This is a genomic window from Aggregatilinea sp. (genome assembly GCF_036822615.1).
In the GTDB taxonomy this organism is placed as follows: Bacteria; Chloroflexota; Anaerolineae; order Aggregatilineales; family Aggregatilineaceae; genus Aggregatilinea.
The window spans coordinates 1-115343 of sequence record NZ_DAISHJ010000006.1; the positions used below are offsets into that span (position 1 = coordinate 1).

93 protein-coding genes (1 of these 93 running past the window's edge) are annotated in these 115343 nt (G+C 62.8%); 58 read left to right on the plus strand and 35 right to left on the minus strand.

The window, feature by feature from the left end; translation table 11 throughout:
- The 4 genes from V7116_RS03440 to V7116_RS03455 form a co-directional block, all read left to right on the plus strand.
- Positions 1-738, plus strand: a 738-nt coding sequence (locus V7116_RS03440; RefSeq protein WP_324390457.1) for a substrate-binding domain-containing protein, incomplete at its 5' end; no start/stop codon positions are given.
- 138 nt (positions 739-876) lie between these two features.
- On the plus strand, positions 877-2091 hold the full coding sequence (locus V7116_RS03445; RefSeq protein ID WP_324390459.1) for a hypothetical protein: 1215 nt from the start codon (positions 877-879) through the stop codon (positions 2089-2091).
- Between the two features lie 29 nt (positions 2092-2120).
- Positions 2121-2984 (plus strand): shikimate dehydrogenase, encoded by an 864-nt coding sequence (gene aroE, locus V7116_RS03450; RefSeq protein ID WP_324390461.1) that lies wholly within the window; start codon positions 2121-2123, stop codon positions 2982-2984.
- Positions 2985-3111: 127 nt separating this feature from the next.
- Positions 3112-3879, plus strand: a complete 768-nt coding sequence (locus tag V7116_RS03455) for an SDR family NAD(P)-dependent oxidoreductase (protein ID WP_324390462.1) — start codon at positions 3112-3114, stop codon at positions 3877-3879.
- Between the two features lie 134 nt (positions 3880-4013).
- Here V7116_RS03455 and V7116_RS03460 read toward each other — a convergent pair whose 3' ends face one another.
- Complete coding sequence (locus tag V7116_RS03460; RefSeq protein WP_324390464.1) at positions 4014-4745, minus strand: sulfite exporter TauE/SafE family protein; 732 nt, start codon at positions 4743-4745, stop codon at positions 4014-4016.
- A 198-nt stretch (positions 4746-4943) separates the two neighbouring features.
- Between V7116_RS03460 and V7116_RS03465 the strand changes: the two genes are divergently transcribed.
- From V7116_RS03465 to V7116_RS03495, 7 genes are all read left to right on the plus strand, one after another.
- Positions 4944-6233 carry an MFS transporter gene (locus V7116_RS03465; protein ID WP_324390466.1) on the plus strand — a complete coding sequence of 430 codons (1290 nt, stop codon included), beginning with the start codon at positions 4944-4946 and terminating at the stop codon, positions 6231-6233.
- A gap of 102 nt (positions 6234-6335) precedes the next feature.
- On the plus strand, positions 6336-7223 hold the full coding sequence (locus V7116_RS03470; RefSeq protein ID WP_324390468.1) for a glycosyltransferase family 2 protein: 888 nt from the start codon (positions 6336-6338) through the stop codon (positions 7221-7223).
- 91 nt (positions 7224-7314) lie between these two features.
- On the plus strand, positions 7315-8289 hold the full coding sequence (locus V7116_RS03475) for a glycosyltransferase family 2 protein (protein ID WP_324390470.1): 975 nt from the start codon (positions 7315-7317) through the stop codon (positions 8287-8289).
- Positions 8290-8356: 67 nt separating this feature from the next.
- Complete coding sequence (asnB, locus tag V7116_RS03480) at positions 8357-10327, plus strand: asparagine synthase (glutamine-hydrolyzing) (RefSeq protein ID WP_324390472.1); 1971 nt, start codon at positions 8357-8359, stop codon at positions 10325-10327.
- Between the two features lie 3 nt (positions 10328-10330).
- Positions 10331-10966 carry a class I SAM-dependent methyltransferase gene (locus tag V7116_RS03485; RefSeq protein ID WP_324390474.1) on the plus strand — a complete coding sequence of 212 codons (636 nt, stop codon included), beginning with the start codon at positions 10331-10333 and terminating at the stop codon, positions 10964-10966.
- Complete coding sequence (locus V7116_RS03490) at positions 10963-12003, plus strand: glycosyltransferase family 2 protein (protein WP_324390476.1); 1041 nt, start codon at positions 10963-10965, stop codon at positions 12001-12003. Before V7116_RS03485 ends, V7116_RS03490 begins: the two co-directional genes overlap by 4 nt.
- An 8-nt stretch (positions 12004-12011) precedes the next feature.
- Positions 12012-13430, plus strand: coding sequence for a glycosyltransferase (locus V7116_RS03495; RefSeq protein WP_324390478.1), 1419 nt, complete (start codon positions 12012-12014; stop codon positions 13428-13430).
- A gap of 22 nt (positions 13431-13452) precedes the next feature.
- Here the strand turns inward: V7116_RS03495 and V7116_RS03500 are convergent, their stop codons facing one another.
- Positions 13453-14532, minus strand: coding sequence for a glycosyltransferase family 2 protein (locus tag V7116_RS03500; RefSeq protein WP_324390480.1), 1080 nt, complete (start codon positions 14530-14532; stop codon positions 13453-13455).
- A gap of 118 nt (positions 14533-14650) precedes the next feature.
- Here V7116_RS03500 and dinB point away from each other — a divergent pair, with 118 nt between their 5' ends.
- Positions 14651-15841, plus strand: a complete 1191-nt coding sequence (gene dinB, locus V7116_RS03505) for a DNA polymerase IV (RefSeq protein WP_324390482.1) — start codon at positions 14651-14653, stop codon at positions 15839-15841.
- A gap of 127 nt (positions 15842-15968) precedes the next feature.
- Positions 15969-16823 (plus strand): alpha/beta fold hydrolase, encoded by an 855-nt coding sequence (locus V7116_RS03510; protein ID WP_324390484.1) that lies wholly within the window; start codon positions 15969-15971, stop codon positions 16821-16823.
- A 92-nt stretch (positions 16824-16915) separates the two neighbouring features.
- Here the strand turns inward: V7116_RS03510 and V7116_RS03515 are convergent, their stop codons facing one another.
- The 4 genes from V7116_RS03515 to V7116_RS03530 form a co-directional block, all read right to left on the minus strand.
- A complete protein-coding gene (locus tag V7116_RS03515) occupies positions 16916-18190 on the minus strand; it encodes a winged helix-turn-helix domain-containing protein (RefSeq protein WP_324390486.1) in 1275 nt (424 codons plus the stop codon).
- Positions 18191-18287: 97 nt separating this feature from the next.
- Positions 18288-18764: a GNAT family N-acetyltransferase gene (locus V7116_RS03520; RefSeq protein WP_324390488.1), complete on the minus strand. Its 477-nt coding sequence runs from the start codon at positions 18762-18764 to the stop codon at positions 18288-18290.
- Positions 18765-18766: 2 nt separating this feature from the next.
- Complete coding sequence (locus V7116_RS03525) at positions 18767-20593, minus strand: ABC transporter ATP-binding protein (protein WP_324390490.1); 1827 nt, start codon at positions 20591-20593, stop codon at positions 18767-18769.
- Positions 20594-20676: 83 nt separating this feature from the next.
- A complete protein-coding gene (locus V7116_RS03530) occupies positions 20677-22473 on the minus strand; it encodes an ABC transporter ATP-binding protein (RefSeq protein ID WP_324390492.1) in 1797 nt (598 codons plus the stop codon).
- A 182-nt stretch (positions 22474-22655) separates the two neighbouring features.
- Here V7116_RS03530 and V7116_RS03535 point away from each other — a divergent pair, with 182 nt between their 5' ends.
- Positions 22656-23741 carry a hypothetical protein gene (locus V7116_RS03535; protein WP_324390494.1) on the plus strand — a complete coding sequence of 362 codons (1086 nt, stop codon included), beginning with the start codon at positions 22656-22658 and terminating at the stop codon, positions 23739-23741.
- Between the two features lie 4 nt (positions 23742-23745).
- Here the strand turns inward: V7116_RS03535 and V7116_RS03540 are convergent, their stop codons facing one another.
- A complete protein-coding gene (locus tag V7116_RS03540; protein WP_324390496.1) occupies positions 23746-24063 on the minus strand; it encodes an AzlD domain-containing protein in 318 nt (105 codons plus the stop codon).
- A 1-nt stretch (position 24064) separates the two neighbouring features.
- Entirely contained in the window at positions 24065-24832 is a 768-nt protein-coding gene (locus V7116_RS03545; protein ID WP_324390498.1) for an AzlC family ABC transporter permease, read from the minus strand.
- A gap of 267 nt (positions 24833-25099) precedes the next feature.
- Between V7116_RS03545 and V7116_RS03550 the strand changes: the two genes are divergently transcribed.
- Together V7116_RS03550 and V7116_RS03555 are read left to right on the plus strand one after the other, a co-directional pair.
- Positions 25100-27562: a penicillin acylase family protein gene (locus V7116_RS03550; protein WP_324390500.1), complete on the plus strand. Its 2463-nt coding sequence runs from the start codon at positions 25100-25102 to the stop codon at positions 27560-27562.
- Positions 27563-27716: 154 nt separating this feature from the next.
- Positions 27717-28223: a flavin reductase family protein gene (locus tag V7116_RS03555; RefSeq protein ID WP_324390503.1), complete on the plus strand. Its 507-nt coding sequence runs from the start codon at positions 27717-27719 to the stop codon at positions 28221-28223.
- 96 nt (positions 28224-28319) lie between these two features.
- Here the strand turns inward: V7116_RS03555 and V7116_RS03560 are convergent, their stop codons facing one another.
- From V7116_RS03560 to V7116_RS03580, 5 genes are all read right to left on the minus strand, one after another.
- Complete coding sequence (locus V7116_RS03560; RefSeq protein WP_324390505.1) at positions 28320-29276, minus strand: aldo/keto reductase; 957 nt, start codon at positions 29274-29276, stop codon at positions 28320-28322.
- 98 nt (positions 29277-29374) lie between these two features.
- On the minus strand, positions 29375-30370 hold the full coding sequence (locus V7116_RS03565) for an MDR family oxidoreductase (RefSeq protein WP_324390507.1): 996 nt from the start codon (positions 30368-30370) through the stop codon (positions 29375-29377).
- Between the two features lie 95 nt (positions 30371-30465).
- Positions 30466-30723 carry a hypothetical protein gene (locus V7116_RS03570; protein WP_324390509.1) on the minus strand — a complete coding sequence of 86 codons (258 nt, stop codon included), beginning with the start codon at positions 30721-30723 and terminating at the stop codon, positions 30466-30468.
- Positions 30724-30910: 187 nt separating this feature from the next.
- Positions 30911-33490 carry an MMPL family transporter gene (locus V7116_RS03575; RefSeq protein ID WP_324390511.1) on the minus strand — a complete coding sequence of 860 codons (2580 nt, stop codon included), beginning with the start codon at positions 33488-33490 and terminating at the stop codon, positions 30911-30913.
- Positions 33491-33506: 16 nt separating this feature from the next.
- Entirely contained in the window at positions 33507-34121 is a 615-nt protein-coding gene (locus V7116_RS03580) for a TetR/AcrR family transcriptional regulator (RefSeq protein WP_324390513.1), read from the minus strand.
- Between the two features lie 246 nt (positions 34122-34367).
- Between V7116_RS03580 and V7116_RS03585 the strand changes: the two genes are divergently transcribed.
- Complete coding sequence (locus V7116_RS03585) at positions 34368-36917, plus strand: DUF3160 domain-containing protein (RefSeq protein ID WP_324390514.1); 2550 nt, start codon at positions 34368-34370, stop codon at positions 36915-36917.
- 256 nt (positions 36918-37173) lie between these two features.
- Here the strand turns inward: V7116_RS03585 and V7116_RS03590 are convergent, their stop codons facing one another.
- Positions 37174-37479, minus strand: coding sequence for a hypothetical protein (locus V7116_RS03590; protein ID WP_324390515.1), 306 nt, complete (start codon positions 37477-37479; stop codon positions 37174-37176).
- Between the two features lie 176 nt (positions 37480-37655).
- Between V7116_RS03590 and V7116_RS03595 the strand changes: the two genes are divergently transcribed.
- Positions 37656-38513 carry a VOC family protein gene (locus tag V7116_RS03595; RefSeq protein WP_324390516.1) on the plus strand — a complete coding sequence of 286 codons (858 nt, stop codon included), beginning with the start codon at positions 37656-37658 and terminating at the stop codon, positions 38511-38513.
- A gap of 75 nt (positions 38514-38588) precedes the next feature.
- Positions 38589-39833 (plus strand): diaminopimelate decarboxylase, encoded by a 1245-nt coding sequence (gene lysA / locus V7116_RS03600; protein ID WP_324390517.1) that lies wholly within the window; start codon positions 38589-38591, stop codon positions 39831-39833.
- Between the two features lie 58 nt (positions 39834-39891).
- Here the strand turns inward: lysA and V7116_RS03605 are convergent, their stop codons facing one another.
- From V7116_RS03605 to V7116_RS03645, 9 genes are all read right to left on the minus strand, one after another.
- Entirely contained in the window at positions 39892-40335 is a 444-nt protein-coding gene (locus tag V7116_RS03605) for a Fur family transcriptional regulator (RefSeq protein ID WP_324390518.1), read from the minus strand.
- Positions 40336-40506: 171 nt separating this feature from the next.
- Positions 40507-41619, minus strand: a complete 1113-nt coding sequence (locus tag V7116_RS03610) for a DegT/DnrJ/EryC1/StrS family aminotransferase (protein WP_324390519.1) — start codon at positions 41617-41619, stop codon at positions 40507-40509.
- A gap of 129 nt (positions 41620-41748) precedes the next feature.
- Entirely contained in the window at positions 41749-42798 is a 1050-nt protein-coding gene (locus V7116_RS03615; protein WP_324390520.1) for a Gfo/Idh/MocA family protein, read from the minus strand.
- 506 nt (positions 42799-43304) lie between these two features.
- Positions 43305-44477, minus strand: coding sequence for a hypothetical protein (locus V7116_RS03620; protein ID WP_324390521.1), 1173 nt, complete (start codon positions 44475-44477; stop codon positions 43305-43307).
- Positions 44478-44635: 158 nt separating this feature from the next.
- Positions 44636-45172 carry an acyltransferase gene (locus tag V7116_RS03625; protein WP_324390522.1) on the minus strand — a complete coding sequence of 179 codons (537 nt, stop codon included), beginning with the start codon at positions 45170-45172 and terminating at the stop codon, positions 44636-44638.
- 221 nt (positions 45173-45393) lie between these two features.
- Complete coding sequence (gene nadE / locus V7116_RS03630) at positions 45394-46392, minus strand: NAD(+) synthase (RefSeq protein WP_324390523.1); 999 nt, start codon at positions 46390-46392, stop codon at positions 45394-45396.
- A 2-nt stretch (positions 46393-46394) separates the two neighbouring features.
- A complete protein-coding gene (gene asnB, locus V7116_RS03635; protein WP_324390524.1) occupies positions 46395-48410 on the minus strand; it encodes an asparagine synthase (glutamine-hydrolyzing) in 2016 nt (671 codons plus the stop codon).
- 47 nt (positions 48411-48457) lie between these two features.
- Positions 48458-50005: a class I adenylate-forming enzyme family protein gene (locus tag V7116_RS03640; RefSeq protein WP_324390525.1), complete on the minus strand. Its 1548-nt coding sequence runs from the start codon at positions 50003-50005 to the stop codon at positions 48458-48460.
- Between the two features lie 70 nt (positions 50006-50075).
- Entirely contained in the window at positions 50076-50330 is a 255-nt protein-coding gene (locus V7116_RS03645; RefSeq protein ID WP_324390526.1) for an acyl carrier protein, read from the minus strand.
- A 1036-nt stretch (positions 50331-51366) separates the two neighbouring features.
- Between V7116_RS03645 and V7116_RS03650 the strand changes: the two genes are divergently transcribed.
- The 12 genes from V7116_RS03650 to phoU all read left to right on the plus strand — a co-directional run bounded on the left by V7116_RS03650 (position 51367) and on the right by phoU (position 67348).
- Complete coding sequence (locus V7116_RS03650; protein ID WP_324390527.1) at positions 51367-53331, plus strand: response regulator; 1965 nt, start codon at positions 51367-51369, stop codon at positions 53329-53331.
- A 576-nt stretch (positions 53332-53907) separates the two neighbouring features.
- Entirely contained in the window at positions 53908-54678 is a 771-nt protein-coding gene (locus V7116_RS03655; protein ID WP_324390528.1) for a sugar transferase, read from the plus strand.
- Positions 54679-54915: 237 nt separating this feature from the next.
- Positions 54916-56262, plus strand: a complete 1347-nt coding sequence (locus V7116_RS03660; RefSeq protein ID WP_324390529.1) for a hemolysin family protein — start codon at positions 54916-54918, stop codon at positions 56260-56262.
- Complete coding sequence (locus tag V7116_RS03665; RefSeq protein WP_324390530.1) at positions 56262-57596, plus strand: hemolysin family protein; 1335 nt, start codon at positions 56262-56264, stop codon at positions 57594-57596. Before V7116_RS03660 ends, V7116_RS03665 begins: the two co-directional genes overlap by 1 nt.
- A gap of 218 nt (positions 57597-57814) precedes the next feature.
- The gene (locus tag V7116_RS03670; protein ID WP_324390531.1) at positions 57815-59320 is read left to right on the plus strand and encodes a sugar ABC transporter ATP-binding protein; all 1506 of its coding nucleotides are present in this window, start codon (positions 57815-57817) and stop codon (positions 59318-59320) included.
- A 66-nt stretch (positions 59321-59386) separates the two neighbouring features.
- A complete protein-coding gene (locus V7116_RS03675; RefSeq protein ID WP_324390532.1) occupies positions 59387-60445 on the plus strand; it encodes an ABC transporter permease in 1059 nt (352 codons plus the stop codon).
- A gap of 232 nt (positions 60446-60677) precedes the next feature.
- On the plus strand, positions 60678-61655 hold the full coding sequence (locus V7116_RS03680) for a substrate-binding domain-containing protein (RefSeq protein ID WP_324390533.1): 978 nt from the start codon (positions 60678-60680) through the stop codon (positions 61653-61655).
- 251 nt (positions 61656-61906) lie between these two features.
- Complete coding sequence (locus tag V7116_RS03685) at positions 61907-63001, plus strand: PstS family phosphate ABC transporter substrate-binding protein (protein WP_324390534.1); 1095 nt, start codon at positions 61907-61909, stop codon at positions 62999-63001.
- Between the two features lie 171 nt (positions 63002-63172).
- Positions 63173-64162: a phosphate ABC transporter permease subunit PstC gene (gene pstC, locus V7116_RS03690; protein WP_324390535.1), complete on the plus strand. Its 990-nt coding sequence runs from the start codon at positions 63173-63175 to the stop codon at positions 64160-64162.
- A 29-nt stretch (positions 64163-64191) separates the two neighbouring features.
- Positions 64192-65856 (plus strand): phosphate ABC transporter permease PstA, encoded by a 1665-nt coding sequence (pstA, locus tag V7116_RS03695; protein WP_324390536.1) that lies wholly within the window; start codon positions 64192-64194, stop codon positions 65854-65856.
- On the plus strand, positions 65853-66644 hold the full coding sequence (gene pstB / locus V7116_RS03700; RefSeq protein WP_324390537.1) for a phosphate ABC transporter ATP-binding protein PstB: 792 nt from the start codon (positions 65853-65855) through the stop codon (positions 66642-66644). Before pstA ends, pstB begins: the two co-directional genes overlap by 4 nt.
- 20 nt (positions 66645-66664) lie before the next feature.
- Positions 66665-67348, plus strand: coding sequence for a phosphate signaling complex protein PhoU (gene phoU, locus V7116_RS03705; RefSeq protein WP_324390538.1), 684 nt, complete (start codon positions 66665-66667; stop codon positions 67346-67348).
- 306 nt (positions 67349-67654) lie between these two features.
- On the opposite strand, the gene V7116_RS03710 is transcribed toward phoU, so the two are convergent.
- Positions 67655-68845: a L,D-transpeptidase family protein gene (locus V7116_RS03710; RefSeq protein WP_324390539.1), complete on the minus strand. Its 1191-nt coding sequence runs from the start codon at positions 68843-68845 to the stop codon at positions 67655-67657.
- Positions 68846-69208: 363 nt separating this feature from the next.
- Here V7116_RS03710 and V7116_RS03715 point away from each other — a divergent pair, with 363 nt between their 5' ends.
- A complete protein-coding gene (locus V7116_RS03715; RefSeq protein ID WP_324390540.1) occupies positions 69209-70663 on the plus strand; it encodes an NAD(P)-dependent oxidoreductase in 1455 nt (484 codons plus the stop codon).
- Between the two features lie 161 nt (positions 70664-70824).
- On the opposite strand, the gene V7116_RS03720 is transcribed toward V7116_RS03715, so the two are convergent.
- The 8 genes from V7116_RS03720 to V7116_RS03755 form a co-directional block, all read right to left on the minus strand.
- On the minus strand, positions 70825-71211 hold the full coding sequence (locus tag V7116_RS03720; RefSeq protein ID WP_324390541.1) for a response regulator transcription factor: 387 nt from the start codon (positions 71209-71211) through the stop codon (positions 70825-70827).
- 139 nt (positions 71212-71350) lie between these two features.
- Positions 71351-71650: a hypothetical protein gene (locus V7116_RS03725; RefSeq protein WP_324390542.1), complete on the minus strand. Its 300-nt coding sequence runs from the start codon at positions 71648-71650 to the stop codon at positions 71351-71353.
- 126 nt (positions 71651-71776) lie between these two features.
- Positions 71777-71923 (minus strand): hypothetical protein, encoded by a 147-nt coding sequence (locus V7116_RS03730; protein WP_324390543.1) that lies wholly within the window; start codon positions 71921-71923, stop codon positions 71777-71779.
- A 77-nt stretch (positions 71924-72000) separates the two neighbouring features.
- Entirely contained in the window at positions 72001-72159 is a 159-nt protein-coding gene (locus tag V7116_RS03735) for a hypothetical protein (protein ID WP_324390544.1), read from the minus strand.
- Between the two features lie 78 nt (positions 72160-72237).
- A complete protein-coding gene (locus V7116_RS03740; protein WP_324390544.1) occupies positions 72238-72396 on the minus strand; it encodes a hypothetical protein in 159 nt (52 codons plus the stop codon).
- Between the two features lie 78 nt (positions 72397-72474).
- Positions 72475-72633 carry a hypothetical protein gene (locus V7116_RS03745; RefSeq protein ID WP_324390544.1) on the minus strand — a complete coding sequence of 53 codons (159 nt, stop codon included), beginning with the start codon at positions 72631-72633 and terminating at the stop codon, positions 72475-72477.
- 382 nt (positions 72634-73015) lie between these two features.
- Positions 73016-76177 carry a tetratricopeptide repeat protein gene (locus tag V7116_RS03750; protein WP_324390545.1) on the minus strand — a complete coding sequence of 1054 codons (3162 nt, stop codon included), beginning with the start codon at positions 76175-76177 and terminating at the stop codon, positions 73016-73018.
- A 504-nt stretch (positions 76178-76681) separates the two neighbouring features.
- On the minus strand, positions 76682-78928 hold the full coding sequence (locus tag V7116_RS03755; protein ID WP_324390546.1) for a GAF domain-containing sensor histidine kinase: 2247 nt from the start codon (positions 78926-78928) through the stop codon (positions 76682-76684).
- A 389-nt stretch (positions 78929-79317) separates the two neighbouring features.
- Between V7116_RS03755 and V7116_RS03760 the strand changes: the two genes are divergently transcribed.
- The 12 genes from V7116_RS03760 (at position 79318) to V7116_RS03815 (ending at position 98980) form a co-directional block, all read left to right on the plus strand.
- Positions 79318-81429, plus strand: a complete 2112-nt coding sequence (locus V7116_RS03760; protein ID WP_324390547.1) for a polysaccharide biosynthesis tyrosine autokinase — start codon at positions 79318-79320, stop codon at positions 81427-81429.
- Positions 81430-81472: 43 nt separating this feature from the next.
- Positions 81473-82987 (plus strand): O-antigen ligase family protein, encoded by a 1515-nt coding sequence (locus V7116_RS03765; RefSeq protein WP_324390548.1) that lies wholly within the window; start codon positions 81473-81475, stop codon positions 82985-82987.
- 112 nt (positions 82988-83099) lie between these two features.
- Positions 83100-84611 (plus strand): oligosaccharide flippase family protein, encoded by a 1512-nt coding sequence (locus V7116_RS03770; RefSeq protein ID WP_324390549.1) that lies wholly within the window; start codon positions 83100-83102, stop codon positions 84609-84611.
- A gap of 18 nt (positions 84612-84629) precedes the next feature.
- Entirely contained in the window at positions 84630-86693 is a 2064-nt protein-coding gene (locus V7116_RS03775) for an alginate lyase family protein (RefSeq protein ID WP_324390550.1), read from the plus strand.
- A gap of 4 nt (positions 86694-86697) precedes the next feature.
- Positions 86698-88011: a nucleotide sugar dehydrogenase gene (locus V7116_RS03780; protein WP_324390551.1), complete on the plus strand. Its 1314-nt coding sequence runs from the start codon at positions 86698-86700 to the stop codon at positions 88009-88011.
- A gap of 104 nt (positions 88012-88115) precedes the next feature.
- A complete protein-coding gene (locus V7116_RS03785) occupies positions 88116-89489 on the plus strand; it encodes a glycosyltransferase (protein ID WP_324390552.1) in 1374 nt (457 codons plus the stop codon).
- A gap of 111 nt (positions 89490-89600) precedes the next feature.
- The gene (locus V7116_RS03790) at positions 89601-90818 is read left to right on the plus strand and encodes a glycosyltransferase family 4 protein (protein ID WP_324390553.1); all 1218 of its coding nucleotides are present in this window, start codon (positions 89601-89603) and stop codon (positions 90816-90818) included.
- 192 nt (positions 90819-91010) lie between these two features.
- The gene (locus V7116_RS03795) at positions 91011-92216 is read left to right on the plus strand and encodes a glycosyltransferase family 4 protein (RefSeq protein ID WP_324390554.1); all 1206 of its coding nucleotides are present in this window, start codon (positions 91011-91013) and stop codon (positions 92214-92216) included.
- A 30-nt stretch (positions 92217-92246) separates the two neighbouring features.
- On the plus strand, positions 92247-94652 hold the full coding sequence (locus V7116_RS03800) for a glycosyltransferase family 4 protein (protein WP_324390555.1): 2406 nt from the start codon (positions 92247-92249) through the stop codon (positions 94650-94652).
- Between the two features lie 2 nt (positions 94653-94654).
- Positions 94655-95788, plus strand: a complete 1134-nt coding sequence (locus V7116_RS03805) for a glycosyltransferase family 4 protein (RefSeq protein WP_324390556.1) — start codon at positions 94655-94657, stop codon at positions 95786-95788.
- A 16-nt stretch (positions 95789-95804) separates the two neighbouring features.
- The gene (locus V7116_RS03810) at positions 95805-97673 is read left to right on the plus strand and encodes a DUF5060 domain-containing protein (protein WP_324390557.1); all 1869 of its coding nucleotides are present in this window, start codon (positions 95805-95807) and stop codon (positions 97671-97673) included.
- Between the two features lie 116 nt (positions 97674-97789).
- Positions 97790-98980 (plus strand): glycosyltransferase, encoded by a 1191-nt coding sequence (locus V7116_RS03815; RefSeq protein ID WP_324390558.1) that lies wholly within the window; start codon positions 97790-97792, stop codon positions 98978-98980.
- A 104-nt stretch (positions 98981-99084) separates the two neighbouring features.
- Here the strand turns inward: V7116_RS03815 and V7116_RS03820 are convergent, their stop codons facing one another.
- On the minus strand, positions 99085-100329 hold the full coding sequence (locus tag V7116_RS03820) for an MFS transporter (protein ID WP_324390559.1): 1245 nt from the start codon (positions 100327-100329) through the stop codon (positions 99085-99087).
- A 174-nt stretch (positions 100330-100503) separates the two neighbouring features.
- Between V7116_RS03820 and V7116_RS03825 the strand changes: the two genes are divergently transcribed.
- The 5 genes from V7116_RS03825 (at position 100504) to V7116_RS03845 (ending at position 105363) form a co-directional block, all read left to right on the plus strand.
- Positions 100504-101226 (plus strand): response regulator transcription factor, encoded by a 723-nt coding sequence (locus V7116_RS03825; protein ID WP_324390560.1) that lies wholly within the window; start codon positions 100504-100506, stop codon positions 101224-101226.
- Complete coding sequence (locus V7116_RS03830) at positions 101223-102482, plus strand: sensor histidine kinase (RefSeq protein WP_324390561.1); 1260 nt, start codon at positions 101223-101225, stop codon at positions 102480-102482. The genes V7116_RS03825 and V7116_RS03830 overlap by 4 nt, the downstream gene beginning before the upstream one ends.
- 284 nt (positions 102483-102766) lie before the next feature.
- The gene (locus tag V7116_RS03835) at positions 102767-103732 is read left to right on the plus strand and encodes an energy-coupling factor ABC transporter permease (RefSeq protein WP_324390562.1); all 966 of its coding nucleotides are present in this window, start codon (positions 102767-102769) and stop codon (positions 103730-103732) included.
- A gap of 81 nt (positions 103733-103813) precedes the next feature.
- Positions 103814-104605, plus strand: coding sequence for a cobalt ECF transporter T component CbiQ (cbiQ, locus tag V7116_RS03840; RefSeq protein ID WP_324390563.1), 792 nt, complete (start codon positions 103814-103816; stop codon positions 104603-104605).
- A complete protein-coding gene (locus tag V7116_RS03845) occupies positions 104602-105363 on the plus strand; it encodes an energy-coupling factor ABC transporter ATP-binding protein (RefSeq protein WP_324390564.1) in 762 nt (253 codons plus the stop codon). The genes cbiQ and V7116_RS03845 overlap by 4 nt, the downstream gene beginning before the upstream one ends.
- 99 nt (positions 105364-105462) lie before the next feature.
- Here the strand turns inward: V7116_RS03845 and V7116_RS03850 are convergent, their stop codons facing one another.
- The gene (locus V7116_RS03850) at positions 105463-106542 is read right to left on the minus strand and encodes an SAF domain-containing protein (protein ID WP_324390565.1); all 1080 of its coding nucleotides are present in this window, start codon (positions 106540-106542) and stop codon (positions 105463-105465) included.
- Complete coding sequence (locus tag V7116_RS03855) at positions 106539-107123, minus strand: RNA polymerase sigma factor (RefSeq protein ID WP_324390566.1); 585 nt, start codon at positions 107121-107123, stop codon at positions 106539-106541. Before V7116_RS03855 ends, V7116_RS03850 begins: the two co-directional genes overlap by 4 nt.
- Before the next feature lie 228 nt (positions 107124-107351).
- Between V7116_RS03855 and V7116_RS03860 the strand changes: the two genes are divergently transcribed.
- The 9 genes from V7116_RS03860 to V7116_RS03900 all read left to right on the plus strand — a co-directional run.
- Complete coding sequence (locus tag V7116_RS03860; protein WP_324390567.1) at positions 107352-107624, plus strand: FeoA family protein; 273 nt, start codon at positions 107352-107354, stop codon at positions 107622-107624.
- Positions 107614-108453 carry a FeoB small GTPase domain-containing protein gene (locus V7116_RS03865; RefSeq protein ID WP_324390568.1) on the plus strand — a complete coding sequence of 280 codons (840 nt, stop codon included), beginning with the start codon at positions 107614-107616 and terminating at the stop codon, positions 108451-108453. Before V7116_RS03860 ends, V7116_RS03865 begins: the two co-directional genes overlap by 11 nt.
- Positions 108450-109871, plus strand: coding sequence for a nucleoside recognition domain-containing protein (locus V7116_RS03870; RefSeq protein WP_324390569.1), 1422 nt, complete (start codon positions 108450-108452; stop codon positions 109869-109871). The genes V7116_RS03865 and V7116_RS03870 overlap by 4 nt, the downstream gene beginning before the upstream one ends.
- Positions 109872-110081: 210 nt before the next feature.
- Positions 110082-111140, plus strand: a complete 1059-nt coding sequence (selD, locus tag V7116_RS03875) for a selenide, water dikinase SelD (protein ID WP_442891755.1) — start codon at positions 110082-110084, stop codon at positions 111138-111140.
- 118 nt (positions 111141-111258) lie between these two features.
- The gene (cysS, locus tag V7116_RS03880) at positions 111259-112485 is read left to right on the plus strand and encodes a cysteine--tRNA ligase (protein WP_324390570.1); all 1227 of its coding nucleotides are present in this window, start codon (positions 111259-111261) and stop codon (positions 112483-112485) included.
- A 124-nt stretch (positions 112486-112609) separates the two neighbouring features.
- Positions 112610-113464 carry a hypothetical protein gene (locus tag V7116_RS03885; RefSeq protein WP_324390571.1) on the plus strand — a complete coding sequence of 285 codons (855 nt, stop codon included), beginning with the start codon at positions 112610-112612 and terminating at the stop codon, positions 113462-113464.
- Between the two features lie 90 nt (positions 113465-113554).
- A complete protein-coding gene (locus tag V7116_RS03890; protein ID WP_324390572.1) occupies positions 113555-113860 on the plus strand; it encodes a S24 family peptidase in 306 nt (101 codons plus the stop codon).
- Positions 113861-114080: 220 nt separating this feature from the next.
- Complete coding sequence (locus V7116_RS03895) at positions 114081-114920, plus strand: vWA domain-containing protein (protein ID WP_324390573.1); 840 nt, start codon at positions 114081-114083, stop codon at positions 114918-114920.
- A 9-nt stretch (positions 114921-114929) separates the two neighbouring features.
- On the plus strand, positions 114930-115343 hold the 5' portion of the coding sequence (locus tag V7116_RS03900) for a protein phosphatase 2C domain-containing protein (RefSeq protein WP_324390574.1). 360 nt of this gene lie beyond the right edge of the window; 414 of the gene's 774 nt are visible here — the first part of the coding sequence; it begins with the start codon at positions 114930-114932; its stop codon lies beyond the right edge, outside the window.

Genomic DNA, 115343 nt, shown 5'->3' on the forward strand with positions numbered 1-115343 from the left:
ACCGGTGACGTCGAAGCCGCTATCGTTCAGGGCGTCGATGGCATCATCATCAGCCCGCTGGACGTGGCCGCGCTCGCGCCCGCCGTACAGCAGGCCGTGGAAGCCGGTGTCGCCGTGGTGACGATCGACCGCCGCGTCGAAGGCGTGGATGGCATCCTCGCGCACGTCGGCGCCGACAACGTCCTCGGTGGTGAGGCGCAGGCCAACTGGGTGCTCGAAAACTACCCCGACGGCGCGACCATCTTCCACCTGCAGGGCCAGCCCGGTTCCGGCCCTGGCATCGACCGTAACCAGGGCGTGCACAACGTCCTCGACGGCGTGGCGGACCAGTATCCGATCGTCTTCGAACAGACCGCCAACTTCAGCCGTGACGAAGCCCTGACCGTGACCGAAGCCGGTCTCGCCGGTCTCGACACCCCGCCCGATGTCATCATCGCGGCGAACGACGACATGGCCCTCGGTGCGCTGGAAGCCGTGAACGCCCTCGGCCTCGGCGACCAGATCGCAATCCTCGGCTTTGACGCCCTGCCCGAGACGCTGCAGAGCATCATGGACGGCGGCATCACCGGCACGATCGAGCAGTTCCCCGGCGGCCAGAGCCGCACGGCGGTTCGCATCATGGTGCTGGAACTGCGCGGCTGCGAATACGAAGCGGGCGACGTGGTTTACCTCACGCCGAAGCTGATCACCGCTGACAACATCAACGATGCGGAGCGCATCGGCGAGCTGGAGCAGTAATCGACCGGAGTTAAAATCAGCCGGGGCAGGTCGTGACCTGCCCCGGCGTTTACAGGCAAGACAAAATATTTAGACGAGGGGTACGTCAATAGACTTTTTTGTCACGGTAAAGTGTAGTGCGTGCGAAGGAGTACCTTCATGGCAGGTTCAACCGAAAAGCAGTTAATCCAACAAGCGTTGGAGCAGGGCGGCGGCATCGTTCGCTTGATGCCGAACTGGGTTCCCCGCTCGTTTTGCGTCCCGGGGCGGCGGCTCCGTCTGCATCCCAAGGATCTGTATGCGCTGGGCGGCGAGCGCGGCGGCATCGACGAGCGCTGGTTCTCGTCCACCACGGCAGCAGACAACGGCCCCGGCACACCCTGGGATGAGGGCCTGAGCTACATTTACGTCGGCGAAGGCAGCAAGGTCACGCTGCGCGACGCGATGGATGACAGCGCCGTCGATTTTCTGGGCCAGGAAGCCGTAGATAAGTACGGCGGTTGGGTGATGTACAGCAAGTTCTTCGACAACATGTACCCGCTGCCGCACCACCTGCACCAGAGCGACGAAAAGGCCGCCGAAGTGGGCAAAAACGGCAAGCCCGAAGCCTACTTCTATCCCGCCCAGTACAATTTTGCGCTTGACACCTTCCCCTACACGTTCTTCGGCTTCGAGCCGGGCACGACCAAGGAACAGGTGATCGACTGCCTCAAGCGCTGGAACGAGGGCGACAACGGCATTCTCGGTCTGTCGAAAGCGTATCGCCTGATGGTTGATACCGGTTGGTACGTCCCGCCGGGGCTGCTGCACGCGCCGGGCACGATGTGCACCTACGAGCCGCAGCGCGCCAGCGACGTGTTCTCGATGTGGCAGTCGCTCATTGCCGACTACCAGATCATCGACCGCTCGATGCTGGTCAAGGACGTGCCCGAAGATAAGGCCTACGACTACGATTACCTGATCTCGCTGCTGGACTGGGATCAGAACCTCGACCCGAACTTCAAGGACAATCACTTCATGGCTCCCAAGCCAGCGGGTGACGTCGAGACGATGAAGGCCGAAGGTTACAACGACGAGTGGATCGTCTACCGCAGCGAGTGGTTCAGCGCCAAGCGCCTGACCGTCGCGCCCGGTCGCACCGTCACGGTGAAGGACCCGGTCGGTTACGGTCTGATCTGCGTCCAGGGCTACGGCACGATCGGCCAGCACGCGATCTCGGCTCCGTCGATGATCCGCTTTGGCGAAATGACCGAAGACGAGTTCTTCGTCACGCAGAAGGCCGCCAGCGAAGGCGTCCAGTTCACCAACCGCAGCTCGTCCGAGCCGCTGGTGATCCTGCGCCACTTCAACCCCGGCCATCCGGGGCTGGCCTAAAAATCGCGCGCTGAAAAGGAAAGGGAGCCATGCCAGCCAACTATAAAGCAGAGCTTGTCGGCGTCCTGGGCTACCCGGTCGCCGAAAATCCGACCGGCGTCATGCAGGAGGCCGCCTTTCGTGAAGTTGGCCTGAACTGGCGTTACCTGAACATCGAAGTGAAGCCGGACGGACTGGCCGACGCAATCACGGGCGTGCGCGCCTTCGGGATGCAGGGCATCAACCTGACCATCCCGCACAAGGTCGCCGTGCTGCAGTACCTGGACAACGTATCCGGAGATGCGGCGGTGATCGGCGCGGTGAACACCGTGCGGCGCGAAGGCGACCGGCTCATCGGGGAAAACACCGACGGCAAAGGCTTTTTGCGCGGCGTGCGCGTGGACGCGGGCATGGACCCGTCGGGCAAGCGCGTCGTGATGATCGGCGCGGGCGGCGCTGCCCGCGCGATCGCGACCGAGCTGCTGCTGGCCGGGGTCTCGGATCTGCTGGTGGTGAACCGCTCGGTGGAACGCGGCGCGGGCATGGTCAAGCACCTTCAGGACAACATCGCCCGCTCCCCGATCCGCTTCGAGCCGTGGCAGGGCACCTACCGCGTGCCGGAAGAAACCGACCTGTTCATCAACGCCACGTCGATCGGCCTGTATCCTGACGTGGACGCCATGCCGGACGTCGATCTGAGCGCGGCGCGGCAGGATATGCTGGTCGCGGACGTGGTATTTAACCCGCCCATCACACCGCTGCTCGATGCTGCATCGAAGCGCGGCATGCCCGTGCTCGACGGCCTGTCGATGCTGGTGTACCAGGGCATGATCGGCTTCACGATGTGGACCGGTCTCGAAGCGCCCGAAGCCGTCATGAAAGACGCGCTGGCGAAGGCGCTGGGCGTCAAATAAACCGTACGCCGGGAGCAGCCGCCTGACGCGCTGCTCCCGCCAGATGCACTACCCCATAGGGGCAATTTACGGATTGCCCCTATGTCTTTATAGATCCATTTGTCTTTTACCCCGAGGAGCACAGCATATGGCCGAATATCCAAGTTTTGAACTGACCGGACAGGTCGCGGCGGTCACCGGAGCGAGTAAGGGCATCGGCTACGGGCTGGCGAAAGCGCTGGCGCACGCCGGGGCGAAGGTCGCGGTCATGGCGCGCGATGGGGACGCGCTGCGCCAGCTTGTGCAGGAGATCGAAGCCGAAGGCGGCGAGGCGCTGGCCGTTTTGCTGGACGTGACGCAGGTTCCGCAGATCGTGCCTGCCATGCAGCGGGTCAAGGATCACTTCGGGCGGCTGGATATCCTGGTCAACAACGCCGGGCTGGGCTTCAACCACCCCGCGACGGACGTGACCGAAGCCGACTGGGACGGCATAATGGACGTCAACCTGAAGGGGCTGTTTTTCTGCTGTCAGGCGGCGGGCAAGATCATGCTGGAACAGGGCTACGGGCGCATCGTCAACATGAGTTCCCAGGCGGGCGAAGTGGGCATCCGCGATCATGCCGTGTACTGCGCGACCAAGGGCGGCGTGAACATGCTGACCAAGGTGCTCGCGCTCGAATGGTCCGCGCGCGGCGTGACCGTCAATGCGGTGGGGCCGACCTTCATCTACACGCCGGGCACGGCGGAACGGCTCGACAACCCGGACTACCTCGCGGGGGTGCTGTCGCGCATCCCGATCAACAAGGTCGGGACCATCGCGGACGTGGCGGGCGCGGTAATTTACCTCGCGTCCCCGGCGGGCGGCATGGTCACCGGCCACCTGCTGCTGGTCGATGGCGGTTGGACGGCGCAATAGGGCGGGCAGCCGTTAGCAAACAGCGGTTAGCCGAAACGCAACAGGGGAAATCGTGTCATCTGGGGTTGGTTTATCTGTAGGGGCGTATTGCGATACGCCCCTACCGCATTGTGCAATGGGACGGCGGACCGGCCCTACTTCGCCAACAACATCACCGCCGCCAGCACCAGCATGCCAGTCATGATGCCGTCGAACACGCGCGGCTGTACCATGTCGATGAAGCGCCGCCCCAGCCATGCCCCGGCCAGCACCAGCGGGACGCCCAGCAGCACGCCGCCGAAATCGCTGATGTCCATGAAGCCCGCCGTAATCATGGTTGGCAGCTTGATCAGGTTCACGGTGATGAAAAACAGCGTCGTCGTGCCGATGAACTCCACGGGACTGACCTTTTGCAGCAGCATATAGGTCGTGAAGGGCGGCGCGCCCGCGTTGGCGACCGCAGAAGTGAAGCCCGACGCCCCGCCCGCGAGATAGGCATGCCAGTTGTGGTGCCGGTACGTCAGCGAGGAGATGCGGTCGCTGACGGTCTTATAGGCCACCGCGATCAGGGTGAACACCGCCAGCAGGATGCGCAGCGCGGCATCCGGCAAGGAGGCCAGCACCGCGATGCCCAACAGCACGCCCACCACCGAAAACGGCAGCAGCAGCCGGATGTGGTACGGACTCCACTGCTTCCAGTACAGCCGCAGCGCAAAAAAATCGCCGAGCAGCAGCAGCGGCAGCGCCATCGCCACCGCTTCCGGGACCGGCATCGCCAGGCTGAGCAGCGGCGTCACGAGCATCCCCGCGCCAGGGCCAAGGCCCCCTTTCGACAGGCCGATGATCAAACTGGCTGCTGCTACAATCAAAAGAACGTTGAGTGTCATCGTGTGCCTGCGCGCGGAGTACCGGACCCCTGCCACCTCGCCAGAACTGCGCGCCGTCCCGGGAGACAGGTTCATTGTAGATCGTAAGGGTACAGGAGCCAAAGCACAGAACGAACCGTGTACAAAGGGGGTTGATTCTGAGTAGTGCACGAGCTAATGTAAGCGGTTAACTGGATTTAACCTGGAAACGCCAACCCTATGACCACCGACAGCCAATCGTCCGACCCACTTTCCGGTTCTGCATCGTCCGCCAAATTGGTCCCGCGCCGTCTGACGCAAGGGTTCCGCGCACTCCACAACTACAACTTCCGCCTGTTCTGGTGGTCGCAGATTGTCTCCTTGAGCGGGACATGGATGCAAACCACCGCCCAATCGTGGCTCGTCTTGCAAATCACCGGATCGGGGCTGTCGCTGGGACTGGTGACGGCGGTGCAGTTTCTGCCCGTGACGCTGCTGGCCCTGTACGGCGGCGTGCTGGCCGACCGCCTGCGCAAACAGCGCGCGATCCTGTTCACCCAGGCCGCGTCGATGATCCAGGCGTTCATCTTCGGCGGATTGGTCGCCACCGACCACATCGCCCTGTGGCATATTTACGTTCTCGCCGCCATCCAGGGCATCATCACCGCCGTGGACAATCCGACGCGGCAGGCGTTCGTGGTGGAGATGGTCGGGCGCGACGATCTGCCCAACGCGCTCGCGCTGAACTCAACCGCCTTCAACGCGGCGCGCATCGTGGGGCCGTCCATCGCCGGGATCATCATCGATCAGGTGGGCATCGCCCTGACGCTGATCATCAACGCGGTGACATTCATCCCCGTGCTGATCGCCCTGCTGCGCATGGATACGCTGGCGCTGCATACCCCACCGCCGCCGCGCAAAGGGAACCCCACCAAACAGGTGATGGAAGGGCTGGCCTATGCGTGGCGCACGCCCGCCATCCTGACGATCTTCATTGCGGTGGCCGTCATCGGCACGTTTGGCTATAACTTCAGCGTGACGCTGCCGCTGCTGGCCGACTTCGTCCTGCACAAGACTGCCGCCGGACTTGGCACGTTGATGTCCTTCCTGGGCATCGGGTCGCTGATCGCGGCAATGGCGACGGCCTACGCCAAAACCGTCAGCCTGAAGCGGTTGCTGTGGGGCGCGTTCGGATTCAGCGTCCTCTTTGCGATGGTCGCACTCTCGCGCGTGTACGTACTGTCGTTGGGACTGCTGGCGGTGATGGGCTTCTGCGGCATCATCTTCGCCATCACGTCCAATACGCTGCTCCAGCTTCTCGCGCCCGACGAACTGCGGGGCCGCCTGATGAGCGTGCACGTGCTGCTCTTTGTGGGCAGCACCCCGCTGGGCGGCTTTCTGATCGGCCTGTTTTCGGACCTGTTCGGGGTTTCGACGGCGCTGTTCATCTGCGCATTGATCTGCATCGCAGGCGTGCTTGCCGCCACCGTTTACGTGCGCAGCCACGGCGCGCTCGACACCCAGCGATAATTGCAGCGCTTTTTTGACTGCATTTTTACGCTTTTCCCCTATAATCGATATCTGAACGCCACCAGCGCGGACGAGCACGCACACAGAACGGACGAAGTGGGGATGACTGAACAAACACTGAAGCTGTCGATTGTCACACCTTCCTTCAATCAGGCGCAGTTTCTAGACGAAACAATCCACTCCGTTCTTGACCAAAACTACCCCAACCTCGAATACGTGATCATCGACGGCAACTCGACCGATGGCAGCCAGGACATCATCCGCAAGTACGAGGACAAACTGGCCTACTGGGTCAGCGAGCCGGATAACGGCCAGTACGACGCGGTCAACAAGGGCTTCGCCAAGACCGGCGGCGACATCATGGCCTGGCTGAACTCCGACGACAAGTATATGCCGTGGACTTTCCAGGTGGTCACGGATATCTTCACCACCTTCCCGCAGGTTGATTGGATCACCACGCGCCATCTGCTGTCGTGGGACAAGCGCGGGCTGGCGGTGAGCTGCTTCAGCCTGGACGGCTTCCACCGCAAAGCGTTCTTCCGGGGCGAGAACCTGCCCGATCGGGGGCGCTACGCCACCGACTTCATCCAGCAGGAATCGACCTTCTGGCGGCGCAGACTGTGGGACCGCGCGGGCGGCCAACTGGATGCCTCGTTCAAGCTGGCGGGCGATTTCGAGCTGTGGGCGCGCTTCTTCCAGCACGCCGAACTGTACGGCGTCGATACGCCGCTGGCCGGGTTCCGCGTGCACGGCAGCCAGAAGACCGCCAACCAGCTCCAGGCCTATCTGCAAGAGGCGACGCAGATCCTCAACAAGTATGGGGGCCGCTCGTATACGCCTTTCGAGTCGTACTTGCAGGATCACTTCATCTCGCGGATGCCGATGAAGCTGCGCGGCGTGGCGGCACGGATGCGTCTGCTGCGCAAGCGCCCGATCTTCAAGTTCAACCACGTCAAAGATCAGTGGGAGCTGAAGTACCGCATCGCGTAGGCGGCCCCGCCAAAAGACGGTATACTCGCGGCGTCGGGCCAACAGCGGCCCGCGCCGATCCTGCTGTGACATCGAAGGTCCTCAACCCGGCATGACCGATCCGTCCCGCCCGGCCTCCGCGCCGCTGATCTCCGTCGTCGTATGCACCTATAACCGTGCCGCGCTGCTGGCCCAGGCACTCGATACGCTCTGCGCCCAGACGCTCGATCCCGATCGGTACGAAGTCCTGGTCATCGACAACAACTCCACCGACGACACGCGCGCCACGGTCGAGCGTTATGCGCCGCGCGTCCGTCACGTGCTCGAAACGGCCCAGGGCCTGTCGCACGCGCGCAACCGGGGCTGGCGCGAGGCACGCGGGACCTACGTCGCCTACACCGACGACGACTGCAAGCTGCCCCCCGACTGGCTCGCCAACGCCCGCCGCGTGATCGAGGATCGCGCGCCTGCCGCGTTGGGCGGTCCTTACTTCGCGTTTTACATGTCGCCCAAACCTGTGTGGTTCAAAGACAGCTACGCCTCACACGATCAGGGCAGTGAGGCGCGCGCGCTGGGACCGGACGAATTTCTGGACGGCGGCAACATCTTCGTGCGACGCGATCTGCTGGCCGCGCTGAACGGCTTCGATCCCGGCCTGGGCATGGCGGGCGGGCGTGTCGCGTACGGCGAAGAGACCGACCTGATCAAGCGTCTGCGCGCCGCCGATCCTGACGCGCTGGTGTGGTACGATCCGGCGCTGGTCGTGCTGCATCTGGTCAAGCCGCGCCTGATGAGCCTGCGCTGGCTGATGGGCCAGCGCTTCGCGGGCGGGCGCGACTGGTATAAGCTCAATCACAGCGACTCGCCGCCGCCCAAGAGTAGGCGTGCCGTACTCCAAACCGTGCGCCAGCTTGGGTATCATGGGATTCAGTTCGGGCTGGATCTGGCGCGCGGCCTGCTCCGCCGCGACCGGACGACATATCCGGCCTTCCAAAATTACCTGTACGAGCGCGGTTTTCGCCGGGTGTTCCAGATGGGCGAGACGGTCCAGGCGCTGCTGATGCAGTTGGGCCGGGATGGTGATTGATCCGCGCGTGAGATCGTAAGCAAGGCCCGGCCTTTCTGCCGGGTAGAGGCAAAGGAACACAGCCGCTGTGTGTGGAATTACCGGTACGATCAGCCGCACCCCGCTGACGAAAGAGGCGCGGGTGCGGGTGACCGCCATGAACAACCAGATGAGTCACCGGGGGCCGGACGGCGCGGGCGACTACAACGCGCCGCATCTGGCGCTGGCGATGCGCCGCCTGAGCATCATCGACCTGACCGGCGGCTGGCAGCCGCTCTATAACGAAGACCGCTCGGTGGTGGTCATCGCCAACGGCGAGATTTACAACTACGTCGAGCAGCGCGCCGCGCTGGAAACACTCGGCCACCGCTTCAACACCAATTCCGACTGCGAGACCATCGCGCACCTGTACGAAGAACACGGCGACGAATGCGTGCAGCATCTGCGCGGCATGTTCGCCTTCGCGCTGTGGGACGTGGATCGCCAGCGGCTGCTGCTAGCCCGCGACCGTATGGGCGAAAAGCCGCTCTACGTGTGGGAGGGCGACGGGCGCGTTGTGTTCGCCAGCGAACTCAAAGCGCTGCTGGCCGGGCTGCCCCACACGCCCGATCTCGATCCCGTCTCCATCGACCAGTATTTCCACTTCGGCTACATCCCGGAGCCGCGCACCGCGCTGCAAGGCGTGCGCAAGCTGCCCGCCGGGCATACGCTGGCGATCTCGCTCAAGCCGTGGCGCGTGCGCCAGCGCCAGTACTGGGATATGGCCGCCGCGCCCGCCCTGGAGGGCGATCCGGTCGAGGATCTGCGCGCGGAGCTGGACACGATCAGCCGCCTGATCGTGCGCTCCGACGTGCCGGTTGGCGTCGCGCTCAGCGCCGGGCTGGATTCGAGCGCGCTGGCGGCGCTGGCCGCGCGCGCTTATCCCGGCACGATGCACGCCTTCAGCATCGGCTATCCGGGCCGTCCCGAAAACGACGAGCGCGCCGGGGCCAAAGCCCTGGCCGATCACCTGGGCCTGCCCTTCCACGACGTCGAACTGGCGACCTCGGACATGGTCGCGGCGTTCCCGCAGGTGATACGCGCGCTGGACGATCCGATCGCGGACCCGGCCAGCTTCGGCTATTACAGTGTCAACCGCCTCGCGCGCGAGCACGGCGTCCCGGTGCTGCTGCAGGGTCAGGGCGGGGACGAATTATTCTGGGGCTACCCATGGGTGCAGCAGGCAGCGGAAGATACACTGCTCAAGCAGCGCCTGTACGCGGGCCAGATGCCGACCGGCGAAAAGCTCAGCCGCACGCTGCAAAGCGAATGGCTGCCGCTCCCGCGCGATCCGTCGCCGGACGTGTGGAAAAACTGGCTGCGCACCATGCTGGGCCGGGACGACGGTCACGAGACGCGCGCCCGCTGGCGGCGCATCGCGGACGGCTACGCCGATACGCCTGTGTTCATGGACAGCGTCGTGGATTTCCGGCAAGCGCAGCTCCGGCGCGGCGGCTATTACGGCCCGGCGATGCAGGCCCAGCTTGAGTCGCGCAGTGCCTACGCGCCCTTCACCGCGCCGCAGCCGTGGAACGTGCCGGTCCTGATGACCAAGCTCATCAGCCAGACGTACCTGCTCGAAAACGGCATCGCACAGGGCGACCGGCTGAGCATGGCGTCGTCGGTCGAGCTGCGGCTGCCGCTGGTCGATTACCGGCTGGTGGAGATCGTGATTGGGCACCGCAAAACGCAGCCGGACCTGAACCAACCGCCCAAAGCGTGGCTGCGCGCCGCGCTGCGTGACGTGCTGCCCGACTGGGTGATGAACCGGCCTAAACTGGGCTTTTCGCCGCCCACGCTGGAATGGATGCGCGCGCTGATCGACGCCTACGGCGGCGACCTGCGCGACGGCGCATTGGTGCAGGCGGGCATCCTCACGCCCGACGGCGCAGAACGGGCCATCCGGCGCGAAGGCTATAAGCGCGGGGTCCTCCCCATGCCGTTCAAGGCGCTGTGCCTGGAGATGTGGTGCAAACAGATGTTGAGTGTGCCTGCTTCCAAAGCCGAATCGGCGGTCTAATTCATGAATTACGATGCGGATTATTTCAACTGGCAGAAGAACATCGGCGCGTTTGGAGGCAAAGCGAACCTGTTCAAGTTCGCGCCCTACCTCCAGCCGACCGATACCGTGCTCGATTTTGGCTGCGGCGGCGGCTATCTGCTGCACGAGATCGCCTGCCAGACGAAGGCGGGCATCGAGATCAGCGCGAACGCCCGTGACGAGGCGCAGCGCCTGGGCCTGACGGTGTACGAGCGCCCGGAAGACGTGCCAGACGACTTCGCCACCGTGATCGTGTCGAATCACGCGCTGGAACACGTCGAGCGCCCGCTGGACATCCTGCGCGCGCTGCTGCCCAAGCTCAAGCCGGGCGGCAAAGCGGTGTTCGTCGTGCCACATCAAAAACCGGATGAAGGTTACCGCCCGAACGACATCAACCAGCACCTGTATACCTGGAACCCCCTCACGCTGGGCAATTTGTTCTACGCGGCGGGTTATACCAACATCCGCGCGGATGCCATCCAGCACAAGTGGCCGCCCAACTATACGCGCTGGTATGCCCGGCTGGGGCCGCGCGGCTTCGACCGGCTGGCGCACCTGTACGCCATCTACAAGCGCAATTACCAGATCCGCGCCGTGGCGGAGCGTCCCCAGGCATGAGCGATTTGCCGCGCGTCTCGTTTGGCATGATCGTGCTCAACGGTGAGCCGTTCGTGCGGTATAACCTGCGCGCGCTGTACCCGTTTGCTCACGAGATCATCGTGGTGGAGGGCGCGGCTCCGGCGGCGGCAGACGTCGCCACGCTGGACGGCCACTCACTCGACGGCACGCTGGAGACGCTGCGGCGCTTCAAGGCCGAGGAAGATCCCGACGACAAACTCCAGATCGTCACGCGCGACGGCCTCTGGACCGGCGAAAAGGACGAGATGTCGCAGGCCTACGCCGAGCGCGCGACGGGCGACTACCTGTGGCAGGTGGACAGCGACGAGTTCTACCGCCCGCAGGATATGCAGGCCGTGTTGGACCTGCTGCGCGATGATCCGTCCATCACAGCGGTGTCGTTCAAGACGCGCACGTTCTGGGGCGGCTTCGAGTCGATTACGGACGGGTATTACCTGCGCGACGGCGGTGACGAGTTCCACCGACTGTTCAAGTGGGGGCCCGGCTACCACTACACCACGCACCGCCCGCCAACTGTGGTCGATGACCAGGGGCGCGACCTGCACGATTTGCACTGGATCGACGGTGCGACGCTCGCCCGGCACGGCATCGTCATGTACCACTATTCGCTGGTGTTCCCCAAGCAGGTCTTCAACAAGAGCAGCTATTACGACCGCGCCGCCTGGGTCGCGCGCAGCGGCTACGGAGAGTGGGCGGAAGGCACCTTCCTACGCCTGGAAGATCCGTTCCACGTGCACAACGTCTACACCTATCCGAGCTGGCTGGAACGCTATCGCGGCCCGCACCCCGAGCAGATTGAGGCGCTGCGGCGCGATCTGGCCGAGGGCGTGGTCAGCGTCGAGCAGCGGCCCACGGATGACATCGACCGCCTGCTGCGCTCCCCGCGCTACATCCTTCAGCGCGCCGCACTCAAATTCCGCTACGACTCGCGTCCCGCCCGCGCCCGTCTGCGCCGCACCCTGGCGCTGCCCAAGCGTATCGCCCGCCGCGCCGTGCGCGCCCTGGCCGCGCGGTGATCCGGCCCATGCCCGCCGAAACCGATCCGCTGCGCATTTTGCAAGTCAGCACCTACGATGTGGGCGGCGGCGCGGAACGCATCGCGGCGCAGTTGATGGCATACTACCGCGCGCAGGGGCACATCGCGGAGATGGCCGTCGGCATCAAGCGCGCGCACGATCCCGGCACGTACCTGATCCCCAACGCCGCCCTGCGCGGGCCGTGGACCCGCTTCTGGTGGCGCGTTTACGAGCGCATGGGGCCGGTCAGCCACCGGCTGCGCGGCGTGTGGCGCGTGCGGCGGCTGGCGGAATATTTAGCGGAGCCGGGCATCGCGCTCGACCGCACGCGCGGCATCCAGACCATGCGCTATCCCGGCACACGCCGCCTGCTCGACCTGCCCCCACAGCCGCCGGACATCGTGCACGCGCACAATCTGCACATCGACTACTTCGACCTGCGCCAGATCTCGCGCCTGAGCCGCCAGCGCCCGCTGCTGATCACGCTGCACGACATGTGGCTGTTCACCGGGCACTGCGCCCACGCGTTAAAAGGCGATTGGTGGAAGACCGGGTGCGCACACTGCCCTGACCTCGCGCTGTACCCGCCCATCCGCCGCGACGCGACCGCGATCAACTGGGCGCGCAAGCGCGACATTTACGCACAAAGCCGTTTCGCCATCGCCGCGCCGAGCCAGTGGCTGCTCGATCGGGCGCAGCAGTCGATGCTGATGCCCGCCGTCAGCGAGGCGCGCGTGATCCCGAACGGCGTGGATGTGGATACCTTCCGCCCGGCGAATGATGCGCGCGCGGTCCGCGAGGCGCTCGGCCTGCCGCCGGATGCGGCCATTTTGCTGTTTACGGCGCTGGGGATTCGCAGCAACGTGTGGAAGGACTACGCCACGCTCGAAGCCGCCGTGCGGCAGATCGCGGCGCGCATAGGGGATCGCCCGCTGATGTTCGTGGTGCTGGGCGAAAGTGGCGAGGACGAAACGTGGGACGGTGCAGCCGTGCGCTATGTGCCCTTCCAGCGCGATCCGGCGGTCGTGGCGCAGTACTATCAGACCGCCGACCTCTATCTGCACGCGGCGTATGCCGATACGTTCCCGAACACGGTTTTGGAAGCGCTGGCGTGCGGCACGCCGGTCGTGGCGACGGCAGTCGGCGGCATCCCGGAGCAGATCCGGGGCCTCGCGCATTTCGATCCACGCTGGAATACGAGCGATCCGGCGGAAGCAACCGGTGTGCTGGTCGGTCCCGGCGACGCGCCCGCGATGGCCGAGGCCGCGCTCGCGCTGCTGGCCGACGATCCGCTGCGCCGCCAACTCAGCGAGAACGCCGCCCGCGACGTCCGCGCGCGCTTCAGCCTGAAACAGCAGGGCGACACGTATCTGGCGTTTTACCGGGAATTGATCGCGCGTCACGCAGCAGATACACAGCGCGCGTAGGGGCGTATTGCCATACGCCCTGTTAACCCCGCACCATGCGTTTGATCGGTCTCAGACGATCCTTGATCCGCGCGACGCTCACCGCCCACGCGTCACGCAGCGCGAACCGCCGCCGCTGCGCCCACGGCTCCGGCCCTGCCCACACGAACGGCGAGCGCGCCAGCGCCAGACACGCCCCCAGGCCGCGCTCGGATTGGCGAGGATACGCCATCCACCAGCGATCCGTCAGAATCTGCGTGAACGCCGGTTCGGGGTAGATCCCGGCGGCGCGGTTGGCCGTTTGCAGCGCCGCCAACCAGATCGAGATCCGGCGCAGATCCCCGTAGCCGCGTGCGACCTGCCACAGCGCCAGCGACTCATGCAGCGCCAGATCCGCCTCCGTGAAATGCAGCCCCAGCCGCTCGATTTGCGCGGGCCGCACACGCTGAGCGCACGCCCGCTGCTCCGCCCGCCGCGCCGACCCGATCTGCGCCGGGTGCACGCGGTAGTGCAGCAGCACCTCCGGCACGTTGGCGAAGCGCACAAACGGCGCGGCCCGCACCCATAGGTCGTAATCCTGTGCGGCGGTAAAGGCCGGATCGTAGCGCAGCCCGGCGGCGTCGAATGCCGCGCGGCGGAACATCACGGTCGAATGCGGCATAACGTTTTCGAAAATCAGGCGGCTGCGGATCGCCGCATCGTCCGCCGGGAAGTCCCACACGTCGCCCGCCGGATCGCCGATCGTCTCGATCCACGTGCCGCACACGCCGACCTCTGGCCGCGCATCGAGCAGTGCGACCTGCCGCGCGAAGCGTTCCGGCAGCGCCACGTCGTCGGCGTCCATGCGCGCGATGTACCGTCCCTGCGCCAGATCCCACCCGCGATTGAGCGAGCGCGTCAGACCCAGATTTTCCGCGTTGCGCACGATCCGGACGCGCGGATCGGCCTCCGCAGCGGCGCGCAGCAGTTCCGGCGTGACGTCGGTCGAGGCATCATCCACGATCAGGCACTCGAAATCGGCGAACGTCTGTGCCAAGATGCTGTCGAGCGCGTCACGCAGGGTCGCCGCGCCGTTGTGCACGGCCATCAACACGGTGATCGTGGGGGACTGCGGGTCGGGCATAGGGGAATTCCTCTCCGGTCGGGCGCATCGCCGCGTAGCATACTCCCGGCGGATCGCGGCGTCAACTTGCGGCGCGACACCCCTCCGCAGTTTTGAACGTCCATGCTACACTTGACGCATGGCGATCCGCAAGATTCTCCACCTCGATCTCGACGCGTTTTTCTGCTGCGTCGAGGAGCAGCGTGACCCGTCGCTGCGCGGCCAGCCGTTCGCCGTCGGCGGGCGGCCCGACCAGCGCGGCGTCGTCGCCTCGTGCTCGTATGCCGCGCGGCAGTTCGGCATCCATTCCGCCATGCCGATGGTCCAGGCCGTGCGCCGCTGCCCGGATCTGATCATCGTCCGGCACGATCGCGCCGCCTACAGCGCCGCCTCGCACAAGGTGATGCAGCGGCTGCACACGCTGACGCCGCTGGTCGAGCAGCTTTCGATCGACGAGGCGTTTCTGGACGTGAGCCTGCTGCCCGGCCCGGCGGAACGTATCGCGCGGGATCTTCAGGGCACGATCAACGAAGAACTCAACCTGCCGTGCTCGCTGGGTGTAGCGACGAACAAGCTCGTGGCGAAGATCGCCAACACGATCGGCAAGGGCCGCGTGCGCAGCGGCCAGCCGCCCAACGCGATCACCGTCGTGCCCCCCGGCGAGGAAGCGGCGTTCCTTGCGCCGCTGCCCGTCAGCGAGCTGTGGGGCGTCGGGCCAAAGACAGAGGAAGCCCTTGCGCGCCTGGGCATCCGCACCATCGCGGATCTGGCGCGCTGGCCCGCCGACGATCTCGCACAGCGGTTCGGCAAAAACGGCGAGAGCCTGGCCCGCCACGCACGCGGCATCGACGAGCGCCCGGTCGAGCCGGAGCAGGATACCAAGTCGATCAGCCGCGAGACGACCTTCACGCGCGACATCGACGACGGCGAAGCGCTGCGGCGCGTGCTGCGTCGGCTGGCGGACGGCGTCGGCTGGCAAGCGCGGCGCGACCGGCTGGCGGGCACGACGATCAAGCTCAAGCTGCGCTGGGCGGACTTCACCACCCTGACGCGGCAGGTCACGCTCGACCATCCCACCAATCAGGACGACGAGATTTACACGCAGGCGGAGCAGTTATTTACCCAGCACTGGCCGCGTGGCCGGGCGGTGCGCCTGATCGGGGTCAGCCTGAGCGGGTTTGAGGATCCGCACCAGCAGCTCGGCCTGTGGGACGATCCACACGCACACGAACAGAAACGCCGCCTGCAAGCGACGCTCGACGATCTGCGCGAGCGCTTCGGCGAGGGAACCATCAAGCGCGGCAGCGATCTTGACGGCGAAGACGACTGACACACTGTTTGTTCACTTTCCACGCGGAACTCTTGGTTATTTTCCCCACCGACACGGCGACTCTTTAAGCCTATACTGTTTTTTAGGTCACTTTGGCCCTATCAGATTTATAAAGGAGTTACTCCCCATGATGCACCGAACCGTTTTAAAACCCGTTCTTGCCGGGCTGCTCACACTCTGCCTGACGTTTTCGTTCACCGTTCCGGCCCTGGCCCAGGGTGACGAGCCGGCCCTGCCGCCCGCGACCCAATCGGGCATGGCCCCCGTCAACGACATCGAAGTGTATTACGCCACCTACGGCGATCCGGCCAACGAACCGCTCCTGCTGCTGCACGGCGGATTGGGCAACGCGGATTATTTCGTGAACCAGATCCCCGCCTTCTCCGAAAACTACTACGTGATCACGATGGACAGCCGGGGTCACGGGCGATCCACCATGTCGGACCAGCAGATCGGTTACGCGCTGATGGCCTCGGACGTGCTGGCGCTGCTGGATTATCTGGAAATCGACGCGGTGAACCTTGTGGGATGGAGCGACGGCGGCATCATCGGCCTCGACATCGCCATCAACCATCCCGAACGCCTGCTGAAGCTGATCGCCTACGGCGCGAACTACAACCCGTCCGGCGTGAAGGACGACATCGATACGAGCGAGCGCTTCAACGAATACATCGAAATGGCGGCGGAAGATTACGTGCGCCTCTCGCCCAATCCTGATAACTTCGATGCGTTCCTCGAAAACATCGGCAACATGTGGGCCACGGAACCGAACTACAGCGTCGAGCAGATGATGGGCATCACGGTGCCGACGCTGATCCTCGACGGCATTCAGGAGGAAGCGATCTATCCCTCACACGATCTGGAAATGGCGACGCTGATCCCCGACGCAGACCTCGTGCTGATGGGCGGTGTGGGCCACTTCGCCATGTGGGAAGCGACGGAGGAATTCAACCACATCATTTTGGACTACCTCAGCCGCTAGCATCCCAGACGCCCGAATGACGACAAGACCCGCGAGCGGCACACTCGCGGGTCTTCTTCTTTTGCTGCCCGCAAAATCGAGGAGGTTTCTGCTCAGGAACCCGGTCCGATCCGTTCACGCAGGCCGTCGCGCACGGCAGTGTCGTCCACCGCGTACAGGTCGATGGTCTGTGCGCCCGCGAAGTCCATAAAGCGTCGCAGCCCGCGCGCCAGCGCGTCGAGGAACGCGCCATCGACGGTTACGCCATCTTCCAGCCAGAAGCCTTTGATCAGCAGCGTGCCCGTGGTGCGGTCCAGCTTTGGATCGAGCCGCGCAACCAGTCGGTCGTGGTGGAGGATCGGCAGCGTATAGTAACCCCAGCGCCGCTGCTCCTGCGGTTTATAAACTTCCCACAGGTATTCGAAGTCGAACAGCGGCCTGGCCCGGCCCCGCGCGCTGACGATTTCCAGCGGCGCGAGCAGGACTATCTCGTCCTGCGCGCCGTCGAGCGGTTGCCACGCGTCTGGCAAAGAACCCGCATGCAGCGCTTCCAGCAGCGGCAGATCCTCGGCCAGCACATAATGTAGTTCTTTTCCGTCGTGTTCCAGCGCCACCGGCACGATCGCGCCTGCCGCGACCAACGCCTGGAAGCGCGCTGTGCCTTCCGCCGCGTCCACTTTGCGCTCGATGGTCCCCGCGAAAAATCGCCGCCAGCTTCGCGCGGTGAGCAGATTCAGGATCCTGAACGGCTCCAGCTCGAAGTAGGCTTCCGCCTCCTCGACGCTGGCGACCCGATCGTGTTCCGGCGGCGCGATCCGTTCGCGCAGGTCGAACACGCGATCGAAGCCCCGGCGGCTGTGCGTCATCAGCTCCCCGGCCAGCCACAGGCGGTAAAGCGCGATGCCCGTCACCTTGCCGGAGCGGTACGTGCTGAAGTGCGGCGTCTCGCTCTTGAAATCGCGCGTGCTCAGCGGCCCGCGCTGCGTCACTTCGTCCAATACCTGCGCCGACACGCCGGGATGCTCCTGCTCGAAGACCCGCCAGCGGTGTTCGGCGGCTTTGCGCGCCATGATCACCCGGTAGTAGGGCAGTTCCTCCATCGGGTGAATGACGACCGTGCCGCCATAATCGAACAGCGCGCGCTCCTTGTACAGCGCGCCCAATAGATGATCGGGGCGATAGCCGTACAGCCGCCCGTACAGCGTGATGTCGTGGCTGCGCGCCACCACGTTGAGCGGATCGATCTGCACCACGCAGCCCGCGCGCACCGCCTCCGCAACCCTCGCCGGGCTGCTGGCCCACCGCCGGGCCGGATACAACCCCTGCTTGCCTAAAATAAAGCGGCGCTGAGTTGCTTTGGAGATGCGCAGTGCAGGATCGGGGGACATGACAGGCTCCTCGCACGGTGGAAAAAACCACCAGAAGGGACGAACTTATGTTCTAGCAATAGAGGGAGTATATCACGTCATAGGGCGGAATGAAAAGTCAGTTCCGTGGAGAAGACGCCTCAAACTCGTACCGCAGCACGAGCATATCGCGCATCTGGATGCCGTTGTCATACAGCGGTTCGGGGAAATAATCGAAAAAATCTTTGCGCACGGCATCCATGCGGAAGCCGCACTTCTGGTAAAACATGATGTTGTCGAGACCGGTATTCGCCGTGCCGACGAGGACGGCGCGCACGCCGCGCCGCCGCGCTTCTTCGAGCACATCCCGCACCATCGCTTTGCCGTATCCCCGGCCCCGAACCTGCGCCCGCACCGCGATGTACAGGAGTTCGCTTTCGTCCTGCGCCCAGCGCACCACTGCCGCCCCGACCGGCTCCGCGCCGTCGAGCGCGAGATAGGCCGCGCAGCCGGGATCCTCGATGGCCCGCACGATGCGGTCGTCGCCTTCTTCCGCATCGTGCAGGAGCGGGATCAGGATCTCAAGATCGTGCGACTCAATAAGCTCAGCGGTCATCATCAGTCCGCCGCGGATTCTTCAAGCAGTTCACGCGCATTCTCCACGTAATCGAGCGATTGGTGGCGGAAGTAGGTGTTGTACAGTTCGGCATAGTGGCCGCCCTGCTCCATGAGTTCGTCGTGGCTGCCCTGTTCGATGATCGCCCCGTCGCGCAGCACGATGATCCGGTCCACGCTGCGCACGGTGCTCAGGCGGTGCGCGATCAGGATCGAGGTCGAGCGCGAGAGGATCAAATCGAGCGCTTCCTGGATCTGTGCCTCGGTGAACTGGTCGATGCTGGCCGTGGCTTCGTCGAGAATGAACACAGGCGGCTTTTCGATCAGCACGCGCAGCAGGCTCACAAGCTGGCGCTGGCCGATGCTCAGGCGCGCGCCGCGCTCGCCCACATCGCTGTGCAGGCCCTCCGGCAGCGTTTCGAGCCACTCGCCGTTGCCGATGCTGTGCGCGACCTCTTCCACTTCGGCGTCGGTCGCGTCCGGCTTGCCGTAGCGAATGTTATCCATAATCGTGCCGCTGAACAAGAACGGTCCCTGCGGCACGAAGCCCAACTGGCCCCGGTAGGAGTGCAGGTCGAAGGTGCGAATGTCCTGCCCGTCCATGCGGATCTGCCCGCCCTGGAACTCGTACAGGCGCATGATCAGTTTGGCGATGGTGCTCTTGCCCGCGCCCGTATGCCCCACGAAGGCCACGCTCTCGCCGGGCTGGATCGTCAGGCTGAAGTGATCGAGCACGCGCGCGCCGGACTTGTACTCGAAGATCACGTCGTCGAACTCGATCTTACCGTGCAGCGTCCCGGCGGGGCGGTCGTCGTCCTGCTGCACAGTGTTCTCCGCATCGATCAGCGCGAAGATGCGTTCCAGGCTGCTCATCGCCTGCTGGAACTGGCTCCAGTACGACGCGATGTTGATCACCGGGAACCAAAAGCGGTCCACGGACTGAATGTACAGGAACCAGATGCTGATGCTGATCACCGCCTCGGTGACAGCGTAGCCGCCCGCGTACACCACCGCGCCGATCGCCAACCCCGACAGCGCGTTGAGCACCGGGAAGACCAGCGCCAGCACCATGCCGCGCCGCAGGTTCACGCGGTACGACTGTGTGTTGACGCCCACGAACTCGTCGTAGATCATCGCTTCCTGGCGGAAGTTCTTGGCGACGCTGATGCCGGTCACGGTTTCCTGAATGTTGTCGTTCACGGCAGCCATCGCGCGCGATCCCTGGCGGGTGACGCCGCGCGCCATCCGGCGCAGGACCAGCGCCGCGCCCACGGCGGGCAGCATGAACACCAGCGTGATCCCGGTCAGCAGCACACTGCGGCTGAGCAGCACCACCACCAGGATCACCATCTGCAACACCTGGTTGATGATGTCGGAGGTAATGATCAGGTTCTGGCCGAAGTCGTCCGTGTCGCTGGTGATGCGGCTGAGGATCTTACCGGTCTTGTTCTCGTCATAAAATGCCATGTCGCGCCCGATAGACGCGGCAAACGCATCCTTGCGCATCTGCGCAGTGAGGTTGCCCACCAGCCGGTTCGTCGCGCGGCGGCGAATCCAGTTGCCGAAGTACTGCGCGAGGTTCACCGCCAGCAGCGCCAGCACCAGCAGCTCCAGCGTGCGGTCGGGCGCATCGCGTTCGAGCGCGTCCACGCCCGCCGCGATGATGATCGGCATCAGCGCCTGCACCACCGACACGATGAAGCCCATCGTCGTGACCCAAAACGCGTTGTGTTTCTGGTCGCTCAGATAAGTTCCCAGCCGCCGGAACAGGTAGCCGTCGCCATACTGCCGGTCGTAGGAATCGCTCTCTAGTCCACCTAAAATACCCATAAGCCAGTCCTGAGTTGCCGTGCAATCGATAAACGCGAGATCAGTTTTTGGGCCGGGCGATCAGGCATAATCGCCCGATCCCCTTAGCGGCTGCTCACCGTCGAAAACTGGCGGCGGGTCGTTGATTTCGAATCGTGTTTGGCGAAGATGCGCTGGTACGGCTCGGACGTGCGCAGCAGGTCGTCGTGCGTGCCCTGCGCCACCACGCGCCCGCGCCGCAGCACGATGATGTGATCGGCCCAACGGATCTGCGACAGGCGGTGGGTGATCAGGATCGTCGTGCGGCCCTTCGCCGCCGCCCAGATCGCCTTCTGGATGCGGTCTTCGGTCGCGCTGTCGATGGCGCTGGTGCTGTCGTCCAACACCAGGATGCGCGGATCGGTCAAAAAGGCGCGCGCGATGGCGAGCCGCTGGCGCTGGCCGCCGCTCAAGGTGACGCCGCGCTGCCCGATGATCGTATCGTAGCCGTGCGGCATATGCTGGATGAACTCGTGCGCCTGGGCCTTGCGCGCCGCCTCCTCGATTTCCTCGCGGGTCGCGTCGGGCCGTCCGAACGCGATGTTATCCGCAACGCTGCGGCTGAACAGGAAAATCTCCTGCTCGATGATGCTGATCTGCGAGCGCAGCGCGGCGAGATTCCAGTCGCGCACGTCGATCCCGTCCAGCAGCACGCGCCCCGACTCGGCGTCGTAGATGCGGTTGATCAGCTTGGTCAGCGTGCTCTTGCCGGAGCCGGTCTGCCCCACGATGGCGACCGTCTGCCCCGGCTCGATCGTCAGCAAGACGTCGTGCAGCACCTGTTTGCCGGGCAGGTAGCCGAAGTTCACATCATCGAAGCGGATCGCGCCTTGCAGCGGGGCGTCGTGGCCCTGCGTGTTCTGGTCGAGATCGGTCTTCACGTTGATCACGTTCAGGATGCGTTCCGCGCTCGCCAACCCGCTCGCCATGCGCGTAAACGACATGACCGACGAAAACACCGGGAAGCCGAACAGCGACAACTGGCCCATGAACGCCACGATGTCGCCCGTTTCAATGGCCCCGGAGCGGTACAGGATCAGCGCGTGCACGAAACCGACGACATGGGCCAGACCCAACAGCAGTACGGTCACGTAGCGCGCTTCGATGTCGCCCTGCGCGACAAACCAGCCGCGCACCTCGTCCACCAACCGGTTGAAACGTACGATCTCGGCGGGTTCCTGAGCCGTTCCCTTGACCACCTCGATCCCGTCCAGCGATTCGGCCAGTCGGGCATTCATCTCGCCGAAGCTGGATCGCACGTGCTGCGCCACGTCGTGCAGCGAGCGCACGTAAAAGTACTGCAGCACGAGGTACAGCACGATAAACGCGCCGGGCGTCAGGATCAGGGCGGGGTGAATGGTCGGGGACACCAGCAGCGGCAGCAGCACGAACATGCCGGAGCCCACGATCAGGTTCACGCCGGGATTCATCATCAGGTTGATTTCGCGCACATCGTTCGTCACGCGCGCCATGATCTCGCCCACGGGCTGGAAGTCGTGGAAGGTCATGCTCTTGCCGAGCAGGCTGACGTACAGCTCGTCGCGCACATCGCGCTCGATGCGCTGCGCGAACGTCTCCGAGGCGTAGTTGCGGATGAACTGAAGCCCGCCGCGCAGAAGCTGGCTGCTGACGATCGCCAGCGCCATCAGTCCCACGTAGTGCATATCGTTGTTCAGGTTGATCGCATCCACGGCACGCCCGATGAACACCGACACAATCGATGCCAGGGCCGCGTTGGTGAACGCGCCGAAGACCATGAGCAGTGCGACGACTGGGTGCTGGCGGATATGCGACCACACAAACCGGATCGGGCTGCGATGGTCGATCTTGTCGAACGTTCGGGCGATAAATTCGGCAGACATGCCACTCCCTACGTGTTGGTTATGCGTTTGCCTGTCCTACCGGACACTGTGCGATTATAAAGGCGGGATGCGGATCGGTCCACTTGAATATACGCAACTTGTGCAATTGCGCATTTACAGCACACCTTACCCGCGCCAAGCAGCTACGTTACAATAAATCCAATCTACGAAAGGTCATTCACATGCTCGAAGGACTAGAGAGCGTCGATTGGACCGCCTGGGATAACAGCGAGCGCCGCACGCCGGACCTGATCAGAGCGCTCATTTCTCAAGGTCCTGGCGCGAGATCCCAGGCCCGTGATCGACTTTTCGGCAGCCAGCAAGATTTTGGTGAAATCGACAGCCAGACTCCCTACCTCGTCCCTTTTCTTCTTGAACTGCTTGGCTTTCCCCAGACGCCTGACAAACCGGAGATTCTAGATTATCTGGAGGCAGTCGCGGAACATCTGGTACGCAAACCAGATCGCGCGCTTCCCCGGCAGGGCCTCGTCGAACGAATGCGCCTCCAATTGAGCTGCTACGATGCGGTTGCAGCAGGTGTCTCGATCTTCATTCCGCTGCTTGACGAGGCCGATCACCGTGTGCGACTGTACAGCGGACGTCTCTTGAGCCGGTTACCCGATCAGGCCGAGCATACATTTCCGGCGCTCATCAGGCGCTTACAACGCGAACCGGACGAGCGCATTCAGGCGGCGCTGCTGGGCTATCTGCAAGACCTCTACCAGACCGCTGATTATGCCCACATGATGCTAATGCTAATGAGCGGGCCTCTCATCCAAACCTTTACTGAAACCTCGCCCTCGATTGAGGTTCGCACGGCAGCGGCTAAACTGTCGCTGGCGGTCGGTTTCGCCAACATTCCACAGCCGCCATTCGACGATTTATTCCAGTCGTTCCGCTCCCTCCAACAAGGCCAGCGGGGATATTACGACCTGCTTCAAACATTGGCCCGCCACTATCCTGATGCATTCGCTGCGGCGCTCCAGTCGCCAGCGCTCACGCCCCAACAGGCGCACATGATCGTGTTCGCGCTGCTGACAAAGGGAGAAGATCTCCTCAGTACGTACTTTTCCCTCAGCCATCAGGAAGACGGGTTGGGGATTTTCTACGCACCTCGCAGGGCACGATCCCCCCGTTCCACGACATCCATCTTGCAGGCGATCGTGGATGCTGACGTGGTGTGGCAGATCCCCACCAATGTTTTCTCGGTGCTGCACGGCTTGCCCGATTCGCGCGCAGCGCTGCAAGCCTGGATCGATACGCGCTAATGTCCTACACCGCCTGCAAGATCCACAGCAGGACCATGCCCACCGCGATCGTCAGCAGCGTGTTTTTGCTGCGCCACGCCACCAGCGCCGCGACGATCCCGGCCAGCAGGCGCTCGTTGCCCGGCGACAGCGCGAGCGCGTCGTCCTGCATGAACAGCGCGGGGAAGATGATCGCGCTCAACGCGGCAGGCGGCACGTAGCGCAGCGCGCGCGCCACGGTCGGCGGCATCTCGCGGTTCATCAATCCGATCACCGACAGGCGCGGGATGAACGTCACGAGTGTCATTCCGGCGATGATGATCCACAGCGTCGGCATGTCCATGTCAGTCCTCGCCCTCGTTCAGATCCGGCAGCCTGGGGTCTTGCAGCGGCAGGTCATGAATTGCCCCCACCGTAACCGCCTGCTGCGCGTGCCCCAACGTCTCCGCCGCCAGCGCCGCCGCGATGCCCGCGAACACCGCTGCGATCAGGCCCAGATTGTACGGCAGGCCGTCCGCGCCCACAACCAGCGCGGCCAGCACCGCCGGACGATCGGTGAGCGTGGGCATTACCAGCGCGATGAACGTCAGCGCCAGCGTAAAATCGAGCGACCAGCTGTCGGGAACCTGCGCGCCGACGAAAACGCCCACCGCCGTGCTGAGCTGCCACGTGCTCCACAGCGTCAGGCCCGCGCCCAGGTAATACCAGTGATCGTTGCTGCCGCGCACCGCTTCCGGCGTGGTGGTGCGGTAGTGCGTGATGGAGACCGCGTAGGCCTCGTCCGTCAGCAGGAACGCCAGCACCCACTTCCAGGCCGGTTTGAGATGCCGCACATAGGGCGCCAGCGACGCGCTGTAAAGCGCATGGCGCAGGTTGACCACAAACGTGGTAAGGATGATGATCAGGCCCGCCGCGCCTTCTGCGAACAACTGCGCCGCGATGAACTGCGACGATCCCGCGAAAACGATGATCGACATGCCCAGCGCCACGCTGACCGGCAGCCCGGCTTCCATCGCCAGTACGCCGTAGATCAGCCCAAACGGCATTGTGCCCAACAGGATCGGAAGCTGCGCTCTGACGCCCGCGAAAAACTGGGCCTGGTTGGACAGCATCTGAAGGTCTCCTTGCGCCGCAAATCGCCACGCTGTGCGGCGGACTGTGCAGACTATCTAGCCACTACGTCGAACCGCCGAGCTTAGCTCATTCGTTCGGAACCGGCCACGGCAAAAGAGACAAATCGGACGGCAGCGCCAGTAACCGGCCCTCCGCGCGAACAATTCCCGCCACACGGCGCGGTTCCGCGATAAACTGTATATAGACGCCACTCCACCTGCGCTACCGCTATCACCTCAACCGATCTCGCTTAAGGAGATTACCGGATGCTCAGACGACTATTGTTCGTAGTGCCGCTGCTCGCGTCCCTGCTGCTTGCGCCGCTGGCCGCATCCGCCCAGGCTCCGACCGGAAAAACCTTCGACGTGTCCGGCCTGGACGGTGAAGTCACGATCCGGTATGACGACTGGGGCGTGCCCAACATTTACGCCACCACGCCCCACGACCTGATCATGGCGCAGGGCTTTGTGCACGCCGCTGACCGCTGGTGGCAGATGGAATGGTTCCGGCATCAGGGCGAAGGCCGCCTGTCGGAGATCGCCGGATCGTCGCTGCTCGACACGGACCGCTACCTGCGCACGCTAGGACTGGCGCGCAATGCGCAGAACGACCTCGACCACGCCTCGCCGGAAGTGCTGGACCTGCTGCAAGCCTATGCGGACGGTGTGAACGCATGGCTGGCAGGCAAAAAGCCGGTCGAGGCGGCCATCGAATACCAGTTCCTCAACACGCTGCGGCGTGCGTCAGGTGCGCCGGAAGTCACCGAGATCGAGCCGTGGACGCCCCTCAACAGCGCGACGTGGCTGCAAATCATGTCCCTGTCGCTGAGCGGCAACGCCTACTACGAGCTGGTTCGCGCCCAGGTCATCGCGGCGAGTGGGCAAGAGGGCCTGTCCACGCTCGCGCCCGGCTACGATTACGAGACCTACCCGCTGATCATGGAGCCGGGCTGGACCATGCCCGATGATTTCCCTGCCGCGCCCGACACGGCTCCGATCACGACCGCCCGCGTGCTGCCCGGCCTGGAAACGCTCGGCACGATAGCGCACGACGTCGGCCTGGGATCGAACAACTGGGTCGTGAGCGGCGTGCGGACCGAAAGCGGCATGCCGCTGCTGGCGAACGATCCGCACCTGGGCATCATGATGCCGTCGATCTGGTACGAGATCGGCCTGCACTGCACCACGCTCAGCGATGCCTGTCCCTATGACGTTTCGGGCTTCAGTTTCGCGGGCACGCCGTTCGTGGTGGTCGGGCACAATGCGCGCATCGGGTGGGGCGTGACCAACGTCGGCACGGACGTGCAGGACCTCTACCGGCTGGACATCAACCCTGACAACCCGCTCCAGTACCGCGTCGATGGCGAATGGCTGGACATGGACGTCATCACCGAGACGATCGCCTTCTGGGACGCGGACCCGGTCGAGATCGAAATCCACCTGACGCGCTTTGGCCCGGTCGTGGATGACGTGTTCGGCGCGCCGGATCCGGTCGCGCTGCGCTGGGCGGCGGCGGAGCCGAACCGCAACTTCGAGTCGCTGATGCTGCTGGGCAAAGCCGCCAACTGGGACGACTTCCAGGCCGCCGTCGCGGACTTCGACCTCGCCGCGCAGAACTTCGTCTATGCCGACACGGACGGCAACATCGGCTACATCATGTCGGGCCGCGTGCCGCTGCGCGTCGAAGGGCACGACGGCACGGTCCCGGTCGATGGGAGCACCACCGCGAACGATTGGCTGGGCTTCGTGGACCCCATGGACAACCCGCGCCTGTTCAACCCCGACGCGGGCGTGATCGTCACGGCCAACAACGCCGTGCTCGCGCCGGAAGACTTTCCGACCGTGATCAATCTCGACTGGGCCTACGGCTACCGCACCGCGCGCATCTCGGCGCTGATCGAAGCTATCCCGCTGCACACGCCGGAGACGTTTGCCGCGATCCAGTTCGATAACTTCAACAGCGGTGCGGCGATCGTCGTGCCCGCGCTGGCCGCCGCCGACCTGGGCGACGCTCGCCTGAACGACGCGGCGGCGTGGCTGGCCGGGTGGGATTACCAGAACGCCGCGGACAGTCCGCAGGCGGCGCTGTTCAACGTCTTCTGGGACCGCTTCCTGCCGCTGGTCTTCGACGAGCTGCCCTTCTACGAAGACTCGTTCAGCATGTACCGGCTGTCGCTGATGGTCGATCATCCCGAGCACCCCATCTGGGCGAACGCCGATCTGGGCACCAGCGATCCCGCCGTGCTGATGGCGCAGGCGATGGGCGATGCCCTGGACTGGATGGAGGCCCACTACGGCCCGGATCGTGAGGCGTGGCGGTGGGGCGTGCTGCACGTCGCTCCCTTCCAGGCCGTGCCGCTGGGCCAGATCCCCGAAGGACTCGATCCCGCCCTGGACCAGATGCTGCCGCTAATCTTCAACCTGTTCAACCGCGAGACGGAAACCAGCGGCGGCGGAGAAATCATCAACGCGACCGGGTGGGACGTGGGATACGGTTCGTTCGAGGTCAATCACCTGCCGAGCATGCGCATGATCCTCGATTTCAGCGATTTCGACCGGTCGCGCACGGTGCATACCACGGGCCAGAGCGGTAACCCGTCCAGCCCGCACTATGCCGACCAGATGCCGCTGTGGGCCGTGGGCGAGTCGCACGCGCACGCCTTCAGCCCGGCAGCGGTCGAGGCGAGCACGGCGGCGCTCTGGACGCTCAGCCCGGCAGGCGGGGAATAACCCGGCAGGGCGTGTAGTACACAGCGACGCGTTGGACGCAGGGGCGGCGTTGCACCGCCCCCGTCCGGCGCTCCTCCGGTTGGCCCTTGTACTTTGGCCCCCAATTATTTACGATCAAACCGGTTCCTGAACACCGTCAAGTGAGGAGCACTGCATGGAGTGGAGCGCGGAACAGTACAAGGACATCATGGCCCAGTGGGCCAGCGGGGTAACGGTCGTCACGACGACGTGCGGCAGCGAGGTGCACGGGCTGACCGTCAGCTCGTTCACCAGCGTCAGCCTGACCCCGCCCCTGGTGCTGGTGTCCATCGGCAATGAGCTGGAAACGCGCACCTGCCTGGAGCAGAGCGGCGTCTTTGCGGTCAATCTCCTCGGCACGGACCGGATCGAGTGGGGGCTGCGCTTCGCGGGCATGATCCCCGGCGTTACGGACCGTTTCGCGGGCATCAACTGGCGCACAGCCGTCACCGGCAGCCCGATCCTGCCCGGCGTGCTGGGCTGGCTGGACTGCGAGATCCGCTACGCCTATCCCGGCGGCGACCACACGATCTTCGTGGGCGAGGTGTTGCACGGCGAGGCGCTGCGCGCGCCGGGCGAGCCGCTGCTGTACTACCACCGCCAGTGGGGCAAGTTCACGCGGCTTCCCGGCGACGGGGAATAAATTCCTGCCACATAAAAAGGCGGACCGCATCACAGCGATTCGCCTCTCAATGTCAACCCACAGGGACAGGCTGGTCCCTGGGTCGAAGACCGTCTGCTAGTCGATCTCCACGCCGCCGATGGTCTCGTCAATGCGGCGCAGCGTCTCATCGTCGAGCGTGATCTTGAGCGCCGCCAGCGTGTCGTCGAGCTGGCTGACCTTCGTCGCCCCGGTGATCGCGCTGCTGACACCCGGCTGGCGCAGCGTCCACGCGATCGCCAACTGCGCGCGCGTCACACCCAGGTCGTCCGCGATGGGCTTGAGCTTGCGCACCGCTTCGATCGGGTTGTCGCGCAGGTGCGTCCGCCGCAGCCACGCTTCGTTTGCAATGCGGCTGCCTTCCGGCACGCCGTCGTCGTACTTTCCGGTCAGCACGCCGCTCGCCAGCGGACTCCACACCACCAGCCCGATGCCGTTCGGCTCGGTGACGGGCAGGATCTCGTTTTCGATGCGGGCGCGGTGCAGAATGTTGTACTGCGGCTGCTCGACCTGCGGCTTATAGAGGTTGTACTTCTCGCAAATGTCCACCGCTTCCTGAATCTGCGCGCCGGTCCACTCGCTCGTGCCCCAATACAGGATCTTGCCCTGGTGAATGAGGTCGTCCATCGCGCGCACGGTTTCTTCGACTGGCGTCTCGTCGTCGTAACGATGGCAGAAATAGAGGTCGAGGTAGTCGGTCCCGATGCGCTGGAGCGACTTATCGACGCTTTCCAAGATGTGCTTGCGCGACAGGCCCCGGTCGTTGGGATCGTCGCTCATCGGCCAGAAAACCTTGCTCGAAATAACCAGCGTATGGCGCGGGAAGTCCTTGAGGACCGACCCCATTAGCTTTTCGGATTCGCCTCTGGCGTAAACATCCGCGATGTCGAAGAAGTTGATGCCGCTGTCGTACGCTGTCGTGATGATGTCGCGGGCAAGCTGAGTGTCGGTGACGCTGCCGCCGAAGGTGATCCACCCGCCCAGGCTCAGTTCGCTTACCTTCAGGCCCGCACGGCCCAAACGCCGGTAATTCATGAGAAACTGTCTCCTTGCGTGCTACAAAACCCAGTTTGATTGTCATGCATTACCGCGCCGGGCGGCAAGCTTTTTTACGCAGCGCATATGGAGGGCGCTCACTCACCGGCGACCTGAATCACCACGCGGCCCCGGATCTGGCCGGAAACGATCTGCTCGCTGAGCGCGAAAATGTTCTCCAACGGTTCGACGCGCATCATGCGATCGATCAGCTCATTGGGCAGTTCTTCGGCCAGCCGCTGCCAGATCGCGCGGCGGCGCGCCTGGGACACGTTCACCGTATCCACGCCCGCCAGCGTCACACCGCGCAGAATGAACGGGTGCACGGTCGTGTGCAGGGCCGCGCTGCCCGCCAACCCCACCGACGCAATCGTGCCGCCGGGCAGCGTCGTCGCCAGCACCGTCGCCAGCGTCTTCCCGCCGACATTATCCACGCCGCCCGCCCAACGCCCGGTTTCGAGCGGCTTCGTCTCGCGGTCGAATTCGGCCCGGTCGATCACCTGGCTGGCCCCCAACGAGGTGAGGTAGTCGGCCAGCGCTGCGCGGCCCGTCGATGCCGTGACGGTGAATCCGCGCTGTGCCAGGATCGCCACCGCCATGCTGCCCACGCCGCCCGACGCGCCGGTCACCACCACCGGACCCTGCACGGGATCGACCCAGTGGTCGTCGAGGGTCACGGCGGCCATCATGGCCGCCACGCCCGCCGTGCCGATGCCCATCGCGCGGCGCGGCGTCAGGCCCTCCGGCAGCGGATCGAGCCAGTCGGCGCTGAGGCGCGCGTATTCGCTGTAACCGCCCCAATGCCGCTCGCCCAACCCGGCGCCCACCGCGACGACCCACTGGCCCGGTCGGAATTCCGGCGACTCCGACTCCTCGACCGTACCGACCAGATCCACGCCGGGGACCATCGGGAAGGCGCGGATGATCTTGCCTTTCCCCGTAACAGCCAGTCCATCTTTATAGTTCAGGCTCGAATAAGCGACTTTGACCAGCACGTCGCCCGGCGGCAGCGCCTCGTCGTCCAACTCCGCAAAATCTACTTGGGCCTCGCCATCCACCAGGGTCACCAACAGTGCTTTAAACTGATCTGGCATTCGCTTCGATCCTTTCACTGCTTTATTAAAGTCCATAAAAAAGGCCATCAACCCTTATGATGGCCTCACTATCAACCGATGACATCCGTTCGAAGCTACATCGCCGCAGCAGTTTTACGGAAGCGCAGCCATGTCACTGCTTCGCGGTCCTCAAGCAGCATGATCTCGGAAATGGACGTCGTCCCGGGATCGCTCTTACGGAAAATTACGATATCTGTGCCCCCTGCGTCGATTTCTCCCAGCTCCCACTGGAAATAAGGGCTGAGGGCCTCCAGCAGAGCTTCTTCGCTTTCCAGGGAGTATGAGATGTCCAATCGACGAGCATTAGGATATTTATTTGCCAGGGTGCTCAAGCATTGATCCTCATGATAGTCCCAGGCCACATAGGTTTCTATTCGGGACCAGGGAGCAAATTATAGATTTATTATACAGTGCTATTTACTTAATTTATATGGGCTGCGGTAACAATACGTTAGAAATTGATGAAGAATCAGCAAGCGCAGGGTGAAAAAACCCTGCGCCTGCTCGTGAAATATCAGATCAGTCAGCGGCTTCGCCGGACGCGACGGACTGTGACGGTCGTTGCGTCCTGGGCTTGGGCACGCCGCCCGGCCACCACGTCCAGTGCCCGAACAGGGTCGCCAGCGCGGGGTCGAGGATCGTGCGCACGACGAACGTATCGATCAGCACGCCGAACGCCACCGCGAACCCGACTTCGACCAGTCCGCGAATCTCGCCGCTGATCATCGCACCGAACGTGCCCGCCAGGATCATGCCCGCCGAGGTGATGATCGCGCCCGTGCGGGCCACCGCGACGTGCACGCCCTCGCGGATGCCGTGGTAGCCCACTTCTTCCTTGATGCGCCCGAACAGGAAGATGCTGTAGTCCACGCCCAGCGCCACCAGGAACACGAAGGTGAAGAACGGCACGTACCACGTCAGCCCGGCGGCGTTGTCGATCGACTTGAAGATCAGGTTGGTGACGCCCAGCGTAAAGGTGAAGCTCAGCAGCACCGTGCCGATCAGGTACAGCGGGGCGACGGCGCTGCGCAGCATGACCAGCAGCACCAGGAAGATGCCCAACAGCACCAACCCAATCGCGCGCAGCAGGTCGCCGTCCATCACGTCCTTGATATCCGTGACGGTCGCCGTGCTGCCGCCTACGACCGCCTCGCCGCCGTCCTTATATTCGTCCAACACGTCGCGGATGGCGTGCACCGTGTCCATCGCCTCATAGCTGGTGGGCGGCACATCGAGGATCACTTCCAGCTTATAAGCCGTGTGATCGTCGGTGATGTAGTTCGGCAGAAGCTGGCCGAGCATCGCCACGTTACCGCCCTGTTGGTCGGCGGGCATCTGGCCGAGCAGGTCGATGAACATGGTCGGCAGCACGTAGGCGTCGTCGATCGTCTCGAAACGCGCGGCAAGGCCCTCAATCGCGGTAGCCAACTCGTCGCGCCCCTGGATCAGGCGCATCGGATTGCCGAGCAGATCCTGGATCGTCGCCAGATTCGGGTCGTCGGCCACTTCGGGGAAATCTTGCGCCAGCAAATCGAAGTAGCTGCGCAGGCTTTCGAGCATGCCGCCAAGCTGCTGCATATCCATCGACGCGCCATCGCCGCCCGTGCCCGTCTGCGAGAACATCTGCATCGCCAGACGGAGCTGCACGTCCACGCGCAGCAGGTTGGTCAGTTCGCCTTCCTCGCCCAACGGATCGTTCAGGCTGCGGACATACTTCACGCCGTCGAGCGCGACCAGATCGTTGCTCAGGTGCACCATATCAACGGCGATTTCGTTCGGATCGCGCCCGGTCACCACAACCGTCATCGGCAGAATCTCGCCGCTGCCCATCGTCTCGTTCATGATGGCGAAACCGCGTACGGCGGGCTGGTCTTTGGGTAGGTCATCCAGCATGTTGTAATTCACGCGCTGGCTGACGCCGTAAATCGAAAACGGCAGCATGAGCACCACGATCAGAACGATCGTGAGCAGCGGACGGCTGCTGACCTGCTTGGAGGTGAATTCGTACAGGCGGCCCGGGCTGCGATGGGTGGCTTCACCCGGCCAGAATGCCTTCTGCCCCAGCGTAGACAGCAGCGCCGGGACGAGCGTCAGACCGGCCAGCAGCGACAGCACGATGCCAATCGCCAGGGCGGGGCCGCTGGTCTTAAAAATGCCCATCTTGGCGAAGGTCATCGCCATGAAGCCCACGAAGATCGTGCCCGCGCTGCTGCTGATCGTTTCGCCAACGAGATGCACGGTGTGCGAAGTGGCCTTGTCGATCGTGGGATGATCGGCCATTTCCTCGCGGAAGCGGCTGATCAGGAACAGGCAGTAGTCCGTGCCCGCGCCGTACATCACCACGACCATCATCACGTTCGCGTAGGAGGTGATGGTCATGACCGTATCGCCCAGCCACGCCACGATGCCGCGCGTGATGAGGTACGCCAGCGTCACCGACACCAGCGGGATGAACGGGCTGACAGGCGAGCGGTACACGATCAGCAGCATCACGATCACCAGGATAACCGTGACCCAGATCGTGCGGTCCACGCTGGTCTTCACCGATTCGGTGGTGTTGTTGACGATGGGGGAATCGCCTGTCTGGTAGGCTTCCACACCTGGAGGCAGGTTATCCTGCATCCACGCCTCGATCGTATCCAGCGTCTCCCCGGTGGCTTTTTCGGTCCCGCTAGTCGTCAGGGCGATGCGCATCAGTCCGACGCCGCCATCCTTCGAGATCATCATGTTCGCCAGAGCTTCCGAATCCGTCGGAGACACCGCGCGCGCGATCGTGTCCGGGGCTTCGTCGCTGGTCAGCCACTGCTTGAAGTCCTCCAGAAATGTCCAGGTTTCGTCGCTGCGAATGCCGCCTGCTTCGCGTGCATCGATGACGATGACCGTGCTGCCGCTGGTCAGCCCTTTGCCAAACGTGTCGTTGATCACGTCGCTGGCGTGAATGAAAGGCGCCTCGTCGGGCAGAAAGTCGCTCATGTTCGAGCTGGCAACCTTGTCGATGTTCGGAGACACCACCGTTACAACGATGGCCGTCACGATCCACACCAACAAGATTGGGCTACGGTAACGCGTGGCAAAATGCCCTATTTTTTCGAAGAACATGCCTGTGCCTCCACACTTACGATAGTGATGCTTCCATACCCGCTTCCGCGCCATCGGATTTCATGCCAAACGCGCGTTTAAACAACTCCGTCAGCAGCAGCGCCATGTCGTTGGCCGAATACGGCGTCTCGGCTTCCAGCCACCAGCCCAACATCTGAATCGTCGCCCCGGTGATAAACTGGGCGGCGAGTTCGGGCGCATACAGTTCCCGGAACCATGGCATCCGCTCCGAGATAATGCGCTGCGAAATCTGGGCCATGTAGGCGCGCCCGAACGAATTCAACTCACTGGACGCGTGCCCGCCCACCATGATCAGCACGAAGCGCCGGTTCTCGTCGGCCCACGCAAATAGCTTGTAAAAACTGTCGCGCGCCCATTCCCACCGGTTCGGGGTAGTCCGTTCGCTGTCGAAGATCTGCTGTGTCAGCGCCTCGAATCCTTGCAGGATCAGGGCGCGTACGCACGCCTCCTTGTTGGGAAAATGCTGGTAGAAGGTTGCTTTGCTGAGGTTGGCCCGCTCGGTGATGTCGAGGATATCGACGTTCTCATAGCCCTGCGCGCCGATCAGTTCGCGTGCCGCCGCGATCAGCCGTTGGTGCGTGGCTGCTTTTCGCTGTTCGTACCGGTTCATAGCCCTTACCATGCTCTATCAGCGATGTAAAATATACTTAACGTATGAGATTAGACGACTCGTCTATTCTCGACCTCGTTAGGGTAAAGCCAGCCGTTCCTTTTGTCAATAGGCCGCGCCAAAACGTTTACGGACTTCACAGACCATCAATAGGCCATACGTAGGGCAGCAGACCGCTTCCTGCCCGGAACAATGCCTCCCTCAAAACGTATAATTGAGTGTGCTCATAGGAAGGGAGATCCCATTATGAAACGTGCGCTGATTCTGCTCCTGATTTTGACGATGATCGTGCCGCTCGTTCCGGCGGCGGCGCAGGGGGACTGTGCCGGAGATCCGCTGCTGGAACCGCACCGGCACGGGGTTGTACTGCCCGGCATGGCCGCACTGCTTTACTCGGCACCCGGCAGCACGGAAACCATAGATCAACTGGCCGAGGGAACCGTATTCCAGACCATCGACGGGCCGCAGTGCACCGGCGGCGCGTGGTGGTGGATGGTCACCGACGGCAACTACTGGGACGTCTGGACGCCCGAAACGGTGAATGGAACCGCCGCCGTCGCGCCGTACCAGTTCGTCCCGCCCGTGCCGGAAGCGCTCAATGTGCCGATGCAGGATCCGGTGATCTCGACCCCGGACGTGCCTCTGCCCGCCGCGATCCCCGCCGAAGGCGTGCCCTCACTGCAAGACGGGTTTACCCAGGGGTGGGACTGGGCCGGGTGGACGGCTGACAAATGGCAGCAGCCGCCCGATCCGCTGGCGATGCAGCTTCCCGACGAGTACCTGGGCGACCTGCCCGTGCCCCCGGTCGATTTGAACAACGTGCATTTCGTGACCGACGCCAATCTCAGCCAGGAACAGCTGGCCCTGCTAGCGCAGAACGGATTCGTTGTCGTGCCGGGCAGCTTCCAGCAGTTCGATGAAGCCTACCGCGCGGATACGTGGAACCACACCGAGGGCAAAGGCGACTTCATCACCACGGACGCCATGCTGCACAGCCTGTTCCTGGTGTACCAGAACACGCTAATGTTCCTGGAGATGGACCCGTTCTACCGTGAGGTGGGCGCTGTCGCTGCCGCCAGCTATCAGGCCGCGGAAGCGCAGTGGATCGAGGCCGCTGGCACGCCTCTGGAAGACGCCGCCCGCAGCGCCGCGATTTATTACGCCGTGCCGCTGATGCTCCTGGCGGAAGGGGAACCCTACTACGCCATGGGATTCAACGAGGGTGACATCATCCCGTCGATCGTGCTGGCGAACGCCAACGCCGACATCGTCGCCGCCGCGCAGCCGCTCGTCGATCAGATCATGGCGGCTGAGGGGCGGCTGGAAGTGCCGATCCTGGCCGACTACACCGAAGACTTCAGCCAGTACAAGCCGCGCAGCTACTACGCCGGAAATCCGCTGCTGGAAGCCTACTTCCGCGCGATGATGTGGATGGGGCGCATCACCTTCCTGGCGAACAACGACGCCGACACGCTGACCGGCCTGATGGTGCAGCGCGCGCTGATCAACGGCGGCGCGCTGGCCCGGTGGCAGAACGTCTCCGATACGCTGGCGTTCCTGGTCGGCCCGGTGGACGATCTCAGCCCGGACGATACGCTGCCGCTGGCCGAATCGATCTACGGCGCGGGGCTGCCGCTCGACACGCTGGCGAATGCGGACAATCTGGCCGCCTACCGCGACGCGCTGAAGGCGCTGCCCGGCCCGCGCGTGAACAGCATCGTGCTGCCGCTGGGCGTCGAGGCGGACGAGGTGGACGCGCTGACGCGCGGCGTCCGTCTGTTCGGCCAGCGCTTCACGCTGGACGCCTACGTCATGCAGCAGTTGATCTATCCCGAAGTGGGCACGCAGGAGAATTCGCGCGCGCTGCCGATGGCGCTCGACGTGGCGTCCGCGCTCGGCTCAGACATCGCGTATGCGCTGGCGGATGAAGCAGGCGCGGCGGACTACGCCCATTACACTGACAACATGGCCGCGCTGCGCGATGAAGTGAACGCACTCACACCGGACGCCTGGATGGAGAACCTCTATGGCGGCTGGCTGTGGGCTATGCAGCCGCTGCTGGTGCGCGATCCGGCCCTGACGCCGCCCATGATGCAGACCGACGCCTGGAAACGCAAGGATATCAACAGCGCGATCGGCAGTTGGGTCGAGCTGAAGCACGCCACACTGCTCTACGCCGAGCAGGCGATGGGCGGCCTGGGCGGAGGCGGCATCGAGCCGCCGATCACCAGCTACACCAGCGTGGAGCCGAACCCACAGGTCTTCGCGCGGATCGCGGTGGTCGCGGTGGCGCTGCAGCAGGGGCTTGAGGTGCGCGGCTACTTCGGCATGAACTACCTCAGCCCGATGCCATCCGTTCGGAGCGCGCTGACCAGCCTCGCGCTGCTCTCCGCGCAGTTGGCGGAAATGGCACGCAAGGAAGTGGCGGGCGAACCGCTGATCTATGAGGAACTGTACTTCCTGCAGGAGAATTTCGACGGCGCGCTGTGGAGCATCCGCTACACCGTCGAGGAGTGGGTCACCGATCCGCCGGAGACGGTCGCGCTGGTCGCGGATGTGGCGAGTAACCCCGACGCCGGGCTGGTGCTCGAAGAAGCCATCGGCGGCGTGGATACGATCTACGTGATCACCAACAGTCCGTTCGGCTTGCAGCTCACGCGCGGCGGCGTGTACAACACCTACGAGTTCACCATGCCGATCGATCAGCGCCTGACCGACGACGACTGGCGCGCGATGGTGGCGCAGGGCCAGGCGCCGGAGCGCCCCGCCTGGACCGATCTATACCTGGGCGAGTAGCGCCCAACCCCGTACCCGGATTCAGCGTAGGGGCAATTCATGAATTGCCCCTACAATCGGATCGGAGAGGGGAGACAAGCTGTTTCAACGGATTTTGTAGGGGCGGGTTTGCAACCCGCCCTGTCTTTCTACCTATCCGACTCTAACAGTTAAAGAGCAATAATTTCGCCCGTACAACGCTCGTTGAGCCTTGCTATTCTCCCCGCGCCAGCGCCAACCGGAACGGGACCGGGGACGAGATAACTTCGCGCGATCCTCAGCGCTCCTCGCGCGGGGCGATGTGCTCGAAGTAACGCACCAGCGCCTTCATAACGGCCTCCGGCAGCGTATCGGCCACGGCCTTGAATTCGACCGCCAGCCCCTTGCGCTCCTTGAGGATCGTGCACGTCGCAGGCTCGCGCCGGTCCACGCTCCACCCGATGCCTTCGCCCTGAATCGCTTCCAGTTCCTCCATCGCCAGCCGCAGATCGAGCGCCCACGGCTTGACGGTCGTATAACCGCGCAGCCACGCATAGGTGCGGTTCAGGTCTTCCAGCGCGTCGCGCCGGGCCTCGTCATCCACCGTCTTGTCCTCTCCATATGCGCCAACGCTTCCCCATACCGCCCCCAGGAGCCTGTAGTGTAGCGGGTTTCGGATATTTTGCGCGCAGGCATGGCGCTGACGGCCCCCACCGAGGCATAATCAATCCCCATTCAGGCCGGACGCCGGTTCGTGCCGTTGATGAAGGAGAGTACTGCATGCCCCCATCCATTGACCCCGCCACCTATCTGGGCACGGTGCATCTGACAGTTTCCGATCTCGCCCGCGCAGTAGATTTTTACCAGAGCGCTCTGGGACTGCGCGTGCACCGGCAAGACGCGAGCGTGGCGGCGCTCGGTGCCGGTGCGGACGATCTACTGGTGCTGGTCGAACAGCCGGGCGCGCGCCCGGTACGCGGCACGACCGGCCTGTATCACTTTGCGATCCTGCTGCCCTCGCGCCCGGATCTGGCCCGCGCGCTGCGCCGTCTGGCCGAGACGCGCACGCCCTTGCAAGGCTTCGCGGATCACCTCGTCAGCGAGGCGATTTATCTGCCCGATCCCGACGGCAACGGCATCGAAATCTACCGCGACCGCCCGCGCAATGAATGGACCTGGGACGGCGACGCGGTGCGCATGGCAACCGATCCGCTCGATATCGACGATCTGCTGGCAGAGCTTCAAGGCGATAACACACCCTACGAGGGTATGCCGCCGGGCACGGTGATGGGCCACGTTCACCTGCACGTCAGCGATCTCGCTGCCGCGCATCATTTCTACTGCGACGTGCTCGGCTTCGATCTGATTGCCCGCTACGGCGGCGCGGCCCTGTTCGTATCGGCGGGCCGCTACCACCATCACATCGGGCTGAACACCTGGGCGGGCGTCGGCGCGCCGCCTCCACCGCCGGACGCCGTGGGCCTGCGCTACTTCGAGCTGGTGCTGCCTACCCCCGCCGCGCTGGCCGAGGTGCTGGCCCGCGTCGAGGATGCGCACATATCCACCGAGCCGCACGCGGACGGGATCCTGCTGTGCGATCCGTCGCAGAACGGCATCCTGCTGCGCACGGCGGAATAGGTGATTTCATAGGTGGGGCAGTTCGTGAAGCGCCCCGGCATGGTTTCGATCGTCACACACGAAGGACAACGGTTTATGCTCAACGACGCATTTCACCGCCGCGATGGCGCGTTGTGGTGTGAAGATGTGCCCCTGGACGCACTCGCGGAGGCCGCAGGCACGCCAGTTTACGTGTACAGCGCGGCGCGCATCACCGAAAACGTCGCGCGGCTGCGCGCCGCGTTCGATCCGCTGGGCGCGGCGATTCATTACAGCCTGAAAGCCAACGCCAATCTGACCCTAATCCGGCTACTGAGCGAGGCCGGGCTGGGCATGGATGCCGTCAGCGCGGGCGAGATTTACCGCGCGCTGGAAGCAGGCGTCGCGCCAGAGCGGATCGTGTTCGCGGGTGTGGGAAAAACGCCGCAGGAGCTGGCCTACGCGCTGGATGCGGGCATCGGCTGGTTCAACGTGGAGAGCGAAACCGAACTGCGCGTACTGGACACGCTTGCTGGGGCACGCGGCGTGCGGGCGCGCGTGGCGCTGCGGGTGAATCCCGGCGTGGCCGCGCAAACGCACCGCCACATTGCGACGGGGCACTTCGGGGCAAAATTCGGCCTGCCACCAGCGGTGGTCGCGGACATCCTCGCCCGGCATGCGGACTACCCGCACGTGAGCCTCGCCGGACTGCACGTACATATCGGCAGCCAGCTAGCCCGACCCGACGAGACGGTCGAGGCAGCACGCGCCGTCCAGGCCCTCGCCGCGCCGTACGCGGACGTGCGCACGTTGAACATCGGGGGCGGTTTCCCGGTCGAGTATACGGGCGACGAAGGGTATCCCGGCCCGCAGGCCTTCGCGGACGCCCTTGCACCGCTGCTGAACGGCTGGCAGGTGAAGATCGAACCGGGGCGATCCGTCATCGCGGACGCGGGCGCGCTGCTGATCGGCGTGCTGTACGTGAAGGAGCAGGGCGGCCAGCGTTTTATCCTGACCGACGGCAGCATGACCGAGCTGATCCGCCCGGCGCTGTACGAAGCCGTGCACCCGGTCGAGCCGCTGCGCGCGCTGCCCGGCGACGTATCCGAGGCGGTCGTCGCGGGGCCGGTGTGCGAATCGGCGGACGTGCTCAACCGCGCCGCGCCGCTGCCGGACGTGCAGCCCGGCGACCGGCTGGCCGTGCTGGGCACGGGCGCGTACGGTATGGTGATGGCGTCCAACTACAACATGCGCGTGCGCCCGCCGGAAGTGCTGGTGCAGGGTGCGCAGTGGCGGATCGTCCGGCGGCGCGAAACGTGGGACGATCTGCTCGCCCTGGAACGCGACGCGGCATCCAAGTAAGCCACAAAAACCACGTGGGATAGTGGGAAACAGCCCGCCAAAATGCGGGATTTCAGGGTTATGTGTGGGTTTCTAACTCGGACTGGCAGCGGCGGCACAGGCCAAAAAACGCCATGTGATCGATGCGCGGCTCAAAACCGTATTCCCGCCGCATCCGGTCGCGCAGATCGTCCAGCAGGCGGTCGTCCATCTCGATGATGCAGTGGCAGTTCAGGCACACCAGATGGTGATGGCGCAGCGGCCCGATCATCTGGTAGACGATGCGGTTGCCGCCCAGGTCCGTCTGGGAAACGAACCCGAGATCCTTCAGCCACTGCAAAATGCGGTAAATCGTCGGCTCGTTGAGGTCCAGGCCACGCGCTTCCAATGCGCCGTGCAGATCGTCGATCGCCAGATGGCCGCCGTCGCGGCACAGCGCATCGATCACTTCACGGCGCTGAATGGTGAGCCGCTCCCCCTGCTCGCGCAGGGCTGCGAGGACATGTTCTGCTTCGTTCGACACGCGCTTGCCCGTCTGGCTAATCCTGTCCGGTTAGCCCGATCATACCCCGCTTTGCTGGCACAGACCACGCGCATGCCGGTCCGAAAGGATCGCCCAGGCAAAAAAGCGCCCGGCCCGACGGGTACGCATTCGTCGGGCCGGGCCGGTTTCACCCGCGTGAAACGTCAGGGCTTAAGCGGAAGGAACGAGCGAGAACGCCTTGATCTGATCCGCCACGTATTCGATCTGCTCGCGCGTCATGTCCGGGAACATCGGCAGCGACAGGATTTCGCTCACGATCAGCTCGGCCACCGGGAACTGGCCTTCTTCGTGGCCGCGCGCCTTGTAGAACGGCTGGAGGTGCACCGGCAGCGGGTAGTGAATGGCCGTGCCGATCCCGTTCTGCTTCAGATGCGCCGCCAGCGCGTCACGCTGGGGCGTGCGAACGACGTACAGGTGATACACATGCTGGGTTTCAGGCGTATCGCTGGGCGTCACCACGCCGCTACCATCCAGCAGCTCGGAATAGATCGCCGCATTACGACGGCGCGCTGCGTTCCACTGGTCCAGGTAAGGCAGCTTCACGCGCAGAAACGCCGCTTGCAGCGTATCCAGCCGGTGGTTGAACGGCTCCATCGTGTGCAGGTTCTTTTCGGTCTGGCCGCAGTTGCGCAGGGCCTTGATCGTCTCGGCCACGCGCTCGTCGTTGGTGACCACGATACCCGCGTCACCCGCCGCGCCCAGGTTCTTGGTGGGGTAGAAGCTGAAGGCCGCCGCATGCCCGAACGAGCCGACGCGCTTGCCGTTGTAGGTCGCGCCGTGCGCCTGCGATGCGTCCTCGACCACCACCAGATTGTGCTTGTTGGCGATGCGCATGATGGCATCCATGTCCGCCGGGAGGCCGTACAGATGCACGGGCACGATCGCCTTCGTGCGAGGGGTGATCGCCGCTTCGATCTTGTCCACGTCGATGTTCAGCGTATCGAGATCGGCGTCCACGAAAACCGGGGTCGCACCCGCAAAGGTGACCGCTGCCGCGCTGGCCGTGAAGGTGTGCGTCGGGACGATCACTTCGTCGCCCACGCCCACACCCAGGGCGCGCAGAGCCAGTTCGATCGCCGCCAGTCCGCTGCCGACGCCCGCGCCATAATTCACACCGCAGTACGCCGCGAACTCTTCTTCCAGATGGTCCACATCGTGGCCCAACACAAAGTTACCACGCTGGATAATGCTCAGAACAGCCTGATTCAGTTCTTCCTGGATCGGACGGTGAAGCGCCTGCAAATCAACGAACGGAACGTTCACTGTGTTCTCCTTGTTTGCCGCTCCCGGCAGACCGGCAAGCGTCGTATGCGATACTGGAAATCTGCGGGTTAATCAAATAGATGAAGGTGGCCCAGCCGCTGTGCGGCTGGCCCCTGAATGAACCGGATCTTAGTCACCCGATGCGGATGTCTGCGCGGCGAGCGTGTCGGCAGCGATGATTTCGGTGCAGCCCGACTCGAGAGCCGCCTCGGCCATTTCGAGCACTTCGACCACCTTCATGCCGTCCCAGCCGCTTGCTACCGGTTCGGTGTGGTTGATGCACGAGTCCACGAAGTCCTGGCATTCCAGGCGCAGCGGCTCGGTGAAGCGAATGTGCGGCGCGACCACATCGCCATAGCGGTAGCTGAGTTGGAAGTCACCGTACGAGTTGGTGTAGGGCAGCTTGTCCACGCCCTTGTCGTAGATCTTGATCTTTTCCAGCGGCTCGATATCGTCGTAAACGACCATCTTCTGGCTGCCGACGATCGTGATGTGGCGAACCTTGCGCGGGTCCAGCCAGCTCACGTGCATGTGGGCAACGACATTGTTAGGGAATTGCAGGTACACGTACGCCAGATCGTGCTTGCCCTTCATGATCGAGTCCGTGCCGCTGGCGCGCACCGAGATCGGGTCCATGCCCAGGATGTAGCGCAGGATCGACACGTCGTGTGGGGCAAGGTCCCACAGCACGTTGGAATTGGTCTGGAACAGGCCCAGGTTCACGCGCACCGCATCGACGTAATAGATCTCGCCCAGCTCACCGGACTCGACCATGCGCTTGATCTCGCGTACGGCGGCGTTGTATTCGAAGGTATGCCCGACCATCAGCGTCAGGCCGCGGCTGTTCGCCAGTTCGACCAGTTCGTGCGCGTGGGCGCTGTTGAGCGTCAGCGGCTTCTCGACCAGCACGTGCTTGCCGTTTTCCAGGCATTCACGCGCAATCGCGTAGTGGGTTTCGGGCGGGGTCGCCACGACCACCGCATCAACACCCAGGGTGAAAAAGTCGTGATAGTCAGTCGTGGTCTGAACGCTCGGATAGCGGCTTTTTACGCTTGCCAACCGTTCCTCGGAAAAATCGGCCACTGCGACGACATTGGAATTCGGCAGCTCGATGAAATTGCGCAGCAAGTTGGGTCCCCAGTACCCATGACCGATAACGCCCACCTGTAGCTGATCCATTGCATCCTTCCCCGTTATTTCAACTGCCGCCTGTGCTCAGTGCGGCGGCACCATGTACGATAGATCTCGCGCGGTCATGAACCGTGCGAAACAGTGATGTGAAACGACGTGAATAAATCCCCTTCCCGCAAAGTCGATGCGTGTGCATCTGGTGATATGCCAGCGTGTAGTGGAATGAATGGCCCTGCGATGCGCTGGCATGTGCTTTTGACGTGCCGATCCGGCTTTCTGCGCCGCGCCCCGGCAGGGCTGCATGCCGCAGATCGCCTATCTATTCAAAATAGTACTGAGGCAACCTTTCATGTTGATAACAGAGGTTGAAAGTAACCTTTCAATTCACTATAGACTTGCGCGTATGTACGATTTTTAGAAGTTTGAGGGAAAACGCGGTCAGACGGCGCGGATCAGCGAGGAAAATGCAGCCGGAACGGCGGATGATCCAAAAGAGGGGGCGGCTGCCACGATTCCCACCCCCTCAGTTATGCGTTATGAAACTTGCGCTAACATTACACCAGCTCGATAGTCCCGTTTTCGAGCACCGCGGCACATTTCACGATGCGCGTATCACTGCCCTCGGCGCGGGCGCGCCACCACTGCGCGACATCGCGCGGGAGCGCGTGCCAGTAGTCGCTCCGCTGCTCCATCGTGCCCAGGAACTGATCGAACAGATTCCACACCTTGTCGTCCAGCAGATAGTCGGGATGCGTGTTCAACAGCGCCATGCCGCCGCTGCGCTCGACAAACGCCAGCTTTTCGAGCCACCGGTCCGGGGTGAATTCCTGCCGGACCGACGTCAGCGTGTAGTCCTGCACCATCGTGTAGGGCAGTTCCACGAATTTGCCCATAAAAAACGGCCAGATCGTCATCACGCCGCCGACCATCGGCTCGTAAGGATCGGTATCGAAGAACGAGCGATCCCACGACACGTCGAACGCCTGCATCCAGTACGGGTTGCGGTGCGTCAGCGGGGCGGCAAAACCCTGCGCGCCGAACTTCTTGACGTAGGCGTTGATCTTCCCCACGCGGCGGTCGAACGTTGCGCGCGAGGTGAACAGCTTGCCGTCGTGCTTCAGGCCGTGCACGCCGACCTCGAAGCCGCGCTCGTTCAGCTCGGCCATCAGGTCGTAGTCGAGTTCGTAGCGCTCCGGCACGAAGTTGAAGCACGAGCGGAACCCGTGGCTTTCGACCAGATCCGCGACCTGGCGCACATACGCCTGGCCCTTCGCCCACTCGATGTCGTGGGTCAGCACAAACGCGTAGCGGCGCGCCTCCGGCCAGAAGTGTGTGTACTCAAGCGATGTGACGCCCATTTCCTGCATGGCGTTTCGCAGTGTGTCCAGCAGAAAACGCACGTAGCGATCTTCCACCGGCCAGCCCAACCGGAACGTCTCCTGGGTGGGGGTGCTGTATTTCTGGCGCATCAGGCGCGTCAGGCTGCGCGGCAGCAGCGGCTTGACTTCGTAGTAAACGCGCTTGGCGAGGCTCATGCGGTAGCGATCCGGCCCGAACTGGCCTTCGCCCAGCACAGCTTCCATCAGAGCGTCCGCGTTGGCGGGACGATCAGGTAGACCGAGAACCGGCAGTGCTTTGTCGATAGCGGCCTGCCACACTTCTTCGGACGGAGAGGGATCGCATAACCAGAAGCGGGAGGGGTGATTGCTGCTCCAGAGGTTGGACATTGCGCACCGCCTATCATATGACCGGTCCATTGACAAACTTTATGTTTAGGATAGCAAAATATATTACATAGTTCAAATACCAATCCTATAAAAAAGGTTTAAAAGCAGCGCATTCCTCGACAGGAACGCGCTGTATGCCTTTGCCGTAGGGGAAGCGGCTAATTTGTCGGGGGCTTGGACGAGTTCGCAGCAGGCTGGCCGGGGCGCGACTTGCGGATCATTTGCAGGCCCTTCATGAACTCGTCGTACTCGTGTTCCCACGTCAGCGGGATGCTCACCTTCGCCAGCGGCTCCGGCGCGGGCGTGGACCAGAACGTGCCCGCCGGGATATTCCGGCTGACGACCGTGCCCGCCTTGATCACCGCGCCGCGCCCGATCTTCACGCCGGGCAAAATGACGCAGTGCGGTCCGATGAACACGTCGTCCTCGATGACCACTGGCCCGGCGTGTTCGCTGGACCGGCGCGGCCCCCAGTAGAAGTGCGTGATGATCGACGTGCGCAGGCCGATCGAGCTGTTGTTGCCGATGGAGATCACTTCAGGGTGCAGCTCGTCGATGTAAACGTACTGGCTGATCCAGACGTGCTCGCCTACCTTCACGCCCCGCATGCGGTGCAGTGCGGGACGCAGGCTTTCGCCGCCCGGCGCGACCATTGCGATCTTGCTCAATAACCGCTGGCTCAGTTGTTCCAACATGGTCCTGCCCCTTCAGCGATCCGAAACCGGAAAAAACCAATTCAACACCACGGCATGTTTTCGTAGGGCGATTTGGCAACCCGCCCCGCCTTTCACACCGGATAGAGCCATTCCCGTAGGGGCAATTCACGAATTGCCCCCTATCCGGCCATGCCAGACGGGATTTTGTAGGGGCGTATTGCGATACGCCCCTACGCGATTTCACGGTTGGCTGTGCCGTCCTAGGACGGTTCGCCCTCGACCACCACGTCGTCCAGGCCGATCGGGTTCATGCGCAGGTAGTCGGTCGTGCGCTGCTTGCGCTTGAAGTCGTCGAACGCGCGCTGCACCTGGACTTCGGTCAGACCCATGCCCTCGGCCACTTCCGCAATCGGGACGTTGTTTTCCTGCGCGTACCACAGCAGGTCCATCGTCTTGAACGGCAGACGGAAGAAGAATTCTTCCTGCGACTGGTGCGCGCTGTAGGTGTCGGTGGTCGGCTGGCGGCGGCGGATTTCCTCCGGCACGCCCAGGTATTCGGCCAGTTGGTAGACCTGCGTCTTGTACAGGTGGATGATCGGCTTGATGTCCGCGCCGCCGTCACCGTACTTGACGAAGAAACCCTGTTCGTGCTCGTTTTTGTTGCCCGTGCCGATCACGGCGTAATTGCGCTCTTCAGCGTGATAGTACAGCGTCGTCATGCGTGTGCGCTGCTTGAAGTTCGACGCGGCCACGATTTGCAGGTACTCGTTCAGCGGCAGACGCTGCGTCTTCTCTTCGCCCTCGGGCGTGATGATCGTCAGCTTGAAGACGTTGAGCGTATTGTCATCCAGCAGGTTGTTCGGCAGCACGATCTTGGCCTTGTAGCCTTTGGCCGCATCGTATTCCGGGAAGACGCGCGCGATCGCTTCGTCGCGGCGCTGGTAGCAGCGGAAGCCTTCCAGCGCGGGCGTGATGACTTCCAGCGTCGGTTTCACGTCGAACGCGTCCGACAGCAGGCGGGCCAGCGCTTCGCTTTCGGCCTCGGAGTCTTTTTCAGGCATCATGATCGCGGCCACGCGCTGCGGGCCAAACGCGCGGGCGGACAGCGCGAGGCACACCGACGAGTCGATGCCGCCGCTCACGCCCACCACCGCACCCCGGCGGTGCATCACCCTGCCGACTTGCTCGCGCATGAACGAGATGATGCGCTCGGTTTCGGCTGCCGGATCGATTTTCAGGACGTCTTCACTAAAGGTCATTGCTAGGCTCCTTGAGTAACCTCGTGCCCCACGCAGACCTTGACGTCGTCGTCTGCCGATAGCGGCGGGGGCATCTTAAAATCGCGGACAAATTGCTGGTGTACGAGCTGGGCGGACAGTGCGCCGACCAGCGCCATATCGTCTGTTTCGCTGAGTTTCACGCCGCGCTCGATCTTCTTGACCATCTGGTCGATCGCGGTGGCGTTGAAGAAACCCGACGCCTCGATCTGCTGGGGAGAGAGCAGATCGCGCACGTAATCCGGCGCATTCGCGCCAAAGAAGCTGCGCTGGATCGGGGCGCGGTAGGGGCGCTTGGGCCGCTGCCAGATGTCGTCCGGCAGCCATTCCTGCGCGATCTTGCGCAGCAGGTATTTTTCCGTCAGGCCGAGCATCTTGAGCTGCGGCGAGAGACGGTTGGCGTAGTCGATCACGCGCGAATCGAGGAACGGATAGCGCCCTTCGATGCTGCGGCCCATGCTCATACGATCCGCCTGCGACGAGAGCAGGTAGGTCGAGAGGAAGGTCGTGATCTCCAGGTACTGCGCCTGCGCCAGTGGATTCCAGCCCTTGAAGCCTGCCGGGGTACGCACGCCCAGCGCAGCCCAGTCGCTTTCGTCGCCGATGATGCCGTCCGCGATGCGCTCGCGCATGGTCGGGGAGAAGAAGCGCTTGGAGCGGCTGGTGTTGCGCCAGCGCAGGCTGTGCGAGTAGGACCAGTCGCCCGTCTCTTCCATCCCCTGCTTGAAGAATGCGGTCAGGTACGCGCCACCATCGGACAGGCCCGCGATGTCGGCATAGAGCCGCTTGATCAGCTCCGGGCGGAACGCCGATTCCGGCTGGCGCGCCCAGAAGCGCCGGATCTTGGCCTCTTTGAAGATGTCGTAGCCGCCCAGGAACTCATCTGCGCCTTCGCCGGTCAGTACGACCTTGTAGTTGCTGTCACGCACGAGCTTGGCGAGCATGTACATCGGCGCAGGGGCGGTGCGCGTCATCGGCGTTTCGGTGTGCCAGACCACGTCGGGGAAGATCTGCCCGATGTCCTCGTAGCTCACGCGGATCACCTGATGATCCGTGCCCAGGTAGGCGGCCATCTGCTGCTGGAAGGCGCTCTCGTCGAACTGCGGATCGTCGAAGGTGATCGAAAACGTGTCCAGCGGGGTCTGCGTGTAGTTGCGGATGATCGCCGCCGTGGTGGACGAATCCAGCCCGCCGCTGAGGTACGCGCCCACCGGCACGTCGGCGCGGAGGCGGATGCGCGTGGCATCGATCAGCAGATCGCGCAGCGCGGCGGCGTGTTCGTCTACCTGCGCGCGCGTGAACGGCGCGGACGTCTCCGCTTCAGAGAAGTCCAGTTCCCAGTACGGCTCGACGGTCATGTTGCCGTTTTTCGCGTACAGGTAGTGTCCCGGCGGCACGGCCAGGATGTTCTGGAAGATCGTGCGCGGCGTCTGGGGACTCCAGAAGCTGAAGACCTGATTCAGCGCCACGGGGTCGATCTCCGCCTCGACGCGCGGCTCGGCCAGGATCGCCTTGATCTCAGAGCCGAACACCAGCGCGCCATCGGTCACAGTGTAGAACAGCGGGCAGATGCCCACGCGGTCACGGGCCAGCAGCAGCGACTGCTCGCGCGAGTTCCAGATCGCAAACGCGAACTGGCCGTTCAGCTTTTCGATGCACGCCGGGCCGTAATCCTCGTAAAGATGCAGGATCACTTCCGTATCGGAATTGGTCTGGAACTGGTGACCGCGCGCTTCGAGTTCGGGCCGCAGCTCGACGTAGTTGAAGATCTCGCCGTTGAACACGATCCACATCGTGCCGTCTTCGTTGCCGATAGGCTGTTGGCCGCCGCTCAGGTCGATGATGCTGAGGCGGGCGCTGCCCAACCCCACCTGGTTATCGCGGTAGATGCCGAATTGATCCGGTCCGCGATGGCGAATCATCGCCAACATTTGGCGGAGGTTCTGTTCCTCGATGGGGCTCTGCGCTTTAAGGTTGTGGATTCCGACGATTCCGCACATGGCTCACCTACCTGAACTGTTCGGACGAATTGCGTGAAGGCGGTCGGCTAGTCCTGCGTCCCGACCACAACCGGGCGCAAGGTTGCCACAAACTCAGGGTTCTTGAGCGACGCTTTATCGACCTTGCCGGAGGAGTTCTTCGGCAGGGCGTGCAGCACGACGATTTCTTTGGGGATCATATAAGGTGCCATGACCCGCTTGCAGTGGGCCAGGACATCATCGACCGTGATCTCGGCGCTGCGGCGCAGCACGATGAACGCCTTGACCGCCTCGCCCAGAATGTCATCGGGCATGCCGACGACCGCCGCCTCGACCACATCGGGGATCTCCACGAGGTGATCCTCGATCTGCTTGCTGCTGACGCGGTGGCCGGAGGGCTTCAGGAAGTCCTTGGCGCGGTCCACGACGAAGATGTAGCCTTCGTCGTCCATGCGGGCCAGATCGCCGGTCCACAGCGCGCCGTCGCGGAACGTCTTGGCGGTGGCTTCCGGGTTCTGCCAGTAGCCGAGCGTGATGTTGTCGCCCGTCGCCACGATCTCACCCGTCACGCCGGACGGCACGGGATTTCCGTTTTCGTCCAGCACGCGCAGCGTCACACCGGGGATGCCCCTGCCGATTGAGCCGAGTTTTGCGTCTTGCAGCTCTGGCGGCAGGTACGACAGGCGCGCGGTCGCTTCGGTCTGCCCGTACATTAGGTAGTAGTCCACCTGCGGATGGGCCGCGCGCAGCTCCTCGATGAACGGGTTCGGCAGTTTGCCGCCCGCCTGCTGCATCTTCTTCAGCTTGGGGAACTGGCGGTTGGGGAAGGACGATCCGCGCAGCAGGATCTGGTACGTGCTGGGCACACCCGCGATGCCGGTGCACTCGGTCGCTTCCATCTGATCGAGCACGACCTGCGGGAACGCGAAGCGGTTGTTGACCACCAGCGATCCGTTGGCGCGCAGGTGCGTGTGCAGCAGCGACGTGCCGAAGCAGTAGTAAAACGGCAGCACGACCATGACGCGCTCGTTTTCGTCCAGCGCCAGGTACTCGACGATCGAGTCCGTATTCGCCATGATGTTGCGGTGAGACACCATCACGGCGCGCGGCGTGCCCGTCGAGCCGGACGTGAACATCAGCGCGGCAAGGTCGGCCCGCTCGTCCACGGAAGTGGACGGAACCGGATCGCCGGGGGCGTGCACGGAAACGCTGAAACGCTCCGCGTAGCGCGCGGCGACTTTGTCGGACTCCACGACGATCGAGGCGTCCGCCGGGATCTGATCGGCATACTTGCGCAGGTACTTGTCCTGCATGCAGAACGCTTTCGGCCCCGTCAGTTCCACCAGCGCGGTGAACTGCGCCGCTTCCAGCGTGGGATAAAACGGCAGCACAACCCCACCTGCCTTGATGATGCCCAGGTAACTGGCGACCCAAAACAGCGAGTTGTCGGCAAAGATGCCCACACGCTCGCCCTTTTGTATACCCAGGTCGCGCAGCAGGCGCGTCATGCCGTCCGCTGCCCGGATCACGTCCTCATACGTATAAGAGGCCGTTTCGGTGATCAGCGCCGTCTTGCCCGGCGTGACGTGTTCCAGCAAGTAATCTGCGAGGTTCATAGTGGCTGCTCCTCTAGCTCTGGCGCGTCCGGCGTCCGTCGAACGCGAGACGCGCCGCCGCGCAAGAGGCTTAGTTCAACACGGCCTGCTTGCGGCGGATGTAATTCGCCAGCTTGGTAACCGAGTCGAAGTTGTCCGGCGTGATGTCCGCGTCCTCAATGTTGATGCCAAACGTCTCTTCGACGAAGAGGGCCAGTTCCATCACCGCCACCGAATCCACAATGCCTTCTTCCAAAAAGGACGCATCGTCCTCATAGTCGTAGGCCCCGTCGGTGAACAGCACGGAATGAGCGAGATAGTCGCGGATTTGAGCTTCAATCGTCATCGTCAGGTTACTCCCAAGGCAAGGTCGAATGATGAGTCGAGCGCGATTTCCGGCGGGCTGCCCGGTCACAGCCTGTAAACGCCGCCCGATAAACACGGCGTCCGCAGCTGCGTCGCCAGGGCGGTGGGGAGAAGTCAAGTTGGCTGCTGTGGCTGCGTGCTAAAGTCGTTTTGGTGTGCAGCGTGCAACCCACCCCGAAGGAGCTGCCCGGATGAATCCCCACATACTGCGGCGCGAAGCCGGTAGACCCTGGAAATCCAAGCATAGTATAAGGGCGCAACCTTACGGGTCCACTATAAAGACTTCGCAGTTCCTATCAATGCCCTTTCAGAAATTCGCCGGAAACGAGCCTGCCGGAACGCGCGCGGCGCTGCCGCTCCGGTCATCTACGCCGGAGCCGGATGGCCTGTTTTCCCCCGTCCGGAACGGGATCCAGGCGGCTGAACGGGCACGTGGTTATCAGCGTAACATGTCATCACTAGCAACCAGTAATTTTTTAACATGTTTTAACGAGTATCTGTGTTATGATATGTATTGTCAGGTTGGAGACGGGGAGCCTTCCAACCACGGTGTGAGCAACCGCGACATTCCGATCCGTTCGATTTACCCGGCCCTTTGTGGTTTATTGCATCGTTCGTTGCACGCCATCGACGCTGACGCCGGAGTTATCCCCTGTAAGGTTACCTCTCAATTGACGGTATTGTTAATACCACGGCGGAGGCCGTTCGTAGAAATGTCCCTGTTTTTTCCACCCGTCTACCAGACCAACCATTCCTTGCAATAGAGTCACTCATCTACTACGCATGTAATGTTTTTAAGCCCATTACTTTACAGAGTTTTTAGGAAATAATTCAGGAAATTACACGGCATGACGTTTTATAATAGGGATACTAACGCGGAAATGGTGATATCACGCCTCAACATGGCCCACCACCCGCAACGCTCTGTAAGGTCAGACGCAAAGCGAGATATCGACTGACAGGTTGGACGTTCGTTTTCACGTCCTTACAGATTATTCGTCGGGAGTACGGCGCAAATGGAAGCCACTGCGACAGCCCAGTTCTTTGAACAAATGAATAACGGTCACGGCGGTGGGGGCGAAGCCATCCTGGCAAGCATCAGCGAGGCGCTATTTTTTGCCGATAAAGACGGCAAGCTGACTTATCTGAATCCTCGCGCTGAAGAGCTAATTGGCGTGCGCGCCGCCGATGTCATCGGCAGTTCGTATGAGTTCCTGTTCCGCCAAATCGCCTCCTTAAGCAACAACGGCCAACAAACCATTGACGATCTGCTGTCGGCGGTTGAGAAAGTGCACGACCAGCCCACCACGCATATCTCAGTGCGCTACCCTCATTCCGCGCACCTGCAAGTCCGGCTGTTCCCGCTTAAGTCGCCGCATGGTAACAACGGCGCGAGCGAAACGAGCGGCTGGGGCGGCATCATCTGGGACGCATCCCCTGAATGGAACAAAATCGGCCAGCGCACCAAAGACATCTTCCTGCTCGCCAGCGAGCTGCGCCAGTCGATGGTCATGATTAAAGGCTACGTCGCTACTTTGCTCAGCGGTCATTACTATTGGGGCGAGGTCGAGCGGCGCGAATTTCTGGATAACATCAACGAAAACCTGAAACAGTCGATCCGCCTGCTCGAAAACGTGCGCGAGATTTCCAAGCTGGAGCTGGGCGAGATCGAGCTTGAGCGCCGTCCCGCCGATATCAAGCGCATGGTCGAGCTGGTCGCCAAAAAAGTAGCCTCACAAAACGAGAAGGCGACCTTTACGATCGATATCCCCGACAACCTGCCGCCGGTCAAGGTGGACTCGCTGCGCATCGAGCGTGTGATCTACAGCCTGCTCGACAACGCGGTGAAATTCTCCCCGCGCGAAAAAGAGGTGCGGATCGCGGTCCAGATGCTCGATACCGAGATCAAGCTCAGCATCGCGGATCGCGGCATGTCGAATCCGGGAGATTATCTGGGCGAGGAGTTCGACAGCCTGCATCAGGTGAGCACCGGCAACGCCACCCCCATGCGCGACCTGGCGCTAGAACTGTACGTGGCGCGCGGGCTGCTGCACGCGCACGGCGGGCAGATCTGGGCGGAGACGAAACCGGGCGAAGGGACCATCGTGCAAATCGTGCTGCCGGTAGAAACAAGCGGCATGTCGGCCACCGAAACACAGACAACTACCACCGAGCAGGCCGCCATCAGCACGCAGGTCCAGGCCAGCGCCGATGTCCGCGCGACGCCGCGCCCGATCAACCAGGGCACCGCCAAAGTGCTGGTGGTCGAAGACGACGCGCGTATGCTGCGCTTCCTCAAGATGCAGTTGGAGATCATGGGCTATAAGGTGATCACCGCGTCCGAAGGCAGCGACGCGCTCGATCTGGCCGCGCTCGAAGTGCCCGACGTGGTTCTGCTGGACATTCACCTACCCGACGCGAACGGCTTCGACGTCTGCGCGCAGCTCCGCGAGTTTACTGCCGTGCCGATCATTATGATCACCGGCAGCGCCAAAGAAGAAGACATCGTGCGCGGGCTGGGCGTCGGCGCGGACGACTACCTGACCAAGCCGTTCCGCAACAAGGAACTGCTGGCGCGCGTTCAGGCCAACCTGCGCCGGTCCTACCTGACCGACAAGTCGCACAGCGATCCGCTGTTCCGCGCGGGCGATCTGGTGATCGATTTCGAGCAGCGCCTCGTTACGGTGCGCGGCAAGCCGATCAACCTGACGCCGATCGAGTACAAGCTGCTGTACCAGTTGGCAACCAACGCCGGACGCATCCTGACTCACGATCAGTTGGTGGCAAAGGTCTGGGGACCGCTGTTCAAGGAAGAGACGCAGTACCTGTGGGTCAACATCAGCCGCCTGCGCTCCAAGATCGAAAAGGATCCCAGCGAGCCGGAATACATCCTGACCGAGCGCGGCGTGGGGTACTACTTCCCCAGCCTGGACCAGATCAGCCAGTCCGACCCGGCCTCGAACAAGACGCAGCCTGCCTGATACCGTATCCCGCCCATCCAGTGATAACTCATCCCCTTCTCTTATAGAGAAGGGGATTTTGTTTGTATGGTGGAACGGCACATCTGCCGGACGGTGCTGCCGCGCCGCCCAATGCAGGTTTGTACGGCAGTCCCCGGCCCGATTCCTTTATATATAGTAATCTCAACGCCGATCTTCAAAATTGGCGCGTTTTGCCCTTGCTGTAAAGTAAGGGGGCCTAAAAAAGCCCAAACTAACAGCCTGTGTAAGGTTACCAAACACGAGCTATCAAGTGCTTCCAGGGTCCATCTTCAGCCCGGCATGCCTCTAAAGCTCGCAAAAATCAACGTCTGCCGCTCGTTTCTTCCCTCAGCGATTTACCATTTTCACATTAAAACGCCTTCAAACGGCTATGAAATAGGGGACTGTATAAATTTCGTAAAAAAACGTATTTCCTCGACTAATTGATAGGTGAAAACACGATCGTGTTGTGCCCATGAAAGGTTGACCCCTTACCATAGTGCATGTAGCGTGAGGATAAAGCGCTCGCGCTTCACACTTAAACCGTAGGCCCCCCTACGACTATGAGGGAAGACAATGCAAACTCAACATCAACACGGCTGGTTCATCGACGCAGCAGACAAGACTCACTCATTCGACTTCTTGACGCTTTCAGACTACCAGCGTCGCACGGTCTACTTCGCAGCGAAGCGCGTGCTCGATTTCGTCGGCGCCGCCATGGTGCTCCTGATGGTTGCCCCGCTGCTGGCCGCTCTGTCGCTCTGGGTCATTCTCGACTCCAATGGCCCCGCCCTGTTCAAGCAGGAGCGCGTGGGCGCACGGCGCAAGAAGGGTCCCAACGGCGAAGAAACCTGGGAAACCACCACGTTTACGTGCTATAAGTTCCGGTCCATGTACCAGAACGCGGATTCCAAGCTGCATCAGGCGTTCTTCCAGGCGTTCGTCAACAACGACGAAGCCGCGATGGACGAACTGAAGGGCGAAAAGACTGCCGAGCGCAAGCTGACCAAGGACCCGCGCGTCACCCGTGCCGGTCGCATCCTGCGCAAGACCAGCCTGGACGAACTGCCGCAGTTGTGGAACGTGCTCAAGGGCGATATCAGCCTCGTGGGACCCCGCCCGGCGATCCAGTACGAAGTCGATATGTACAAGCCGTGGCACCGTGAGCGCCTGAACACCAAACCGGGCCTGACCGGGTGGTGGCAGATTGAAGGCCGCAGCTCGACGGATTTCGACGAAGCGATCAAGCTCGACCTGTGGTACGTCAAGAATCAGAATATGTGGCTGGATGTGGTCATCATCCTCAAGACCCCGATCGCGGTAATCTCGCGTAAGGGTGCCGCCTAAACGCACCACACCTATCGTTCCAACGCCGTGATGTTGAAGTAGACAGCCTCTCCAATCGGAGAGGTTGTCTGTTTATTTTGACAGGTTGTATGCTAAATCCCCGATCAGGCTTTGCGGCGGCGGCGCTTTTTTCTCATAATACTATTGTCGCTGCACATCATTCCTGTTTCAGTCGTGGCGCTCGGAAGCGATGAGTGGTCACGTGCTGGTCGCTTTCCAGTTCCCGAACGGATAACCATGATTTTAACTCTGCTCGTGATCGTGCTCGTCGTCACGTTGATGTTAGCGATCAACGCGCTCTACGTGGCGGGCGAATTCGCCACCGTCAGCGCGCGCAAACCGCGCATCACCCAGTTGGCCCACGAAGGAAACCGCCTCGCGCAGATGCTGCTGCCGGTGATCGAAGATCCGCACCGGCTGGACAGCTACATCGCCGCGAGCCAGGTGGGCATCACCCTGTCCAGCATCGTGTTAGGTATCTACGGCGAACGCGAGATCGCGCCGCGTATCGAACCGGCGCTGGAATGGCTGCCCCTCGGCAGCAGCGGCCTGGCGTCGGCGGGGGTCGCGGCGATTCTGGTGCTGGCCGTGCTGACCACGCTCCAGGTCGTGTTTGGCGAGCTGGTCCCCAAGGCGATCTCCCTGCGCTACCCGGAGGAAGTCGCGCTGTTTACCACTATCCCAATGCGCTGGTCCGGCGACGTTTTGCTGAAGCCGCTGATCATCCTGCTCAACGGAAGCGGTACACTGGTGCTGAAGCTGCTGGGCGCGCATAATGCCGGTCACAGCAGCCACGTCCACTCGCCCGAAGAAATCATGATCTTGATCAGCGAAAGTGAAGAGGGCGGGCTGGTCGATGCGGAGGAGCGGCGGCTGCTGGACAACGTGTTCCGCACCAGCGAGCTGTCGGCGGGCGAGATCGCCGTGCCGCGCACGCGGCTGGTCGCCGCCTCGGCGGATATGCCGGTCGATACGGCGCTGAAGCTGGCGGCGGAATCGGCTTATACGCGCATCCCGATTTACCAGGGCGACATGGATCACCCCGAAGGGTTCGTCCACCTGCGCGATCTGTTCCGGCTCTACCGCGAAAACCACGAGGCGTCGATCGAGACGATCATGCGGCCCCTGGTTTACGTGCCGGAGACGATGCCCGTCAACGACGTGTGGCAAGTCATGAACCGCGACCAGAGCTATCTGGCGATGGTCTTCGACGAGTACGGCGGCACGGTCGGCATGGTCACCCGCGAGGACCTCATCGAAGAGCTGTTCGGGGAAGTTCAGGACGAATTCGATGTGGAGGATCCGCTGATCGCCAGGGGCGAAGACGGCAAATATATCGTGCGCGGCGATACCCTGATCAGCATGCTCAACGAGCATCTCGACCTCAACCTGCCCGACACCTACGCCTACACCATTGGCGGGCTGGTGCTGCACGAAATGGGGCGCATTCCCAAACCCGACGATGAAGTCAGCGTAGACGGGATCATGCTGCACGTAGACAGCGTCAGCGAGCAGTCGATCCAGAAAATCAGCCTGACGCTGCCGCACAATGGCTCGGACGCAGCCAGCAAGGAACAAGCCTGATGGGTGTGCTGCTGCCACTGAGCATCATTCTGCTGCTCGTATTCATCAACGGGGTTTTCGTCGCCGCCGAGTTTTCGTTTATCGGCGTGCGCCGCTCGCGCATGGAACAGCTTGCCGAAGAAGGAAACCAGACCGCGCAGTTGGTCAGCGACGTGATCGACCATCCCGCGCGGCTGGATCGCTACATCGCCACGGCGCAGTTGGGCGTGACGCTGGCAAGCCTGGGCCTTGGTATGTACGGCGAGCCGAGCATCGCGCACCACATCGACTACGCGCTGCATCACTGGCTGGGGCTGGAACTTTCGATCGTCAACACGGTCGGCTTCCTGGTCGGGCTGTCATTGGTGACGTATCTGCACGTCGTGCTGGGCGAGATGATTCCCAAGTCGCTGGCGCTGCAAAACACGGAGCGCTCCGTATTCCTGCTGGTGCGCCCGATCACCTTCGTGCAGACGATCTTTTCGCCGGTCGTCACCGCGCTGAACGCGATCGGCGTGGGCGTGCTGCACCTCCTGCGAATGCCCGCGCCGGACAAGATCAGCCGCCTGCACACGCCGGACGAGCTGGAGCTGATCGTCTCCGAAAGCGTGGTCGGCGGCATGCTCGAAGAACAGGAACAACAGCTCGTCACGCGCATCTTCGACTTTTCCGAGCGCCGTGTCAGCGAGCTGATGGTCCCGCGCCCGCGCATCGACGCCGTGCCGGTGGACATCAGCGAGCAGGATCTGATCGAGCGCGTGCTGGCCTCCGGCCATACGCGCTTCCCCGTCTACGAAAACGACCTGGATCACATCCTGGGCATCCTGCACCTGAAGGATCTGGTGCGCCAGCAGCTCGATGCCGCGCCGTTCGATCTGTACGCGCTGCTGCACGACGCGCCGCGCGTGCCCGAAAATCTGTACGCGGAGGCGCTGCTCTCCACACTCAAGCGCATGCACGTGCACATGGCGATCGTAATCGACGAATATCAAGGCACGGCGGGACTGGTCACACTCGAAGATCTGATCGAGGAGGTCGTGGGCGAGGTGCGCGACGAGTTCGATCTCAACGAAGAATCCGATCTCACCGTGGTCGAGCCGGGGCACATCACCGCCCAGGGGACCACCCGCCTGTACGAGCTGGAGCCACACCTCGACATCCACAAACACGGCCACGACGTCGAAACCGTCGGCGGGCTGGTGCTCGCTGAACTCAACCGCGTGCCCGAAGTAGGCGACGAGGTGAGACTCGACGGCATCACGTTCACCGTGGAAGTCGTGGACGGGCTGATGATCAAACGCCTTTCGATCCGCTACCCCATCGACTCTCCGCACGCAGGCGGCACCGCCCCCTGACCCTTAAGATCGTCTCTGCCGTCGGGCTTACAAATCTACTGTGATAGGAGGTTTGATAGCTTGACGGCAGGATCGGGATCACGCTATACTGTGAACGCTCACATAGATCGTTTTTAGGCTATACACCTTTTCGTTCCGCTCGCAGTTTATTATTGATCCGCCCGGTTTGCCGTATTTTGCGGCCAGGGCAGCTTAAGAATGGTTGGCGAGATTGCTTTATGACCTCCTTGCTGCAAGCCTCAAGCATCACCAAGCAGTTCCCAGGCACGCTCGCGCTCGATAACGTCCAGCTTGACCTGCAAGCGGGCGAAATTCACGCCGTCGTGGGCGAAAACGGCGCGGGCAAAAGCACGCTGATGAAGATCCTGTCGGGCGTCTATACGCCGGATGCCGGAACCATCACTTTTGAGGGCGCGCCGCTCACCGTTTCCAACCCGCGCGATGCCCTGACACACGGCATCGCCATCGTGCACCAGGAACTGAGCCTCGTTCCCGCGCTGACCGTCGCGGAAAACATCTACCCGGGCCGCCTGCCCACCAACGCGCTCGGCTTCGTGAAGTACGGCGAGCTGTTTCGCCGCGCCGCCGCCATTCTGGACAGCATCAATCTCGATATCAGCCCGCGCACCCCGGTCAGCGACCTGTCAATCGCCAAGCAGCAGCTCGTGGAAATTGCCAAAGCACTCTCGATGGACACAAAGGTGCTCATCCTCGACGAGCCGACTTCCGCTCTGACCGAGCGCGAGGTCGAGATCCTGTTCGACCTGCTGCGCAAGCTCGCCGCGAAGGGCGTCGGCATCCTCTACATCAGCCACAAGCTGGACGAGATCTTCGCCCTCACCGACCGGATCACCGTCCTGCGCGACGGCAAGTATATCGGCACGGTCGACACGGCGGACGTCAGCACCGAGGACATCATCCGCATGATGGTCGGGCGCGAACTGGGCCACATGTATCCGGCCAAGAGCAGCGGCGAACGCGCGCCCCTGCTCGAAATACGCGATCTGCGACTCCCGGGCCAGCCCATGCCGTGTACCTTCACGCTGTACGCGGGCGAGATCGTCGGCTTCGCGGGGCTGATCGGCTCTGGGCGGACCGAGCTGGCGCGTGCGATCTTCGGCGCGGACGCGCGCGCGGCGGGCGAGCTGCGGCTCGAAGGCAAGCCGGTCAATATCGGATCGCCCAGCGAGGCGATCAAGTACCAGATCGGCTACCTGCCCGAAGACCGTAAGGCGGCGGGCCTGTTCCTGGATATGTCGGTCAAGATGAACATCGAGGCGGCCAACCGCCCAGCGGTCACGTCCAACGGGTTTATCAACTCGGCGAAAGAGCGCGTCCTGGCCGAAGAATACGTGCGCCAGCTCAGCATCGCCACGGCGGGCGTGGACCAGGAAGTCCGGCGGCTGAGCGGCGGCAACCAGCAAAAGGTGCTGGTCGCCAAGTGGCTGGCGATCAAACCGAAGGTGCTCATCGTGGACGAGCCGACGCGCGGCGTGGACGTGGGCGCAAAGAGCGAGATCCACCACCTGCTGCGGCAGCTCGCAGAGACCGGCGTGGCAGTAATGATGATCTCGTCGGAACTGCCGGAGATCCTGGGCATGAGCGACCGCGTGATGGTCATGCACGAGGGCGCAATCGTGGCTGAAATCCCCGGCGGGGAGGCTACCGAAGAGAAAATCATGGCGTATGCCAGCGGCCAGACTGCTGGCGTGCCCGCCGTATAACATCCGTCGCGGCATTCAAGCCCGTAAATAAACAGTCCTAATTTATTCACAAGCGAGTATTAAAAGATGGCAGCAGTCTCTTCCAGCAAACCACACTCCGGCGCAAAATCCAACGTCTTGCTCTCACTCCTGGGGCAGATCGCGCGGCTGCGCGAATTCTTCCTCATCCTATTGATCGTGCTGATCGGTTTCGTGCTCCACCTCAAAACCGGACACTTCTTCACCGAGCGCAACCTGACTGCGATCGCGCTGGGCTTCTCGCCGCTGGCGTTCATGGCGGTCGGCATGACGGCAGCGCTGGTTTCCGGCGGGTTCGACCTGTCGGTCGGCTCGGTGTTCGCGCTGGGCGGGGTGGTAACCGCCGTCGCCCTGCGTGACGATATGTTATTCGGAGCGCTGCCGATCGGGCTGTCGATGTTGATGGGCATCGCGGCGGGCGTGCTGGCGGGGTTTGTCAACGGCCTGTTGATTACGCGCGCCCAAATCAACCCGTTCATCACGACGCTGGGCATGATGAGCATCGCGCGCGGCGCGGGCTACGCGATCACGGAAGGATCGCCCATCGCGCGCCTGCCGAAAGAGTTCTTCACGCTCGGGCAGGGCGAATTTCTGGGCCTCTCGAATTTGATCTGGATCGCACTCGTCGTGCTGATCATCGGGGATATACTGATGCGCCGCTCGGCCATGTTCCGCCAGATTTATTACGTGGGCGGCAACGAGGACGCCGCGCGGCTGTCCGGCATCAACGTGGACCGGGTGAAGCTGGGCGTATACACGCTCTCCGCGACGCTGGCGGCATTGGCGGGTGTGCTGTCTGTGTCGCGCTTCACCGTCGCGGACCCCGGCGCGGGCAGCGGCTACGAGCTGCAAGTTATCGCGGCGTGCATCATCGGCGGAGCCAGTCTGAACGGCGGCAAGGGAACGGTCTTTGGCGCACTGCTCGGTCTGGTCTTCGTCGGGTTCATCAACAACGGTATGGTGCAGCTTCGCGTCCCGGTCTACTGGCAGAACCTTGCGATGGGCGTAATCCTGCTGCTGGCGGTGGGATCGGATACGCTCAGCCAGCGCCTCCGCTCGCGCAGCCGTACGCGCAAAGGGCCGGAAACCGAATCGAAGCAGGAATAACCGGGAGCAAATTTCCGTAGGCGCGCGCCGCAGTGCGCCTCTCTACCATGCTCGGCGCTGTCTGTCTGGTTGAGGGAACGGGAGGGGGAGTTCTAGTTTTGTCTTGCGCTTCTGCTGAACACTGATGGCGAACGACTGAAAACTGTTTTTTCGGGTGCAGCCTGGGTCTCCCAGGATAGTGTACTGTTTGGCCCGCACGACCTCTCAATAATTTAAGAAAAAGGAGCAGATCATGAATCGCCGCGATTTCTTAAAAGCCAGTGCGATTGCCGCCGCCAGCGCCTCGATCCCCGGGATTAAGCTGGCGAAGGCCCAAAGCGACCAAACTTACTACATGGTGACGTTCGTGTCCGGCATCGACTACTGGAAGGACTGCTTCCGGGGCATGCAGGACGCCGCCGAATTTCTGGGCGTGAACGTCGAATATACCGGCACGCCGGAAAATGACATCACCGCCGAAGTACGCGTCTTCGAAGAAGTCGCGGGCCAGAACCCCGCCGGTATCCTCGCCACCATCATCAACCCCGACGCGTTCATCGAGCCGGTCAACAACGCTATCGGCGCGGGCATCCCGGTCGTGTGCTTCGACGCCGACTCGCCGCTGAGCAGCCGCTACTCGTTCGTCGGCACGGGCAACTACTACGCGGGCGTCGTGGCCGCGCGGTATCTCGGCCCGCTGATCGGGTCCGGCAAGGTCGCCATCTCCAGCGTGACCGCGCAGCTCAACCACGTCCAGCGCCGCCAGGGCTTCATCGACACGCTGGCTGCCGAATTCCCGGATGTCACCACCTCCGACGATCTGATCGTGGACGACCAGAACAACTCGACCACGGCGGCGGAAAAGATGTCCGCGCTGCTGATCGCCGAGCCGGACGTGAAAGGCATCTTCGCCACGGACGCGGCGGGCGCGGTGGGCGTCGGCCAGGCCGTGCGCGAGGCGGGTATGAGCGGCGATGTCTCCATCGTCGGCTTCGACTACGACGAAGGCACGCTCGACCTGATCGACAGCGGCGAGCTGACCGCGACGCTGGCACAGGGCACGTGGCAGATGGGCTTCTGGGGCATGATGTTCCTGTATGCCGTCGCCAACGGCCTGATCAAGTCCGTGTCCGACTGGCAGGCGGCGGGCATTTCGCCGTTGCCGCCCAACGTGGACACCGGTGTGGTCGTCATCACGGCGGACAACAGCCAGTACTGGCGCGCGTCGTAATTCCCACCCCGATTTAACGTTTTGCCGGGGCGTACGGGCAGCAGTGCTCGTACGCCTCTTTTGTTTCCCCTCAATCCCGCCGTGCACGGGCAGGTTCAGGCGGCCTACGATTTAAGGATCTTTAAAGCGATTGGCCTCACCCTTTAACCTCGAATTACTTGTTGCTTTATCTCCCCCGCTTAAGATGTCTCCGGTATAAGCATGATAAACGTTTCATCCCACGACAACCGCTGAGACGCGGAGGAGAACATATGCAGCACAATCGTACCTTCTGGAAGAAAATGATTGCCTTTGGCCTCGTGGCATCCATGTCGCTGCCCATGGCGGGCGCTTTCGCACAGACCGACGAACCCACCGAGGAACCCACCGAAGTCGCACCGATCGAACTCGAAGCAGTCGATCCCCTGAGCGTCACCGGCGACATCGCGATCGCGGGCAGCTCGACGGTCGAGCCGGTCACCGTGGCGATGGCCGCGCGCTTCAACGACGACGGTTTCACCGGCAACATCGCCGTGGCCGAGACCGGCACGGGCGCGGGCTTCGAGCGCTTCTGCGGTGAAGGCTCGACGGATATCAGCAACGCCAGCCGTCCGATCAAGGACAGCGAACTGGAAAACTGCACCGCCATTGGCCGTTCGGTCCTTGCCTTCCAGATCGGCATCGACGCTCTGACCGTGGCCGTCAGCCAGGACAGCCCCGTCAGCGAACTGACCCACAGCCAGCTCATCGACATCTTCACCGGCGCAGTGACGACCTGGGACCAGGTCAACCCCGAATGGCCCGCCGAAACGATCCAGCTCTTCACGCCCGGCACCGACAGCGGTACGTTCGACTTCTTCGGTGAGGCCGTGCTCGGCACCAAGGGCGCGTACGCCGACGGCGCCGCCCGCACCGACGCGCTGCTTGCGCCCAACCCCACCACCAGCGAGAACGACAACACCCTGGTCGAAGGTATTCAGGGCAGCCCCTACGCCATCGGCTACTTCGGCTTCGCGTACTACGTTGAGAACGCCGACACGCTCAAGGCCGTCTCCATCGCGGACGACGTGAGCTGGGACGACGACGGCAACGTGACCGCCATCCCCGCCGACCAGTGGGAAGCTGAAGAAATCGCCTACATCACGCCGGACGCCGAGACCGCCGAAAGCGGCGAATACATGCTCAGCCGCCCGCTGTTCATCTACTCGGCTTCCGAAATCCTGGCCGAGAAGCCCCAGGTGGCCGCGTTCATCAGCTACTACCTGAGCAATGCGCCGGAAGTGGTGACCGAAGTCGGTTACTTCCCGGTGAGCACCGAAACGCTGAACGCCAGCAAGCAGGCCTTCCTGGACGCGACGGCGCAATAACAAGGCTTTTGCCTGACCCAGATTTCACGGGCGACACGGGACGGGATGCACTCTCGTCCCTATCGCCTTGTCTGGGCCAGGCGCTGTTTTTGACCGGAAGATACGAAAACGTGCTTGTTGCATACCTCTCCGTCTCAGTTAGAGAGTCAGGGTTACCGGCAAGGAGTATGAATGGATAACCAGGCAGCGGTCATTCGGGAGAAAGTCGGCGTCAGCGTCGCACGCGAAGACCGGCTCATGGGGCTGGGCAAGCGCCCACGGTTAAGCGAAAGCCTGATCCAGGGCTTCCTGTTCCTGTGCGGGTTCATCACCATCTTCACCACCATCGCCATCGTGGTGGTGCTGGGCCGGGAATCGATGCTGCTGCTGAGGAGCGAGTACGTCGATCAAAGCGGCGTGCACACCATCGACATCATCGACTTCTTCAACACAACGCAGTGGCAGCCGCACCGCTATCAGGTGGGCATCGCGCCGCTGGTGACCGCCACGCTGCTCAGCTCGGGGATCGCCATGCTGGTCGCGCTGCCGATGGGGCTTGGCTCCGCCATTTACCTCAGCGAATACGCCTCCGCCCGCGTGCGCAACACGTTGAAGCCCATTCTCGAAGTCCTGGCCGGGGTCCCGACCGTGGTGTACGGCTTCTTCGCGCTCCAGTTCATGACGCCCGTGCTCAAGGGCATCTTCGGCGGCGGAACCGTCGAGACGTTCAATATTATGTCCGCCGGGCTGGTGATGGGCATCATGATCCTGCCGCTGGTGGCGTCGATGAGCGAAGACGCGCTCAGCTCCGTGCCGCGCGCCCTGCGCGAAGCATCGTTCGGCCTGGGATCGACCAAGCTGGAAACGACCATCCGCGTGGTGGTCCCGGCGGGCATCTCCGGCATCATCGCGGCGTTCATCATCGCCATTTCGCGCGCCATCGGCGAGACGATGATCATGGCGATCGCGGCGGGCGCGCGCCCGAATCTGTCGCTGAACCCGTTCGAATCGGCCTGGACGATGACGGGCTACATCGCCAGCATCAGCGGCGGGGACCTGGGCTACGACACGCTGGACTACAACAGCATCTTCATCGTGGGCCTGTTCCTGTTCCTGATGACCCTGGGTTTGAATATTCTGAGCCGCGCCGTGGTGGCCCGGTTCCGCGAAGTTTACGAGTAACTTCCACTAGGTTATAAGGAAGACACGGTATGGATCGTGTTGCATTAGTTGCGGCGTTGTTTCTCAGCCTGTTGATCGGTGTGAACGGCAGTCTGCGGACGCCGCCGGTGTTCGCGCGCAAAGGCTATTCTCCCAGGCTTGGCGCGCTGGCCGGACTGTTGGCGGGGGTAGGCGGCGGCATGTTGGTCGCCGTGCTGCTGCTGGCCGTGGTAGGGAACGGAACCGTCGGTGCGCTGGGCAGCATCGCGGGCGCGGTGATCGGATTGGCCGTGCTGTGGAACGCCCTGCCCGATCGGTTCGGCTCGCACGGCCCGCTACCTGAGGGCGAAGAACTGGCGCTGAACATCGAAGCGCGTCACGTCGGCGGCACAATTTCGCGCCGGTTGTTCACGGCGTCCGTCGTCGTGGCGCTGGTCGCGCTGGCGACGCTGCTGTGGACCATCGCCAACAAAACCATCGGCCTGACGGCGATGGAATACGCGATCAAGCCGAGCGAGCTGCTGCTCAACGGCGAACCGACGGGGCGAGAGGTCAGCGAGCTTTCGGAAAACGAGCTACAGCAGGTGCTGGCCGAAAATCAGCGTGTCGCCCGGCTGCGCGTGTACATTCTGCAAGACGTCGCGGGAGCGCCCCAGGACAACTGGTCGGCCCTCAGTTCGCAGTTGGTCAGCGACGTCCTCAGCAAGGGGCAGTATCCCGCCGAACTCGCGGATACGCCGCTTAACCAGATCGACGAAGCGCAGGCCGCCAGCATCCTGGCGACGGCACTGGACCGCGAGCAGCTTGAAAGCCTGATCATGGATGAAATCGTCCAGGCGCAGGTAACGGGCAGCTGGTCGCTGTGGGAATCACTGGCGGACCGCGACGGCATCGAAGCGGAAGTGGCCGACAAAACGCCCGACGCGACGCTCGAATGGCATTCGTGGCTGAACTGGGAGTTCATCAGCAGCCCGCTCGATCCGCGCCGTGCGGACGCAACGGGACTGCGCCCGGCGCTGTACGGCTCGCTGATGATCATCGCCATCACGATCCTGGTGGCGTTCCCGGTGGGCGTCGGCGCGGCGATTTACCTGGAAGAATACGCCAGCGCAAGCTGGATCAACCGTATCATCCAGACCAACATCGCCAATCTGGCAGGCGTGCCGTCGATCATCTACGGCATGTTGGGGCTGGCGATCTTCGTGCGCGCCATGGAATCGCTGACCAGCGGAAACATTTTCGGAAGCAACACCGCCAACGGGCGCACCGTCTTTTCGGCGGGCTTCACGCTGGCGCTGCTGATCCTGCCGCTGATCATCATCAACGCGCAGGAAGCGATCCGCGCCGTGCCGAACTCGCTGCGGCAGGCCAGCTACGGGCTGGGCGCGACCAAGTGGCAGACGATCTGGAACCACGTACTGCCCTACTCGCTGCCGGGCATCATGACCGGCACGATCCTCGCCATCTCGCGCGCGATCGGTGAAACCGCGCCGCTGATCCTGGTGGGCGCGGCGACGTACATCACCAAGGACCCCACCGGGCCGTTCTCGAACTTCACCGCGCTGCCGATGATCATCTACCGCTGGACAACTCTGCCGCAAACCGAGTTCCGCAACGCCGCCGCCGCCGCGATCGTCGTGCTGCTGGTGCTGCTGCTGACCATGAACTCGATTGCCGTTGTGCTGCGTAACCGCTTTAGCCGGAGATTGACATGAACTCAAGCACGAACAATGGCAAGTACGCCATTGAGATCCAGGACGTCAACATCTACTACGGCGATTTTCTGGCCGTGCGCGGCGTGAACATGCGCATCGAGCGCAACAAGATCACCGCGCTGATCGGCCCGTCGGGATGTGGCAAAAGCACCCTGCTGCGCTCGCTGAACCGCATGAACGAGCTGGTTCCCGGCGCGAACATCAAGGGCGAGGTGCTGTTCCACGGCCAGAATCTGTACGCCTCGGACGTGGACGCGGTCGAAGTGCGCCGCCGCATCGGTATGGTGTTCCAGAAGCCGAACCCGTTCCCCAAGTCGATCTTCGACAACGTAGCCTACGGGCCGCGCATCCTCGGCCTGAAGGATAAGGCCGCGCTGGAAGAGATCGTGGAGCGCAGCTTGAAGCGGGCGGCGCTGTGGGACGAAGTGAAAGACACGCTGAAGAAGTCCGGGTTGGCGCTTTCGGGCGGGCAGCAGCAGCGTCTGTGCATCGCGCGCGCGCTGGCCGTCGAGCCGGAAATCATCCTGATGGACGAGCCGTGCTCCGCGCTGGACCCCATCGCCACGCTGCGCATCGAGGAACTGATGCGCGAGCTGAAGGAAAATTACACCATCGTCATCGTGACGCACAACATGCAGCAGGCCGCACGCGTTTCCGACTACACCGCGTTCATGCTGTCCAACGAAACGCGCGCGGGCGAGCTGATCGAGTATGGGCTGACCGAAAAGATCTTCAACCGGCCCGACGACGCGCGCACCGAAGACTACATTACAGGCCGGTTCGGATAGCCTCAAGGGGAGCCACTGCCATGATCGATCCACAACTTCAGGCCCGAACGACCCTCGACCGGGAACTGGCGACGCTGCGCGACAACGTGCTGCGCCTCAGCTATATGGTGGATACCGCCATCGAGCGTTCGGTGCAGTCGCTCAAGGACCAGGACGCGGCCCTGGCGCAGCAGGTCATCGCGGACGACGAACCGATCAACCACATGCGCTACCAGATCGAAGAAGCGTGCTACCGCCTGCTGGCGATGCAGCAGCCGACCGCGCGCGACATGCGCTCGATTGTGACCGCGATTCACATCGTAGTGGAGCTGGAGCGCATCGGGGATCATGCGGCGGGCATCGCCAAGATCTCGATCGAGCTGGCGAAAGAGCCGATGCTCAAGCCGCTGATCGACGTGCCGCGTATGGCAGAAATCAGCCGGGAGATGATGCGCGCCAGCCTGAACGCCTACCTGGAATGGGATGCGGAGCAGGCGCGCCAGACGGCGCTGCGGGACAGCGAAGTCGACACGCTCGACGATCAGGTCTACCGCGAGCTGCTGTCCTTCATGCTGGAAGACGCGCACAACATCGCCCGCGCGACTCATCTGCTGTGGGTGTCGCACAACCTGGAACGTATCGCGGACCGCATCACGAATATCTGCGAGCGCGTGATCTTCATGGTCACCGGGCAGGTAAGCGAGATCGGCGATCACACCCATTAGACGACCTGTGGGTAAGCGGAAGAAACGCAAAACGACCGGTTGGGGAACCGGTCGTTTTGTGTTTACCTCAGATACTTCAGACGTACCGCTGTTCATAGGGGCGTATCGCAATACGCCCCTACAACTCCTCGATCTACGTCGCTTTTGTAGGGCAATTCATGAATTGCCCCTACCGGGCGGAACAAGCCCCGCCCCTGCGGATCGAGCGTTTTTATCTCTCCCAATGTCTGCATAAAAACATACGGGGGTGGATCGTAGGATCCGCCCCGTAACCCCTTCACAACCGGATGCTCGACCGGAAATGCGCTAAATCACCCGCACGGGCGTGCCGACTTCGGCCCACTCGAAGAACCACTTCGCCTCGGGGGTCGGCAGGTTGACGCAGCCGTGACTCATCGGGCGACCAAAGCTGTTGTGCCAGTACGTGCCGTGAATACCGTAGCCCTGGTAGAAGTACATGGTGTACGGCACCTGGGGCAAGTAGTAGCCCGGGCCGCTCATGTCGGTCGCCTCGTACTTCACGTAGACCTTATAGTCGCCCAGCACCGTCGGCGTATCGGGCAGTCCGGTCGAAACAAGATGCGTGTGCACCAACTGGCCGTTCTCGTACGCGTAGATACGTTGCTCGGACGTCGAGACGACGATCGACTTGCCGTTGGTCGCCGGCGGGGCGGGGGCCTGCGCCGCCGAGGGCGCATACTCGCCCGCCGCCGGGATGATCAGTTCCTGGCCGACGTACAGCAGGTCCGGGTCCGTGATGTTGTTCAGCGAGACGATATCTGCCGTCGTGACGCCGTAGTCGAGCGCGATAAGGGCCAATTCCTGCCCGGCTTCCACCACGTGCACGGTCGTCGCGCCGGTATAGGTCTGGGCCGGTTCTTCCGGTTCTTCCGGCGGCGCGACCTCGATCATGGGCAGATCCAGGGTGCCGTCCCCCAGCTCGCCGCGCAGATCGAGGCGCATACGGTCCAGCAGCACGGGCACGTCCAGCGCGCGGCCCGCCTGGGGCGAGTCGCCGCCCACAGCGGCGATGTTCGCCTGATCGCTGAGGTTGAACAGCCCCGTTTGCGCCTGGACCAGATCGACGGTGTACCACGGCGTCACGGCCTCACCCGGCGCGGCGCTTTCGGCCAGCTGCATCGTCACGTCGAGATCGATGTTGATGCCAAGCTCGGCCTGCGTGAGCGTCCAGGTGCGGCTGCCGTCCCGCGCGGTGACCGGCTGCGCGAGCAGCGTTCCGGCCAGCGCGCCGCGCGCCGACTCGATATCCATGCCGCCAATCTGCACACCCGCGACGGTCACGCCATCGGAGATCGTGATCTCGGAGCTGGACGCCGCGTAGAGGTAAATGCCCAGGCTCGCCAGTGCGCCAAACAGCGCGAACGCCACCGCGATGAGCACGCTCCACACCAGCCACGGGATCGGGCGGGTGCGGTGCGGGCGCGCGGGCTTCAGGTAGCGCGACGATGGCTGTGATGGCTTGGCGTAAGCGTGCATGGAAATGACTCTGCCCCCAGTTCTTATGATATGAACCAGTGTAGCGCGTTTGGGCCGGCGCGATGGGCGCGCGGCGCGTGCCCGGCCTACGTACGGCCTACGCTCCCTACGCGCCAACAATTTCTACGATACGCCTGATTTTAGGTTCGATCATCATCCATTCGGCGGATTGATGATACTAGACGCACGAGGCAGGCGATCTCACAATACTATTGGGTGTAACGGATACAACCTATTTGTGAAAAACATCACTTTTGTAACGAATTCACGCGACAAGTTGCACTAGGAGGGAAAGCGAGTCGAGACTACTGTTATAAAGAAATCGTCGGGTAAGCCTTCGAAGTCAAGGAAGGACTGTAGCGTATGTCCCAACACCGGGCCGAATTAGACATCGACCGTAAGGCGCGTGCATATGCGCCTGTATTGCCCGTCAGAAAACAAGACGCTGAAACGCGACTCGGGCACTTTGAAGAAATTTACCTGACCTACGAAGCGGAGATCGCCCGCGCGGAAGCGTCGCGCTGCATCCAGTGCCCCGACCCTGCGCCGTGTGTGCTCGGCTGCGCGATTGGAAACGACATCCCGACTGCGCTTCGACTGGTCGAAGAAGGTAATTTTATAGAAGCGGCAAATATATTCCGTCAAACCAGTCCCATGCCGGAAATCTGCTCCCGGGTGTGCCCGCAGGAGCGGCTGTGCGAAGGCTCGTGCACGCATGGCGGCGGTGTTAGTCTGCAACCTATCCAGATCGGCAAAATTGAAAAGTTTGTCATCGAATACCAGTATGCAACCGAGGGTATCCCGCTAGGCCAGGTCGATCCCGACACGGGCAAATCCGTTGCCGTGGTCGGCGGCGGTCCGGCAGGATTGGCCGCCGCTGAGCGCCTGCGCCGTCTGGGGCACGCGGTCACGGTCTACGACGCCAATCCCTACCCTGGCGGTCTGCTGCTGTACGGCATCCCGGCCTACAAGCTGCAAAAAGAACGGATCGTCAAGAAGGTCCAGCACCTCGAAGCGCTCGGCATCCGTTTTGTGACGCATACGCGCATCGGGCAGGACATCCCGCTTCAGAAGCTCGCGGACGAGTTCGACGCGGTGTTCATCGCAACCGGGGCCAGCGTCGATTCGGTCCCCAAGTGGGAAGGCGCGGATCTGCACGGCGTCTACACGGCGACCGAATACCTAATCCGGTCGAACGTGCCGGTAGACCTCCAGCCGCACGAGCTGGCGGAAAAGGGCCTGCCGGACGTCGGCCACCGCGTTTACGTGGTCGGCGGCGGCGACACGGCGATGGACTGCGTGCGGTCGTCGCTGCGGCTCCAGCATGCGCTGGATTATTCGCTCGACGTCACCTGCGCCTACCGCCGCACGGAAGCCGAAATGCCCGGCTGCAAGGCCGAGCGCGTCAACGCCCGCGAAGAGGGAGCCAAGTTCGAATGGCTCACCGCGCCGGTCCGCTTCGTCGGTGACGAGGAAGGCAACCTGACCGGAATCGAGTTCGTGCGCATGACGCTGGGCGAACCGGACGAGAGCGGGCGGCGGCGGCCCGTGCCGCTCAAGGGCTCGGAATTTGTGGCCCCCGCCGACACGGCGATCCTCGCGCTGGGCTACAACGCCGACCCACTGCTGGGCGAAACGACGCCCAACATGGCGACCGATCGTTGGGGTTTGATCCTCATCGATCAGGACACCGGCAAAACCAGTCTGCCGAACGTATGGGCGGGCGGCGACGCCGTCACCGGGCTGGAACTGGTCGGCACCGCCATCAAATCGGCGCAGAAGGCAGCGGATTCGATCGCGGAATTCCTCAAGGCGTGATCCACGCCAACGAGTACAGCCAAACAAAAAACGTGGCTCACAAAGCCACGTTTTTGTTTTGCCACAACATCTTGGGCCATGAAGTGATCACTGGCGATCACCAGCCGCATTCGTTCAGGCTGCCCTGCCGGATAACGGTGCCAGATCGGGAAACCGAACTCTCAACGACCGTTACGCGCCCGCGCATCGAGCAGGCTGCGAATCTGCGCCACCAGCTCGTGATAGACCGCTGTCTTCGAGACATACCCGTTCGCGCCAGCCTGCATCGCGCTGGCGACGCTGCGCGAATCGCTGCGGGCAGACAGCATGATGACAGGGGTAACCGTCGTTTGCGAGCGTGACCGGATATGCTCGCAGAGTTCGATTCCGTTCATGTCCGGCATCATAACATCCAGCACGATGACGCTGGGCGTAACCGAGTCAAGGTACTTCAGCGCCTCGTAAGCGCCATTGGCCTTCAGCACCGTGAATCCGTGTTTGCGCAGCATCACGTCTACGAGTGCCAGGATACCTGGGTCGTCGTCAACTACCATGATTAACTCGTTCATACGGCGCCTTCGTTTACAATTTTCACTTTTGGCCCTAAAGGTCACCAGGCCCGGTACACTTCTCCGGGCCTATCAGCGAACATGCAGTTATAAGACCGGGCGTATACGCCCAGGACAGGGTGGTCAAATGGGAGAGGAACTAGCTGCCCAGCGACACCAGTTTCTGCGCCAGTTCCGTCAGCGACGTGGCCTGGATGGCATGCAGCCAATTGCGCGTCTTTTCCGACAGCCCGAACGCTTCGAGCAGGTTGTCGTCGCGGTCATCCACCAAGCGCCGGCACACGTCTTCGTCGAGCAGCGCGATGCCCATCAGGCTATCGAGGCGAGCGCGCTCTTCCTTGCTCATCACGTATTCCCACCACGTACCCGTGCCAGAGAACCCGTGCCCCTGCGGCCACGGCAGAACATCCATCACCGGGGTCTGATCCATAAGCGCCATCGTCATTTACTCCTTGTATCCAATACAGCCTTCAAGCGGTGAACCCGCCGTTGATAATCTTGACCACGCCAAATCAATGTGATTGGCCTTCATCCTCAAACAAGTAACTTTCTTCTCTAAGTGTGATCAGCCACTACCACCGGGAGCCTGCCCCGCCAGGGCCGAACCGCCGGGAACCAGCGCGAGCGCGGTCAACGTTACGAACAGGATGGAGCGCGCGCGGCGCGGGTCAGAAGCCAGCCAGTTCATCGCCTGTAACAAACGGTAAGTCATTTCTTACACCTTTAACCTATTATAGATACCCGACTGATTAACTGTCCTAAGCACGCAGATCTTACAATGTTACCACGCTACGGGAGCGGGCTGCCGCTGCCGCCGGACGCCTGCCCAGCCAGGGCCGAGCCGCCGGGGACCAGCGCGAGCGCGGTCAACGCCACAAACAGGATGGTGCGCGCGCGGCGCGGATCGGAAGCCAACCAGGTCGTCGCCAACATCAGACGGTTTTTCATTTCCATGCTCCTCATGCGCGGCTGCGCAGTCTCATCCGGGTCAAAAGTCAATAAGTGTCGAGTAACGAAGCTGCTGCGCTACGGGAGCGGGCTGCCGCTGCCGCCGGACGCCTGCCCAGCCAGGGCCGAGCCGCCGGGGACCAGCGCGAGCGCGGTCAACGCCACAAACAGGATGGTGCGCGCGCGGCGCGGATCGGAAGCCAACCAGGTCGTCGCCAACATCAGACGGTTTTTCATTTCCATGCTCCTCATGCGCGGCTGCGCAGTCTCATCCGGGTCAAAAGTCAATAAGTGTCGAGTAACGAAGCTGCTGCGCTACGGGAGCGGGCTGCCGCTGCCGCCGGACGCCTGCCCAGCCAGGGCCGAGCCGCCGGGGACCAGCGCGAGCGCGGTCAACGCCACAAACAGGATGGTGCGCGCGCGGCGCGGATCGGAAGCCAGCCAGGTCGTCGCCAACATCAGACGGTTTTTCATTGCAGATCTCTCCTATGTATTGAGCATCAAGTGATGATGATTAGAGACAGAGTGAAAATTGAATAAACGTGCTCAGCGAGTACCGTTAAGGAAGCGGGCTGCCGCTGCCGCCGGATGCCTGCCCAGCCAGGGCTGATCCACCCGGAACCAGGGCGAGCGCAGTCAACGCCACGAATAAAACGGTACGAGCACGGCGAGGATCAGACGCGAACCACGTCGAAACGGAGAATAGACGCTGTTTCATGAGGGTTGCCCTCCACAGTTATCGTGTCAGAAATTTAATGATGTCTTTACGATAACGGGGGGTGCACAACAGAGTGCTTACCAGATCGTGGTAATAACAAAAAACCGCCAGAATTGGCGGTTTTGGCGGCGTTTGGATTCAGCCCAGCAGTGATTGGACCAGTTTGAGTGTTTCCGCCGTAGGTTCGACGGCGAGTTCTTCTTGCAGCAAAGTCTTCAATTCCTGGAACTGAACATGGACTTTGTTCTTCTCGCCGCTCTCAGCATAGCACAGCATGATGGCGCGGTGAATATCTTCGCGGAAGGGATCGACTTCGAGCGCCTGTTTGAACGTCGCCAGGGCTTCGCGCAGATCGCCGCGCGCGCGGGCGCACATCCCCAGGCCGATTAGTGCTTCGAGGTACAGCTCGTGATACGTCTCGCGGCGGGTATAGGCCCAGTCCGCGTCGAGCGCGGTCAGGAACTCGCCCCGGTACAGCGTGACGGCGCGCCGCCACAGATCTTCCGTGCGTGCATCGTGTGGAGAAAGCAGCCGCGCCTGCCGTGCGAGACCTTCCATCTCGTTCGCGTCGCACAGCACATCCAGCTCGGGATTGATGAAGTAGCGGTCATTCTCGAACAGCAGCGTATTTTCACCGACGGCCTGCCGCGCCCGGTAAAGCGTCGTGTGGAAATTGGAGCGCACGCGCTTGGTGGGGCTGTCCGGCCAGAAGATCAGGCTGATCTGTTCGCGCGTCTTCACGCCTTCAAACAGCAGGTAGAAAAACAGCTCTTTCGCGCTGGCGGCACGCCATTCGGACGGGGAGATCGTCCTGCCGTCACGTTCGACAGACTCCTGCCCCAGCGTCAGCACGCGCAGGCTGTACGTCTCGGGGCGCACGGCGGCGGGCGCGACCGCCGTGCTGTCCTGGCGCGTCTTGAGCTGCGCGTCCCGCAGCAGGTCGATGCGCCGCAGGAGGTCGGTATCGCGCTCGAACTGTCCCAGCACGTACTGGTGCAGCACCGGCACGTGCACGACTTCCGCGATCAACGGCTGCAAACTGCCGCCGTCGCGCGCGGTGGTGAGCGCGGTGCGCAGATAGTCCTGAGCCGCTTTCATATCTTCGGCCAGCAAAGCGACGTGCGCCGCCTGTCCAAGCACCTGGACCAGCTCGATCTTAATTCCCTGGCGTTTCAGGTCGTTGACGACCGCATGCAGGTTTTTCAGGGCGTCTTCAAGCTGGCCGGACTGCGCCCGCGCAGCCCAGAACGCGGCCTGTGCCAGCGCACGCTCCAGCGCGACATTGTGTGTTTCGGCCAGGGCGTTCGCTTCGTCAGCCAGCAGCAGCGCCTCGTAATACTTGCCACGCCAGCGCTGAAGATTCGATGCGCTGGCAAGTACGCTTGCGCGCAGGTGAGGCTCGCCGCCGCCGATCAGCTCCAGGGACTTGTTATAGAGCCGGATCGCGTCCTCAAAGTTGCCCTGGTCGCGCTGGAGATCGCCTAAACTCCAGCGCAAGTAGCTTTCGGCGCGCTTGTCAGGAACATGCGTGACGATGCGCAGCCCTTCCTGAAAGGTCACATAGGCCTGCTGGTAATCGCCAAGCTGGTGGTAGTGATAGCCCAGGTTGTTGAGCGCCAGCGCCAGCGCGCCCGCGCTGCCCAGCGACCGCCGCAGCGCTACGACCTCTTGCAAGCACGCGTTGGCTTCCTCACTGCGACCGAGGCGGGTATAGCCCATCTCAAGGTCTTGCAGCAGGTTGGTCAGCGCGTAAGCGTCCGCATAGGCTTTGAACAGCGGCAGCGCTTCTTCGAGTGACCGGACCGCCTCTTCCACGCGGCCCAAACGCACGGACGCAAAGCCGATGACACGCAGCGCCCGCCCGCGCAAATTCGACGGGCCGCGTGGCGCGTCTCGGAACGGCATCGCCTGCGAGATCGCCAGCTCGTACTGGCCGCGCTGCAAATTGATCATCGCACGCTGAAGCTGCACCTCAGCGATACCGACCTCATTTTCCGTCGTTGTGAAGCCCGTCTCCGCCTGATCCAGTTCCGCCTCCGCAAGCTGGTACGCGTAGCGGTCGGTATGGATCAGCGCGCAGGCATATGCCAGACGCGGCGTCACCACGCCTGTTTTGGCGATCGCGTTCTGCCACGTCAGCAGCGTCTCGACTTTGCCCTGCGTGAAGTACGAGCGGCTCACCTGCTCGGCGATCATCACCGCACGTTTGTACAGCCCGGCGTTGAGATAGTGCTCGAACGCCTCGTCGATGCGGTTGTTGTCCTCGAACCACCGCGCCGCCCGGGCATGCAGATCGTAATAGAGGTTCGGATTCGTCTCTTTGAGCTGGCGCTGGAGCAGCGTGCGAAACAGCCGATGATAGGTCAGGCCGTTCGCCACGCGCGAAATGAACAGATTGCGGCTCTGGACCTCGCTGATCCAGTGGGTGCTGTCACGCAAACCCAGCGCCGCCGTGCACAGATCGGGAGTCAGGCGTTCCAGCGTGGACGACGCCAGCAGGAAATCGCGCAGCGCGGGCGGCTGGGCGCGCAGCATGAGGCTCGCCAGCGCGTCGAACAGCCCTTCCGGCCCTTCGCCGCCGTTCAGCATCGCGTGCTCAAGATCGGCGGGCAGCGGGCGCAGCGCCAGGAATACCCCGGCGGGCCAGCCTTCCAGGCGCGAGGCCAGATCGTAGACCTCGGCGGGCGACGGCGACAGACCGAGCACTTCCCGCGCGAGGCTGTCGATCTCGGTCGGTGTGAACTTAAGCTGTTCCTGGCCGAGCGCCAGCACTTCGCGGCGAGCGATCATCTCGGTCAGGGGCAAGTCCGGCAGAATACGGCCAATCAGGACCATGTGGCAGTTTGCGGGCATCATCGACACCATCGCCCGCAGCCACGTTTCAGCGCCCGGCGCACCCGCCAGATACTGAATATCGTCGAGCACGTACACAAAGTCGTCGGTGACGGCATTGCGCACGTAATCCGCGATCAACCCGGACAGCTCGCCCGGCGTATATCCCACCGGATCGGCGGGGAGATCCTGAATCCCGGCAGCTACCGTTTCCAGGGCCGCGAGACTCTGCCGGTACAGATTCGGCACGTCGCGGTCCCGCTCTTCAATCGTCTGCCATGCCGCGACATAAGACGACTGGTATGCAAACTGCGCTACGATCGTTGACTTGCCATATCCCGGCGGTGCGCAAACCAGTGTGAGCTTATGATCGCCAACCGCTTGCAAGCGCTCAAGCAGAACAGGACGCTGAATAACACCTGAGAAGTGGGGGATATGCGCAGCGCGTTGGAGGATTGTCGAGGCCATCACGCAAATTCCAACTTGGACGCTTGGTCTATCACCTTCGGATGTCCCACTGTGGATCGCCAATCAACTGCATAGAAGCCGGTGACTTACTACACGTGCTTACCATTTAGTGGGAGATAGCGATATATGCCATTCCTAACATATTACCGCGTTAATCGATCTTTGGACGAAATTATGTCTAAAATACCGAACTTCAACTATTTTGAAACCTGCAATAAGTATGGGCTATACCGGAACGCGGCGCAAGACAACACCCCGAATCATTTCCTGCGGCGCTGCCCCATCCGAACGGGCACCACCCTTTTGAAACCGTTCCGGTTTGCCTATAAGCCCTCGGAAACCCGACCCACTAACCTAATCATAAACGGTAAAACGGCTTTCGCCTACCCCATCACGTCGCTTTCTGCCAGGACATTTGGCAGCGCCGTTATCACCCGCGTGTAACAAACACAAATACAAACCGGGAACCGGGAGGAAAAAAACGGAGATAGCTCAGCAGTGGAGCTAGCAGGCCGGAGCGGGCAGCGTCACGGTAAACACAGTGCCCTCGTTTTCGCGGCTTTCCATTGCGATGGTGCCGCCGTGAACGTTGATCGCCTGCCCGATGATGACCATGCCGAGTCCGGTTCCCTGCACGGAGCCGACGTTCGAGCCGCGATGAAATGCTTCGAACAGGCGTGCCTGATCCTCAGGCGGAATGCCGATGCCTTCATCCGCGATCACCAGGACCAGCGTATCGGCGCGGCAGGACATCACCAAGTGCACGGTGGATCCCGAGGGCGAATATTTAAACGCGTTGGACAGCAGGTTATTCACGACATAACGGTACAGGCGCGGATCGACAAAAAGGCAGTCGCACCGGCCCTCTACCTTAAAATCGAGCCGGTGGTTCACGCCAATCGTCTGGCGGATCTCCGCTACAAGCTGGTCCGTCAACGCCTGCAAATCGACGTTTTCCGGCTCGAACTTCAGGCGTCCCGCTTCGACCGCCCCCAGCGTGAGCAGGTCATCCAGCAGCCCCGTCAACTGTTTGACGCAGCCTCGAATACGCTGAACTTCCTCTTCCTTCTGGCTGTCGGTCATGCGCGAATTGTAACGGCGCAGCAAATCCGCCGAGGTCTGGATCGCCGCCAACGGATTACGAAACTCGTGCGAGGCAATGGAGACAAAACGCGAGCGCACTTCGTTCAGTTCTACCGCACGATGCAAGGTTTCACGCAGGCGCAGCTCGGATTGTTTGCGCTCGGTGATGTCGCGCAGACTGCACACGATACCTTCCAGCGTTTGATCGCTGCCCAGCACAGGCGAAAGCACCGCGTCGGCGTCGAACCGGGCGCTGCCATCACATCGCACCGCGACTTCAACGCGCTGCACGGTATGCGCTGCCACGAGGCGCTGCAAGGCGTCCTCGAAGAACGGGACGTGCTCGTGAACGACCAGATCGACGAGCGAACTGCCGACAAAATCATGGGGGGCATCGCACGCAAAGACGTGCCGGAACACGGCGTTGAACTGCACGATGTGATGGTTGAGATCGGCGAGGATGATGACGTCGCTGCTGCTGTTCACGATCGCTTCAACCCGATCTTTCGCGCCCTGCACCTCGGCGGTACGCGCCGCCACACGATCTTCCAGCTCGCGGGCATAATCCTCGATCTGGCGGTACAACCGCGCGTTTTCCAGCGCGATGGAAGCCTGCGCGGCGAACAACCGCAGCGCCTCAAAATGGTCTTGACTGAAGAACCCCGGCGTTTCGCTGCACATATTGAGAAACCCGACGACCTGACCATGCGCGATCAGCGGCGCGCCCGCATAGGAGCGCATCTGTGGGTGAAAGAGCGGCTGCACGCCCTGCTGATGCTCGTAAGCGACCGTATCGGGGATCAACAGCGGCGACTGCGTTTCGTACATTTCTTTGAACACCTGGGTGTCTAGCGAAATGCTCTCCGGCTGCCCGGCGAGGGTGCTGCCCGAATAACCGCGCGCAGCAACATGCCGCGCCGCACCGTCCTCCACCAGCATGATGCTCACCGTCTCGTGGGGCACGACCGATCCGATCGTCGCCAGGATACGTTCCATGACGCCGGCGGGATCGAGTGTGTTGGTCAGCACGGTCGCCGTATGGCGCAGGGCCTCGTTCAAAATATGCTGCTTTTTGGCGGCGGCTTCGGCCAGCTTGCGCTCCGTCACGCGTACCGCCAGCCCGACGCAGCCCACGATCGTTCCTTCGGGGCCGCGCAGCGGCTCCACGCGCACCTCGAAGATATCCTCGTCCTGGCGCATCTCAAGCGTGGTCGAGTCGCCTTGCAAGGCGCGCAGGTGGGCCTCAAGAATGCCCGGCTGCTCTGCTACGGGGAACACGTCCCGCAGAACGTGGTTGAGCACGGCCTCCTCCTGCCCTACACGCCCGCTCCAGCCCCCGGAAAGCTGGGTAATGCGCAGCGCCGCATCCGTCGCCCACAGGATCGACGAGGGCATCTGCGACGTCACCAGGCGCGACTGGGCCTCGTGTGCGGCCAGTGCCCGCGAAATGCGCGCCTGCACGCGCAGCTCGCGCAGGGAAAAGGTGTAGAGAAGTGCCGATGTCAGAACGATAAACGCGAGGCCCTTATAAGTTTGCAAGGCTGTGAGGCTGTCAGGATCGCGGGAGATCACAACCAGCAGACGGTCGGAACTGATGACCCAGATGCCGGTGATGATTGCATACATTACGCTCAGGCGAAGTGACGGAGATCCTAGAGCAGATTTCATCGAACTCCTTTTTCCCTTTCCTGCCCACTTCACATAAAACCATTTTTTTCCATGCAGGCGAGCTAAAGAACAAGGGACCGGAAATGACTGTATCGTAAAATTGCCACTTCAGGAATACCGTTACTATCATTACTATATATATTATTACGGTTACGGCTCGACAGATACCAAGCATTTGCTCATTCGACACCCAATTTTGCCGCTTGTCGGTCATTTTGGTCCCCCTAGAGACTTACTCAGCGCGGCAAAAACAAATCATTTTTGGCAACTTACAGTCTGATAGGCGGTTGTTAGGAATGGTCGATCCTTTTAGTGGAACTGCAAGGTTGACTCCGTATACTAGAAAATGATCTGGGGAAATACGCGAAAGCGTAGAGCGAGAGAAGCCCATGAGTTCCGTCGAATGGCACGTTCTGGCGGTTGATGACAACCGCGTGATGCGGGACGAAATCGAAGACTGGCTAAAAAGCAACGAGATTCGGGTAACCACTGCGCCCGATGGTGCGGCTGCTCTCAAGCTATTAGAAGAGGGGCTGGATCCCGATGTCATCCTGTCGGACATCAAAATGCCGAAAAAGGACGGGTTCGAGTTCTTCGATGCAGTGCGGGCGAACGAAAGCTGGAACTGGATCCGCTTCGTTTTCCTGGTGGAGCAAGACGATCAGGCATTTCTGAAGCATGCGGATGACATGGGCATCGACAGCTACTTGCTCAAGCCGTTCGGCAAGAAGGAACTGCTGCATACGGTGCTGGATGGGGTGAAGAATCCTAGAGGGGAACGTATTTCGGCTCGTGCTGGACATGTCATTGAGAAAGTAGAAATAGGAGAAGATGGAAAGTTGAACCATATTCCAGCGCCTTCATCGAGTGCGCGTCGTCCCTCGCGGTATGCCAACGACGCCACATCTAACACGGTAGCTTCGGAGATCATCGGCTACGTCCACGTACTCGGACGGTATAAGTGGGTGATTCTCATTGCAATTGTCGCGGCGGTAGGCATTTCACTGCTGGTTACCAACCAGATGACGCCCACCTACTCCTCGACTGCAACCATTCGTGTCGTATCGTCCCCGGCGGGTGTCGAACAGGACATCTGGACGGTGAGCACGATGGCGACCCGGCTGATCAATACCTATGCGGCAATCGTCACCAGCGGGCCGGTGCTCGATGAGCTGGCGGGCCAGCTTAATCTGGACGAAGCGCCCGACATCAACGTGGAAATCGTGCCCGACAGTGAACTGATGCGCATCACCGCGTCCAGCGCCGATCCGGAAGTGGCGGCGGCGGCGGTGAATCATCTGGCCGATATCTTGAAGGAACGCAGCCTCGAACTGTATTCCGGGGACTCATCGGTTTCCGCACGCGAAATTCTGAGCGATCAGGTCGATCAGGCCGAAGCCGATTACAACACAGCGGTCGCCGCTTATGAAGCGGGCATCGCGGACGAGCTGCCCGAAGAGCGGCTGGCGATCCTTGAGCGGCAGATGCTGCTGCGCCAGGATCAGTACAACAGCGTGCTGCAGACTTATGAAAACCTGCGCATCGACGAGCAGCTTCGCTCCAACGGCATTTCGGTCGTGGAGCCGGGGTACGTGCCGGACACTGCCGACAGCCCGAATAAAGTGCTGAACCTTCTGCTGGGGCTGGCGGGTGGACTCGCAGCGGGCCTGCTGTTGGCCTTCATCCTCGACAACTTCGACAGCACCTTGCGCGGCAGTTCCGAAGCGGAAACGCTGAGCGGCCTGCCGGTGCTGACCAAGCTGCCCAGCTCGGAAGGACGCTGGCCGCGCCGCCGGGAGCTTTCGCCCTTGCAGGCGAACACGTACTCGATCGCGGCAGACGCGTACCGCCAGCTTGGGGTGCGGGTGCGCATCCAGAACGTGCTGGCCGAACGCGGCAGCATCCTGGTGACCAGTCCGGAAAAGGGCAGCGGCAAGACGACCGTCACCGCCAACCTGGGCGTGTCGCTGGCCCGCGCGGGCTACGCCACCATCATCGTGGACGGCGACTTCCGCAGCGCTGGCGTGCACTCGATCTTCAACCTGCCCAACAAGCTGGGCCTGTCCGAAGTGCTGCAGGGCAGCCAGCCGGTCGAAGCCGCGCTCCAGAACACCAGCTTCAAGAATCTGCGCGTTCTGACCGCCGGAAATTCGGCTATGGACCTGTCGGACGTCGCCACGCCGGAACGTATTTCGAGCGTAATGGCCGACCTGCTGAAAGACTGCGAGTACCTGATCGTGGACTCGCCCTCAGTGCTGGCTGTCGCGGATACCGCCGTGCTGGCGGCCCTGGCCGACGCGGTGATCCTGGTCGCGTCGCAGCGCCACACCTCACGTGAAGGGCTGCGTCTGGCGCTTCAGTACCTGGACGACATTCAGGCCAACGTGATCGGCATGGTCGTCAATCGCGTCCCCATGTCGCTGCTGGGCAAGTACTATGCCCGCGAGCGCCGCGCCGTCGTGGCTGAGAACTCACGCGCCGTGAGCAAGCTCTCTTCGTGAGCGCCCGTTCACAGCGCCGAACGCAGCTAACAGGAATCCGTCGATGAGGCCGTCACAGTCCGACCTGCTCACCAAATATTCCCCGATGTTCCAGATGCTTACGGAACGTCAGGGGGCGGGCCCGCGCTTCCGGCAGGGCCGGGAGCTGCTGCTGGCGCTCGGTATGGGCGGCGTCATTGGCCTGATCATCGCGGTAGGTTACGCCGGGATCGCCTTCGCCTTGCTGGCAGGAATCGCCTTCCTGTGGGTGGGTCTGCGCTGGCCGGAGATGGCGATCCTGACGGTGATTGGCATCAACAGCGGAATCGTAGATACCGAGGCGATCCCGTGGCTGTCGATGGGGCCGATCACGCTGCACATCTCCGACCTGCTGCTGATCTTCCTGCTGGCGCTGATCTTCCTGCGCGCGATGTCACAGCCGGGCTTCCGGCTGTACGGCTCGCCGCTGGCGATCCCGCTGCTGCTGTTCTTCCTGGCGCTGGTGATCTCGGTCGGCAACGCGGTAGTGTTCCAGGGCGTCGGCGCAAACGATGCGCTGCGGCTGGCACGGTTCGTCACCTACTGGCTGATTTTCTTCCCGGTGATCGAACTGGTACGCGACGAAAAGACGCTGCGCAACCTGATCAAAGGGCTGTGGATCCTGGCGGCCATCCTGTTTGTAGGCACGCTGTTCCCGAACGTGCTGGACTCCGTTCACCTGCTGCCGGTGCGCACCACCGGAATTTCCGAAATCGTGACCGAGACGGCCCAGAACGAGAATATCCGTCTCTATACGTACGGCGAGCGCATGTTTTTCGTGCTCATTCCCACGGCGGCTGCCTTGATCGCACTCAGCAAGCGGCGGCAGTTCTGGACGGGCCTGATGCTCGCGGCGCTGCTTTTCTGGCTGTTCCGCAGCTTCCAGCGGAACTACCTGCTGGCGATCCTGTTGAGCCTGGGGCTGCTGATTATGGTTATCCGCCCCCCGGACGCGCTGCGATTTGGCAGGCGGGTTCTGCCGATGCTGCTGCTGGTCGTGGCGTTGATATTCGTGGTGCTGATGGTCCAGCCCGGCCAGATCCGCGTCGAGCTGGATGCCTGGAGCGCCCGCCTCGAATCGATGGTAGGCGGAACCGGGCAGGTGGACCCGAACCTGGAATACCGGCTGGTTGAAAATCGCTACGCGATCCAGCAAATCGAGGCGCACCCGATCTTTGGGATCGGCCTGCGGAACAACTACCGTCCGTTGATGATGTACGAAACGCCGTCTACGGGTCTGACGTGGTTCATGCACAACGCGTACCTGTGGATCTGGCTGATGATGGGGCTGGTGGGGCTGGTTCCATTCTTGATCTTGTGCGCGATGTACGTCATCCGCACGTTCCGGCACTACCGGGACATCCACGACGACGAGCTTAGAGCGATTTACCTGGGGTTTGGGGTGGCATTCGTTGGAACCCTCGTAAGCAACACCGTTGCACCCAACTTCATCCAGCACTGGTCGCTCCTCATTTATCCCACCATGATGGGCATTAATGAGGTCATCTACCGCTTGTCAACCGGGGAACAGGCTGCTTAAGAAACCGGATCTATTTATCGTTCGCCGCTGCGCGAAAGCGCGGCTCTGGCTGCGCCATGCCGGTTGCCCGCCGGACGCCGACCAAGCGCTCCGTTTTGCGTGAGGGAATCCGATGCAAAAGCGAATTTTTAAGGACTTGTTGACATATCTTCCGGCGAAGCTGCTGCCGGCGCTCACAGCGATTATCACGGTCCCGATCTTCACGCGGCTGTTCTCTCCGGACGAGTACGGTAACTACATCCTGGCGTTCGGCCTGGCGGAATTCCTGTATGCGGCGGGGGTCACGGGGCTGGCCTCGTCCGCGATGCGTTTCTATGCGAACTACGAGGTGAAGTCGGACCTCTCGAAATACTTCTCGTCCATGTTTGCCAGCACGGGACTGATGTCGCTGCTGGCGGCGGCGATCGCGGCCCTGGGATTGGTGCTGCTGCGCTCGAAGATCGACGACCAGTTGTACCCGCTGCTGTGGGTGGCGATCGCGCTGTTCGTGGTCGAGTCGTGGTTCAACATCCTGATGCAGATCCTGCGCGCGGAAGAACGCGGCAAGTGGTATACGGCCATCGAACTGTTCAACCGTTACGGCACGGTGGTGATCAGCCTGCTGCTGGTCTGGCTGCTCAGCGTCGGCGTGTCGTCGCTGCTGTGGGGGCAGGTCATCGCCATGGCGATCCCGGTGCTGCTGCTGCTGAGGATGACGCGGCGCGGCGTGCCGGTAAAGGCGACCAGCGTCACCACGCCGGACCTGAAGATCATGTTCATGTACGCGCTGCCGCTCTCGTTGGGCAACGTGGCGGCGTGGGGCCTGCGCCTCGCGGACCGCTACATCATCAAGATCTTCGAGGGCAGCTACGAAGTCGGCCTGTACGGTGTGTCCTATAACATCTCGGCGCGCAGCATCGAGCTGCTGGTCGGGCTGTTCCTGCTGGTCCCCGCCCCGATCCTGTTCCGGCTGTGGGAGGAAAAAGGCCGCGAGGAAACCGAGCACGCGATCACCATCTTCGCGCGGGTGTTCTTCGTGCTGGTCATCCCGGCGGTGGTCGGGTTGTGGGTGCTGGCGCAGCCGATGGTCGGCATTTTGGCCGACGAAGAATACTTCGAGGGTTACAAGGCGGTGGGACTCGTGGCGGCAGGTACGGCAGCGTTTGGCCTGAGCCAGCTCGCCAGCTACGGCACGCTCGTATCCAACAACACGCGCTGGATCGCCATCAACCAGTTCATTGCGGTTGCGATCAGTCTCGCGCTCAACTTCCTGCTGGTCCCGCACATCGGCTTCATGGGCGCGGCGTGGGCAGCGATGGTCTCGTTCATAGCCCTGTCGGTGCTTCAGGCGCGGTCTTCGGCCCGCTACCTGACGCTGCGCCTGCCCTGGCGCTCGCTGGCAAACTCGGTCGCCGCTTCGGCGGTGATGGGCGTCGCGGTATGGGGGCTGGTCCAATTGCTGAACGGCTATGACCGGGACGCCTCGACCATTCTGCGCGCGGTCGTGATCCTTGCCGGAGCCGGGTTGGGCGCGGTGATCTACGGGCTGCTGCTGTGGCTGCTGGGCGAGTTCACGCCGGGCAAGTTCCGCGAGCTGCTTTCCGGCGATGCAAACATCACCGAAGCACTGGCTTCATCCGAGTAAAGTAAGGGTGGATGCAGGATGCCTTCCGTCAATCACTACTTGAACCGCGCCAAAGAAATTGGCGTCACGGGAACCTTGAAGCGGGTCTGGAACAAGACCGGCGGGGCGACCGTGCAGCGCGGCCAGTCGATTTACTGGCGCGTTAAAGCCACCCGCCCCATGAGCGACGAGGCGCTGCTGGCGACCCTGAGCGCGGACTGGACCGGGATCGGCGCGGTCGTGCAGCATCTGGCGCTGCGCAAAGACAGCAGCTTTTTGCTGGCGCTCGATCCGGCGGACAAAACCGCGCCGGCGCTCGACGCGCGTTATCCCGGCCTGCGCACGCAGATCCTCGTCGCAGCGGATATGGCCTGCGCGCGGACCTTCAAGCTGCTGAACCAGGACGCCAGCTATCCCGGCGAAATCGCGTGGCAGCGCTGCCCGGCAACGGGCTGGGATTGGCCGGACACACACATCTCGATTATCGACGACATCATCTGGGAGCCGGACCGCCCCGCCGATTTCAAAATGGTGTGGGAAGTCAACCGGCACGCGCATTTCGTCACGCTGGGGCTGGCCTACCGCCTGACCGGTGAAGAACGCTACCTCAACGCGTTCATCGACCAGCTTCAGAACTGGATCGAGGCCAACCCGCCGGAACACGGCGTCAACTGGTTCAGCGCGCTGGAAGTCGCCATCCGCCTGATCAACTGGACTATGGCGTTCCAACTCTTCCGCACGGCGGGCGCGTTCCAGGAGAAGGCGAGCGGCGCGTTTTTGAAGAGCCTGTACCAGCAGACGGTGTTCCTGAAAGAGCACTTGACCACTTACGAGCGCGTCCCGAACAACCATTTGATCGGGGAAACGGCGGCGCTGGCGATGGTGGGCGCAATCTTCCCGGAGTTCAAGGACTCGGCAGACTGGCGTGAGTCAGGGCTGCGCAGCCTGAACGACGCCGTACGCACCCAGACGCACAGCGATGGCGTGAATAAGGAACAGGCCACCGGCTATATGCGCTTCGTCGCGGAATTTCTGTTGGTGGTAATTCTGCCGTCGCGGCGCGATCTGCTGCCGCGCCAGCCGGATCTGGAAGCCACGTTGGAGCGCATGTTCGGTTATATGCGGCACATCGCGGGCATCTCCGGCGTGGGGCCGCTGTGGGGCGACTCGGACGACGGCTACGCGATCGGTCTGCCCTCCGCGCACCGCTTCTGGGACATCCGCTGGCTGCTGGCGGTGGGCGCGGTGCTGTTCGAGCGCGGCGACTTCAAACAGATCGCGGGTGAATTCGGGACCGAGGCGTACTGGCTGCTCGGCGCGCAGGGATTCAGCGCGTGGGAGCGCCTGGACGCGCACGCCCCGGCGGAAACGTCGCAGGCCTTCACCGACGGCGGCATGGTCATCCTGCGCGACAGTTGGCAGCCGGACACGGACCTGCTAATGTTCCGCTGTGGCCCGTGGGGTCTGGGCGGCGAGGGCGCGTCGGCGCATTCGCACTGCGACATGCTGGCCGCGCTGCTGTGGGTCAAGGGCCGCGCGCTGCTGGTCGATTCCGGCACGTACCGCTATCACGGCCCGGTGCGCGACGAGTTCCGCCGCACGGCATCGCACAACACGCTGATGGTCGATGGGCGCGAGCAGGCAGCGCCGATCAATTACTTCTCGTGGAAAGACGTGCCCGACGCCGAGTGCCTGTCCTGGGATACCACGCATGTCACCGGAGCGATGGACGTCGCGCCGGGTGTGCGCCACGAGCGCGCGATCGCACACGAGCAGCCGGACGCGTGGACGATCGCCGATCGCGTCGCCGATCGGGATGGCGGCTCGCACGCGCTGGCATGGCACTTTCACTTCGCGCCCGATCTGGCGCTGCGCGTGTCGAACGACGGTCATGCCGTGGTTGTCGAAGAAGCGAATCTCCCCTACGTGCGCATCACGCCGCCGGAAGGGGTTACTCTCAGCATCGAGCAGGGCTGGTTCTCGGACCAGTATAATCTGAAAGTAGAAAACGCCGTCTTGGTGGCCACCTATGAAGGGCCAATCTCAAGAGAAGGTGTGCACTTCGGCTGGTCATTTCAGTATGTAGGGAAAACAGGGGACTAACAACATGAACGTAAGCGTTTTCGGACTTGGATACGTCGGCGCGGTTTCGGCAGCGTGCTTTGCCGAACGCGGGCACACCGTCATGGGCGTGGATGTCAACCCGGACAAAGTAGCGACCATCAACAGCGGCAAAAGCCCGATCATCGAGCCGGGTCTGGAGCAGATGCTTCAAGGCGCGGTGCAGGCGGGCCGCCTTTCGGCCACGCGCGACACTGCCGCCGCCGTCGCCCACGCCGATGTATGCCTGGTGTGCGTCGGTACGCCGTCGGACTTCAACGGCAGCCTGGACCTGCAATATCTCAAGCGCGTCTGCGAAGAAATCGGCGGGGAAATCGCCAAGACCGACGCCTATAAAGTCGTGGCGCTGCGCAGCACAATGCTGCCGGGCACGGTGATGGATCATCTGCTGCCCATTCTGGAAGAAGCGTCGGGCAAAAAAGCCGGGCCGGACTTCGGCGTGGTCGCCAATCCTGAATTCCTGCGCGAAGGCACGGCCATCAAGGACTTCTACGCCCCGCCCTTCACGCTGATCGGTCAGGTGGATCAGCACGCCGGGGATACGGTGGCGGGCCTTTACAACGGCATCGAAGCGCCGGTCTACCGCACCGAGCCGGACACGGCCTGCATGGTCAAGTACGCCAGCAACGTGTACCACGCGCTGAAGATCACCTTCGCCAACGAGATCGGGCGCGTCTGCGACGAAGCCGGGATCGACGCGGCGGAAGTGATGGACATCTTCAGCCAGGACACCAAGCTGAACATCTCCGCGCGCTACCTCAAGCCCGGGTTCGCGTTCGGCGGGTCGTGCCTGCCCAAAGACCTGCGCGCCATCCTGTACTACGCGCGCCACACGGATACCAAAGTGCCCGTGCTGGAAGCGATCCTGCCCAGCAACGACCATCAGGTCCAGCTTGCGTACGACAAGATCCAGCGCAGTGGCAAGAAGAACGTCGCCATCGTGGGCCTGAGCTTCAAGCCCAACACCGACGACCTGCGCGAAAGCCCGATGGTGCATCTGGCCGAGACCCTGTTGGGCAAGGGCTACACGCTGAAGATCTACGACCGCGACGTGCAGCTTACGCGCCTGATCGGTAAGAACAAGGCCTACATCGAGCAGGTGATCCCGCACGTGGCGGCGCTGATGGCCCCCTCGCTGGACGCGGCGCTGCTGTCGGCGGACGTGGTCGTGCTGGGGCACGGCATGATCGACGGGCTGGCCGAGCGGCTGCGCCCCGGCCAACTGGTGCTGGACGTGGCGCATATCGCCGCCGCAGAAACGGTCGAGGGCGAGCAGTCCGTCGTGGAGCCTGCGTCCTAAGCGGGCGCAGCTTATTGGTTCACTCTCATGCGCCGGGGCACGGGGTACATGCCCCGGCGAGAATCCACTAACCGGCAGTTGCACTAGGAACCAGGAGAACCGGCATGGGCGAGTTAGACCCCCAGACCGACAAGATAAATTCCAAACCGGTCAAAAAAGTCCTCATGATCGCGTACGTCTTCCCGCCGTTCTTTTCGGTCGGGGGATCGATCCGCGTGGTGAAGTTCATCAAGTATCTGACGGGCCTGGGCTGGCTGCCGCGTGTGCTGACTATCGACGACCGGCACGAATACGACACGCAGCGCAAGCAGGGCAGTGAAACGCTGTTCGCTAACATTCCCGACGAGGTGATGATTTACCGCACCTCCGCGGGAGAGCCGTCCGTCGAGTTTTTGGAGCGCGGGCGTCAGGCGCGCGAAAAGAACAAAGCCGCCGCGCTGCTGATCAATACGCTGCGCGCCATGCGCAACTTCGCCCGCCAATATCTGCTGATGCCGGACGAGTATCTGGCGTGGCTGCCTATCGCGGTGCGGTCGGGACGCAAGATCATCAAGCGCGAGCAGATCGACGTGATCTTCGCCACCGTGCCGCCTCACTCGGTGACGCTGACGGCGTCGCTGCTGCGCTGGCTGACGCGTAAGCCGCTGGTGCTTGATTACCGCGACGACTGGATCGACACGCCGTGGTTCAAAGACAAGCCGTGGTTCAAGCGCTTCATCGAGCGGCGCATGGAGTGGTGGGCAGTGACGTCCGCCAGCAAGGTGATCCTCGTCACCGACTACAGTCGCAACGAGTTCATCAAGCGCTATCCGCGCCAGCCCAAGGATAAGTTCGAATTCATCCCTAACGGCGTGGATCTGGTCGATTTCGGCGGCGCGAAGGATATCCCCACCGGGCACGCGCCCGGCGAAGAGTTCACCATCGTGCATGCCGGTCTGCTCAGCGTCTCCGGCGGGTGGCATCGTAATCCGCGTCCGTTGTTCACCGCGCTGAAGAATTTGCAGATCCAGAACCCCGAGCTGAAGGGCAAGCTGAAGATGGTCTTCACCGGGCGGCTGCCTGAAGCGTACCAGGAGATGGTGCGCGAGATGGGCCTCACCGACACCGTGCAGGAAGTGGGCCACCTGCCGCAGCCGGAGTTCATCAAGCTGCTGAAAGGCTCGGACCTGCTGCTGACGATCAATTACGACGGTTTTGCCACGCTCATTCCGGGCAAGATCTACGAGTACTGGGCTGTCGGCGGCCCGTCGATCCTGCTGCTCAGCGTGCCGGGGGCAGCGTCCAACCTGCTCGACCAGTATGGGCTGGGACTGACCGCTTCACAACACGACGCAGACGCCATTGCAGCGGCAATCTTGCAAGTCTACCAACGGCGCGAAGCAGGCGATCCGATGCACGCCAGCTTGAACGGCATCGAGCAATACGACCGGCGCGCGCTGGCCGAAAAGCTGGCCGCCACACTGGACACCGTGAAGTAGTCCAGCGGAAACGTCCGTATGAGGACGTCTCGACCGGCGCAGGGTCAATCCCTCCCTGCGCCACCCGTGACGCGCAGCGCAACACCTATCGACAGAAAAGCACAAACCACAATGCGAAGTGAACGACTTCTCTACATTGGGGGTTGGAGCCTGCTGCAGGGATCTAACCATCGCACCAAGCACGTCGCGTCGTATCTGGCACCACGGTTCAAGCAGGTAGATCTGGTCGCGTTTCAATCGTCATACACCGGCATGGACACTGCGGGCGAGTCACCGCTGCACAAGGCGCAGGCAGGAGCCGAAAACCTGCTGCACGATCGCATCAGCGTGCAAGGCAGCGAAGGGCTGCGTGAAATCCTCGTGCGCGATGTGCCCGGCCCGTCGCCGCTGCACCTGCTGGGCAAAGACCTGTGGCGCTACTGGGCGCTGCGTCCGGCGCTTGAGGAACCTTACGACATCGCCATCTTTGGCGATCCTGAAAACGCCCTGATGGCGCGCCAGCTTAAACGCGCCGGATACGTCAGGCACCTGATCTATGATGATTGGGACTATTTCCCGGGCCTAGAAGCGCAGCCGCTGCTCCAGCGCCTGTATCGCTGGCGCGAGCGCGTCTGCATGGAAGCGGCGGACGCCGTAATTTCGGTCGGATCGCTGTTAGGGAGTCTGCGCCAGGAACAGGGCGCGCGGCGCTCGTACATCGTCCCGAACGGGGTCAACCTGGACCTCTTTGCGCGGGCGCGGACCAAGCCGCCCCACCCGCCGACGCTGGTCTTCATGGGCACGCTGTCGTCGCTGTGGGGTGTGGACGTGGCAATCCGCGCCATGCCCGCCATCCGCGCGCGCGTGCCGGATGCCCGCCTGTTGATCGCAGGCTCGGGCGAAGACGAGGCCGCGCTGAAGGCGCTCAGCGAGTCGCTGGGCATGGCGGACAGCATCGAATTTCGCGGACAGATGGCGTACGAGGATCTGCCGGGCGTGTTGGCGCAGGCGGACATCGGCCTGGCGACGTCACAGCAGGGCAGCCTGTTCCGCAAGTACGCGTCGCCGTTGAAGCTGATCGAGTACATGGCCGCAGGACTGCCGGTGATCGCGTCGCGCATCGGCCAGACGACGGTCACGATGGAAGAAGCGGGAGCGGGCATCTTGATCGAGCACACGCCCGACGCATTGGCCGAGGCGGCCATCACCCTGCTGACGGATCCGGCGCGCTACCAGCACGACGCGCAGGCGGCGGTGGACTACGCGGCTCGCTTCGACTGGAGCAGGCTCGTCGAGCAGGTGTACGACATCATCAGCGACGTGATCGAGGAGACGGCTGCCGTCCACTAACGACAACCTCATAGCCCGCCACTATCGACCGTCGAAGCGTTGGGGGGAAACTGGAGGGCGTGCGGCCACCGTCGCGCGCCCTCGGAAACCGGGACGATTCCGGATACCCCTCCGGCAGAGCTTTGCAAGTCAGCGCAAAGGAGGCGTTCGAACACGTCGAGAGTCGTCCCGGCGGTTCGCCCAAGCAAGCTCATGGCAGTCCACAACGGAACCAGAACTCGCATCCTTGTCATTGGCGGCGTAGACGTTGAACAAGAGCCGAACCACCGCTTCTTTCACGTGGTCGATTTTTTGGCGGCCCACTACGACGAAGTCGTGTTTGTCTCCACGGCCAACCTGTACGGCGGGCCGCCGATCGGTTTCGCGCAAAAGATGCTCAAAAGCTTCATGAACGTGCTGACCGACCGCCGTAAGGAATATCGACAACAGAACGTCCATCACATCATCGTCCGCAAGCTGAAATTACCCATGTTTTTGCAGAACCTTGCCGGAGATTTATGGATTTACACCGTTTTACCGGGCTGGCTGAAAAAAGAACGTTTTGAGACCTGCATCTATTCTTTTCCGCAAACGGCGTTCGTCACCGGGCTGCTCAGGCGGCGCGGTGTGGCAAAAAAGCTGGTGTATGATGACTGTGACTACTTTCCCGCTCATCTCGACGCGGCGGGCAAGCTGTCGGCGGCAGCGCTGACGTGGAAAGAGCGCCGCGCCGCGACCCAGGCGGACGGCGTGATCTCGGTCAGCACGCCGCTGGCGGCGCTGCGGCGGGAGCAGGGCGTCAAAAACGTGATCGTGATTCCGAACGGCGTGGTGCTGGATAACCTGACCGGCGCGCGCCAGAAGGAGCCGCATCCGCCCACGCTGCTGTACATCGGCATGCTCAGCGAGGCGTGGGGCGTGGACCTGATGCTGGATGCGCTGCCGCTGGTGCGCGAAGCGATCCCGGACGTGCACTTCGTCATCGTGGGCGATGGCGACTACCGCGAGGCGCTGGAAGAAAAAGCGCGCGCGCTGGGGCTGGAAAACAGCGTGTCGTTCTGCGGGCGGAAGCCCCACAGCGAGCTGATCAGCTACATCCGGCAGGCGGATGTGGGTGTGGCGCTGTACAAACAGCGCGAGTTTATCCATTACGCGTCGCCCATGAAGGTCCGAGAATACATGGCGGCGGGGCTGCCCGTGCTGACGACACGCATCGGGCAGGCCGAAGAAGTGATCGAAGAATCGAACGCGGGCGAGCTGGTCGAGCGCACGCCCGAAGCCATCGCGGCGGCGGCGATCAAGCTGCTGAAAGACGACGACCTGCGCGCGCAGTACGCCGAAAACGCGGTGCGGTATACCGAGAACGCAGACTGGAACTCGGTCCTGGAACCGGTGCTGGACTTCATCAATACGGTCTAGTGGCCGGGCGGTACGGAAAGGGTTGGTAGCATGAAGATCGCGTTTGTGTCTTTTGAGTTCGAAGAATACTGCATCAAGCTGGCAAGCGCCTTCAAAGACGATCAGGTGATGCTGTTTCTGCCCAAAGAACAGTCTGCGCCGTTCGTCGATCAGATCAGTCCGGCGGTGGACTTCCGCCCGTACGACAAGCCGCGCGTGCGCCACATTCTGCGCCAGGGCAAGCTCGCGCTGAGCATCGCACGCCAGATCCGCGCCTTTCAGCCGGACGTGGTGCACTTCCAGCACGGGCACATGTGGTTCAATCTCGCCCTGCCGCTGATCGGGCGCTATCCCCTGGTGATCACCATTCATGATCCGCGCCACCACTCCGGCGATCCCGAAGCGTCACGCGTGCCGCAGCGCATCATGGACTTCGGCTATCACCGCGCCAACGAAGTGATCGTGCACGGCGAGCAGCTCAAGCAGGTGTGCGTGGACGACCTGCAACTGCCCGGCAACCGCGTGCACGTCGTGCCGCACATCACCCTGGGCGACGAGACGGCCCAATCGCACGTGCACGAACAGGACAACACGATCCTGTTCTTCGGGCGCATCTGGGAGTACAAGGGCCTGGAATATCTCATCAAGGCCGAGCCGCTGATCACGGCGGAAGTGCCCGACGCCAAGTTCGTCATCGCGGGGCGCGGCGAGGATTTCGACCGTTACACGCAGATGATGGTCCACCCCGAAAAGTTTACGGTCTACAACGAATACGTGTCCGACGAGCGCCGCGCGGAACTGTTCCAGCAGTCGAGCGTGGTCGCGCTGCCCTACACCGACGCCTCGCAGAGCGGCGTGATCCCGGTGGCGTACACGTTCGGCAAGCCGGTCGTGGCGACGACCGTCGGCGGGCTGCCGGAAGCGGTGGACGAGGGCGAGACGGGGCTGCTCGTGGCCCCGCGCGACGAGCGCGCCCTGGCCGACGCAATCCTCAAGCTGCTGAAAGATCCCGAGCTGCGGCACCGGATGGGCGAAAATGCCCGGCGCAAGAACGCCGCCGAATGGTCGCCGGAAGTCGTTGCGGCGCAGACGCGCGCCGTCTACTCAGCGGCCATCGCGCACAAGGGCAGTAAGCCGCAGGCGGACGCGCCCGGTCAACCTGCCGCCCCCGCGAAACCGGCAGGCGACGCGATCGCGCTGCGGCGCTACCCGTACCCGTACAAAGCCGCCATGACCATTTGCAGCGACATCGACGGCACGACCACCGTCGAGCGCTTCCTGGCGATCCAGGAGTTCCTGAACTCGACCGGTGAAACGTCGATGGGGCCGGGCGTGGGGCTGGAGATCGGCAACACCTTCTTCCCCTACCCGCTCGACGACGATTTTGGCTATTTCTCCAGCCGCCCGCACGACCGCGAAGTCATCGAGACGATGATCAAGGCGGGGTACATCGACTGCATCCATTCCTGGGGCGACGGCGCGACCACGCGCGAGCAGGCGCTGGCGGGCCTCAAGGCGCTTGAGAGCAGCGGCTGCCGCCTGAAGGTGTGGGTCGATCACTCGCAGGCCCCGTCCGACTTCGGCAAGGACACCACGCCGGGCACGGGCGACGTGCCGGAGTCGCCCATCTACCACGCCGACGCAACGCTGGCCTACGGCATCCGGTTCGTATGGAAAGGGCGCGGCAGCAACATCGTGGGCCACGGCGTGCCGTTCTCGCTGCGCGCGTTCGCCAACATCATCGACCGCCACCACCTGAAGGACACGACCAAAAGCCTGGTCAAAGAGGTCGCCAAGATCACGCTGGCCTACCTGGGCAAAGAGCGCTTCGCCATCCACGCGGGCAACAAGTTCATGCGCATCCACACCCTGACCGACGGCCAGAAGGTCTACGAGTTCCAGCGCTGCAACACCTACTGGCAGGGGCAGTCGTACGGGCACAACAGTTGGGGGCTGGCCTACGTGCTGCGGCCCCAGACGCTCAAAGCGCTGATCCGGTCCAAAGGCGTGATGGTGATCTATACGCACATTGGCGTCGGGCCGGAAGAACCGCCCTACCTGCCGCCCGAAACCCAGGCCGCGCTGCGCAATCTGGCCGAGGTGCACCGCGCCGGGGAGATCTACATCACCACGACGGCGCGCCTGCTGACGTACTATCTCAACCACAAGTACCTGCTGTGGTCGCAAGAAACGAACGACAAGGGCGAGACGGTGATCCGCGTCTACGGCGTGGCCGATCCGCTGGCCGGGCAGCATTTGCCGCCCGTCGAAGACCTGCAGGGCATCACCTTTTACGTGCCGGACAGCACCCAGGCACAGATCATCGTGGGTGATCGCCCACTCGAAGCGATCGAGCGCCACCCGGCGGACGAAACAGGCCGCCAGAGCGTTTCGATCCCGCGCACCTTCCTGACCTATCCCCTGCCCGTCCAGCAGACGGCAACAGGAGCCGGGTAACCGTGGCAAGAACGAAAGTGCTTTATCTCGTCAACGAATTTGCCGATGGGTCGAGCAACAATCTGGTGCTCACCCTGATCAACGGCATGGATCACGACCGGTTCGAGTTTTTCGTCGGAGGGCTGAAGGCAATGGGCGGCCCGCTGGAAGAACGCTTCCGGCAGGCGGGCGCCGACGTCGTCAACTTCAACATGGCCCAGGGACGGCTGGGGCTGAAGCTCATCGGCCAGATCGCGCGGACCATCGACGCGCACGATATCGACATCCTGCACACGCACGTCATGCGCCCCGATATTCTGGGCGGCATTGCCGCGCGGCGGTCGCGCTGCCACCCGGTCGTCATCTCGACCAAGCACAACATGGCATACGTGCGCGGCCAGACCGGGTGGCGCGTGCGCAACATGGTTTACTGGCCCGCCATGCGCGCCTCGAACCACGTTGTGACCGTCACCGAGCTGCTGCGCCAGCAGGCGATCCAGAAATTGCATTTGCGCCCGGACCGCATCACGACCATTTATAACGGCATCGATACGGCGCGGTTTTACCAGCCGGACGCGCGCGACGCGACGCGCGCCGGACTCGGCATCGGGCCGGACGCCTTCGTGATGACCTACACCGGGAGGCTGATCGGCGGCAAGGGTATCGAAGACCTGCTGCGCGCGACGGCCCGCCTCGCGCCCGACCATCCCCACGCCCGCGCGCTGATCGTGGGTGAAGGCGAGCTGGACGCACCGCTCAAGCAGCTTGTCGCGGAGCTGGGCATTACGGATCAGGTCGTTTTCAGCGGGTTCCGGCGCGATATTCCGGCGGTGCTAGCAGCCTCCGACGTCTTTGTGCTACCTTCTTTTTCTGAGGGACTGCCGCTAAGTTTGCTGGAAGCCATGGCCGCGAACAAACCGGTCGTCGCGTCCCGCGTGGGCGGCATTCCCGAAGTTGTGACGGATGGCGAGACAGGGCTGCTGATCGAACCGGGCGACGTGCCGGGACTGGCAGCGGCGTTGGCCTCGCTCATGGACGATCCCGACCGGAGCAGCCGCATCGGCGCGCAGGGACGCCAGCACGTCCAGGACCACTTTAGCGTCGCCCAGATGGTCGGACAATATCAGGCACTTTATGAGGCCTATTCGACACGATAGGCCCAAGGAGTCGATGATGGATCTTTCGTACTGGCCGCGTCGAACGGCACGCCCGGTTCGCCGCCGCCTTACGCCCCGACTGATCGCCGGTATCGTTTTGCTGGCGTTGATCGTTTCGCCGTCTGGGGGGCTGTTCGGCATCCCCACAGCCGCCCAGGCTCAGGACACCACCACGGTGGGGTTATACCAGAAGTTCGAACTCACCCTCGACTGGGGTGTTTCGTACACAAACCCGTTCGATCCCGACGAGGTGAGTCTGGACGCGGCGTTCACCGCGCCCGATGGCAGCGTGCTGATGGTCCCTGGCTTCTATTACCAGGAATTCACGCGCACCGTCGAAAACCGCTACGAAGAATTCGCGCCCGCCGGTGACCCGGTGTGGAAGGTGCGCTTCGCTCCACAGCAGTTGGGGACCTATACCTACGTCGTCAACGTGACCGACTCGCGCGGGGTGACTGAAGTTGCATCGGGCAGCTTCGCGGCGGTCGAATCGGACGAGTCGCCGTTCATCGAGCTTGGGCCGCTGGGCCAACGTACGTTTGAATATGAGAACGGCGCGCCGTACATCCCCATCGGGATCAACCAGAACAGCACGTGGACCTCGCAGGACGACTATGGCCTGGATGTCTACTACGACCGCCTGCCCCAGTTTGCCGACAACGGCATCAATATGATCCGGCTCCAACTGACACCCAACGACGGCGCGCTGACCTGGGCCCCCAACCTGTTCGATTACGGCGTGTGGCGCTACTACAACGGCCTGAACGGTTATAACCTTGCGAGCGCGTGGAAATTCGACCGCCTGATGGACCTCGTGCACGACAGGCGCATGACGGCCATCATCAACATCGAGCAGGCGCTGGCGCTGGGCAGCTTCGAGGGCACGGAAAGTCAGGCCTGGGTGAACAGCCCCTACAACGTGGCGAACGGCGGCATGTTGGAGCAGCCGCTGGACTTTTTCAGCAATGAAGAAGCCAAGACGTACTTCAAAAAGCAGCTTCGTTACGTCGTGGCGCGATGGGGCTATTCGTCCTCGATGTTCGCCTGGGAGCTGTTCAACGAATTCGACTGGCTGCTGCGCGGGCCGGACACCACCGACGCAGTGCTCGAATCGACGGTCGATTGGCATACCGAGATGGCCGCCTATCTGAAAGAGATCGATCCCTACGATCATCTCGTCACGACCAACGTCGCCACGCCGATTCGCTTCTGGCCGGAGGACAGCTGGTACTTCCGGCTGTGGCAGATCCCCAGCATGGACATCTGCAATTTCCACCTCTACAACCTGCCGCTGTTCACCAACGACACGGTCAAAAACATCGCGGATTACATGACCGCCTACTACGCCGAAACGACCAAGCCCTGCATCATCGGGGAATGGGGCATCGACTCGAACGGCAATACCGACGACCTGGATACCGAGGGCATCGGGCTGCACAACGCGCTGTGGAGCGCCGCGATGTTCAAAGCAACCCTGATGCCGCACTACTTCGATCTGGTGCACGATTACGACCAGTACGGCCATTTCCGCGCGCTTTCGAACTACCTCGACAGCGAGCCGGACGGGCTGGCGTCCTACGAAATCGCCACGGTCAGCATCTCGGACGTGCAGCTTGAAACGCTGGGGCTATACCAGCCCGACCGCGCGCTGGTCTGGGTGCACAACAAGCAGAGCTTCGATTCGCAAACCGTGCCGGAAACCGTGCAAGGCTCGACGCTCAGCATTAACGGGCTGGTGCCGGGGCAGTACTGGATCGAGTTCTGGAACACGTACGACGGCACGATCGTGGACGTGCAGGCGACCATCCATACATCCGAGCCGATGCTCATTGCCCTGCCGCCCATCGATCGCGATCTGGCGCTCAAGGTGTGGATTCAACAGTAGGTTTTTCACTCACGATCGAACGCGACGGGCTATTTGGCGGGGTTTATAGCCCAGTACGCTGATAGTCACATAAACCCTAGGAGGCTACCCTGTCCACTCGTCTACGTATTCTCATGATGACGCATCATCGCCGGCACAAAGCCCAGGCAAGGCCGCACATCATCGCCAAGTATTTGATGGAGCGCGGGCACACGGTCAAGCTCATCGTCACCGCAGAAACGGCGCGCACCGGCATCGTTGAATCGGAGTGGGACGGCGTGCCGATCGTCGAGATGCCCGATCTGCTGTTCGGCAAGGCGCGGGCCGGGTGGGACGTCTGGAACGCCTACAACCGCACCCGCTACCTGAAGAACGAAAACAACTGGGATCTCGTGCACTGCTTCGAGACGCGCCTCTCGACCATCTACCCGGCGATGCGCTACGTCAAGCAGCATAACCTGCCGTGGATCACGGACTGGAACGACTGGTGGGGGCGCGGCGGCATCATCGCGGAAGCGCGCCCGCGCTGGTATCAAATCCTGTTTGGCCCCGCCGAGACGTACTATGAAGAAGCGTTCCGCACCAAAGCGGACGGCCTGACCGTGATCTCGCGCGCGCTGGGTAAACGCGCCGAAGGGTTGGGGATGCCCGCCGATCACATCCTGCGCCTGCCGGGTGGCACGCTGCCGGAGCTGTTCCAGTCGCGCACCACGGCGGAATGCCGGGTGCATATGGGCCTGCCCGAAGAAGGCGTGATCCTGGGCTTTTCGAGCATGGACTCGCACTTCGACCTGGAGCTGGTGATGCGCTCCGCCGCCATCGTCAAGGAAAAGTTCCCGGACCTGAAGATCCTGATCACGGGGCGCGCCGGGGAAGAGGTCAGGCAGATCGCCAGCCAGCACGGCATGGAAAATAACCTGCACCTGACGGGCTTCCTGCCCTTCGAGGAACTGCCCTGGGCGCTCGGCTGCGCGGACCTGTTCCTGCTGCCGTTCCCCGAAAAGGTGTACAACGTCGGGCGCTGGCCGAACAAGATCGGGGACTATATGAGCATTGGCCGCCCGACCGTCTCGAACCCGGTGGGCGACATCAAGCCGCTGTTCGAGGAAGATCGCATCGGCTTGCTGGCGGCAGAAGAAGCAGGCGACTTCGCGGATAAGATCCTGTGCCTGCTCGAACAGCCGGAGCTGGCGCGCGAGCTGGGCGAAAACGCGCGCCGCACCGCCGTCGAAAAGTACGACTGGCGCGTGCTGATCGGCAAGCTGGAAGATTTTTACGTCGAGGTGCTCGAACGCACGAAAGCCACCAAACACGTTACGGCGGTTTAAGGTCGTATATTCGGCAAACGGATGCGAACGAAAAAGGCTCACTGCGCGTGAGCCTTTTTTGATGCGTTGGAGGTAGCAGCCCGCTGAAGCGGGATTCTTCGCCTCTACCGCCCCGTAGCAGCTTCCGCAGCGGCGCTTTGCAGCGACGCACGCTCCTCGCGCCGGGCCAGCATCAGCCGGATCAGGCTGTACAGTCCCAGTACCATCAGCGACATCACAAACAGCGCCACTTCGATCGTGTCCAGGCCCCACGCATCCGCCATCACGCCCAGCAGCGCGGGGATGATCGAGATTCCGGCGCTGGCCGCCCCAACCTCGAAGCCGATCGTGTTTGGCGCGTGGCGCGCGCCGACGCGCTGCGCCGTGGTCGAGATCAGCGCGGGGAAGATCGGCGCGAGCGAGAATCCCAGCAGGCCGACCGCGATGACGCCCGAATTGGCGAACGGATTCCACCACAGCAGCGCCGTCCCGGCGATCGCGCCCGTCGTGCCCATTTGCAGCAGGCGCGCCATGCCCAACCGCGCGCTGGTCACACCGCCCATGATGCGGCCCAGCGTGAACATGCCCCAGTACGTAGCGACCCAAACCCCGGCGACGTCTTCCGCAATCCCGCGCGATTCGGTGAACAGGGTATAGCTCCACTGCCCGACGCTGTATTCCAGCGAGGCGTAAATCGCAAAGATCGCGGCGCTGATCCAGGCCGCGTGCAAACGGGCCGTTTCCAGCAGCGAGGGCGCGTTCTGCGGTTCCGGCTCGGCCTTCGCCGCTGCGTCGCGCGCCTTGACGTCCCCGCGCCACATCGAGGCCGTGGCCGCGAACGCCACCGCCAGCACGATCTGCGCCACACCGACGATGGCATAACCAATCCGCCAGGGCCGACCACTGTCGATCACGCCGGTCATAATCAGCGGGCCGAGCGTCATGCCGACGCCGAAGCTCGCGTGCAGCCACTGCATCATGCGCTCGCTGCGGTTGGCGGCGACGTACGTGTTCAGGCCCGCGTCAATGGCTCCCGCGCCCAGGCCGGAAACGAAGCCGAGCGCGACCATCATGCCCCATACGGGCGCGATGGCGTTGCCGATCAGCGCGGTCGCCGTCAGCAGCGAGCTGAGCGCCAGCAGCCGCCCCACGCCCAACCACGCCAGCAACCGCCCGCTGCTGATGCTGGACAGGAAGTAGCCTGCCGTGCCGGTGATAAAAATCATGCCGATGGCATCGATCGGCAGGTGGAATGTGCCCCGGATTGAAGGCGCGGCGACGCCCAGCAAACCATCGGGCAGCCCCAGACTGATAAACGCCACGAAAATGAGCAGCGTGAGAAACAACGCAGAACGACGTGCAGCGGACATAGAACGACTCGTTACCCTTTCAAAAATCAGGCGACACCACCCCGGCGCGGATTATACCGGGCGGTCGGGCATTCCGGTATGAGCCGGGTGATTGATCCAGGAATTTTACAGGTTTGCCCCGGCTCGACCAGCGGATGTAAGGTCCCCGTAAGGATTCATTCCTATAATCGAGCTATGAGCAAACAACAGACCATTCTGGTGGTGGACGACGAAGCGACGCTGCGCGAAGTGGTGCGCCGCTATTTGGAGCGCGAAACGTTCCGTGTGATCGAGGCGGACAGCGGCGTGGCGGCGCTGCGCCTGCTGCGCGAGGAGCGGCCCGACCTGATCGTGCTGGACGTGATGCTGCCCGGCCTGGACGGCTTCGCGCTGGCCCGCCGCCTGCGCGACCCGGCGGATCGCGGCGTGATTCTGGTCGAAGGCAGCGTGCCGATCGTGATGCTGACCGCGCGCTCCGAAGAAGCCGACCGGCTGGCCGGGTTCGAGCTGGGCGCGGACGATTACGTGGTCAAGCCGTTCAGCCCGCGCGAGTTGGTAATGCGCATCAAGGCCGTGCTGCGCCGCGCCGCGCCCGATGTACCGCAGTCCGCGCAGCCGCTGACCATGGGAGATCTGACGCTCGATCCTACCGCGCATACTGCCCGGCGCGGATCGGTGGAAATCGCGCTGACGGCCAAAGAATTCGAGCTGCTGTGGTTCCTGGTCAACCATCCGCATCAGGTGTTCACCCGCGCCCAACTGCTCGATCGCGTCTGGGACTACGATTACTACGGCGACGAGAGCACCGTGACGGTGCACATCCGCCGCCTGCGCGAAAAGATCGAGCCGGATCCCGGCGCGCCGATCTATTTACAAACCGTGTGGGGCGTCGGCTATAAGTTTGAGGGGCCGGTATGAGCGGGATACGGCACGGCTGGCGCGCGTTAGGCTTGATCCTGCTGGCGATGGTCGCGGCGCTGGCCGCGGCGGTGGCCTTCGTCGCGCTGATGCTCGATCCGCCGCCCGGCGACCTGCGCCTGCTGGTGCTGTTCATGTCCGGCAGCGGCGGCGCGACCGTCCTGGCAACTTACGTGCTCTACCGCCAAAGCTTGATCCGGGGCTTTTCCAGCCTGCGCTGGGCGCTGCTGGCGAACGTCGCCATGATCGTGGTCGTGGTGCTGCTCAACGTGTGGTTTACCGCGCAGTTGATGTTCATCAGCCAGCACGACCTCGTGCTAACCATTGCGCTGCTGGTCTTTGCCGGGCTGACGGCGCTGGCGTTTGGGATCTTCGTCGCCGGGACGCTTACCGACCGCATCCGCGCGCTGGCGGGCGCAGCGGACCGGCTGGCCGAGGGCAAGCTCGACACGCGCCTCGACGTCACCGGCAGCGACGAGCTGGCCGACCTCGCGCATTCGTTCAACTGGATGGCCGACAGCCTTCAGCGTACCGACGAGCAGAAGCGCCAGATCGAGAGCGCCCGCCGCGCGCTGATCGCGGGCATCTCGCACGACCTGCGCACGCCGCTAACCTCGCTACGCGCGATGATCGAGGCCATCGCCGACGGTGTGGTGGACGACCCGGCAACCGTCACGCGCTACGTCAACACCTCCCTGGCCGAACTCCAGCACCTCAACACCCTGATCGATGACCTGTTCGAGCTGGCGCGGCTGGACGCGGGTCAGGTGGACATGCAGATCTGCCCCGCCTCGATGACCGACCTGATCTCGGACGTGATCAGCAGCATGAGCGCGCGCGCCGCCCAGCGCGACGTGGCGCTGGTGGGCACGGTGGAGACGGACATCGACCCGATCGAAATGGCGCCCGACAAGATCCAGCGCGTGCTGGTGAACCTGCTCGACAATGCGCTGCGCTATACGCCGCCCGGCGGCCAGATCGCCATCCGCGCCCGGCGCGACGGAAGCGCGGTCCGCGTGGACGTGCACAACACGGGGTCCAGCATCGACGCGGCGCACCTGCCGCACGTCTTCACCACGTTTTACCGGGGCGAGCCGTCCCGCGTGCGCGGCGACGACGGTCACCGGGGCACGGGACTGGGGCTGGCGATCGCGCGCGGCTTCGTCGAGGCGCACCACGGCAGGATCTGGGCCGACAGCACTCCGCTGCGCGGCACGACGTTCAGCTTCACGCTGCCCGTGCAGGCGGCGGCGTAACGGGGCGAGGCGGCCCAAGGTTTTGTAGGGGCGGGACTTGCTCCGCCCGTTTTCCCCTCAATCTGTTTGCGCCCACCGTAGGGGCAATTCATGAATTGCCCCTACGGAATCGCGTGTGGCGCGGGAACATATTCCGATACGCCCCGCTAAAACATAATTCCCCATTTCCCGTATCTACATCCAGATGTAATTTTTTACATCTAGCGCATTCAGCGCTATGATGGAGCGTTGTGCAGCCCAGGCGGCTGGACGGTGCGCTATCCGTACTTATTGAGGAGATCCCCGTGTTTGGTCCCATTTTTTTGGCGATGCATATTCCTGATGGCTTCGTAAACGTCCCGGTCGGGCTGGTGGGCTGGGCATTGATGATCGTGTTCGTCGGCGTGGCGCTGCGGCAGACCGGGCGGCAGCTTGGCGAGCGCCAGATCCCGCTGATGGGCGTACTGGCGGCGTTCATTTTCGCTGCACAGATGATCAATTTCCCCGTGGCGGGCGGCACGTCCGGGCATTTGTTGGGCGGCGCGCTGGCCGCGATTCTGCTCGGCCCGTGGGCGGCGGTGCTGGTGATGACCAGCGTCATCGCGGTACAGGGCCTGCTGTTCCAGGACGGCGGCCTGCTGGCGATGGGCTTCAACACGATCAACATGGGCATCCTGACCGCCTTCGTCGGCTATGCGGTTTATTCGGTGGTGCGTAAGGCACTGGGCGGCACGCCCACGGCCTCGATCGTCGGCGCGGCAGCAGCGGCGTGGGTCACGGTCGAAGCGGCGGCAACGGCTACGTCACTGGAGCTGGCGATCTCCGGTACATCCGCGTTGGACGTGGCACTGCCTGCGATGGTCGGCGTGCATGCGGTGATCGGACTGGGCGAGGCACTGGTTACGGCGGGTGCGGTGGCGTTCGTGCAGCAAACCCGTCCCGACCTCATGCCACACGCGCAGGCATCCGCCAGCAGCACGCGCGGCACAGGCTGGATCGCCGCCGGACTGGTGCTAGCGCTGGCCGTGGCGTTCGCGTCGCCGCTGGCGTCCTCGCATCCCGACGGGCTGGAGCGTGTCGCGGAAGATAAAGCGTTCATGGACGAAGCGGAAGACGCGCCTTACAGCATCCTGCCCGATTACACCGTGCCGGGCATCGACAACGAAACGGTCACGACCATCGCGGCGGGTGTGATCGGCGTGCTGATCGTCGCGGCGGTCGGCTATGGCGCGGCGCGGGTCAGCCAGCGCGAGCATTCTCCGCAGGCATAAGCGCAGCAGTTGCGATACACTGAGGGGCAGTTTGCGAACTGCCCCTTGCCCCTATTGCGCCTGATTCTCTCGTTGCAGCCGATGTCCGATTCCCTCTCCCAACGCTACCAACCCGGCAGCAGCCCCCTTCACCGGCTCGATCCGCGCGTGAAGCTGGTCGTCACGCTGATCCTGGTGCTTGGCATCACGCTGACGCCCGCGCAGGCGTGGCCCGCATACCCGCTGCTGTGGGCGCTGGTCGCCAGCATCGCAGCGCTGGGTGGGATCGGTGCGGGGCGATTGGCGCGGCTGGGCAGCGTGGCGCTGCCGTTCGCGCTGGCTGCGGCGACGCTGCTGTTCACCACGCCCGGCGATCCGGCGGCGCACGTGCTTGGCCTGACGATCACGCACGAAGGCATCGCGCGCTTCGCGGCGGTGGTGCTCAAAAGCTGGCTGGCGGTGCAGGCCGCGCTGCTGCTCTCCCTGACGACGCATCCCACCGATCTGTTATGGGCCTTAAGCAGCCTGCGCGTGCCGACCGTGCTGGTGCAGATCCTGTCCTTTATGATCCGATACCTGGACACCCTGCGCGACGAAGTGGACCGGCTGAATCGCGCGCGGGCCTCACGCAGCGCCAGCGTACCGGGGCACAAATCGGGCGGAAACGTGGTGTGGCGCGCGACTGTCGCGGGGCACATGGCGGGCAGCCTATTTTTGCGCAGCCTGGAACGCAGCGAGCGCGTCTATGCGGCGATGCAGGCGCGCGGCTACCGGGGCGAGATGCGCGTCCTGGCCGCGCCGCCGCTCACCCCGCGGGCGGTGCTGTGGGGCGCGGTCCCGGTGATCGCGCTGGGCCTGATCGAAGCGCTGGCGGCGCTGTGGTGGCACAGATGAACGGAAACGAGATCCCGATGAATGAGGACTGCGCGGTCGCAATCGAACACCTGACGTTTCGTTATCCCGATGGGCGGCTGGCGCTCGATGATGTCTCGCTGCGCGTGGCGCGTGGGGAACGAGTGGCGCTGGTCGGGCCGAACGGCTCGGGCAAGAGTACACTGATGCTGCATCTCAACGGCATTTTGGGCGCGCGGAACGGCGGGGTGCAGGTGGACGGCCTGCCCGTACAGGACGCGCACCTGGGCGCGATCCGGTCGCGGGTCGGGCTGGTGTTCCAGAATCCCGACGACCAGCTCTTTTCGCCGCGTGTCGAACAGGACGTCGCGTTCGGGCCGCTGCACATGGGCCTGCCGGAAGCGGAGGTCCACGCCCGTGTGGACCGGGCGCTGGCGGCGGTCGGCATGGGGGACTATGCCGGGCGCACCAGCGTGCACCTGAGCGTGGGTGAAAAGAAGCGCATCGCGCTGGCGACTGTGCTCAGCATGGACGCGGATCTGCTGGTGCTGGACGAGCCAAGCGCCGGGCTGGACCCCCGCGCGCGCCGCGACCTGATCGCGCTGCTGCGCACCTTCGAGGATTGTACCCTGCTGGTCAGCTCGCACGACATGCGGCTGGTGTGGGATCTCTGCGCGCGCGTGGTCGTGCTGGACGGCGGGCGCATCGTGGCGGACGGCCCGACGCGCGATCTGCTGGCCGACGCGGACCTGATGGAGCGCCACGGCCTCGAAGTGCCCTGGCCGAAGAACAGTGGTTAGTGGTCAGTTTTCAGTAGTTCGTTAAAAGCAAGGGCAAACGGCAAAAAAACGGGCGGGTCTGCAAACCCGCCCGTATAGGTTTTCTCCGATTTCCGGGCGTTATTGCCCCACCGACGCCACCTGATCGGCCAGGATCGGCTGCCACTGCGGAATATCCACCAGCGTAACCGCACCGGAAAGGCTTTCGACGGCAGCACCCGGAACCCGATCGGCGGGCCAGTAGGTCACGATCACATCCTGATCGAGCGCGCTTCCCGCTGCGGGGAATGCCAGCGTCGTGCCCGCCGGGATATCCCGCGCGGCAATGTACACCAGCCGCAGGTCGGTGGGCCGGACGTATTGCAGAGGCAGTGCATCACCTGACGCGCTGACGGGGGTAGCCGTCGCCATGATGTCCAGGAACGGCGTCGGTGTAGCGAGATCGCCCGGAACCGACGTGGGCGGCAGGGCCGTCGGCGGAAACTCGGTGGCATCGAACGGCACCGGCGTCGCGGTAAACGTGGGCGAGGCCGACGCCATGTTCGCAGCGGTCGCCTGTGGCTGCGGAATCAGGATCGCGGTGCCCGGTTCCGGCAGCACGCAGGGCGGCTCCAGGTTATTCAGCGCGACAATCTGCTCCACGACATCAGGATCGTTCAGGCCGAACTGCGCGGCAATGCTCAGGCAGTCGTCGCTGGGCTGCACGGGATAGTAAAACACAGCGTTATCTGCCGGGCCACCGGGGATGGGCGTCGCGGTCGCCGGTACTGTCGCCAGGATCGTCGGCGTGGGCGAGCGCTGCGCGGCGGGCTGATCGGGATTTCCCGCGGGCGGCACGATACCCGACGCCGGGCCTGACGGCGGGCGGCTGCTGACCACGAACAATCCCACTGCGAACAGCGTCACAGCCAGCGCCGCCGCGATCAGCGTATAGGATGGGCGGATGGAACGCATCTTCGGCAACGCGGTGCTTGTAGGGAAACGCAGAACTTGCTGCATGATGGTTTTCCTCTCCTGCGATGGTTTGGTTTGGAGCTGCGCGACCAGCCGGTCTTCCAGCGCCTGCTTGAAGTCCGGGCGGCTGCGCGGAACCGTGCCCGCCAGATCGTCCGGGGCCTCATAGCCGGTCGGCTCGCCGTGCTCCAGAAGTCGATCGATGGCCGCGATGAAGTCGGTGTCGTGCGTATGGTTATGCGTCATCGCTGGCCTTCTCCTTCCGGCTCAGGCTGGTACATCCGCTGCAAGTCCTCGACCGCCCGGCTGAGGTGCGACGCGACGGTGCGCTCGTCCAGCCCCAGCACAGCGGCGATCTCCCGGTTGCGTAGTTCCCCGAAGAACCGCAGCGTCACGATCTCCTGTTTGCGCGGCGACAACATCTCGATGGCCTGCCGCAGCTCCCAAAATCGTTCCTTGTCCGCGAAGACCTGATCCGGCGAGGGCAGGTGACTCTCGATATCCGGCAGATCGTCGAGCGGAACCGGTTCGTGGCGGACGTGGCGCTGGCGATAGAACTGCTGCACGCGGCTGTGCGCGATGCGGAACAGCCACGCCGCGAACGATCCGTCGCCCCGCCATTCGAACTGGCCGATCTTCTCGACCACCAGGGCAAACGTCTCGGCCACCACGTCCTCGGTGTCCTGGTTGCGACCGATCCGGTAAGCGGTATAGGCGAAGACACGCGGAAAATACCGCTGGTACAAAACCCGAAAGGCATCGGAGTTGTGCCGCAGGTCTTCGAGAATCTGCTGCTCGTCGATCGGTCCCTGTGTCATGTCCGGCATGAATGTGTCCATCGTGCGCACTACAAAGTAAAACGCAGTACGGATACAAAATACTGCGTTCCATCCCCCAAAAAGTCCAATTTCGCTCGAAAGTCCTCGCCGTTAAGGGAAAATCCAGCAAATTTTTACACTTTATTGTTTGACATTTTGGTAAACCTAAAATATAATCTCAACAATATCCAGAAAACGAGAACAAAACACGGAAATCATAATCGGCACGAGGCCAACATGAATGTTCACACATCCCCCACGACACGCACCCTGGCCGACCTGATGCCCGGCGACACCGGCATCGTCGCCGCGCTGCACGCCAAAGGGCCGGAGCGCCGCCGTTTGATGGACCTGGGCATTCTGCCCGGCACGCGCATCGAAGTCGAGCTGCGCAGCCCGCTGGGCGACCCAACAGCCTACAAGGTTCGCGGCACACTGGTCGGGCTGCGGCGCAGTCAGGCACAGCAGATCACATTGCAGGGGGACGAGGAGGCACAGAATGAGCATTGACACTATGAGCACCGCATCAGCCTGCGCAACCTGCCCGGTTAACCGCCACATGGCGCGGTTGGGCGTCAACATCGACAACTGGGATTATGTCATCGCACTGGCAGGCAATCCCAATACAGGCAAGAGCACGGTGTTCAATTCGCTGACCGGCCTGCGGCAGCACACCGGCAACTGGCCGGGCAAGACCGTCGCCCGCGCCGAAGGCGGCTACGAGTACGACAACAAGCGCTATAAGCTGGTGGACCTGCCCGGCACGTATTCGCTGCTGGCCGCCAGCGTGGACGAGGAAATCGCCCGCGACTTCATCCTGTTCGGCCAGCCGGACGTCACGGCCATCGTCGTGGACGCGACGCGGCTGGAACGCAACCTGAATCTGGCCCTGCAGGTGCTCGAAATCACCGACAAGGCGGTCATCTGCCTGAACCTGATGGACGAGGCGCGGCGGCACGGTCTGGCTGTGGATGACCGGCGGCTTGCGCGCGACCTGGGCGTGCCCGTCGTCCCGATGTCGGCGCGGCAGGGCGAGGGCATCGCGGAGCTGTTGAGCACGATCAACGACATGGCGCAGGGCCGCGTCGCCACCAAACCGCATCGCATCGGTAAGACGCATAACGCGGCGTTCGATGGGGCGGTGGAAATGCTGGTGGCGCAGATCGAAGCGGCCTATCCCGGCCTGCCCAACGCGCGGTGGGTCGCGCTGCGGCTGCTGGACGGCGACGATCAGATCGAACGGGCCATCCGCGACGGCAGCCTGGGCGATCTTTCGAAGGGCGATCGCACGCAGGCCGTCTCTGAACGGCTGATGGTAGCGGAGATACCGGCGCGATGAGCACCAACGTTGACATTCTCTCTACGGCAAAAGGGCTGCGCGCGGGCCTCTCCGACGAGTTTCACGATCACCTGACCGAAGCGCTCTATACCAACGCGACGCAGATCGCGGACCGCGCGGTAACGCAGCCGGGCGAGCGTCCGCGCTTCGACCTGGACCGCAAGATCGACCAGCTCGTGACCAGCCGCACGTGGGGCTTCCCCATGATGATCCTGATGCTGACGGTCACGTTCTGGCTGACGATTCAAGGCGCAAACGTGCCGTCGCAAATGCTCTCCACGCTGCTGATCGGGGATCTGCAGCCGCTGCTCAAAGATGTGGGCGCGGCGCTGCACTTCCCGTGGTGGCTGAGCGGCGTGCTGTTCGACGGCGCGTACCTGTCGGCAGCGTGGGTGATCAGCGTGATGCTGCCGCCGATGGCGATCTTCTTCCCGCTGTTCACGCTGCTCGAAGACTTCGGCTACCTGCCGCGCGTGGCGTTCAATCTGGACCGGATGTTCAGCCGCGCCGGAGCGCACGGCAAGCAGGCGCTTTCGATGACGATGGGATTCGGCTGCAACGCGGCGGGCGTGGTCGCCACCCGCGTGATCGACAGCCCGCGCGAGCGGTTGATCGCGATCATCACCAACAACTTCGCCGTGTGTAACGGGCGCTGGCCGACCCTGATCATGGTTTCGACCGTGTTCATCGGTAGCGCGGTCCCGGCGGCGATGGCCGGGCTGATCTCGGCAGCGGCAGTCGTCGGCGTCGCGGTGCTGGGCGTGGTGATGACCTTCCTCGTCTCGTGGTTCCTGTCGAAGACGTGGCTCAAGGGCGAGGCGTCCGTGTTCAGCCTGGAGCTGCCGCCCTACCGTCGCCCGCGCATCTGGCAGACGATCTACACGTCGGTCATCGACCGCACGCTGATCGTGCTGTGGCGCGCAGTGACGATGGCGATCCCGGCGGGCGTGGCGATCTGGGCACTGTCGAACGTCACCATCGGGGATGCCAGCCTCGCGGAGCACCTCGTGGGCGCGCTGGACGGCCTCGGCTGGCTGATGGGCCTCAACGGGGTAATCCTGGTCGCCTATATCCTGGCGATCCCGGCCAACGAGATCGTGATCCCGACCGTGCTGATGCTGACCGTGCTGACCACCGGCCTGACCGGCGTGGGTGAGGGCGCGGGCGTGATGTTCGAGCTGGACTCCAGCAGCGCGATCCGCACCGTGCTGCACGCGGGCGGCTGGACGACGCTGACGGCGATCAACCTGATGCTGTTCAGCCTGATCCACAACCCGTGCAGCACCACGATCCTGACCATCTTCAACGAGACCAAGAGCGCCAAGTGGACGGCGGTCGCGGCGCTGCTGCCGCTGGTCATGGGCTTCGCCATCACGATCATCACGGCCACCATCGCCCGCACGCTGGGATTGGTCTAACGACGTAACCGCCCGTAGGGGCAATTGCCACCCCGCCAAACCATGTTTGGCGGGGACCCCGGCTCATGAATTGCCCTTACGCGCGTATCACACCCCGTTCCGCGTAAGCCGCCAAATCCGAGTTCCACAAAATCACACTAATCCTATTGCGGATTTAATCTCCCTCAGGCATACTCCGCACCTATCGTTCGGACAGCGGCGGACCTATTCATGACCCGCGACGAGATTTTCCGGCTGACGGCCCTGTCATCCTGCGCCGGTTGAGCGTCCAAGCTGGCCCCTGAGGCCCTGGCGCACGTGCTGCGCCCGATGCAGGACCTGTTCCCTGCCGCAGAGTCGCCCGACCTGTTGGTGGGATTAGGCACGCCTGATGACGCCGCCGTGTACCGCCTGGATGACGAGCGCGCGCTGATCGTCACGACCGACTTTTTCACGCCGATCGTGGACGACGCGTATGCCTACGGCGCGATTGCGGCAGCCAACGCGCTCAGCGACGTATACGCGATGGGCGGATCGCCGCTGCTGGCGCTGACCATCGCCGCGCTGCCGCCCGATCTGCCGCCGGACATATCGAGCGCGATCATGCTGGGGCTGGCGGAAACGGTGCGCGGCGCGCACGCGGTCATCGCGGGCGGGCACACGATCCAGGACAAAGAGCCAAAGGTCGGGCTGGCGGTGGTCGGATTGGGGCATCCCGATCGCCTGCTGACGAAGGGCGGCGCGCGACCCGGCGATGTGTTGGTGCTGACCAAGCCGCTCGGCACGGGCTGCATCACCACCGCGGCCAAAAACGACAAAGCCGATCCCGCCGCGCTGCAAGAGGCGGTCGGCTGGATGACGCGCCTCAACCGCGACGCGGCGGAAGTCGCCGTCGATCTCAACTTACACGCGGCGACCGACGTCACCGGCTTCGGGCTGTTGGGCCACGGCACGGAAGTGGCCGCCGCCAGCGACGTGACGCTGCGCCTGTCGTTCGAGCGCATCCCGTTCATGGCCGGGGCATGGCCCTGCGCGGACCAGTGGACGTTCCCCGGCGGCGCGTCCGCCAACCGCGCGGCGTACGAGGCGGGCGTGGCCTTCGACCCGGCGCTGGACGAAATGCGCCAGATGATGCTGTTCGATCCACAGACGAGCGGCGGCCTGCTGATCAGCGTACCGCAAGATCGGCTGGACGCGTTCGCGGCAGGCATGGCAGCGCGCGGCGCAGCGTGGTGGCCAATCGGCACGGCAGAGCTGCGCGGGGCGGCTGGCATCATCATCACGGCCTGATCCGTATTATTGGATCATCGCAAGAGACTTCGCAGTTTAATCACAGCCCAGCGATAATCCTCTATAGGTTTGGCACATCTTCCGACTACTCTATTTGCGCGTAAGGGACAAAAGCACTGTGCATCTCTATAACACACTCTCCGGCCAGCTTGAGCCGGTCACCAGTGACGACAACATCTTCCGCATGTACGTCTGCGGTGTCACGCCCTACGACACGACGCACCTCGGACACGCCTTCACCTTCGTGATGTTTGATGTGCTGGAACGCTACCTGGAATACCTGGGCTACGAGACGCAAACCGTGCAGAACGTGACCGACATCGACGACGACATCCTGCGCCGCGCGCGTGAAGTCAACATGGCCTGGAACGAGCTGGCCCGCCAGGAAACGGAAAAGTACCTGGCCGATATGCGGGCGCTCAACGTGCGCCCGCCCGATCATTTCGTCTACGCGACCAGTATGATCGAACAGATTCAGGCGATGGTCTCCGCGCTGCTGGAAGGCGGCTACGCCTACGTCAGCGGCGGCAGCGTCTACTACGACGTGCGCAGCGATCCCGATTTCGGCAAGCTGGGCAAAATGAACTACGAGGACATGCTGGCGACGGCCAACGAGCGCGGCAACTTCCCCGACGACCCGAACAAGCGCGATCCGCTGGACTTCGTGCTGTGGCAGGCGGCCAAGCCCGGCGAACCGACCTGGGACAGCCCGTGGGGCGAGGGGCGCCCCGGCTGGCACATCGAGTGCTCGACCATGAGCACGCACTACCTCGGCCCCAAGATCGACATTCACAGCGGCGGCGAGGATCTCGTCTTCCCGCATCATGACTGCGAGATCGTGCAGTCCGAGCACGCGACGGGCGAGCGTCCCTTCGTGCGCTACTGGTTCCACGTGGCGATGGTCCGGCTCAACGGCGAAAAAATGAGCAAGTCGCTGGGCAACATGCTGTTCGTCGGCAAGCTGCTCGAGACTTATTCGCCCGATACGCTGCGCGTGTACCTGCTGATGCACCACTACCGCGACGCGTGGTCCGCCGATGGCTACGAGGACGATCTGAAGCGCATCGGCGCGATGCTGAAAAAGTGGTGCGAGGTGTTGGCCCGGCCCAGCGAGGGCGAGCCGTTCGACGCCTCCTCGTACGAAGCGGACTTCCGCGCGGCGATGGACGACGACCTGCACACGGCGGGCGCGATCGAGGCCATGGATGCGCTTGCCAGTGCGATCGATGCGGCGGCGCTGCAAGGCCAGGACGTGATCGCTGCCCAAAATCTGCTGCGCACGCTGGGCGATACGCTCGGCCTGCGCCTGGATACGCAGCATCCCGGCTGCGACGAGCCGCAGTAGACAAAAAGCAAGTCGTCAGTGAATAGTTTTTGGTCGTCAGTTAGGGCAAAAGCTGGAGGCTGTTGTGAACGTCTGGCCCTCTATTTCTCGCTCAGAAAGTTCATAACAGCCTTCAGGGGAAATCATGAACGATGTAGAGACACTGCACACCTGGGCGCGTTCGTGGCTGGCGCGCCGTGCAAACTTGATTTTTGAGCAGTCTCACTCGATTTTTGGCATTCAGTTTCTTACCATTCAGGCGCTTCTGAATAATGTATTGTCTGTTGTACCGGATGAGTTCGATACTTTTGAAGCCCTTTATGATGCTTTGCTGATAACCGCTCAAACGGCCTCGAATCGCGTACTTAAGGACATGGTAGGTCGCAATCCGGGATCTGCCGAAAAGGTTGCCTATGAAGAACGCGAGCGATTTAAACGGGCGCTTGAGGCGTTCGACCGAGGCCAGATCGCTGCCCAAAAACCGTTGCCTTACACCCGCACCCTTTTGTACGATGAAGCTGTACGTTTGTGGCGACAGGCGATACAGTGGTGGGGCTTCAAACACAACCACTGGTATCCTATCTTTGGTCCGCCTCGGCCTCAACACGTACTGGCATTTCATATAGACAAGTTTGGGGATGGCCTCAAGCTGGCGACTCTGCATCAGATACTACGTAAGCATGGTGTAGAGCGTGTTTTTGAATTCAGTGAAGGAAGCCCAACGGGCATTCAGGGTGGGTTTCCCGAACTAGAAGTTGAACTCGGAAATATGCTTCCAAGATATGGCGTGGCAGGCGGTGGCGTAGAGGGATATTGGTTTTCCAAAGATTTGGATTGGTTGATTTATGCTTCGCATGAAAGCTCAATCACGATTGGCGGAGAATGGCTACTCGAAGCTGTCCGGCGTGCTTGGCCGACATGGAAAGAGGGACTGTACGAGAAGTATCCAATAGCGTGCTCGCATTTAGGAGACTACAAACCAGATGGAGCGAGTTTTTAAGTTTCACACGACTACTCTTAATTCAGATCTAGAACCATATCAAAGTGTTTGGTTCTAAGGGCTGTCGCCCGTTCCGGCGGGGAGGGGGATATGGGCTGGGCAACCTATGCGATCGAAGCCCTGCAGCGCGGCGAAACAGTGACGATTCGTCCACATGGCGACTCGATGCGAGGGCGCGTGAACGATGAGGATCGGGTTACTTTAAAACCCGCGCACCTGGAACAACTTGCAGTAGGCGATGTCATCCTGGTCCGTGTCCGGGGCAACATCTATCTGCACCTGATCAAAGCCAGAAATGGGAACCGGTTTTTGATCGGCAACAATCGCGGCAGAATAAACGGATGGGTCGGCCCAAACGCCGTTTATGGTGTGGCTACCGATATTGAGCCGTCTTAACAGCCCTCACCACACGTCCCGGCTCGCAGCCGTTCAGGTATTGTAGGGGCAGTTCACGAACTGCCCCTCGCTGTTTCCGCCTCGTCTCACCCTCCCGGTTTCTCCCTGGGCTGAAACGGGCTAAAATCACCGTAATCCTCGCCGGGATGCAGCTTAAATCTTTAAGCCGCCGCAGCGCGTGGCTCCCCCAGGGGTGGGGTAATTAAAGGAGAGAGTTTTGATGGCTTACCAAGCTGAAATCAGCCGCTCGAATCCATCGTGCTTCCTGTTCCTGATCGACCAATCCGCGTCGATGGCCGATCCGTTTGGCACGGGGGATGCCAAGAAGAAAAAGGCGGACGGCGTCGCGGACGCGATCAACCGCCTGCTGCAAAACCTCGTGATCAAGTGCGCCAAGGCCGAAGGCGTGCGCGACTATTATCACGTCGGCGTGATCGGCTATGGCAAGGATGTCGGCCCGGCGTTCAGCGGTCCACTGGCGGGCAAAACGCTCGTGCCGATCAGCGAGGTGGCCGAGATGCCCGCGCGCATCGAGGAGCGCACCAAAAAGGTCGATGATGGCGCTGGCGGGCTGGTGGACCAGACGGTCAAGTTCCCGGTGTGGTTCGATCCGGTGGCGAACGGCGGCACGCCCATGTCGCAGGCGTTGATGCGCGCGACGAGCGTGATTCGGGGCTGGCTGACCGACCATCCCGACTGCTTCCCGCCCATCATCATCAACATCAGCGACGGCGAAGCCACCGACGGCAGCCCCAGCGCCCTGGCCGATGCCCTCAAGAAGCTCAGCAGCAGCGACGGCGGCGTGCTGGTGTTCAACCTGCACCTGTCGTCCACCGACGCCTCGCCCATCCAGTTCCCGGCGCACGAAGAGGGTTTGGCCGATAAGCACGCCAAGCTGCTCTATGCCATGTCCAGCCCGCTGCCGGACTACATGCGCACCATCGCGGCGCAAGAAGGCTTCAACGTAGACGAAGGCGCGCGCGGCTTCGTCTTCAACGCCGATATCGTCTCGGTGATCCAGTTCCTGGACATCGGCACGCGTCCGAGCAACTTGCGCTAGGCGGTGAGCATGCAGGTACACGCGCGCGTCTTCTGGCTGCCCAAAACCGGCAACACGGCGGAGGAATACGAAGACGCCTTTTATCCCAACCGCGACGGCGATTACGGCGGGACGCAGCTGCGTTTCGCCGTGGCCGACGGGGCCAGCGAAGGCATGTTGAGCGGGCAGTGGGCGCAGATTCTGGTGCGCGCCTACTGCCGCGCGATCAACACGTCGCAGATGCCCGATCTGCTGGCCCGCGCGCTGCCCTCGTGGCGCGACTGGAAACAGCACTACCTCGATCTGCGCGAACGCCAGGGCCGCCCAGTGATGTGGTTCGAGGAGCCAGGCCTGGAAAAAGGCGCGTTTTCGACCCTGCTGGGCCTGACCCTGCGCGACGGGGACGATCCCGGCTGGAACGCGACCGCGCTGGGCGACAGCTGC

Bases quoted from the DNA above. Each gene is read 5' to 3' on its own strand.
- lysA (WP_324390517.1), top strand. From the start codon at position 38,589: ATGCTCAACGACGCATTTCACCGCCGCGATGGCGCGTTGTGGTGTGAA.
- V7116_RS03685 (WP_324390534.1), top strand. From the start codon at position 61,907: ATGCAGCACAATCGTACCTTCTGGAAGAAAATGATTGCCTTTGGCCTC.
- V7116_RS03670 (WP_324390531.1), top strand. From the start codon at position 57,815: ATGACCTCCTTGCTGCAAGCCTCAAGCATCACCAAGCAGTTCCCAGGC.
- V7116_RS03525 (WP_324390490.1), bottom strand. From the start codon at position 20,593: ATGGGTATTTTAGGTGGACTAGAGAGCGATTCCTACGACCGGCAGTAT.
- V7116_RS03485 (WP_324390474.1), top strand. From the start codon at position 10,331: ATGAATTACGATGCGGATTATTTCAACTGGCAGAAGAACATCGGCGCG.
- V7116_RS03470 (WP_324390468.1), top strand. From the start codon at position 6,336: ATGACTGAACAAACACTGAAGCTGTCGATTGTCACACCTTCCTTCAAT.
- V7116_RS03490 (WP_324390476.1), top strand. From the start codon at position 10,963: ATGAGCGATTTGCCGCGCGTCTCGTTTGGCATGATCGTGCTCAACGGT.
- V7116_RS03885 (WP_324390571.1), top strand. From the start codon at position 112,610: ATGAACGATGTAGAGACACTGCACACCTGGGCGCGTTCGTGGCTGGCG.
- pstC (WP_324390535.1), top strand. From the start codon at position 63,173: ATGGATAACCAGGCAGCGGTCATTCGGGAGAAAGTCGGCGTCAGCGTC.
- V7116_RS03475 (WP_324390470.1), top strand. From the start codon at position 7,315: ATGACCGATCCGTCCCGCCCGGCCTCCGCGCCGCTGATCTCCGTCGTC.
- V7116_RS03530 (WP_324390492.1), bottom strand. From the start codon at position 22,473: ATGTCTGCCGAATTTATCGCCCGAACGTTCGACAAGATCGACCATCGC.
- V7116_RS03735 (WP_324390544.1), bottom strand. From the start codon at position 72,159: ATGAAAAACCGTCTGATGTTGGCGACGACCTGGTTGGCTTCCGATCCG.
- V7116_RS03890 (WP_324390572.1), top strand. From the start codon at position 113,555: ATGGGCTGGGCAACCTATGCGATCGAAGCCCTGCAGCGCGGCGAAACA.
- V7116_RS03460 (WP_324390464.1), bottom strand. From the start codon at position 4,745: ATGACACTCAACGTTCTTTTGATTGTAGCAGCAGCCAGTTTGATCATC.
- V7116_RS03850 (WP_324390565.1), bottom strand. From the start codon at position 106,542: ATGACGCATAACCATACGCACGACACCGACTTCATCGCGGCCATCGAT.
- V7116_RS03865 (WP_324390568.1), top strand. From the start codon at position 107,614: ATGAGCATTGACACTATGAGCACCGCATCAGCCTGCGCAACCTGCCCG.
- V7116_RS03810 (WP_324390557.1), top strand. From the start codon at position 95,805: ATGGATCTTTCGTACTGGCCGCGTCGAACGGCACGCCCGGTTCGCCGC.
- aroE (WP_324390461.1), top strand. From the start codon at position 2,121: ATGCCAGCCAACTATAAAGCAGAGCTTGTCGGCGTCCTGGGCTACCCG.
- V7116_RS03830 (WP_324390561.1), top strand. From the start codon at position 101,223: ATGAGCGGGATACGGCACGGCTGGCGCGCGTTAGGCTTGATCCTGCTG.
- V7116_RS03500 (WP_324390480.1), bottom strand. From the start codon at position 14,532: ATGCCCGACCCGCAGTCCCCCACGATCACCGTGTTGATGGCCGTGCAC.
- V7116_RS03870 (WP_324390569.1), top strand. From the start codon at position 108,450: ATGAGCACCAACGTTGACATTCTCTCTACGGCAAAAGGGCTGCGCGCG.
- V7116_RS03855 (WP_324390566.1), bottom strand. From the start codon at position 107,123: ATGCCGGACATGACACAGGGACCGATCGACGAGCAGCAGATTCTCGAA.
- V7116_RS03770 (WP_324390549.1), top strand. From the start codon at position 83,100: ATGCAAAAGCGAATTTTTAAGGACTTGTTGACATATCTTCCGGCGAAG.
- asnB (WP_324390524.1), bottom strand. From the start codon at position 48,410: ATGTGCGGAATCGTCGGAATCCACAACCTTAAAGCGCAGAGCCCCATC.
- V7116_RS03895 (WP_324390573.1), top strand. From the start codon at position 114,081: ATGGCTTACCAAGCTGAAATCAGCCGCTCGAATCCATCGTGCTTCCTG.
- V7116_RS03775 (WP_324390550.1), top strand. From the start codon at position 84,630: ATGCCTTCCGTCAATCACTACTTGAACCGCGCCAAAGAAATTGGCGTC.
- V7116_RS03560 (WP_324390505.1), bottom strand. From the start codon at position 29,276: ATGAATTACCGGCGTTTGGGCCGTGCGGGCCTGAAGGTAAGCGAACTG.
- V7116_RS03800 (WP_324390555.1), top strand. From the start codon at position 92,247: ATGAAGATCGCGTTTGTGTCTTTTGAGTTCGAAGAATACTGCATCAAG.
- V7116_RS03745 (WP_324390544.1), bottom strand. From the start codon at position 72,633: ATGAAAAACCGTCTGATGTTGGCGACGACCTGGCTGGCTTCCGATCCG.
- pstA (WP_324390536.1), top strand. From the start codon at position 64,192: ATGGATCGTGTTGCATTAGTTGCGGCGTTGTTTCTCAGCCTGTTGATC.
- V7116_RS03535 (WP_324390494.1), top strand. From the start codon at position 22,656: ATGCTCGAAGGACTAGAGAGCGTCGATTGGACCGCCTGGGATAACAGC.
- V7116_RS03845 (WP_324390564.1), top strand. From the start codon at position 104,602: ATGAACGGAAACGAGATCCCGATGAATGAGGACTGCGCGGTCGCAATC.
- V7116_RS03860 (WP_324390567.1), top strand. From the start codon at position 107,352: ATGAATGTTCACACATCCCCCACGACACGCACCCTGGCCGACCTGATG.
- dinB (WP_324390482.1), top strand. From the start codon at position 14,651: ATGGCGATCCGCAAGATTCTCCACCTCGATCTCGACGCGTTTTTCTGC.
- V7116_RS03780 (WP_324390551.1), top strand. From the start codon at position 86,698: ATGAACGTAAGCGTTTTCGGACTTGGATACGTCGGCGCGGTTTCGGCA.
- V7116_RS03815 (WP_324390558.1), top strand. From the start codon at position 97,790: ATGACGCATCATCGCCGGCACAAAGCCCAGGCAAGGCCGCACATCATC.
- V7116_RS03825 (WP_324390560.1), top strand. From the start codon at position 100,504: ATGAGCAAACAACAGACCATTCTGGTGGTGGACGACGAAGCGACGCTG.
- V7116_RS03795 (WP_324390554.1), top strand. From the start codon at position 91,011: ATGGCAGTCCACAACGGAACCAGAACTCGCATCCTTGTCATTGGCGGC.
- V7116_RS03710 (WP_324390539.1), bottom strand. From the start codon at position 68,845: ATGCACGCTTACGCCAAGCCATCACAGCCATCGTCGCGCTACCTGAAG.
- nadE (WP_324390523.1), bottom strand. From the start codon at position 46,392: ATGACCTTTAGTGAAGACGTCCTGAAAATCGATCCGGCAGCCGAAACC.
- V7116_RS03620 (WP_324390521.1), bottom strand. From the start codon at position 44,477: ATGTCCAACCTCTGGAGCAGCAATCACCCCTCCCGCTTCTGGTTATGC.
- V7116_RS03730 (WP_324390543.1), bottom strand. From the start codon at position 71,923: ATGACTTACCGTTTGTTACAGGCGATGAACTGGCTGGCTTCTGACCCG.
- V7116_RS03765 (WP_324390548.1), top strand. From the start codon at position 81,473: ATGAGGCCGTCACAGTCCGACCTGCTCACCAAATATTCCCCGATGTTC.
- V7116_RS03555 (WP_324390503.1), top strand. From the start codon at position 27,717: ATGGAGTGGAGCGCGGAACAGTACAAGGACATCATGGCCCAGTGGGCC.
- cbiQ (WP_324390563.1), top strand. From the start codon at position 103,814: ATGTCCGATTCCCTCTCCCAACGCTACCAACCCGGCAGCAGCCCCCTT.
- V7116_RS03720 (WP_324390541.1), bottom strand. From the start codon at position 71,211: ATGAACGAGTTAATCATGGTAGTTGACGACGACCCAGGTATCCTGGCA.
- V7116_RS03785 (WP_324390552.1), top strand. From the start codon at position 88,116: ATGGGCGAGTTAGACCCCCAGACCGACAAGATAAATTCCAAACCGGTC.
- V7116_RS03740 (WP_324390544.1), bottom strand. From the start codon at position 72,396: ATGAAAAACCGTCTGATGTTGGCGACGACCTGGTTGGCTTCCGATCCG.
- V7116_RS03575 (WP_324390511.1), bottom strand. From the start codon at position 33,490: ATGTTCTTCGAAAAAATAGGGCATTTTGCCACGCGTTACCGTAGCCCA.
- V7116_RS03550 (WP_324390500.1), top strand. From the start codon at position 25,100: ATGCTCAGACGACTATTGTTCGTAGTGCCGCTGCTCGCGTCCCTGCTG.
- V7116_RS03715 (WP_324390540.1), top strand. From the start codon at position 69,209: ATGTCCCAACACCGGGCCGAATTAGACATCGACCGTAAGGCGCGTGCA.
- pstB (WP_324390537.1), top strand. From the start codon at position 65,853: ATGAACTCAAGCACGAACAATGGCAAGTACGCCATTGAGATCCAGGAC.
- V7116_RS03660 (WP_324390529.1), top strand. From the start codon at position 54,916: ATGATTTTAACTCTGCTCGTGATCGTGCTCGTCGTCACGTTGATGTTA.
- V7116_RS03495 (WP_324390478.1), top strand. From the start codon at position 12,012: ATGCCCGCCGAAACCGATCCGCTGCGCATTTTGCAAGTCAGCACCTAC.
- V7116_RS03445 (WP_324390459.1), top strand. From the start codon at position 877: ATGGCAGGTTCAACCGAAAAGCAGTTAATCCAACAAGCGTTGGAGCAG.
- V7116_RS03545 (WP_324390498.1), bottom strand. From the start codon at position 24,832: ATGCTGTCCAACCAGGCCCAGTTTTTCGCGGGCGTCAGAGCGCAGCTT.
- V7116_RS03665 (WP_324390530.1), top strand. From the start codon at position 56,262: ATGGGTGTGCTGCTGCCACTGAGCATCATTCTGCTGCTCGTATTCATC.
- V7116_RS03615 (WP_324390520.1), bottom strand. From the start codon at position 42,798: ATGGATCAGCTACAGGTGGGCGTTATCGGTCATGGGTACTGGGGACCC.
- V7116_RS03520 (WP_324390488.1), bottom strand. From the start codon at position 18,764: ATGACCGCTGAGCTTATTGAGTCGCACGATCTTGAGATCCTGATCCCG.
- V7116_RS03820 (WP_324390559.1), bottom strand. From the start codon at position 100,329: ATGTCCGCTGCACGTCGTTCTGCGTTGTTTCTCACGCTGCTCATTTTC.
- phoU (WP_324390538.1), top strand. From the start codon at position 66,665: ATGATCGATCCACAACTTCAGGCCCGAACGACCCTCGACCGGGAACTG.
- V7116_RS03650 (WP_324390527.1), top strand. From the start codon at position 51,367: ATGGAAGCCACTGCGACAGCCCAGTTCTTTGAACAAATGAATAACGGT.
- V7116_RS03585 (WP_324390514.1), top strand. From the start codon at position 34,368: ATGAAACGTGCGCTGATTCTGCTCCTGATTTTGACGATGATCGTGCCG.
- V7116_RS03675 (WP_324390532.1), top strand. From the start codon at position 59,387: ATGGCAGCAGTCTCTTCCAGCAAACCACACTCCGGCGCAAAATCCAAC.
- V7116_RS03515 (WP_324390486.1), bottom strand. From the start codon at position 18,190: ATGTCCCCCGATCCTGCACTGCGCATCTCCAAAGCAACTCAGCGCCGC.
- V7116_RS03725 (WP_324390542.1), bottom strand. From the start codon at position 71,650: ATGGCGCTTATGGATCAGACCCCGGTGATGGATGTTCTGCCGTGGCCG.
- V7116_RS03510 (WP_324390484.1), top strand. From the start codon at position 15,969: ATGATGCACCGAACCGTTTTAAAACCCGTTCTTGCCGGGCTGCTCACA.
- V7116_RS03595 (WP_324390516.1), top strand. From the start codon at position 37,656: ATGCCCCCATCCATTGACCCCGCCACCTATCTGGGCACGGTGCATCTG.
- V7116_RS03540 (WP_324390496.1), bottom strand. From the start codon at position 24,063: ATGGACATGCCGACGCTGTGGATCATCATCGCCGGAATGACACTCGTG.
- V7116_RS03760 (WP_324390547.1), top strand. From the start codon at position 79,318: ATGAGTTCCGTCGAATGGCACGTTCTGGCGGTTGATGACAACCGCGTG.
- V7116_RS03655 (WP_324390528.1), top strand. From the start codon at position 53,908: ATGCAAACTCAACATCAACACGGCTGGTTCATCGACGCAGCAGACAAG.
- V7116_RS03580 (WP_324390513.1), bottom strand. From the start codon at position 34,121: ATGAACCGGTACGAACAGCGAAAAGCAGCCACGCACCAACGGCTGATC.
- V7116_RS03455 (WP_324390462.1), top strand. From the start codon at position 3,112: ATGGCCGAATATCCAAGTTTTGAACTGACCGGACAGGTCGCGGCGGTC.
- V7116_RS03465 (WP_324390466.1), top strand. From the start codon at position 4,944: ATGACCACCGACAGCCAATCGTCCGACCCACTTTCCGGTTCTGCATCG.
- V7116_RS03750 (WP_324390545.1), bottom strand. From the start codon at position 76,177: ATGGCCTCGACAATCCTCCAACGCGCTGCGCATATCCCCCACTTCTCA.
- V7116_RS03565 (WP_324390507.1), bottom strand. From the start codon at position 30,370: ATGCCAGATCAGTTTAAAGCACTGTTGGTGACCCTGGTGGATGGCGAG.
- V7116_RS03755 (WP_324390546.1), bottom strand. From the start codon at position 78,928: ATGAAATCTGCTCTAGGATCTCCGTCACTTCGCCTGAGCGTAATGTAT.
- V7116_RS03645 (WP_324390526.1), bottom strand. From the start codon at position 50,330: ATGACGATTGAAGCTCAAATCCGCGACTATCTCGCTCATTCCGTGCTG.
- V7116_RS03625 (WP_324390522.1), bottom strand. From the start codon at position 45,172: ATGTTGGAACAACTGAGCCAGCGGTTATTGAGCAAGATCGCAATGGTC.
- V7116_RS03640 (WP_324390525.1), bottom strand. From the start codon at position 50,005: ATGAACCTCGCAGATTACTTGCTGGAACACGTCACGCCGGGCAAGACG.
- V7116_RS03680 (WP_324390533.1), top strand. From the start codon at position 60,678: ATGAATCGCCGCGATTTCTTAAAAGCCAGTGCGATTGCCGCCGCCAGC.
- V7116_RS03790 (WP_324390553.1), top strand. From the start codon at position 89,601: ATGCGAAGTGAACGACTTCTCTACATTGGGGGTTGGAGCCTGCTGCAG.